Consider the following 112,268-nt stretch of genomic DNA (forward strand, 5'->3'; position numbering starts at 1 on the left):
CCCGAAGGGCGATCCGGATCCCGTCGGTCTCCTTCCCGCACCCTTCATACACCAAGCCAAACACACAGGATCCCGGGTCAGGCCCGGGATGACGAGGTTTTGATGCTTCGACCCATTCTGCAAGGTCGATGAGCCGCGCGATCCGCTGATCGCCGGACGGGGATGGGATGTGTGAATGCGGAGGGGCCTGATCGGAGGACTCGAACCGAAGCGTCCGATCGACGCCCCTTCGCTGCTTCACGGCTTCCGACCTCGGAGGCCCAGCTTGCCGGCGCTTCTGGCGCCGGCAGCCGCGTCACTTCTTCTTGTCGACGTCTCGCGGCGCGGCGAATTTGCCGGGCACGGTCGACGGCGCCGCCGCCTTGGCCTTCTTGTCGGCCTTCGGTTTGCGGACTTCCTTGTTGCTGCGCATCTGGCCCTTGGCCATGGTCCGTTCCTTTCCTGTTTGGATGGCCAGCGATAGCACGCCGCGAGACGCGAGGGAGAGCACGAAATGCGGGGGGCGGGCCGCCCGGACACGTTTCCTGGCGCCCTACCGACGAGCGGCGATCCGGTTTCGATCCGGCGACGGCCGGGCGCATGGCGCGGCCCCTCCGAATGGCCCTCTTCCCGCAACCTCGTCAGTGCGGCCTTGTCAGCGGAATCCCATCGGATAAAGTGATCTTCCCCAAGGGAAGATCGGAGGATGGACCATGCTGTGGGCGCATTCTTCTCGGCACGGCGCCGGACCGTCGCGGAGCCTCCTCTCCCTGGCGTTCGCCTGCCTCGCCACCGCCGCGGCTGCCGCCTCGCCCGAGGCCGAGCGCGGGGACGAGAGCACGGTGATCATCCGGCCCGTTCAGATACCGCCGGCGAACGCGTCCGCCCCGCTCGCGCCGGACGTCTCCGCCGGGATGATCGGCGCCCTTCGCGAAACGGCGAAGAATTGGCACCTGCCTTGCCCGGGCGGCACAGCGCGAAAGATCACGATCGCCGAGGCGGACGAAGCCGCGGTGGCGGCGCTGCGCGAGACCGGCGCCCGGCGCGAACCGGCGATGACCGAGATCGCAAAAAAGATGGAGCCGGCCGGTCCGCTGCTCGTCTATTCCCTCGCCGGAGCCGGGCGCCCCGACCCATACACGGTGGACCCTCCGAAGATCGTCGCCGAGTTGCGCTATCGCCTTCTCGATCCATCGAGCGGCGCCGTTCTCGCCCAGGGTTCCGATTACGCCACCGGCCTCGATGGCGGATCCTGCAAAGCCGGCGATCTGTCGCAGGATGCCCCGGAAGCCGATAGACGGGCGGCCATCGCCTGCTTCGGGCAGGCGCTTGCAGCGGCCTTCCCCGCGCTTCTCACGACCATGCCGGCCGAGGTCGCCGCGGCCGCCGCCTGTCCGCCGACCTTCGAGGGCGCGCGCGTCACCGTCGCGGTCGACCGCAAGCACGAGGCGGCCCTGCAGCCGCTCTACTTCGAAGAGGCGGTGCTCGAGGGATTGCGCGAGGTCGTCCACTCGCTGCCACAGAGCTTTCCCAAGCCCGCATTCCACCAGGCGGATGCCGCGTTGTCCGGCCGTTTCGTCGGCGACGGGACGGGCAGGACCGGCGAGGCGGACATTGCCGAGGCGGCAGCGGACATGGCCGGCGGACCGAGCCATCTCCTTCTCTACGAACCGGCGGCGAAGGCGGAGACCGACGCGTTCACCGGGCTCGCGCGCTTCGATACGCGGATCACCTACCGGCTCTTCGACGTCGCCGCGGGGGCGATCGTCGCCGAAGGCAAGGTCGAATCCTCCCCCGATCCCTTCACCGGCTGCGCCGCCTCGATCAACGGCACGCCCGCCGAACCGCTCTGCGTGCAGCGAACCGTCGCGACCGCGCTCCAGAAACTCGCGACGGACGTCGGCTCGAAGGTGGTCTTCGCGCTCTCGGCCCGTTCCACCGCGCAATAGGCACCTGCCACACCGCCGCTTCCCCAAGCTCGATGGCCGCGTGGCGAATCCGCATTGCCGCGGCGCCCGTGTGTTTCTATGCCTTCTGCGGACGAATTCATCGGGGGACGCGCAATGGGGCGATCGCAGACGGACGGGCCGGCAACCAGCGTTCCGGCCCTGCGGCGCCCCGGCGTGTGGGGCTGGATGGCCTTCGACTTCGCCGCCCAGCCCTTCTTCACCGTCGTCCTCACCTTCGTCTTCGGGCCCTATTTCGTCTCGCAGCTCGCGCCCGATCCGGCGACGGGACAGACCTGGTGGAGCCTGGCTGCGACGATCGCCGGCATCCTTGTCGCCCTCGGCTCGCCCTTTCTCGGGGCGGTCGCCGACCGGGCGGGGCCGCGAAAACCCTGGATCGCCGTCTTCGCCGCCTTCAAGATCGCCGCGCTCTGCCTGTTGTGGTTCGCTGCGCCCGGCTCGCCGCTGGTGGTGGTGGCGCTGCTCGTCGTCGTCGCGAGCGTTGCGGCGGAGTTCTCCATCGTCTTCAACGACGCGATGATGCCGCGCCTTCTGAAGAACGAGGAGATCGGCCGGGTGTCGAACGTCGCCTGGGGCATTGGCTATGCCGGCGGCATCGTTTTTCTCATCGGCGCCCTCGCCTTTCTGGCCGGTTCGCCGGAGACCGGCCGGACGCTGCTCGGCCTGACGCCGCTCTTCGGCCTCGACCCGGCCGCCGGTGAAGGCTCCCGCGCCACGGCGCCGCTGGCGGCGCTGTGGTACCTCGTCTTCATCCTGCCGATGTTCGTCCTGACGCCGGATCGGCCGCACGGCGAAAAGGTCTCGGCGGCCATGCGGCAAGGGGTCGGCGATCTTCTCGCCACCTTCCGCGAGATCCGCCTTCGCAAGCCGCTGTTCCAGTTCCTGATCGCGCGGATGATCTATCAGGACGGGGTGAATGCCCTCGTCGTCCTCGGCGGCGCCTTTGCCGCCGGCATGTTCGGCTGGACGCTGACGGAGAGTGGTCTCTTCGGCATCATCCTCAACGTCGTCGCCATCCCGAGCTGCTTCGCCGCCGGCGCGCTCGACGCGCGGCTCGGCTCGAAGGCCGTGGTGACGATGGCCATCCTCTGCCTGTCGGCGGCGACGATCGGCATCGTCTCGACCGGCCCGGACTCGACGCTCTTCGGCCTCCTCGCCTTCGCGCCGCCCGGCGAGGCAGGCGGGGTCTTCGCCAGCGGCGCCGAGAAGAGCTACGTCGTGTTCGGCCTTCTCATCGGCCTCGCCTTCGGGCCGATCCAGGCCTCGTCCCGGTCCTGGATGGCGAAATCCGTCAGCGCCGAGGAGGCCGGCCGCTATTTCGGCTTCTACGCCTTCATCGGCCGGGCGACAGCCTTCCTCGCCCCCGCCGCCGTCGCCGGAACGACGGAGCTGGCTTCGGGAAGCTTCGATCCGATCACCGCCTCGCGGATCGGCATGGCGAGCCTGATCGTGTTCTTCGTGGTGGGTCTCGTTCTCGTCGCGCGCACGGAGGGACCGCCGGAGGCCGGCACGGCGCGACGCGCATCATGACCGCCCGGCGCGCCCGAAACGGATCAGCCGGTGAACTTGTTGTTCTTCGGAAAACCCTTCGGCACCAGCCGGCCGGCCTGCGCGCGGTCGCCGCGCCATTCGAGCATCTCGTCCTCGCGCCGCAGGAAGGCGCGACCGGCGGAATCGGTCCATGAAAGGCCCTCGGCCAGCCTGAACACCTTCACGTCCGAGACGCCGCCGTCCTTGTAGCGCTGCAGGCGCACGCCCTTGCCCCGCGCCATCTGCGGCACCTGGGAAAGCGGGAAGACCAGGAGCTTGCGGTTCTCGCCGACGATCGCCACCGTGTCGCCGCCCGAAACCGGCACGGCGAAGCCGAGTTTCGCCTTGCCGGAGACGTTGACCAGCTGCTTGCCCTTGCGCGTGCCGGAGACCATGTCGGCCTCGGTGGCGACGAAGCCCGTGCCGTCGGACGAGACGAGCAGCCGCTGGCGCTCCGGATCGACGACGAAGCCGGTGGCGATGTCGTCCTCGTCCTCCATCTCGACGGCAAGGCGGATCGGCTCGCCCTGGCCGCGGCCCGACGGCAGCTTGTCGCCCGACAGGGTGAAGGCCCGCCCGCCCGTCGACAGGAAGATCAGCTTGTCGGTCGTCATCGCGTGGATGGCGAGCTTCAGCTTGTCGCCTTCGCGGAAGCTCAACGCCGACGGATCGGCGAGATGCCCCTTCATGCCGCGCAGGAAGCCCTTCTGCGACAGGACGACCGTCACCGGCTCCTTCTCGATCAGCGCGACGGCGATGTCGTCGAGATTGCGGTTCGGCGCGCCGGCGAAGCGGGTGCGGCGCCGGCCGAGCTTGGTCTTCTTCGAAAAGGTCTCGCGGACCTCGCGGACCTCGCCGGCGATCGCCGCCCACTGCCTCTCGTCGGAGGCGAGCAGCGCCTCCTTCTCGGCCTTTTCCGCCGTCAGCGCCTCGAACTCGCGGCGCAGCTCGAACTCCTCCAGCTTGCGCAGGGAGCGCAGCCGCATGTTGAGGATCGCCTCGGCCTGGTTGTCGGTCAGCTCGAAGGTGCGCATCAGCTCCTTCTTCGGCTCGTCCTCCTCGCGGATGATCCGGATCACCTCGTCGACGTTGAGGAAGACCACGAGATAGCCGGAGACGATTTCCAGCCGCCGTTCGATCTGGCCGAGCCGATGGCCCGTGCGCCGCTGCAGCACCTCGCGCTGATGGGCGAGCCATTCCGACAGCGCCTCCTTCAGCGACAGGACCTTCGGCACCTTGCCGCCCGAAAGGACGTTCATGTTGAGCGGAATGCGGCTCTCGAAGTCGGTCAGCCGGAACAGCGATTCCATCAGCAGCTCGGGATCGACCGTCCGGCTCTTCGGCTCCAGGACGACGCGCACGTCCTCGGCCGATTCGTCGCGGATGTCGGCGAGGAGCGGCAGCTTGCGGGCCGAGAGCAGCTCGGCGATCTTCTCGATCAGCCGCGACTTCTGCACCTGATAGGGGATCTCGGTGACGACGACGACGTAGTTGCCGCGGCCGGCGTCCTCCCGTTCCCAGCGGGCCCGCACCCGGAAGGAGCCGCGGCCGGTCTCGTACGCCTCGCGGATCTGCGCCTGGCCGTCGACGACGACGCCGCCGGTCGGAAAGTCCGGCCCCTGGACGAAACGCAGGAGCTGGTCGGTGGTGGCGCCCGGATCCTCGATCAGCTTCAGCGCGGCGTCGCAGAGTTCGGCGGCGTTGTGCGGCGGGATCGAGGTCGCCATGCCGACGGCGATGCCCGACGAGCCGTTGGCGAGAAGGTTCGGGAAGGCGCCCGGCAGGACGACCGGCTCCTTGTCCTCCTCGTTGTAGGTCGGACGGAAGTCGACCGCGTCCTCGTCGATGCCGCGCAGAAGCAGCGTCGCGACCTCGGTCATCCGGGCTTCGGTGTAGCGCATGGCCGCCGCACTGTCGCCGTCGACATTGCCGAAGTTGCCCTGGCCGTCGATCAGCGGATAGCGGACGGAAAAGTCCTGGGCGAGACGCACCATGGCGTCGTAGATCGCCGCGTCGCCATGGGGATGGAACTTGCCCATCACGTCGCCGACGATGCGGGCGCATTTCTTGTAGGCGTCGCCCGGATCGAGGCGCAGGAGCCGCATGGCGTGGACGATGCGGCGATGCACCGGCTTCAGCCCGTCGCGCACGTCCGGCAGCGCCCGGCCCATGATGGTCGACAGCGCATAGGCGAGATAGCGCTCCTCGAGCGCCGTCTTCAGATCGACCGGTTCGATGTCGCCGCCGCTGCCAGGCGGTTCCGCTGCCTTGCCCATATGGTCCGTCTATCGAAGGTCAAGAGATGGAACAAGACCGGAACGAACCGATCCCCGGCTTTTTTCAGCGGTCGCCGCGGGGAGAATTCGCGACGCTGCGGGCCTGCCCGGCGAGGTCGCGTCTTCCTGCCGCCGGAATTGTGCGTAGATTGCCGGGTCCGACCGCGCTACGTCTTCGCGCGGGGCATGACCCGCTCCGCGCCAAGCGCCGGGCTCAACGCTGAAAGAAGGTTCTTTATGTCCGCCAAGACATCCGTGTCCTTGACCACGACCGCCGTCGCGCTGCTGTTCGGCTCGACCGCGGCCTTCGCCGCCGACGCGAACGCCTTCGGCGAACGCCTCAAGGCCGTCGCAGCCGAGCAGAACGTGACGCTCTCCTACGACGGCGCCTCCTCGGAGGGCGACGACGTCGTCCTGTCGGGCCTGACCGCCATGCCGCAGGGCGAAGAGCCCGCCAAGCTCGGCGACGTCACCTTCGAGGGCGTCACCGGCTCCACCGAGGCCGGCTGGAAGGTCGCGCGCGTTCCGATCGACGACATCGACGTCACCGAGGACGACACCCACACCACCGTCACCGGCATCGCGATCGAGGGCCTCGAACTCCTGCCGACCGATCGCTCCAGCCTGCCGCCGGCCAAGCAGATGTCGGCGCTCTACTTCGACAAGGCCGGCATCGAATCCGTTTCGGTCGAGGAGAAGGGCACCAAGGTCTTCGACCTGTCGGGCGCCTCGATCGAGAACACCATCAACGACGACGACACCTTCTCGTCGGACTTCGATTTCGGCAGCTTCAACGCCGATTTCTCCACCGCCGATGCCGAAACCGTCCAGGCGATGGGCGATCTCGGCTACACCAAGATGAACGGCAGCGTCGAGGGCAGCGCCAGCTGGGATCCGAAGACCGGCACGCTGACGCTCGACCCGTTCGAGATCGACGTCGAGAACGCCGGCAATCTCTCCTTCACCTACGAGATGTCGGGCTATACCCCCGCCTTCATCCAGTCGATGCAGCAGATCTCCCAGCAGATGCGGCAGAATCCCGAGGCCGACCAGAACGGCGGCATGGCGATGATGGGCCTGTTGTCGCAGCTTTCCCTTGGCTCGGCCGACATCACCTTCACCGACGATTCCCTGACGAAGAAGCTGCTCGACTATTACGCCAAGAAGCAGGGAACGACGGCGGACCAGCTGGCCCAGCAGCTCGAGGGGATGGTGCCGGCCGCCCTCGCCCAGCTGAACAACCCCGAGTTCCAGAAGAAGGTGAGCGACGCCGTTTCGACCTTCCTGAAGGATCCGAAGTCGCTGTCGATCTCGATCGATCCGGAAACCCCGGTGCCGGCGATGCAGATCATGGGCGCGGCGATGGGCGCGCCGCAGACGCTGCCGCAGGTGCTGTCGCTGGACGTGACGGCGAACGACGCCTCCAGCGAATAGAGGCGGCGACGGCACAGCCTTCCGACGCGCCCCGGCGCGCGGCAGGATGCGCACGCTCTTAGCCGCAACTGGAAATTCAGACCCCGACCGGGCTTTCCCGCCCGGCCGGGGTTTTATCTTGAAAGGGGCAAGGCTCGGCACCGCCGGGTGCTCTCGAACCGCCAGGGAGGCTCCCATCTTCGGCCTATCGCCCACGGCAGACGCCATCCTCGGCGGCCTCGTTCTCGGTGCCATCGCGCTTTTCTGGATCATCCTGCTCGTGCGGATGATCGGCCTTCGCTCCTTCTCCAAGATGACCGCCTTCGACTTCGTCGTCACGCTGGCGACGGGGTCGCTGCTCGCCACCGCGGCCTCCTCGTCCGACTGGCAGGGCTTTCTCCGGGCCCTGGTGGCGATCGGCGCCCTGATGACCGTCCAGGTCGTCCTCGCCTTCGGCCGGCGCCGCAGCGAGGCCGTGACCTCCGTGGTCGACAACGAGCCGCTGCTGCTGATGCGGGACGGCGGGTTCATCGACGCGGCGATGGCGGAAAGCCGCGTTTCGCCGGGGGACGTCTACGCCAAGCTGCGCGGCGCCGGCATCCAGTCGATGGACGACGTGCGCGCCGTGGTGCTGGAGACCACCGGCGACATTTCGGTGCTGCACGGCAGGACCGTCGCGCCGGAGCTTCTGCGCCACGTGCGCGGCGCGCGGGAGGCCGGTTTCGACGTGGACGACGGCGGACAGAGCGCCAGCCGCAAGGCGTGAAGGCGTTTCGCCGACGAAAGTCGGGGGGAGTGAAGGCGCCATAAGGCCAGATGAGGCCCCGGCAAGCCGGATGCGCCCCTGCAATCACTGGGGGTCTCGTCTTTTCAACCATCCGCACTGCGAAGGTGCGCCCCCCAGAGCCCACGCGACCCGCTGTGTCCGGTCTTCTCGAGCGCCATATCACGGCTCAGCAGATCCCTTGCGCGCGGAACTTCCCGGATGGCCGACGCACCCCTGATCCTGACGCTCGGCTTCGACGGGGCGAGCTTCGCCCATCTCGACGCCCAGCGCCGGCGACACTTTCCGCCGGAGCGCAACCTCATCCCGGCGCATCTGACGCTGTTTCACCACCTGCCCGGGGAGAAGGAGCCGGAGATCGCCGCGACGCTGCGCGCCCTCACCCGCGACGCCGCCCCGATCCCTCTCACCGTCGCCGGCCTGCGCTTCCTCGGGCGCGGCTGCGCCTACGACATCGAAGCGCCCCGCCTCGTCGCGCTCCGCCGCGACCTCGCCATCCGCTGGCAGGCCGACCTCACGCCGCAGGACGCGCAAGGCTTTCGCCCGCACGTGACTGTTCAGAACAAGGTGCCCGCGGCCGAAGCGCGGGCGACCTTCGAGACGCTGCGGGCCGAGTTTTCGCCATTCGAGGCGACCGGGACGGACCTCCTCCTCTGGCACTATCGCGGCGGCCCGTGGGATGCGGCGGGGAAGTTTCCTTTCGGCGGGGTGTGAGCAACCCGGGCACAGCCGGAAAGAGACCGTTGACTCAAATCGCTTTATGATTGTCTTCTATTCTTCGGTAAACCACCTGTGAAAACGTCATGCCCACCGGCCCGGCCGCCCGCCGCCTCGACCCCGTCGCCCACAAGAACCCCGGCCGCCTGATGCCGGGCCCGGGCAGCGCCGATGTCCTGATCGGCGGCCTGCCGGCCTGGCGCGCCCGCATCGACCGGCACGAATGCCGCCACGGCACGGGCGTCGTGATGGAGGGCTCGCCGACGGTGCTGATCAACGGCTACCCGGCGTGCCGGCAGGGGGATACGGTCGTCGAGGGACGGGAGCGAAACCGCATCACCGGCGGATGTGCGTCTGTCATCATCGGAGATCAGGGCGCTGGAATTGGAGCGCTCGGACAAGGGTCATCGTCAAATCGAGGGAGGCCAGATCCCTTCGAAACACTTCACGACGCCATTGAGCAAGAAGTGGTAAAATCAATTGCCGACGACCTCCTCGCCGGCAACACGGTAACAGCCTACGCAAAGGCGTTTGCGGCGGGGGTGACGCTCACGCTTCTGCCAGCCACTGAAGGTGAAGCGGCTGTAACCGCCATCTTATCAGTGATCGGCCTCGCCACCGCGGGCAAAATCGGCGCAAAAGCGGTCCGACTCCTCCCTGGCGGGTCTGCAAGGAGATCTGGCATCAAGCTTCTGGCAACCCGCTACGGCACCAAGATCGAGAGGGACATGCCGAGGCGCAGATGGACTCGGGAGGAAGTGGAAGCAACGATCAACACTCCCCATCGGCGAGCGAAGGGAAGAGATACACGGCACCGGGGAGATGGAACTCAGAACAACGATCCGGCAACGATCTACTACAACCGAGATGAGAGCTACGTCATACGGAACGACGTTACGGGGGATATCGTGCAAGTATCCCGGCGCGGCGACCCGAATTGGAAATCACCCCGGTAGAGCGACACGCCCATGTCTAACGGTTATGCCACCCACGATATGGCCCTACACTGCATTCGCGAGTGGCAACGCGGCGACCGCAAGATCCTCGGGATCGAGCGGCTCATCGTCGACGAAAAGGGTGACGTCACGCCTGATTTGGACGGAATCGCCGACTTCTCCGATGCCAGCCGAGAGCAATCGCATGTCGCGGCCTGGCGCTTTCTCCAAATGTATGGCTCGGACCCCCGCGAGAGGTTCGATCTCGTTGTCGAATAAGGAGAAGGGGAGAACTACCCCTTCTTCTCCGCCACCGGCGCGACCCGCAGCCCCAGCTCCCGCAGCTGCGCCGGGCTCGCTTCCGCCGGCGCGCCCATCAACAGGTCGAAGGCCTGCTGGTTCATCGGGAAGAGCGCGATCTCGCGCAAGTTCTTGGCGCCGCAAAGCAGCATGACGATGCGGTCGATGCCGGCCGCCATGCCGCCATGGGGCGGGGCGCCATACTGGAACGCGCGGTAGAGGCCGCCGAAGCGCTCCTCGACGTCGGCGCGCGAATAGCCGGCGAGTTCGAAGGCCTTCACCATGGTTTCGGGCAGCTGGTTGCGGATGCCGCCGGACGCGATCTCGTACCCGTTGCAGACGATGTCGTACTGGAACGCCTTGATCGACAACGGCTCTTCGTTTTCCAGCGCCTCGATGCCGCCCTGGGGCATGGAGAAGGGGTTGTGGGCGAAATCGATCTTCTTCTCGTCCTCGTCATATTCGTAGAACGGGAAGTCGATGATCCAGGCGAGCTCGTAGGCGTCGCGGTCGAGGAGGTTCAGCTCCTCGCCGACGCGGGTGCGCGCGGCACCGGCAAACTGCACGAACTTCTCCGGCCGGCCGGCGACGAAGAAGCAGGCGTCGCCCGCCTCGAGGCCGAGCTGGGTGCGCACGGCTTCGGTGCGCTCCTCGCCGATGTTCTTGGCGAGCGGCCCGGCGCCGGAGACCGCGCCCCCCTCCTCGCGCCAGAAGATGTAGCCGAGGCCGGGCTGCCCCTCCCCTTGCGCCCAGGAGTTCATCCGGTCGCAGAAGGCGCGGCTGCCGCCGGTCTTCGCCGGGATCGCCCAGACCTCGACCTTGTCGTCATTCGCGATCATGTTCGCGAAGACCTTGAAGCCGGACCCGGCGAAATGCCCGGTGACGGCTTGCATCTCGATCGGGTTCCTGAGGTCCGGCTTGTCCGAGCCGTACTTCTTCATCGATTCCGCATAAGGGATGCGCCGGAAGGTCTCGGAGACCTTCTTGTCGCCGGCGAACGCCTTGAAGACGTCGCGGATCACCGGCTCCATGGTCTGGAAGATGTCCTCCTGCTCGACGAAGCTCATCTCGACGTCGAGCTGGTAGAACTCGCCATAGAAGCGGTCGGCGCGCGGGTCCTCGTCGCGGAAGCAGGGCGCGATCTGGAAATAGCGGTCGAAGCCCGACATCATCAGCAGCTGCTTGTACTGCTGCGGCGCCTGCGGCAGGGCGTAGAACATGCCGTTGTGAAGCCGCGAGGGGACGAGGAAGTCGCGGGCGCCCTCAGGCGAAGAGGCCGTGAGGATCGGCGTCTGGAATTCGGTGAAGCCGGTCTCCTGCATCAGCGAGCGGATCTTCGCGATGATCTGCGTCCGCCGCATGATGTTCTTGTGCAGCGTCTCGCGGCGGAGATCGAGGAAGCGGTATTTGAGGCGGATGTCCTCGGGGTATTCCGGCTCGCCGAAGACCGGCAGCGGCAGTTCCTTGGCCGGCGACAGCACCTCGATCTCCCGGGCGAAGACCTCGATCTCGCCGGTCGGCAGCTTGGCGTTGACGGTCTCGGCCGAGCGCGCCTTCACCTCGCCGTCGACGCGGATCACCCATTCGCCGCGCACCGTCTCGGCGATCCGGAAAGCCGGCGAATCGGGATCGACCACCACCTGGGTGAGGCCGTAGTGGTCGCGCAGGTCGATGAACAAGAGGCCGCCATGGTCGCGGATGCGATGCGCCCATCCGGACAGGCGCACGGTCTCGCCGACGTTCTCCTTCTTGAGGGCGGCGCAGCTGTGGGTGCGGTAGCGATGCATGGTCGGTCTCGTCGCGGCTGTGATGCGCGCCGCTTCGCGGGTCCGGCGAGCGGGCGGAAAATCTCGGATTCGCGGCGGAAAAGCACATGGGCGCCCGGCGATGTCAAGGCCGTCCCGCCCGCTCGGCGGCTGTCCGGCCGGCACCGGGCGGAGCGCCGATCCCTCGGGCCGTCTCGACAAGACAGTCCCCGTGTTTCGCCAGGCCGAAGCAGGGCCGCCCGCGGCCCCGCCGGCGAGGGGCGGTCGCCCGCATGGTATCGCCCGGACGAGTTGCGACGCCTGCCAGATCGGCCGCATTTCCCCTGCCACCGGCCCGGTGACGCAGCCGGCGACCCGCAGCGCCGCCACCGCAGGGTTGAAATTGCATGTTGCTTTGGTCGGCATCCCCCATCAAAGCTGATCGAGCGGCCTCAACGACGTGCGATTCGAGCAACGAGACGGCGATGAACCAGATTGATTCCTCCCTTTGCGCCTGCAACAGCGGGCTGACGCCGGAAAGCTGCTGCCAGATGGACATGGCCGCCGCGGCAGCCGCCGACGTTCCGGCGACCCTCCACGGCGACGCCGAAGCCGCCGCCTCGGCGCTGCGGTCCGGCGATCGCGAGCGGGCGGAAGGTCTGGCGATCGACGTCCTGGAAAGCGCGCCTCTGCACGTTCCGGCGCTGAGAACCTTGGCTTCGGTTCGGCTCGACCAGAAACGGCAGAACGCCGCCGCCGTGCTGCTCGAAAGGATCGTCGGCGAGGAGCCGACGGATTACTGGGCCGTCAGCAAGCTGGCGCTTCTGGAGCTCGGGCGGCAACAGCATCTGAAGGCCGAGGCGCATGCGCGGCAGGCCCTTCGGCTCGCCCCGACGAACCCCCAGTCCCACAATCTGATGGGCGTCGCCCTGACCCAGACCGGCAAGGCGGCGGCCGGCGAATACCACCATCGCAAGGCGCTCGAACTCTCCGGCAAGCGCATTCCGATGGTCCTGTCCAATCTCGCGCTGAACCTGAAGAACCAGGGCCGCATGCAGGAAGCGCGCGAGCTTTATCGGGAGGCCGTCGCGGCCGAACCGATGAACCGCCAGTCCCTGCTCGGCTGGGCCCAGCTCGAAGAGGCCGACCGCAATCTCGACAGGGCCAAGGAACTTCTCGACCGCGTCGAGGAGGTCAGCGCGCCGACACCGGCCACCCGCCAAACGAGAGCCGCCATTTTCGGCCGCGAGGGACGCGCCGACGAGGCCCTGGCGATCCTCGACGCCGAGGAGCAGCGCCCCCTGAGACCGATCGAACTCATGGAGCGCGGCCGCCTGCTCGACAGGACCGGGCGTTACGACGAGGCCTGGGAAGCGTTCCTGGCCGGCAAGCGGCGCGCCGTCGAAATGGGCTCGCAGACCTATCTGCGCGAGCAGGCACGGGGCCTCGCCGAACAGCTCCAGCAGTTCTTCGCCCGGGAACGCGTCGACATCCTGCCGCGCGCCGGCGTCCGCTCCGACGTCGCCCAGCCGATCTTCATCCTCGGCTTCCCCCGATCGGGCACGACGCTGCTCGAACAGTCCCTGTCGGTGAGCCCCGAGATCACCGCCGGCGACGAACTGCCGGTGGTCCACGAGATCGTCGCGACGATGCCGCGGCTCCTGGCGAGCCCGCACGAATATCCCGGGGCCCTCGCCGAATTGTGGATGGGCGACAAGCGCGACGAACTCGACAGCCTGCGCGACTTCTACCTGCAACGGGCCCGGCAGCGGGGACTGATGGGCGGCGAGGCGCGCCTCTTCACCGACAAGATGCCGCTCAACGAGGTGCATCTCGGGCTGATCGGCCTGATCTTCCCGCGCGCGCCCCTCGTCCACATGATCCGCCATCCGCTCGACATCATGGTCTCGGCGATGTCGAACTTCTTCACCCATGGCGGCTTCTGCGGCTCGCAGCTCGAAACCGCCGCCGAGCATCTCGTCCTGTCGAACACCCTCGTCACGCATTATCGCAAGGTGATGGATCTGAACTACCAGGCGGTGCGCTACGAGGACGTCGTCGACGACCAGGAGGCGACGATGCGCAGGGTCTTCGACTTCGTCGGCGTTGCCTTCGACCCGCGGGCGCTGAGCTTCGAGGAGAACGTGCGCTACGCCCGCACCGCGAGCTATGCCCAGGTCACCGAAAAGCTCTACGACCGCTCGCGCTACCGCTACCGCCACTATCTGAAGCATCTCGAGCCGGCGCTGCCGATCCTCGAGCCGCTGATCGAGGCGTGGGGCTATGAAGTGTGAGCGGTCGTGTCATCCGAACGGGCAGCGCGTCCCCGGCGTGCCGCGTCCTGCCTTGCAGTGGTCGATACGAAGCGCCGATGAGCAAGACGTCCTCGTCCTGCGCCTGTCCGGGGCATTGTCCCGAATGCGGTGACTCCTGCGCCGGCGCCACCGAGGCTCGGCCATTCGGGCGAAAAGCCGCGCGGCAATCGACCAAGCCTGACCCCGGCCTTGCCCCGGCCTGAAAAGAGCGTTGTGATCGGCGAAATTTCGATAAGCTCTCTCGACGAAAAACTCTCGCTGCGGTAGGCTTGTTTACAACTTCGAGCCGCAATCGATGTCCTGCGTCGGCTGTGGCGACTCTTCGGGAGATCTCTGCATGGCCAGTCGGACACCGTTCTACATCAGCTATCTCGTCAAGACCGGTGCCGGAACCTATACGGCCTACGACCCCTACGGCAGCAACTTCACCGTTACCGAAACCGATGACGGCGGCAGTGACGACCTGACGCGCCTGGGCGATATCGGAAACGACGACTTCAGCGCCAATCTGAACAATTCCGGCGCGTCTTTTCCAACCCAGTTCACGTTCATCGCCAATACAAGAGATGGCTCGGGCTTCATCGCTCTGGCGACGAACAGCGGCTATGGCCCCGGGCCGTACTACTATTTGTTCCAGACCGTTCTGACTTACACCTACGGCGAAGCGGTCACGACCGGCCCCGGCACCTTCACCCTCTGCTTCACCTGCGGAACACGCATCGACACCCGCCGTGGCCGGATCGCGATCGAGGACCTCGCCGTCGGTGACAGCGTCATGACCGCCTCCGGTGCCGAGCGCGAGATCGTCTGGATCGGCCGGCGCACGCTGGACTGCCGTTGCGAAGCCGCGCACATGGCTCCGGTGCGTGTCCGCGCCGGGGCCTTCGGGGCGGGTGTGCCCGAGCGCGACGTGCTCCTGTCGCCGGGTCATCCCGTCCTCGTCCGCCAGAATGGCGTCGAGGTGCTTGTGCCGATCATGAACCTCATCAACGGCACGACGATCGAGCGGACGACGCTGGAGCGCGCGACCTACTGGCACGTCGAACTCGACCAGCACGACGTGCTCCTCGCCGACGGCCTGCCGGCGGAAAGCTTCTTCGACATGGGCTCGCGCGGCTGGTTCGACAACGACCTCGACGACGTCCTCGCCAATCCCGATCTCGTCCCCGCCGGCCAGCATGGCCGCTGCCGCGAGGTCGCCATCGACGGGCCGCTGGTGGAAGCGGAGCGCAAGCGCCTCGCCGACCTGTTCTATGCCGAACTCGCGTCCCAGTGCGCCTGGCCGGTGCAGGAGAGCTACACCGCCGCCTGATCCGCAATGCGACGCCGCAGCCACGACGGTGGCGACGTCGCGTGGCCGGCCGCAACGCCCGCCACGAGACCACCCCGGATGCGGCGCGGCGAACCACACCTCCTCGGCCGGCGTGAATACCCTTCGCTCCGGCCGTGCGTGACCAGCGCGAGATCGCGCGAGGACTGCATGCCGCGACAGCGGGTCGGTGACAGGGAAGAACGGATCGGCGTTCCTCCGGCCGGCCGACGGACGATCGAGAGGCGGCGGCCGCGGATCGCAGTCTCGTCCGAGGTCTGCCGAAGACTGTCCGCCACTGCGGCCGGCTCAGGCACTCGACCCCTCAACGCCATATCCACCGACTCTCCCGATCCCGACTTCCGACGATGGCACGATTTCGATCGCGCCCGTTGCGCCGCCGATCCCGCCAGGGGCGGCGGAGGCGCAGGTCACGATAGGCGATTGCCGATCCGCGATGCGCCATGCGATACGATCGAGCCTCATCCTTCCTTGGCGCGCTGCAGCTTCCCTCCGATGACCACCCGCCCGAACTTCGACGATTTCCTCGCGCTCAGACGGAGCGATCCGCGGCTCGCCCGGCTCACCCACGACGTCGCCCTGCCGCGGTCCCGGGGGGTGGAGTTCGGAGCGGACCCGCATCCCCTGCCCCTGCCCGACGGGCTTTCCGTCCGCTATGTCGATCTCGTGGCCCGGGACGCGGCGGACGAACCGGTCCGGCACGTCTGGGACGGCAGCGGTTCGCTGCTCGCCGCACTCGGCGAGGAGCAGCCGCTCGACTTCGCCATCGCCCGCCTCTTCGCCCATCGCGTGCCCAACCTCCTCGGCTGGTTCCGCGGCGTCTTCGCGGCGCTGCGGCCTGGCGGCGTGCTCAACATGACGCTGCCCGACCGGCGGATGACCGGCGACGTGCTCAGAACGCCCTCGACACTCGGCGAAGTTCTCGAGGCCGATCAACTCGGCCTGACGCGGCCGAGTTTCCGCCAGCTTTTCGATCATCGCCGTCTGTCCGTGCCGCTCGGTCCCCAGCAGGCATGGCGGGAGGCCGTCGACCCCGGAGAGCTCGCCCGCGCCGGCACGGAGGAAGCCCTCGCCTTCGCACGGGCGGCAAGCGGCGACGCGGCAGATGCCGTCCCGTGTCACTGCTGGGTCTTCACGCCCTACTCCTTCCTCGACCTCCTCGAAGAGCTTTCGCGGGCCGGCCTGTTTCCCCTGGTCATCAGCCAGTTCGCGACGACAGAACCGGGAAGCTCGGAGTTCTTCGTCTGCCTGCGGCACGATCACGCCACGGATCCGGAAATCCTCCTCAAACGCCAGACGGTCGCCATCGACCACGTCCGGAAGATCGCGCTGGAACGCCGGCGGCGGGCGAAGCTGATGGCTTCGCTCTGACGGAAAGCCGCAAGGCCGGGCACCGGTCTTCGGCCGGGAAGCCGGCGACGAAAGCTGGGGAGGCTGACGGATCGACCGATCGTGTCCGTCAAAGGCCTTTCGCTCGAAGATTTCTTCGGGCTAAAGAAGAATCATGCAGCTGATCACCACCACGGCGGATCTCGCCGAGACCTGCCGGACCTTCGCGAAATCGGATTTCGTCACGGTCGACACCGAGTTCATCCGCGAGACGACGTTCTGGCCGGAACTCTGCCTGATCCAGATGGCCTCTCCGCAGGAGGGGGTGATCGTCGATCCGCTCGCACCGGGCATCGACCTGTCGCCGATCTTCGACCTGATGGACGATCCGTCGGTGCTCAAGGTGTTCCACGCGGCGCGCCAGGACATCGAGATCCTCTACAAGCTCTCGGGCCGCGTGCCCGCGCCGCTCTTCGACACGCAGATCGCGGCGATGGTCTGCGGCTTCGGCGAGTCGATCGCCTATGATCAGCTGGTGGCGCGGCTCTCCGACGCGCGGATCGACAAGACCTCGCGCTTCACCGACTGGCGCCGGCGCCCCCTCACCGACAAGCAGCTCGCCTACGCCCTCGCCGACGTCACCCATCTGCGCGACGTCTATCTGGCGCTCGAGAAGACGATCGAGGCGAGCGGCCGTGGAAGCTGGCTCGACGAGGAGATGGCGTTGCTCGCCAATCCCGAGACCTACGACCTGCATCCCGACGATGCCTGGACGCGCCTGAAGCTGCGGGTGAAGAAGCCGATCGAGCTGCAGGTGATGAAGGAGGTCGCGGCCTGGCGCGAACGCGAGGCGCGCGATGCCGACAAGCCGCGCGGCCGCATCCTCAAGGACGAAGCGGTCTACGAGATCGCCCAGCAGCAGCCCCGCGACGAACAGGCGCTGTCGCGGCTGCGCACGCTCTCCAAGGGCTTCGAGCGCAGCGCCTACGGGCGCGAGGTGCTCGCCGCCGTCGAACGGGCCTTCGCGCTGCCGAAATCGGCCCTGCCGTCCGTTCCCCGGCCGCAGCAGCTTCCCGAGGGAACAGCCGCGGCGGTCGAGTTCCTCAAGGTTCTCCTGAAGATCGTCGTCGAGGAGGAGGGTGTCGCGGCAAAGCTCATCGCCTCCTCCGCCGATCTCGAGAAGCTGGCGTCGCAGGGCGAGAAGGCGGAGGTTCCGGCGCTGACGGGCTGGCGGCGCAAGCTCTTCGGCGAGCGGGCGCTCGATCTTCTGTCCGGCAAGGCCGGCCTCGTCTATCGCAATCGCCGGGTCGAGCTGCTGCCGATCGGCTGACGGCGAGAGGCAGTGGAAACGCCTCCCGATCCCGGGCGGACGGTTTTCGCCGAGCCGCCGCGCCGACCGCCGGAAATCGCGACGGCTCGACGGACGGAAGGCCTCGGGGCCGAGCCCGTTGCGATGAGGGAGATCTTTGGTCGCGTCCGCGATGGCCGCCGGGCATTCTTCACGCGGGATTCATCCGCAGAACCCGCAAGGCGTATTTCGCACCCGGCCTGCGGCGCGACTCTCGCCTCGTTCCCGACGATCGCGCCGGGAACGAAACCCGATTTTCGTCAGCGCTGGGCGAGACGCTCGCTGCCCTGCTTGACGACGACCTTGGCGCCGAGCGGAACGCGCTCGTAGAGGTCGACGATGTCCTGGTTCATCAGCCGGATGCAGCCGGAAGACGCAGCCGTGCCGATGGTCCACCATTCCGGCGTCCCGTGCAGGCGGAACAGCGTGTCCTTGTTGTTCTGCCAAAGATACAGGGCGCGGGCGCCGAGCGGATTGCTGAGACCGGGCTCCATGCCGTCGCGATAGGGCTCGAGTTCCGGCTTGCGGTCGATCATTTCGGCCGGCGGAAACCACTTCGGCCAATGCTGCTTGTCGTGCACTTCGGCATCGCCGGCCCAGGAGAAGCCCTGGCGGCCGACGCCGATGCCGTAGCGCATCGCCATGCCGTCGCCCTCGACGACGTAGAGGAATCGGTTCGCCGTGTCCACGACGACCGTGCCCGACTGGTATTGCAGGCCTTCCGGATAGGAGACGCGCTGGCGCAGGAACTGCGGGTCGATCTTGCCCGTCGGGATCGCGGGAAGGGCGAAGCCGTCGTCGACGGTCGCGCCGTAGCCGATCTCGTTCGTGGCGGCGATGCTGCCGGCATTGGCCAGATTGTCCGGCCCCGCATAGGCGGCGACCTGCGTGGCGGCCGGCTGAAGGCTGGCGCGACGCGGATTGTCCGCGCAGCCGGCCAGCGTCAACGCTGCAATCGCTGTGCCGATGGCCAAAGTGGTCTTGATCGTCATGACGGGTGCCAATCCGGTTGGGGTGTCTTGCTGGCTGCTCGACCGAACCTGCGGCGAGAACGCATCGGAACCTCTTCTCCGATAGGCCTCCTCGGGCAGCCGGGCAACGGCCGCATTGCAGACCATCGTGGTTAAGAAAGAGTTTGTTGCACTGCCGTCACAGTTGACCTGTGGCTGGCAAGCGACATCTCGGTTGCCGTTCGGGATCGCAACGGACCCAGAGGTTCAGACCATGAACATCGGAGAGGCTTCACGCCTGTCGGGATTGCCGGCGAAGACGATCCGTTACTACGAGGAAGTCGGCCTGATCAAGCCGACGCGCGCCAACAACGGCTATCGCGACTATCGCGACCGCGACGTGCACGTCTTGCGTTTCCTGCAACGTTCGCGCTCGCTCGGCTTTTCCATCGCCGAAGCGCGCAAGCTCCTTTCGCTCTATGGCGACGAGAACCGCCACCGCGAGGACGTCCGCAGGCTGGTGACCCGCCGGATCGGCGAGATCGACCGCAAGATCGCCGACCTCAACTCGCTGAAGCGGGCGCTGGCAACGCTGACCGACCAGTGCGAAGGCGGCGACAGTCCCGACTGCCCGATCCTCGAAGAGATCGCCGGCGAACGCGTCGAATGATCCGCCGCGGCGGCATCGCCGTGCGTTCGCGCGGCACGAAGCTTCGGGTCGGAGCGGGTGGGACGACGCCTGCCCAGCGTTCCTAAGGCACGCTTCCTGTCGCGATTCGTTTGCGTTTTGTTTCCATCGCGAATACTTTCCCGCCATGCCTCTCGTTTCGCCTTTTGCCCAGGATCCGCTGATCGACGGTCGCCAGTCCGAGCGCGCCATGATGGTGCGCCGCGGCGTCCAGCGGATGATGCTCTCGCGGCAGGTCGCCCTCCTGCCGGAAATGCCGCTCGCCTCCGGACGCCGCGCCGATCTCGTCTGCCTGTCGGAAAAGGGCGAGATCGCGATCGTCGAGATCAAGACCTCGATCCAGGACTTTCGGGTCGACCAGAAATGGCCGATCTACCGGCTGCATTGCGACCGGCTGTATTTCGCCACCCACCCCGGCGTGCCGACGGAGATCTTTCCCCAGGAGTTCGGGCTGATTCTCACGGACGGCTACGACGCCGAGATCCTGCGCGAGGCGCCGCTGGAGCGGCTGGCCCCGGCCACCCGCAAGGCGATGACGCTGAAATTCGCGCGGCTGTCGGCCAACCGCCTGCTGCAGGCCGAATGGGCGGCCAATCCCGCCGCAGCGATGGGCTGAGGCCGGCAGGTGCCGGCCTCCAGGCCGTCTTCTTCGGTCAGGAACGCAGCGTCGCGCCCGTCGCCTTCTCGACCCCGGCGACGATCTTCGCCGACACGGCCTCCAGTTCCTCCTCGGTGAGCGTGCGCCCCGCCGGCGCCAGCGTCACCTCGATGGCGACCGACTTCCTGGCCTCGCCGAGTGCCGCACCCGCGAAGACGTCGAACACCCGGACTTCGCTCACCAGCGCCTTGTCGGCGCCCTCGGCCGCCCGGACGATGCGGCCGGCCTCGACGCGATCGTCGACGACGAAGGCGAAGTCGCGCCGCACCGGCTGGAACGGCGAGAGCGTCAGCACCGGCTTGGTGCGCGTCGGCTTCTTCTTCGGCTCCGGCACCTTGTCGAGAAACACCTCGAAGCCGCAGAGCGGGCCGGAGACGTCGAGGGTCTTCAGGACGGTCGGGTGAAATTCGCCGAACTCGGCGATGACCACCTTCGGCCCGAGCTTGATGCGGCCCGAGCGCCCGGGGTGATACCACGCGCTCGCCGGCGCCTCGATCGTCAGCTTGTCGGCCGGAAAGCCGACGGCTTCCAGCACCGCGAAGGCGTCGGCCTTGGCGTCGAAGACGGAGACGGCAGCCGAATTGCCCGACCAGAAGCGCCCCGGCCCGTCCATCCCCGCCGTGCCGCGGCGGATGCCGCCGACGACGCGCTTCTGGCCGTCCGGCGTGTCGGACTGGTAGATCCCCGCCACCTCGAACAGCGCCGTGTCGCCATAGCCCCGCGCGGCGTTGCGGCCGGCGGCGGCGATCAGCCCGGGCAGAACCGAGGGGCGCATGTCGGAGAGATCGGCCGAAATCGGGTTGGCGAGTTTCAGCGCCGCATCGCCGCCGCCGAAGGCCTTCGCCTCGGCTTCCGACACGAAGCTGTAGGAGACGCACTCGACCATGCCCCGCGCCGCCAGCGCCCGCCGCGCCGCCCTGTCGCGGATCTGGGCGGTCGTGAGGATCCGACCGTTGACGGCGGCGTGGGAGGCGAGCGGCGCCGGCCGGATCTCGTCGACGCCGTGAAGCCGCATGACCTCTTCGACGAGATCGGCCTTGCCGTCGACGTCCGGCCGCCAGCTCGCCACCGTGCAGACCAGCGCGTCGCCATCGCGGCGCGGCTGAAAGCCGAGAACGCCCAGAATGCGCTCCTGCTCGCCCGCATCGATCGAAAGCCCGGTGAGGCGCTCGAACTCGGTCAGCGGCAGGCGAACTTCCTTCGGCTCGAAGGCCTTGACGCCCTCGACGACGCGCTTCGAGGCGGTGCCGCCGCAAAGATCGAGCACCATCTGCGTCGCGAGATCGAGGCCCGGCTCCATGAAGGCCGGGTCGACGCCGCGCTCGAAACGGTAGCGCGCATCGGTGATGATGCCGAGGGTTCGGCCGGTCCGGGCGATGTCGAGCGGCTCCCACAGCGCCGATTCGATCAGCACTTCGGTCGTCGCCTCGTCGCAGCCCGAATGCTCGCCGCCCATGATTCCGGCGATCGATTCGACGCCCTTGTCGTCGGCGATCACGCAGGTTCCGGCCGGCAGCGTGTATTCGCGCTGGTCGAGGGCGAGGATCGTCTCGCCTTCGCCGGCATCCCGAACCGTCAGCGCGCCGGCGACCTTCCCCGCATCGAAGACGTGCAGCGGCCGGCCGCGGTCGAAGGTGAGGTAGTTGGTGACGTCGACGAGGGCGTTGATCGGGCGAAGGCCGATCGCCTTCAGCCGCTTCTGCAGCCATTCGGGCGATGGACCGTTCCTGACGCAGGAAACGCGGCGCAGCGCGAAGCCGAGGCAGGTCGCGCTGGTGACGTGGAGGGAAACGCCGACCTCGCCCTCGCCTTCGATGCGGGGCACCTCGGGCGTCTTCAGCCGGCCGAGCCCGGCCGCCGCGAGATCGCGCGCGATGCCGGCAACGCCGGTCGCATCGGGATGGTTGGGCGTCAGGTTGATCTCGATCACCGGGTCGATCAGCCCGGCATAATCGGCATAGCGCATGCCGACCGGCGCGTCGGCCGGCAGGTCGATGATGCCGTCATGCTCCTCGGAGAGTTCGAGTTCGCGCTCCGAACACATCATGCCGAAGGATTCGACGCCGCGGATCTTGCCGACGGCGAGCGTCGTATCGATGCCGGGCACGTAGACGCCGGGCAAAGCGAGGACGCCGACGAGCCCCTCCCGGGCGTTCGGCGCGCCGCAGACGATCTGCAGCGGCTTGCCGCCGTTCACCTCCGGGCCGGCATCGACGGAGAGGAGCTTCAGCCGGTCGGCATCGGGATGCTGCGCGGCGGAGAGGACGCGGGCGATGCGGAACGGCTCGAACACCGCGCGGTCGTCGACGGATTCGACCTCGAGGCCGATCATCGTCAGCTTGTCGCAGATTTCCGCAAGGCTCGCCTCGGTCTCGAGATGGTCCTTCAGCCAGGAGAGTGTGAATTTCATGGGTTCAGCGCTTCATTCGGTTCGAAACAGGAAAATCGGTGGGCCGGTCTTCGTCCGCCGGTCGGCAAGCGGATCCTTCGCGCGGTTCCCCTATGCCATCGCCCGGCTGCCGCCGGCACGCACGAAGCGATAGGTGAAGAGCGCGACGACGGAAAACACGACGTAGAGAAACAACAGCGACGTCGTCGGCAGCGACGAGCCGAAGACCAGTTTCTCGGCGACCAGCGGCACGATCACGCCGGTGAAGAAGGAGGCGATGGCCGCGCCCGTCGTCGGCAGGACCCGGTAGTAGAAGGCGAACAGCCCGACGGTGACGAGAATGATGATCCACCGCCCGATCGAGGCGACGAGACCCGTCACCGACAGGGCGAACAGGACCCAGCCGAGAATGTCGATCACGAACAGCCCGACGATGGCACCCGCGAGAACGGCGATGACGTCGAGAACGAGGAGACGGGCGGGCATTCGGGTTCATCCATTCTTCTATTGGGAAGGCGACGATCTTTTCGTTCGGCCGGGCAGTTCAGTTCCTTGGGACGCTCATAGCGGCGTGTCCCGGCAAGGCGACGAGGGGGCAGCGAAAAGAAAACCGGTCGGGAACGAGACCCCGAATGGTCGAATCACAGCGCTCCGGACAGTCCTTTGCGCCGAGATCGAAAGAAATCCGACCGACCATGTCGTCACGACGCTGTATCGCCATGTCTCCGGCCCTCATTGTGATCTCTCCTTGAAGAGAAGGCAGATCGCAAGAGTGCGGCGGTCCTCGTGACCGGGCTCGATCGTCTCTATTTCATGAACGGCTTCGCGGGCGAGATCGACGAGCTCTCTGGTTTTCGCCAGCGAGAAGAGTCCCCTCATGGACGGCATGTAATCGGCCCGATGTCGCTCGGTCTGGAGAATCACGAGGGTTTCGCCGATCCGCGCCAGCCTGTCTCGATCCTTGAGCGGGACGCGACTGAAGACGGTCTTCAAAGGTCCGTGTTCGAGCGCACGGTAGACGCGTTGATATTCCGGCGAAGATCGAGACGCTGAACGGGTGATATAGTCTGCGCAAAGCTTCGCCAGTGCATGGAAGACTGCATAATAAGCGGTGCTGATCGCCCGCCGCCGCGCGGCATTGTTGCGGGTAGCGCTGTCCGTCAGCAGATCGGCAACCTCGATCATCTGCTCGGCAATCGTCCGACTGGGCACCTACTCGAGTTCCTCCTCTAGCGGCTCCTCAGGGGCACCGAGCCACGCGGTCGACAAGATGACGAAACGGTCGTCGCCTCTCTGTCGAAGGGCGCGGTTCGTCGCTGAGATCGCATCCATCAATCTGGCCGCAGGAACGCGCTGCTCGACCGTGGCGACCACGCGGAAAATCGGCTCGCCGTCGAAATCCAGCTCTTCTTGGAACGTCGCGCCCTTGAAGTCGAATTCGGCGAGGACATCGGCGAGAACCGAGGTGAGCAGCGCCTCAACCTCGTCGTCCGACAGGATCACATGCTTGAGAGACGACATGTCACGCTCCCTTCTCGAAACCTGCTCACCACACCTATCACATGCGCCTGCGGCCGCCTCACCCCTGGCTCAGCCCTCCGAACAGCGTCGGCACGTCGAGCGGGCGGAAGCCGTAGTGCTCGAGCCAGCGGACGTCGGCGTCGAAGAAGGCTCTGAGATCCGGCATGCCGTATTTCAGCATGGCGATGCGGTCGATGCCCATGCCCCAGGCAAAGCCCTGATAGACGTCCGGGTCGAGACCGCCGGCGCGTAGCACGTTCGGATGGACCATGCCGCAGCCGAGGATCTCCATCCAGTCCGAGCCCTCGCCGAACCGCACCTCGCCGGGTTTCGACCGGTCGCACTGGATGTCGACCTCCATCGACGGCTCGGTGAACGGGAAGAAGGACGGGCGGAAGCGCATGTTCAGCTGCGGCACCTCGAAGAACGCCTTGCAGAACTCCTCCAGCACCCACTTCATGTTGGCGATGGTCGCGGTCTTGTCGACGACGAGGCCCTCGACCTGGTGGAACATCGGCGTGTGGGTGGCGTCGCTGTCCTGCCGGTAGGTCTTGCCCGGAATGACGATGCGGATCGGCGGTTCCTGGGCCTCCATGGTGCGGATCTGCACCGGCGAGGTGTGGGTGCGCAGCACCTTGCGCTCGCCCTTGTCGTCGGGGGCGAGGAAGAAGGTGTCGTGCATTTCGCGGGCCGGATGGCCCTCGGGAAAGTTCAGCGCGGTGAAATTGTAGTAGTCGGTCTCGATGTCCGGCCCCTCGGCGATCGCAAAGCCCATGTCGGCGAAGATCGCGGTGATCTCGTCGATCACCTGGGAGATCGGATGGATGCGCCCGCGCGAGGCCGCGCCCTGGCGGACGGGGAGCGTCACGTCGAGACGCTCGGCGATGAGCCTTGCGGCGGTCGCCGCCTCGGCCAGGACTTCGCGCTTTGCCGCGATCGCAGCCTGCACGCGGTCGCGAAGGCCGTTGAGCCGCGGACCGGCCTCCTTGCGCTCCTCGGGGCTCATCTTGCCGAGCCCCTTCATCATCTCGGAAATCCGGCCCTTCTTGCCGAGTTCGGCAATGCGGATCGCCTCGAGGGCCGCTTCGTCGCCGGCCGCATCGACCGCGGAAAGAAGCTCGTTTTCCAGCGCTTCGCTCACCTGTCACCTCTTCGAACGTGATGCCGCCTTGTCGCACGCGAGAGCCGCGCCGTCATGACGCAAAAAGGCCCGCCGCGGGGATCCGCGCGGGCCTTTCCGATTGAAAAACCGACCTGAAGGATCAGGCCGCGCGCTTTTCTCCGACCGCCCGCTCGTAGGCGTTCGGAAACTCGCTGTCCTTCAGATATGCGAGCGCGGTCTTGGCCTGCTCGCAGAGCGCGGCGAAGGCTTCCGGCTCGTGGATCGCGATGTCGGACAGAACCTTGCGGTCGACCTCGATGCCGGCCTTGGCGAGACCGTCGATGAAGCGGCCATAGGTCAGGCCGTGCTCGCGAACGGCGGCGTTGATGCGCTGGATCCACAGGGCGCGGAAGTTCCGCTTCTTCACCTTGCGGTCGCGGGTCGCATACTGCTTCGACCGGTCGACGGCGGCCTTGGCGGTGCGGATGGTGTTCTTGCGGCGGCCGTAGAAACCCTTGGCCTGCTTCAGAACCTTCTTGTGCTTGGCGTGGGCGGTAACGCCCCTCTTCACGCGTGCCATGATCTAAACTCCTGAAATCTCTTTTATGCCGGAAACGCGCCGCTCAGCGGTCGTAGGGCATGTAGGTCTTGACGATCCGCTCGTCGGGCTTCGACAGGATCATCGTGCCGCGCGCGTCGCGAATGAAGTCGTTGGAGCGTTTGATCATGCCGTGGCGCTTGCCGGCGGCACCGGCCTTGACGTGGCCGTTGGCGGTCATGCGGAAGCGCTTCTTGGCGCTCGCCTTGGTCTTCATCTTGGGCATTTTGCTCTCCTGATCAAGAGGATCGCGACGTCGGCCGGACCGTCTTGCGGCGGCCTGATGACTTGCCTTCGGGGAAGGAAGTGTCGCGAACAGCATTTGGAGCCGCCACGGCATGCCCTGCCGGCCGGCTCTCGTCTGAACGCGGGTCTCATACGCGAGAGGCGGGAAATGCGCAAGGGTCGGCGCGGACGGAATAAGAGCCCTCGCGCCCGAGCCCGCGCCCTGCTTGATCGCCGCCCCGCCCTCCGCCATAAGGCCCGGCAACATCAGTCCAAGCTCGCCCCTCGGAGCCGCCCCATGAGCGCCTTTGCCCCCCGCGTCTTTTCCGGCGTGCAGCCGACCGGAAACCTGCATCTCGGCAACTATCTCGGCGCGATCAGGAAGTTCGTGGCGCTGCAGGAGAGCCAGGACTGCATCTATTGCGTCGTCGATCTCCACTCGATCACGGCGCAACTCGTCCATGAGGACCTGAAAGGCCAGATCCGCTCGATCACCGCGGCCTTCCTCGCCGCCGGCATCGATCCGAAGCGCCACATCGTCTTCAACCAGAGCCGGGTCTCGGGCCATGCCGAGCTCGCCTGGATCTTCAACTGCGTCGCCCGCATCGGCTGGATGAACCGGATGACCCAGTTCAAGGAAAAGGCCGGCAAGGATCGCGAGAACGCCTCGCTCGGGCTTTTGGCCTATCCGAGCCTGATGGCCGCCGACATCCTGCTCTATCGCGCGACGCACGTCCCCGTCGGCGACGACCAGAAGCAGCATCTGGAGCTGACCCGCGACATCGCCATCAAGTTCAACAACGACTTTTCGGGCAGGATCGCGGCGGCCGGCCTCGGCACCGAGATCGCCATGGGCGACGAGACCGTCAACGGCTATTTCCCGATCACCGAGCCGATGATCGAGGGGCCCGCGACCCGGGTCATGAGCCTCAAGGACGGCTCGAAGAAGATGTCGAAGTCCGACCCGTCGGACCTGTCGCGCATCAACCTCACCGACGACGCCGATCAGATCGCCCGCAAGATCAGGAAGGCGAAGACCGATCCGGACGCCCTGCCCTCCGAGACCGCGGGCCTTGCCGGACGGGCCGAAGCCGACAACCTCGTCGGCATCTACGCGGCGCTGGCCGAGACGCGCAAAGCCGACGTGCTGACGGAATTCGGCGGCCGGCAGTTTTCCGAGTTCAAGCCGGCGCTGGCCGAACTCGCGGTCGAAAAGCTGGCGCCGATCAATGCCGAGATGCGCCGGCTGATCGACGATCCCGGCCATATCGACGCCGTGCTGAAGGACGGCGGCGAGCGGGCCGGCGCCATCGCCGAAAGGACGATGCGCGACGTCAAGGAGATCGTCGGATTTCTGCAATAGGCCGGCAGAGGCTCGCGAAATCGTCGGCCTTCGGCTATCTTCAGGCCATCACCATTCGTAGCGCGAGGAGCGTGATGGACGAGGAACCGTTGACTCTGACCCTTTCGGGTGCCGCGGCCGACAAGCTCCGCCGGTTGTCCGAAGCCTCCGGCCACGATCCCGCCACCTATGTCGGCGTCATGCTGGAGGAGCATTTCGCAGAGGACATGGCCGAGATCGCGGAGCTGAAGCGGCGCATCGAAAGTGCGGATGCCGGGAACGTCGTTTCGCACGACGAGGCGCGCGACCAGTTGCGCCGTGCGATCGCTGAGGCCGCCCGTGACGCCGCTGAATGAAGCGGGTCGCTTGGGAAGCGCAAGCGCTGTTCGACTTCAGCGAGGCCCTTTCATATCTTGCCGCACGAGATGAGCGGGCGGCATTGAAGCTGGAGCAGCGCGTCAGCGACGCGATCACGATGCTCGCCCGCCATTCGATCGGCCGGTCGACAAAAACCGACGGGGTCCGGCAAAAACTCGTTTTGGCAACATCATATCGGGTTTATTATCGAGAGACGTCGACCGAACTGACAGTCCTTCGGGTTTGGCATCAGCGCCGTAAGGGGGCACCCGAAGGCATCGAATGACAATACCGGCGAAGCAGCCACGTTGCCGCCCAACTTGCCTCCACCGCCCACCTTGTCTCCACCACCCTCCCCCGCCATCTTACCGCCCATGGTTTCGAAACGGATAGGCCGCGAAGCGGGCGGCAAGCGCAAGTTCCTGGCGATCATCGACGGCACGCCCGAATGCACCCGGGCGGCCTCCTACGCCGCCTATCGCGCCAAGGCCTCGGGCGGCGGGGCGGTGCTGCTCTACGTCATCGAGCCCGGCGACTTCCAGCACTGGCTCGGCGTCGAGAAGCTGATGCGGGCCGAAGCCCAGGAGGAGGCGGAAAACGCGCTCGCCAAGGTCGCCGAGGACCTGCGCGAAGTCGTCGGCATCGAGCCGGAGGGGGTGATCCGCGAAGGCAAGATCATCGAGGAGATCCATGCGCTGATCGAGGCCGATCGGGAGATCGCCATCCTCGTCCTCGCCGCGGGCGAAGCCGGGGAAGGGCCGGGGCCGCTGGTCTCGGCCGTCGCCGGCAAGGGTGCGGCCTTCCCGATCCCCGTGACGATCGTGCCGGCGTCCCTGACCGACGAGGAAATCATCAGCCTTTGCTGAGCGACGACCGGCTCCCTTCCGCATGAGCTGAAGACCCGCCGGAACGGGCGGCCTTAAAGGCACCACTGGCGGACCGGGCCGATCCGCATCCTGACATCGGCGGCCGCAATACCCATTTCTTGCGGCGACGGCCGAAGACCGATATCTTTGGAACAATTCAAAAGAACACCCGGGCCGAGCGACCGGCCGGCCGGCGAGAGGTTAGAGACGATGTTCATCCAGACCGAAGTCACCCCCAATCCCGCGACCTTGAAGTTCCTGCCCGGCCGCGTGGTGGTGGAGCGCGGCACCGAGGAATTCTCCTCGATCGAGGACGCCGAGGCACGATCCCCCCTGGCGGCCCGGCTGATGGCGATCCCGGAGGTCTCCGGCGTCTTCTTCGGCTACGACTTCGTCACCGTGACGAAGAGCGCCGCCGAGTGGCAGCACCTGAAGCCGGCGATCCTCGCCAACCTGATGGAGCACTTCATGGCCGGCGAGCCGGTCATGGCGCCCACCGGGGCATCGACGGCGAGCGACGGCGACGAGTTCTTCGAGGCCGCCGACGAGAACACCGTGGCGACGATCAAGGAACTGCTGGAGACCCGGGTGCGCCCGGCCGTCGCCCAGGACGGCGGCGACATCACCTTCCGCGGCTTCAGGGACGGCACGGTCTATCTCAACATGCGCGGCGCCTGCTCGGGCTGCCCCTCCTCGACGGCGACGCTGAAGCACGGCATCCAGAACCTGTTGCGCCACTTCGTGCCGGAGGTACAGTCGGTAGAAGCGGTCGAGGCGGCGTAATCGACCCGACGGTCTGCAGAAATTGCGACTACTCTGTCATCATCAGCGACCGCCCGAGCGAGCGGTCGAACGTCGAGGGGCCAAGCAGATGAGAGTTTCGATCGCAGAGGCCGAGGAGCGGTTGACCGAGCTTGCGGACAGGGCCGCCGCCGGTGAGGAGGTGATCTTGACGCGTGATGACAAAGCGGTAGCCCGTCTGCTCCCGGTTGAGAACACGAACGAGAACACGAAGAAGCGGACGATCGACAGGGACGTGATCAGAGCCTTGCAGGCCGAGGTGCGGGCCAAGGCTTCACCCGGACCGTGCGCGGCTCGCAGCCAGGACTTTCTCTACGATGAGTATGGCCTTCCGGCTTGATCGTCCTGGATACCTCGGCACTGATGGGGATACTCCTCGCCGAACCGGAAGCGGAAGCTTGCACCGTCGCGCTGGAGCGGGCCGACCGCGTGCTGATTTCCGCAGGCACACTTGCCGAAGCGCTGATCGTCGCCGCACGGCGCGGATTTGGTCCTCAGATGGAAAATCTGATTTTAGACATCGGCCCGGAGGTCGCCGCGGTCGATCGGGCCGCAGCCGAAGGCGCGGCGAAGGCATATGCCCGCTGGGGAAAAGGGTTTCACCACGCCAGGCTGAACTACGGTGACTGCTTCGCGTATGAGCTTGCCGACCGGCATTCCTGCGCGCTTCTCTATATCGGGAGCGACTTTGCGCAGACCGACATACCGGCTGTCCGCTGAGGCCCGTCCCGACTTGTCGGATCAGGCCACGGCGATCGGCCACCAGTCCTCCCCGAGCCCCATGCCACCCTTGATCCTCGCCCTCGATACCGCCTTTGCCCGCTGCACGGCCGCCGTCTTCGATCCATCCGGCGAGGGCCGGCTCCTTGCGAGTGCCGAGCCGGAAATCGGCACCGGCCATGCCGAACGGCTCACCGGTGTCGTCGACGCGGTTCTCGCCGAAGCCGGCGCCGGCTATCGCGATCTGTCCCGCATCGTCGTGACCACCGGCCCCGGCTCCTTCACCGGCATCCGCGTCGGCGTCGCAGCGGCGCGCGGTCTTTCGCTCGCTCTCGACATTCCGGCCGTCGGCGTCTCGACTCTCCAAGCGCTCGCCGGCGGCGCGGTCACGAACGAGGATGGCGGCGCGAAGGCCGTGCCGGTTCTCGCCGTCGTCGACGCCAGGCGCGGCGAAGTCTATGCGGCCCTGTTTTCGGGCGGCGGGGCGATGCTTTCGGGTCCGGCGGCGCTTCAGCCGTCGGGTCTTGCGGCGTTTCTTGCCGGAGCCGCCGAAGGGCAGCCCGTGGCACCGCGCGGAGCCGGCGGCCCGCTTCGCCTCGTCGGCAGCGGCTCGGCGATCGCGGAGGCCACTCTCTCCGGCGTGGCCACGACGATCGTCGCCGACACCGATCGGATCGACCCGGAGATCCTCGCCCGGCTGGGCGCTGGCGCGCAGACCGGCGAACCGCCGCGCCCGCTCTATCTGCGGGGCGCCGACGCCAAGCCCTCCTCCGCGCCTTCGCTGCGCGGCGAGCGGACGGAAAGCATTCCCTAATCGAGCGTCGGCTATCATAGTGTAATCGGTAGAAGAGCCCGTCCGGCGATCGCGTCCGGCACGTCCCGGGGTGCATTGCGCGAGCGCCCTCGGACGATGGTGGCGGGCCGGCATCGGGAGGATCGCGTCATGTATTGGTTCTTGCCCTGGGTCTGGACGGCGAACTGGCTGGAGACCTTTCTCGGCCACGGCGAGCCCGTGGTGACGGAACTCACCGACGATCAGCTCGACGGGGCCGCCGAGCTGCACAGCGCCGCCTTCGACCAGCCGTGGTCGGGCGACGAACTCGGCACCCTTCTCGCCCAGCGGGGCAGCTTCGGCTACGTCGCGCGGCATCTCGGCGCGCCCCAGGCGGGGCCGCTCGGCTTCGTCCTCGCGCGCAACATCGCCGGCGAGGCGGAGATCCTGACGATCACCGTCTCCCCGCGCAGCCGCCGCGCGGGCATCGGCCGCCTGCTGATGGATCACGTGCTGCAGAAGCTCCACGCCGAGCGCGCGCATTCGCTGTTTCTCGAGGTCGACGAGGAGAACGAGGCGGCCTTGAGGCTTTACAAGCGGCTGCGTTTCGAGGAAGTGGGACGACGCCCCGCCTATTATCAGCATCCCGATGGTCGGCGGACCAGCGCCCTCACCCTGAAGCGGAGCCTGTCCCGCTGAACGGGTGGCGACGGCGCAGGAGCCCGACGATCCCTTCGAAGCCCGGCAAACCCGCCATGCCACGCCAGACAGTGCGCCGACAGACCGAGCCGTCATGATCGCCCGGCTGCGCGTCGCCTTCGTCGCCTTCGTGCTCGTCGCCCAGACGCTGCTGCTCTGGCCGCTGCAGGCGCTCGCCATGCGCCGCGGCTGGCCGCTGCAGCGCAAGCTGCCGCATCTGTGGCACGTCGTCGCCTGCCACGTCGCCGGGGTGAAGGTGAAGGTGGTGGGAAAACCCGCCGCGGGGCGCCCGCTGCTCCTCGTGTCGAACCACCAGTCCTGGTCGGACATCATGGTGCTCGGCCGGGTGATGCCCCTCTCCTTCATCGCCAAGGCGGAGGTCAGCAGTTGGCCGGCCTTCGGCCTTCTGGCGAGGCTCCAGCGCACCGTCTTCGTCGAGCGCGAGGCGCGCGGGCGCACCGGTCGTCACGCCTCGCAGATCGCCGAGCGGCTTTCGGAAGGCGACGCCATGGTGCTGTTCGCCGAAGGCACGACGTCGGACGGCAACGAGGTCCTGCCCTTCCGCACCGCGCTGTTCGGCGCCGCGCAGATGGCGCTGCGCGATTCCACCTCCGGCTCGGTGCTGGTCCAGCCCGTCGCCGTCGCCTATACCCATGCCAACGGCCTGCCGCTCGGCCGCTATCATCGCCCGCTGGCCGCTTGGCCGGGCAACGTCGAACTCGCGCCGCATCTCCTCGACTTCCTCGAGGAGGGCGCGTTCGACGCGACGGTCGTCTTCGGCGAGCCGCTGACCTTCACCGGCACGTCCGATCGCAAGGCGGTCGCGCGGGCCGCCGAGGAAACCGTCAGGCGCCTTCTGGCCGACGCCCTCGCCGGGAGAGTGTGACGGAGCGGACGCGTCGGCGCCCCTGCCCGCCGGATCGAGAACGAAAAGCGGCCGCGGTGCTTGCGCAAAGTCACGATGCCGTCGATATATGACGTTAGACCTCGAGGCAGGACGAGAGTTTCGGGCGTTTCCCGCGTCCGACCGCAATGAACGAGAGCCTGAACTGAAGGGCGCATGAGCGATACGAGGCAAGCGACACTTTCGCCGACGCAGCGAGCCGGTTCGCGCAAGGTCTTCATCAAGACATATGGCTGCCAGATGAACGTCTACGACAGCCAGCGCATGGGCGATGCGCTGGCGGGTGGCGGCTATGTGACGACCGAAGCGATGGAGGAGGCCGATCTCGTTCTCCTCAACACATGCCACATCCGCGAGAAGGCCGCCGAGAAGATCTATTCCGAGCTCGGCCGCATCCGCGTGATGAAGGCCGAGCGCGCGGCCGCGGGCAAGGACCTGCGCGTCGCCGTCGCCGGCTGCGTCGCCCAGGCGGAAGGCCGGGAGATCATCGCCCGGGCGCCGGTCGTCGATCTCGTCATCGGGCCTCAGACCTACCATCGCCTTCCGCAGGCGCTGTCGCGGGTCGAGAAGGGCGAGCGGGTGGTCGAGACTGACTATGCCGTCGAGGACAAGTTCGAGCATCTGCCCAAGGCAGGCAAGCGGGAGATCGGCGCCCGCGGCGTCACCGCTTTCCTCACCGTCCAGGAGGGCTGCGACAAGTTCTGCACCTTCTGCGTCGTCCCCTATACCCGCGGCGCAGAGGTCTCGCGACCGCTCGCCCAGATCCTCGACGAGGCTCGCCGCCTCGCCGACGCCGGGGTGCGCGAGGCGACCTTGCTCGGCCAGAACGTCAATGCCTGGCATGGCGAGGATGCTGGCGGCCGGCCGATCGGCCTCGGCGGGCTGCTGCATGCGCTGGCCGAGATTCCGGGGCTCGACCGCCTCCGCTACACCACCTCCCATCCGCGCGACATGGACGACGAGCTGATCGCCGCCCACCGCGACCTGCCGCAGCTCATGCCCTATCTCCACCTGCCGGTGCAGTCGGGCTCCGACGCCATCCTGAAAGCCATGAACCGCCGCCATACGGGCGAGGACTATCTGCGGCTGATCGAGCGCATCCGGGCGGCCCGGCCGGACATCGCGCTGTCGGGCGACTTCATCGTCGGCTTTCCCGGCGAGAGCGAAGCGGATTTCGAGGCGACCATGCGCCTCGTCGAGGCCGTCGGCTACGCCTCGGCCTTTTCGTTCAAATATTCGCCCCGGCCCGGCACGCCCGGGGCCGAGCTTGCCGGCCATGTCGACGAAGCCGTGAAGAGCGAACGCCTCGCCCGCCTGCAGGAGCTGCTGCGGCGCCAGCAGCTGGCGTTTTCCGAAAGCCTCGTCGGCCAGAAGCTGAGCGTCCTCGTCGAGAAGCCCGGTCGACGCCCCGGCCAGATCGTCGGCCGCTCCCCCTATCTGCAGCCGGTGGTGATGGACGAGAACGCCGGAAGCGTCGGCGACGTCGTGACCGTCGAAATCGCCGGCGCCGTCGCCAATTCGCTGATCGCCCTGGGCGCCTCCGATGCCAGAAGCGCCCTCACAGGAGGCCCGGTTGCCGCGTAACGTGACGCCCGATCCGAGACAGAATGCGAAACAGGGCGCCTCGGACATGGCGCATATCGTTCTCAACTTCGAGGACAACCGGCTCGCCAGCTCGCTGTTCGGCCAGTTCGACGAGCATCTCGCGCTGATCGAGCAGAAGCTCGGGGTCGATGCGCGGGCGCGCGGCAACAAGGTCGAGATCCGCGGCGAGGCATCGGCCGTCGAGCAGGCGAGGCGGGCCCTCGATCACCTCTACGACCGCCTGCAGGGCAGCGCCGACATCGGCCCGAAGGACGTCGACGGCGCGGTGCGCATGGCGATCGCCCAGGACGATCAGCTCTATCTGCCGACGCTGGAGAGGAAGGGCCGGATGGCGCTCGCCCAGATCTCCACCCGCAAGAAGACGATCCATGCCCGCACCCCGACCCAGGACGCCTACATGCGGGCCCTGGACCGCGCCGAACTGGTGTTCGGCGTCGGGCCGGCCGGCACCGGCAAGACCTATCTCGCGGTCGCTCACGCGGCGCAGCTGCTGGAGCGCGGCCAGGTCGACCGGATCATTCTGACCCGCCCGGCCGTCGAGGCGGGCGAACGCCTCGGCTTCCTTCCCGGCGACCTCAAGGAGAAGGTCGATCCCTATCTCAGGCCGCTCTACGACGCGCTGCACGACATGATGCCGGTCGAGAAGGTCGAGCGGGCCCTGGCGGCCGGCGCCATCGAGATCGCGCCGCTCGCCTTCATGCGCGGCCGCACCCTCGCCAATGCCGCGGTGATCCTCGACGAGGCGCAGAACACCACCTCGATGCAGATGAAGATGTTCCTCACCCGCCTCGGCGAGAATGCCCGCATGGCGGTGACCGGCGATCCCTCGCAGATCGACCTGCCGCCCGGCCAGAAATCCGGTCTGGTCGAGGCTCTGCGGGTCCTCGACGACGTCCCCAACATCGTCACCGTGCGCTTCGAGGCGAAGGACGTGGTGCGCCATCCGATGGTCCAGGCGATCGTCGAGGCCTATGAGCGGGACGCCACCGAGCAGCGGAGCGCGAGCGGTCTGCCCCTCGACCGCTGATGGACGAACGGACGAGAGCTTGGTGAGCCGGCAAACGAAACGGCGGGAAAGCCCGGAAGGCATGGAGACGAGAGACGATCGCGACTCGGCGCGCCGGGAGGCGTCCGCAGAGGAGGAGGAGACGGCCGTCGCTTCCCCCGTGCCCGGCTTTGCCGCGCTGACGGTGGTGATCGGGATCGCGGACGAGGCCTGGTCCGATGCCTTCGGCGACGCGGATCTCGTCGCTCTGACCCACCGGGCTCTCGCCGCCGCCGCCCGGCATCTGGCGCTTCCGGACGCGATCGAAACCGAAGTCTCGGTGACCTTCGCGGACGATGCGACGGTCGCCGAGGCCAACCGGGCCTGGCGCGGCAAGGACCGGCCGACCAACATTCTTTCCTTCCCGATGGTCCAGCTCGCGCCGGGCGCGCTTCCCGGCCCGCTCGCCGGCGACCTGCTGCTCGCCTTCGAGACGCTCGCCCGCGAGGCCGCGGCGGAGGACAAGCCGCTCGCCGACCATCTGACCCACCTCCTCGTCCACGGCTTCCTGCATCTGATGGGCCACGACCACGTCGAAGAGGACGAGGCGGCGGCGATGGAGGCGACGGAGATCGCCATTCTTGCCGGCCTCGGCATCGCCGATCCCTATCGCGACCCGGCACGACGCCCAGCCAGCCATGCAACCGATTGAGCCAATCCCGGCGATCGCCTCGCAACCTCAGGGGCGATCCTCTATCTTCCGAGGGACGAACGAGCATTGAGCGAGACGATGTCACGTGAGGATCATGCGGCGGATCGGCCGGCCCCGGGGCCCGCGACCGCCAGCGACGACACCAGCAGCGACGATCGAAGTCGCTACGCCTCTCCCCCTCAGTCTTCGAACGGCCATGGCGGGCGGGGGTTCTTCGACGGCCTGTTCGAGCGCTTGCGGCCGCGGATGCCGCGCCTCGTCCGCGAGGATCTGACCAAGGCGCTTCTGACCCAAGGTCCGGAGGCGGACGCCTTCTCGCCCGCAGAGCGGGCGATGCTCAACAACATCCTCCGGCTGCGGGAAGTCCGGGTCGAGGACGTCATGGTGCCACGCGCCGACATCCGCGCCGTCGAGATCACCACCACGCTCGGCGAGCTGATGAAGCAGTTCGAGGCGAGCGGCCATTCGCGCATGCCGGTCTATGGCGAAAGCCTCGACGACCCGCGCGGGATGATCCACATCCGCGACGTGGTCGGCCACATCACCCGCGTCGCCCGGCCGGCGAAGCCCTCCGGCAACGGCGCGGCGGCCCGAAAGCCCCGCGCCGGGCTCGACCTTCGCCAGATCAACCTCGCCCGCAAGGTCGAGGATCTCGGCATCATCCGCAAGGTACTGTTCGTCCCGCCCTCGATGCTGGCGACGGACCTGATGGCGAAGATGCAGGCGGCGCGCATCCAGATGGCGCTCGTCATCGACGAATATGGCGGCACCGACGGCCTCGTCTCGCTGGAAGACGTCATCGAGATGGTCGTCGGCAACATCGAGGACGAGCACGACGACGAGGCGCCGATGATCATCGAGCGCGGCGACGGCATCTTCTACGCCGATGCCAGGGCCGATCTCGACGAGGTCAAGAAGGTGATCGGCGAGGACTTCGACATTTCCGAATACGAGGAGGAGGCCGATACGATCGGCGGCCTCCTGTTTTCCGAACTCGGCCGCGTCCCGGCGCGGGGCGAGGTCGTCCAGGCGGTGCCGGGCTTCGAATTCCAGGTGCTGGAGGCCGATCCGCGCCGCGTGCGCCGCGTACGGATCATCCGCTTCCGGCAGGGCGAGAAGCGGCGCCGCATCGTCGAGGGGCTCGCCGACCAGGCCTGAGCCGGGCCGGCACGGCGGGGGATCTCCGGCGAACGGCCCGACGGAGGAGACATCCGGCGACGCTCGACGTCTTCGCGGGGTTGTGCGCCGCGATCAGGCTGGGTCAAGCGATCTGGCGTCCAATCGTATTCTGGGCTAAGTCCGGCCGTCGGGGGTCGAAGGCATTTGCGAGCGGGGCGATTGGGCGCGGCGATCAGCCATGGCGACAGAATGGCCGCCCGGGGGTTCTTCGAACGCCTGGCAGGTCGGGTCATGCTGCTCGAAGGCGCGCGCCGCATCCTCCTGACGCTCGCCGCCGGCGCCTGCGCCGCGCTCGCGCTGCCACCTCTCGACTTTCCGGCGGCGGCCTTCGTCGCCTTTCCCCTCCTCGTCTGGCTGCTCGACGGCGTCGGCGCCCGGCCGACGCTGGCGCGCACGCTGATCGCCGATTTTTCCGTCGGCTGGCTGTTCGGCTTCGGCTACTTCGTCGCCGGTCTGTGGTGGCTGGGCAGCGCGATGCTGGTGAATGCCGCCGCCTTCGCGGTGTTCATTCCCTTCGCCGTGCTCGGACTGCCGGCGGTGCTCGCCGTCTATTTCGGCCTTGCCACGGCACTGGCGCGGCGGTTCTGGCCCGACAGCGCCTTCCGCATCCTGATCCTCGCCGCCTCGCTGGCGCTGTTCGAATATCTGCGTTCCTTCGTCCTCACCGGGTTTCCGTGGAACGAACTCGGCGTGCTCGCGGCGCCGACGCCCATGCTGATGCAGTCGGTCGGCCTGTTCGGCCTTCACGGCCTCAGCCTCCTCGCCGTCTTCGTCTTCGCCGCGCCGGCGGTTCTCGCCGATCGCCACGGCCGCGGGCCCGTCCTCGCGCTGGCGGTCGTCGTCGCCGTCGCCCATGTCGGTTATGGCGCCTACCGGCTCGCCGAGCATGCGACGTCCTACGTCGACGGCGTCGCGGTCAGCGTCGTCCAGGCGAACATCGCCCAGTCCGACAAGTTCGACGAGGCGGCCGCCCAGAAGATCTTCGCCCGCCAGATCGCCGTCACCGAGAAGGGCCGCGAGAGCCGGCGCTCGGACGAGGCGGTGGCGCCCGGGGCAGTCACGGGGGCCGGCGCCCGGATCGTCGAAGCGCGGCCGAACACCCGAACGCTGATCGTCTGGCCGGAATCCTCCCTGCCCTTCGTCCTGACCGAGCGGCCCGAGGCGGTGGCGAAACTCGCCGACTTGATCCAGCCCGGCGAGACGCTGATCGCCGGCGCGCCACGCATCGAACCGATGCCTTCGGGCGGCGAGCGGCTGTACAATTCGGTGCTCGTCGTCGACGACAACGGGGAGATCGTCGACGCCAGGGACAAGGTGCATCTCGTCCCCTTCGGCGAGTTCCTGCCCTTCGAGCGCTATCTTGAGCGCTACGGGATCATGAACCTCTCCGAGATGCCGGGCGGTTTTTCGGCCGGAACGGAACGCCGGCCGGTTCCCCTCGACGGCGCGCCGTCCTTTTTGCCGCTGATCTGCTACGAGGCGATCTTCCCGAGCGAGATCGCCGCGAGCGCCGCCGCCGAGCGGCCCGGCTTCATCGTCAACGATACGAACGACGGCTGGTTCGGCATGACCCCCGGCCCGCACCAGCATCTGAGACTGGCCGAACTCTCGGCCGTCGCCCTCGGCCTGCCGCTGGTGCGCGCCGCCAATACCGGGATCTCGGTCGTCACCGACCCCTACGGCCGGGAGATCGGAGCGCTGGCGCTGGGCGCGACGGGCACGATCGAGGCCGGATTGCCCGAGGCGGCGGAACCGACGCCTTATTCCCGCCTTCGAAATCTTCCCTTTTTCGGAATGCTCGCCGCGTGCTTCTTGTTTGGGGTGAGCGTTTGGTTATTCATCAGTCGGCAAACCGATTGACAACCCGGTCCCGATGAGCGACGCCATTCGAAACTGCTAAGGGAATATGAATTATTTGTGCGGAGTGCAGGTCGCCCCTTAGGACCGCTCTCCCGTCGACTTCGACTGGGGGTCGAGAGCGAAAAGGCGTGAGTGATGCTGGAGAGCAAGAAGAAGCCCAACCCCATCGACACCCATGTCGGCTCGCGCGTCAGGTTGCGGCGCACCATGCTCGGCATGAGCCAGGAGAAGCTGGGCGAAGCGCTCGGCATCACGTTCCAGCAGGTCCAGAAATACGAAAAAGGGTCGAACCGGATCGGCGCGAGCCGCCTGCAGCACATCTCCGACGTCCTCAACGTGCCGGTTTCGTATTTCTTCGAGGAAGCGCCCGGTTCGGCGGCCGCGCCGAGGGGCGGCATGGAGGAAAGCGGATCCGACTATGTCGTTGATTTCCTGTCGACGGCGGAGGGTCTGCAGCTCAACCGGGCCTTCGTCAGGATCGCCGATCCGAAGGTGAGAAAGCGTGTGATCGACCTCGTCCGCAGCCTGGCGGGCGGCGCCGACGACGGTCAGAAAGGCTGAAAATCGGGCCAATTCGGCAAATTTCGGCCCTCTGTGGCTTGACCTTGGCCGGCCCATACAGCAAACCCGCAGCGGCCCACGGGAAGATCACTCCCCCGAAATATCATTCGAGCCGGCGCGCGCATCCGTGACCAAGCGGAGTGCTTCGCAACGATACGGTCGCGCGGCCCTGAGAGAAGGAAAACCGAATGCCACGCATGGACTACCTTTTCACCAGCGAGAGCGTCTCCGAAGGCCATCCGGACAAGGTCTGCGACCGGATTTCCGACGAAATCGTCGATCTGGTCTACCGCGAGGCCCGCAAGGGCGGGGTCGATCCCTGGTCGGTGCGAATTGCGTGCGAGACCCTCGCGACGACCAACCGGGTCGTCATTGCCGGCGAGGTTCGCCTGCCGTCCTCGCTGATGAAGACCGACAAGAACGGCAACGAGGTGATCAATCCCTCGCGGTTCAAGTCGGCGGCCCGCCGGGCCATCCGTGACATCGGCTACGAGCAGGACGGCTTCCACTGGAAGACGGCGAAGATCGACGTGCTCCTGCATTCGCAGTCGGCCGACATCGCCCAGGGCGTCGACAAGTCCCATGAGACGCGGGACACCGAGGGCTCCAACGACATCTCCGAAGGTGCCGGCGACCAGGGCATCATGTTCGGCTATGCCTGCAAGGAGACGCCGGAACTGATGCCGGCGCCGATCTACTACGCCCACAAGATCCTCGAACTCCTCGCCGCCGCCCGCAAGTCCGGCGAAGGCGACGCCGCCAAGCTCGGCCCGGACGCCAAGAGCCAGGTGACGATCCGCTACGAAAACGACAAGCCGGTCGAGGTCACCTCCATCGTCCTGTCGACCCAGCACGTCGATCCCTCCTGGGATTCCAAGAAGGTGCGCGAGGTCGTCGAGCCTTACATCCGTCAGGCCATGGGCGATCTGCCGATCGCCGAGGACTGCGTCTGGTACATCAACCCCACCGGCAAGTTCGTCATCGGCGGCCCGGACGGCGATGCCGGCCTCACCGGCCGCAAGATCATCGTCGACACCTACGGCGGCGCAGCGCCCCATGGCGGCGGCGCCTTCTCCGGCAAGGACACGACCAAGGTCGACCGCTCGGCCGCCTATGCGGCGCGCTACCTCGCCAAGAACGTCGTCGCGGCGGGTCTCGCCGAGAAGTGCACCATCCAGATCGCCTATGCGATCGGCGTCGCCCAGCCCGTCTCGGTCTATGTGAACCTGCACGACACCGGCAAGAACGTCACCGAGGTCGAGGTCGAGAAGGCGATCCGGTCCACCATGGACCTGTCGCCGACCGGCATCCGCAAGCACCTCGACCTCAACAAGCCGATCTATGCCAAGACCGCGTCCTACGGCCATTTCGGCCGCAAGCCCGGCCGCGACGGCTCGTTCTCGTGGGAAAAGACCGATCTCGCACCGAAGCTGAAGGCGGCCGTCAAGAACGGCTGACGCCTCGCCTTCATCGACGCGCGGTCGGCCGAAGGGGCGGCCGCGGCGAAATGAAGACGGACGATCAAGGCCCGGCCCGCGCCGGGCCTTTTCGTTGCGCGGCAGGCGGCCCTCCCGCACCGCGCGCCGATCTTTCCCATGTGACAAGCGCATCGTCATGGAGCGAACCGCCATGGCCGAGACCGGCCACCCCGAACGTCGCCGAGAGGCCTTCTTCGGCCGCCTGAAGGGCCCGAAGCTCAGGCAGCACCAGGCCGATCTGATCGAAACGCGGCTGCCTTCGCTGCGGCTCGATCTCGCGCAGCCGGCGCCGGACGCCCTGGCGAGGCTCTTCGCCGCGCCGGTCGAGCGTTTCCGCCTCGAAATAGGCTTCGGCGGCGGCGAGCATCTCCTGCATCGCTCCGGCGAGGATCCCACCTGCGGCTTCATCGGCGTCGAACCCTTCGTCAACGGCATGGCGAAGCTGCTGTCGGCCCTCGACGAGGCGCCGCGGGACAATCTCCGCCTGTTCGACGACGACGCGACGCTGGTCCTCGACTGGCTCCCGGATGCCTCCCTCGACGCCGTCGATCTCAACTATCCCGACCCCTGGCCGAAGAAGAAGCATTTCAAGCGGCGCTTCGTGAATGCGAGGAATCTCGATCGCTTCGCCCGCGTCCTGAAACCGGGCGGGCTGTTCCGCTTCGCTTCCGACATCGACACCTATGTCGACTGGACGCTGCGCCACGCCGCCGATCACCCGGCCTTCGAATGGACGGCGCGGCGCCCGGTCGACTGGCACGAGCCGTTCAAAGACTGGCCGGGCACGCGCTACGAGGCGAAGGCGATCCGCGAAGGACGGACGCCGGCCTATCTGACGTTCCGGCGAACCAAGCCCTGATCGACGGCCACACACAAGGTTTCGCAGACCGACGCAGCACCGTCGGATCGGGGATCAGACCAGCATGATCCGCACTTTTCGTCCGACGATCTCGGCCGCGCGCTGCAAGGTGGCGATCGTCACGTTGCCGTCCTTCGGATCGAGCAGACGACTGATCTGGCTGCGGCTCGTCCCCATCTGCTCGGCCATTCGTTTGCGCGAGAGTTTCTGTTCCTTCATCGCCTGTTCGATCTGCCAGGCCAGCACTTCCTTGATGGCGACGGCCTCGAATTCATCGCGAGTGCCTTCGGCATCGAGAAACGCATCGAGGGTCGTCAATTCATCGAAGGTTCGTAACGTCTTGGCAGTCATGAGTTTCACGCCCGAGAGACTGGCTTCGGATCGCTGCCAGCGCGAGTGCGGTAGAAAACCACGGGAATTTTACGCGGATCGCCAGCCTCCATCCTGCACCATATAATGTACGGTTCTGAAAGCCGATCAAGTCGAGAGCTGAACATTTCATCGCGACCGGCCTCCTGTCGGCAGCGATCCGTCACTCCCCGGCTTCGGGCTTTTGTCTGCCGCGCCGCCGCTTCAGGACGTTCATCAACTGGCTGCGGTCCGCCGCGCCGGTCGCGAAGGCGAGCGCGAAATAGACCGCCATCGCCGCGACCACCAGCGAACCCAGAGCGGCGAGTTGGCGATGGACGCCGTCGCCGGAGCCGAGCCAGGGAGACAATTCGTAAAGGCCGAAAACGAGACCGACGCCCATCACGGCCGAGCAGAGGCAGACGAGGCTCGCGCGTTTCAGAAGCGCACGGTCGATCTCCCACAGCCCCCGCCGGTAGAGGCCGAGGAACAGGAGCCCGGCATTCAGCCAGCCGGCGATCGTCGTCGCCAGCGCGATGCCCCGTTCGGCGAGGAGCCAGAACAGGCCGAGTGAGAGGACGATGTTGGCGCCGGCCGAGATCAGCGTGGCGATCATCGGCGTCTTGGTGTCCTCGCGGGCGAAATAGCCGGGCGAGAAGACCTTGATCATCACGAAGGCCGGCAGGCCGAGGGCATAGAGGCCGAGGACGGACGCGACGGCCGCCGTCGCCGAGGGCTCGAACGATCCGCGCTCGTAGATCACCCGGATGATCGGCTCGGGGATCAGGAACAGCGCGACCGCCGCCGGCACCGTCAGGAACAGGGCGAATTCGAGCGATCGGTTCTGGGTGTGCTGGGCCTCGCGCAGATGGCCGGCCTTCAGCGCCCGCGACAGCTCGGGCAGGAGAACGACGCCGATGGCGACGCCCACCATGCCCAAGGGAAGCTGGTACGGCCTGTCGGCATATTGCAGGATCGAGACGGCGCCCGGCTTGAAGGAGGCGATCGCCTGGCCGACGAAGAGGTTGATCTGGGTGATGCCGCCGATCAGCGCCGCGGGACCGGCGAGGACGAGCAGCCGCTTCAGCCCCTTGGTCCAGCGCGGCCGCTTCAGCGCGACGCCGAAGCCCGCCAGACGCATGGCGACGACCACCATGGCGAGTTGGGCGATGCCGGCGACGAGGACGCCCCAGCTCATCATGAAGCCGATCGTCGCCTTGTCGGCGCCGACGTGAAGCGCGTAGCCGATCACCCCGATCAGGATGAAGTTGAGCAGAGTCGGCGCCGCGGCGGCCGCAAAGAAGCGGCGGAAGGCGTTGAGGATCCCCGAGACCATCGCCATCAGCGACATGCAGGCGAGATAGGGAAACATGATGCGCGAGAAGGCGACGGTGACGGCGTAGCGGTCGGCGCAGGAGATCACCGCGCCCCCCGCCGACGGATCGTCCATGCAGACCGCAAGACCCGGCGCGATGATGGTCTTCACCAGGAACGGCATGAAGATCATCGCCAGCACCGTCAGCCCGGTCAGGACGGTGAAGAGCGTCGAAAAGACCTCCGAGGCGAAGCGCCGGGCCCCTTCTTCTCCCTCCTCTTCGAGCGACCGGGAGAACAGCGGAATGAAGGCGGCGTTGAAGGCCCCTTCGGCGAACAGGCGCCGGAAGAGGTTGGGGAAGCGGAAGGCGAGGTTGAAGGCGTCCGCCACCGGCCCGACGCCGAGCGCCGAGGCCATCAGCATCTCGCGGGCGAAGCCGAAGATGCGGCTGACGAGGGTCGCTCCGCCGACGGTCGCGAACTTGGACAGAAGGCTCATGGCCGGGCGAACCCGTAGGCCCGTTCACCGGACAGGATGCCGGCGGTCTGCGGCTCCGATCCGGGGTTCTCGAAGACGTGGGTCAACCAGGACGCGATCCGCCCCGTGCGGCTTTCGCTGGTGATCTTGGTGCCGAGGAGATCGGTGACGTAGAAGACGTCGACGACCTTCTCGCCATAGGTCGAGATGTGGGCGGAGCGGATGTCGAGATTGAGATCGGCCATGGCGCGGGTCAGGTCCGACAGGAGCCCTGGCCGGTCGAGCCCCTCGACCTCGACGACGGTGAACTGGTTCGACAGCTCGTTGCCGATCGATACGCGCGGGCGGATCGAGAAGGCAATCGGCGGCCGCCTGGACTTCTGGCCCGAGATCAGCCGCTTGCGGGTGTCTTCGCCCTGCAGAAGGGCGCGGATGTAGCCGACGATCCGCTCGCCGCGGCGCAGTTCGTCGGCGTCCTGGACGAATTCCCGGCTCAGCATCAGCACGTCGAGGGCCCGGCCGTCCGACATGGTGAAGACCTGGGCGCCGACGATGTTGGCCCCGGCGCCGGCGCAGGCGCCGGCGAGCATGGACAACAGCCGGGGATGATCGGGCGCGAGCACCATGATCTCGGTGATGCCCTGGAACGCGTCGGTCCTGACGCGCGTCGCCAGCGGCTCGCCGCCGGCCGCCTCGCGGATGAAGGCGGCGTGGCGGACCTGCTCGTCGAGCGGCGTGGTCAGGAAGTAGTTCGGGTAATGAAGGTCGAGATAGGCTTCGCGCTCCGCTTCGCCCCATTCCGCCAGCCGGTCCGCCAGGCGCCGCCGGGAGGCGGCGAGCCGCTCGGCCCTGGTCGAGCGGGTGAAGCCGCCGGTCAGCGTCGGTTCCGTCTCGAGATAGAGCGTCCGCAAGAGCTGCCCCTTCCAGCCGTTCCAGACGCCGGGACCGACCGCGCGGATGTCGCACACCGTCAGGATCATCAGGAGATTGAGCCGCTCCAGGGTGCGCACCCGCTCGGCGAAGTCGAGGATGGTCTTGCGATCGCTGAGATCGCGCTGCTGCGCGGTCATCGACATGAGGAGGTGATCCTCGACCAGCCAGGCGACCAGCTCGGTCTCGCGCTCGTCGAGACCGAGCCGCGGGCAGAGCTTGCGGGCAATCCGCGCGCCGGCCGTCGAATGGTCCTCGGGGCGGCCCTTGGCGATGTCGTGGAGAAGCAGCGCGACGTAGAGCGCGCGGCGATCCTTCACGGTGCCGACGAGTTCGCTCGACATCGGGTGATCGGTGGCGAGCTCGCCGCGTTCGATCTGCGAGAGGAAACCGATGGTGCGCAGGAGATGCTCGTCCACCGTATAGTGATGATACATGTTGAACTGCATCATCGCGACGATCTTGCCGAATTCGGGAATGAACCGGCCGAGCACGCCCGCCTCGTTCATCCGCCGGAGATGGAATTCCGGGTTCTCCCGGTCGGTCAGAACGTCGATGAACAGGCTGTTGGCGTCCGGGTTGTCCCGCAGTTCGGCATTGATCAGCCGGAGCGAGCGGCGGATGAGCTTCAGCGTGTCGGGGTGATATTCCAGCTTGTTGGACGCGGCGAGGCGGAACACCCGGATGAGATTGACCGGATCGTCGCGAAAGACGCTGGGCGAGGAGACGTTGATGCGGTTGTTGTCGATGTGGAAATCGATGGTGCCGGGGATCTTCTTCGCCCGGCCGCGCAGGCTGCGGACGAGGTTGCGGATGCCGCCGATTCCCGGCGCGGCCTTGGCGTGCTGCTCTTCCAGCGCCGCGCAGAGGATGCGCGTCAGATCGCCGACGTCCTTGGCGATCAGGAAGTAGTGCTTCATGAAGCGCTCGACGTCCTTCAACCCCGGATGGGCGTTGTAGCCGAGACGCTCGGCGATCTCCGGCTGAAGATCGAAGGACAGGCGCTCCTCCGCCTTGCCGGTGGCGAAATGCAGGTGGCAGCGCACCGCCCAGAGGAAGTCCTCGGCCTTCTGGAAGAGCTTGAGTTCGCGCTTCGAGATCACGCCGAGGTCGGCCAGGGCCTCCGGCGTCGTCACGCGGTAATGATATTTGGCGATCCAGAACAGCGTGTTGAGATCGCGCAGGCCGCCCTTGCCCTCCTTGACGTTCGGCTCGACGAGATAGCGGGTGTTGCCGAGCTTGGCATGGCGGGCGCTGCGCTCGGCGAGCTTGGCGGCGATGAACTCCTCGCTCGTGCCCTCGACGACCTCCTTTTCGAAGCGCGTGCCGAGTTCGTCGAACAGTGCCCTGTCGCCGACGATCAGCCAGCGCTCGAGGATCGAGGTGCGGATCGTCATGTCGGCGCGGGAAAGCTTGACGCATTCGTCGATGCTGCGCGAGGCATGACCGACCTTGAAGCCGAGATCCCACAGGAGATAGAGCAGATATTCGACGACCTGTTCGCCGAGCGCGGTCTGCTTGTAGGGCAGGAGAAACAACAGGTCGATGTCGGAGCCGGGGGCGAGGGTTCCGCGCCCGTAGCCGCCAACGGCGACAACCGCCATGCGCTCGCCCGAGGACAGGTTGGAGGAGGGAAAGACGTGGCGGAGCGCGAAGTCGTGGATGCGCTCGATGAGGACGTCCTGAATGGTCGCCAGGCGCCGCGCGCAGTCGAGACCGGCCCGATCCTCCCGAAACGCTTCCTCGACCCGGCTGCGCGCGTTGCGGATCGCCTCGCGCAGGTAGGAGAGCACCTTGGCGCGCGCTTCGTCGGATGCGCCGCCGGCGCTGTCGGCCTCGGCGATCGCCGTCAGACCCGCCGTGACGCCTGCGGCATCGATGAAACCGGTGATGTCGATCTGCGGCGCGGACTCAGCCGTCGGCGGGACATTACGGCTGTTCGCCGCGATATGGGGCATCGAACTTCCTGCGACGTTCTCGGATGGCCGCCCGGCTATATCGCAACTGCCCCATCGGGCAAAGGGAAGGGCCGCCCCAGCAATGGCTGGAACGGCCCCGAAACCATTTCGCCAGTGCCGGCGATCGGCCTCTTACTGCGTCTGGCTGCCGGGCGTCTGCTCGAGCGCCCTGTCGGACTGGGTCGTCGGTTCCATGGTGCTCGTCGTGTCGGCTTCCGAGCCGGGGACGATCACCTGGCCGTTTGCCGGAGCGTCGGTCCCGACTGCGCCCGTCGCCATCGCATCCTCGCCGGCCGCGACGGAATCGCGCTCCTCGGCGCGCATGTCCTCGCGCTGGGATTCGCTGCCCGGGACCATGGTCTCGCTCTCCGGCTGAGCGACGGTCGCGCCCGTCATGCCGGAGTTCTGGCCCACGGCGTCACGCTCCTGGGCATTCTGATCTTCTAGCTGCGACTCGGAACCCGGGACTATCGTCTGGGACTGGGCCAGAGCGCCATAGCTGAAGATGGACGCGCCAAGCAGCGCGGCCGAGAAGATTGCGGTCGTCTTCATGATGATACCTCTTGAATGTTCGCCACCAAGCCATTCTACTTGGTCGATGCCTGTCGAAGCTGGCTTGGGTTGGGTCGGCGTTGTATGGGGTCACAACAGTGTCACGCATGAATGGTTCCGCAACGACCATTCGCTCCGCATCACTCCGAAAACACGCCGTCGTGAGGAAAGCCGCTTCGCGCGACGGCCGGCGACGAGCACTTTACCTCGCCGGAGATCGCTCGAATACGGATTGAGTCGTTTCTCGTTCAGAGGCGGCGATTGCGACTTCGCGGGGCTCGACGAGCCTCGTCGTCATTCCGCCGTCAAGAGCCCCTTCAGCCGGTAGATCTCCTCCAGCGCCGCCTTTGGCGACAGCGCGTCCGGATCGATCGCCGCGATCGCGGCGGCGAGCGCGGCATGCGGGCTCTCGGAGGACGCCGGATTTTCGGCCGCGGCCGACTGCCGTTCCAGCGCCACCGAAAACAGCGGCAGGTCGTCGATGAAGGCCGTGCGCCTGGCCTGGGACCCGCCGCGCTCGAGCTCGCTCAGCACCTGGCGCGCCCGCTTGACCACCGAGGCCGGCAGGCCCGCGAGCTTGGCGACCTGGATGCCGTAGGAGCGGTCGGCGGTGCCGTCGGTGACCTCGTGCAGGAAGATCACCTCGCCCTTGTATTCCTTCACCCGCATCGTCGCGTTGGCGATGCGGGGCAGCCGCCTCGCCAGGGCGGTCATCTCGTGAAAATGCGTGGCGAACAGCGCCCGGCAGCCGTTGGCCTCGTGCAGATGTTCGACGGTGGCAAACGCGATCGAAAGGCCGTCATAGGTGGCCGTGCCGCGACCGATCTCGTCGAGAATGACCAGCGACCGTTCCCCTGCCTGGTTGAGGATCGCCGCCGTCTCGACCATCTCGACCATGAAGGTCGAGCGCCCCTCGGCGAGATCGTCGGAGGCGCCGACGCGGGAGAACAGCCGGTCGACGACGCCGAGATGGGCGCGCGCGGCCGGAACGAAGGCTCCGATCTGGGCGAGCACGGCGATGATCGCGTTCTGCCTGAGGAAGGTCGACTTGCCGCCCATGTTGGGGCCGGTCAGCAGCCAGATCGCACCCTTGCCGCCGGCGTTTCGCGGCGAGAGATCGCAGTCGTTGGCGACGAAGGGTTCGCCCGACCCGGCCTTCAGTGCCGCCTCGACGACGGGATGACGCCCGCCCTCGATGGAAAAGGCGAGCGTATCGTCGACCTTCGGCCGGCTCCAGGCCGCTTCCACCGCGATTTCCGCCAGCGCCGCCGAAACGTCGGCCACGGCGAGCGCCTCGGCACCGCGGCGAAGCGCCTCGGCGGCTTCGAGCACGGCGGCGGAGAGCCGGTCGAAGCAGGCGAGTTCGATCGACAAGGCCTCGCTGGCGGCGCCGGCGATGCGGCTCTCCAGCCCGCTCAGCTCCTCGGTCGAGAAGCGCATGGCGTTCGCCATCGTCTGGCGATGGACGAAGGTGGGGGCCGTCTCGCCGGCCATCAGCGTCCTGGCGTTCGCTTCGCTCACCTCGACGAAATAGCCGAGCACGTTGTTGTACTTGATCCGCAGGGCGCGAATCCCGGTCTCGGCGACGTAGCGGCCTTCGAGTTCGGCGATCACCCGGCGGGAGTTCTCGCCGAGCGCCCGCGCCTCGTCGAGGCCGGCGATGGCACCCTCGCGCACGAAGCCGCCGTCGCGCTTGTAGAGCGGCGGGCCGTCGACGAGATGGGCGGCGAGATCCTCCGCGAGCTTTTCGGGCAGCGCCTGCAGGGCGTCTCGCGCGGCGGCGAGTTCCGCCGGCAAGTCGCCCGGCAGACGTCCGGCGAGGGACAGGGAGGCGGCTAGACCGTCGCGCACCGCCGCGAGGTCGCGCGGGCCGCCCCTGCCGAGGGCGAGCCGTGACAGGGCGCGCTCGCCGTCCGGCAGTCCGGCGAGCGCCTTGCGCACGTCGCGCCTGAGATCCGAAGCCTCGACGAGAAAGGCGACGGCGTCCTGCCGCGCGGCGATGGCTTGTCGGTCGGTCAGCGGCGCGGCGAGCCGCCCGGCGAGGAGCCGCGCACCGGCGCCGGTGACGGTCCGGTCGATAGTCGACAGCAGCGAGCCCTGCCGGCGGCCGGAGAGCGTCGCGGTCAGTTCCAGCGAGGCGCGGGTGGCCGGATCGATCTCCATGACCGACCCCGCAGAGATCTGCACCGGCCGCTCCAGCATCGGCCTGGCGGCGATCTGGGTCTTGCCGAGATAGGCGATGAGCGCGGCGGCGGCCGAAAGCTCCGCCCGCGAGAAGCGGCCGAAGCCTTCGAGCGTGGCGACGGAAAAGAACCGGCAAAGCCGGGTCTCGGCGGTCGAGCCGTCGAACAGCGCCTGCGGCTCCGGCCGCACCGCCCGGCCGAAACGCTTCAGCCGCCCCGCAAAGGCCGCGTCGTGGAAGAGGCCGTCCGAAACGACGATCTCGCGCGGCTCGACGGCGGCGATCTCCGCCTCGAGCCGTCCGGCGGCGACGGCGGCTGTGCGGAAGACGCCGGTGGAAAGATCGGCCCAGGCGAGCGCGAATTCGGGGCGGTCGGAACTGCCGATCCGCGCGAGCGTCATCAGATAGTTCGCGCGGCCCGGATCGAGCAGCGCCTCCTCGGTGATCGTGCCCGGCGTCACCAGCCGCACGACGTCGCGCTTCACCACCGATTTCGCGCCGCGCTTCTTCGCTTCGGCGGGGTCTTCGAGCTGCTCGCACACCGCCACCCGATGACCGAGTGCGATCAGCTTCTGCAGATAGTCGTCCGCGGCATGGATCGGCACACCCGCCATCGGAATGTCCTCGCCGAGATGCTTGCCGCGCTTCGTCAGGGCGATGCCGAGCGCCCGGGCCGCCTCCGCCGCATCGTCGAAGAACAGTTCGTAGAAGTCGCCCATGCGGTAGAACAGGAGGCAATCGGGATTGGCCGCCTTGATCTCGATGTATTGGGCCATCATCGGCGTCGGGGCGGCGTCGCTGGTCATCGGCCGGGTATCACCTCGTCGATCGGCGCATGGGCTCGCCCGGCGGCGGCGGCATCGTCCGATCCGCCCGTAGGTCTCGATCCGCCGGGATCGGCGAATCGCTATCGGGGCGGCGGCCACTGCGCAAGCCGCCGGACGCCGCCATCCCCGCCATTCGTGACCGGCCCGTCACGGGAAGACGGCAAGGAGGCTTCAACCGACGGCTTGCAAACACCATCTCGATGTCAGCGGCGGCGCTGGGCGACTTGCATTTCGTGGCGCGCTCAGCTTCCGTTCATCGGGGGCATGCGATGAGGCGAAAGACATCGTCCAGGGCACGGGGTGCCCGGGGCGGTCGAATTGAGAGGGAAGTCCTGATGGCCACGAAAACCATGCGTCTTGCACTGGCCGCAGCGTTCGCGCTTCAACTCGCGGCATTCACCCCGGCCGTCGCGGCCGACGACGCCGTGAACATCCTGCAATATGCGCTCGCCCACCCGACGGACAATGCGCGGCTGCCGACGCTTCCGGCGCTCGGCGATTCGGTTCCCGGTTCCGTGAAACTCGAGCAGCCCAAGGGAAGCCGCGCCTTCGCCTACTTCTACTACGCCGGCCAGCCGGTCATCGTCGACATGAAGACCCGGAGCATCGTGCGGATCGGCGGCGGCTGAGGCCGGCCGATGCGACCATCGCGAGACGATCGCCCTGCAGAACGAGGCGGCCCCGCCGGGTGAGATCGGCGGAAGGCCCGGCGGTCCGCCTCACGCGGCGAAGCGGCCGGCGTCGGCGCCGTAATGTCCGACATAGCGCGGATTGATGTTTTCCCGCGGCAGGACGATCAGGACGTCGGTGGTTCCGAACTGGTGGTCCACCACGGCGCCCTCGCCGACATAGCCGCCGAGCCGGAGATAGCCCTTGAGCAGCGGCGGCAGCACGGCGAGCGCCCGGCGCGGATCGATTTCCGCCGGAGCGGCGTCGAAGAACGTGCCGCGATGGGGGAGCGCCCGCACCCGCCATTCCTCCGGCGCCGGCGCGTTCGCCTGCAGGAAGCCGAGCGGCCCGGCGAGCTGCGCCGGGTCGGTGCCGGCGAGCGAGGCACAGCCGAACAGGACGTCGACGTCGTGGGTGATGACATAGGCCCAGATGCCCTGCCACAGCAGTTCGACCGTGCGCTTGCCGCGATATTCCTTGAGGACGCAGGAGCGGCCGAGTTCGAGGAAGCGTTTGCCGGCATGGCGGGCGATCATCGGCGCGATGTCGAATTCCTGGGCCGTGTAGAAGCCGCCGGCGAGCGCCGCCCGTTCCCCGCGCATCAGCCGGTAGGTGCCGACGATGCGCTGGGCGATCGGCCCGCCGCGGCCGTGATCGATGACCAGGAGGTGGTCGCAGTAGCGGTCGAATCCGTCGCGGTCGCGCCGCGTCATCTTCTGCAGCTTCGACGGCTGAGCGCTCATTTCCTGATAGAAGACGCGGTAGCGAAGCTGCTGCGCCGCCTTGACCTCGGCGGCACTGCGGGCGAGACGCACCTCGAGATTGCCGAGCCGGCCGAGCAGCGGCGAGGCCGCATCGAAGCGGCGGACGAAATGCAGCATCTTCGCCGGCATCTGGCCGAGGCCGCCGGCCTTCGCCTCGAAAGCGATCTTGCGGAACGCCACCGGATTACGCCGCACGATCGGGGCCGGGGGAACCACCTCGCCCTCGCCGGAGACCGGGCGGATTCCAGCCGGATCGCCACCAACCCCGAGACTTTGCGTTGCCATCGTCGTTCTCCGTCCGCCACGAGGGGTTCCGATTGCGTTTACGAATTTTCGGCAACGGTTTCGTGACTGAATTCCGCCCAATATGACGCCTTGGGCCCCCGCGACACAAGGACCCCTGCCCGCCGAGGCGGGCAAGCGCGGCTTTTCTGCTACCGAAGATTGCCGTCGTCATCGCATCGTCGCAACGACACGGCCGCGGATGGTGCCGGCGACGATCTCGCGCGCGGTGTCGATCAGATCGTCGAAACCGCTGTCGGTCGCGATCCTCTCGATCATCCTCCGGTCGAGGTCCTCCGACAGCCGCTTCCAGGCCCGTTCGCGCTTTTCGAGCGGCGCCATCACCGAATCGATGCCGAGAAGCGAGACGCCGCGCAGGATGAACGGCGCCACGGTGGCGGGAAGATCCATCCCCTGGGCGAGGCCGCAGGCGGCGACGGCGCCGTGATATTTCGTCGACGCCAGCACGTTGGCGAGGGTGTGGCTGCCGACGGCGTCGATGCCGGCGGCCCAGCGCTCCTTGCCGAGCGGCTTGCCGGGCTCGGACAGTTCCGCGCGATCGATGATCTCGCTCGCGCCGAGGCCTTTGAGATAATCCGCCTCGGCGGTGCGCCCGGTGACGGCGAGGACGTCCCAGCCGCGTCTGGCGAGAAGCGCGACGGCGAAGGACCCGACGCCGCCCGACGCGCCGGTGACGACGGCGGGGCCGTCCGCCGGCGAGATCCCGGCATCTTCGAGGGCGAGCACCGAGAGCATCGCCGTGTAGCCGGCGGTGCCGATCGCCATGGCGTCCCGGGCCGAGAAGCGCTCCGGCAGGGAAACCAGCCAGTCGCCCTTCAGCCGGGCGAGACCGGCATAGGCGCCGTAATGGGTCTCGCCGACGCCCCAGCCATTGAGCACGACCTCGTCGCCCGCCTTCCATTTCGGATGATCGGAGCGGACGACCGTTCCGGCGAGATCGACGCCGGGGATCATCGGCCAGCGCCTGACCACCGGCGACTTGCCGGTGATGGCGAGGCCGTCCTTGTAGTTGACGGTAGTCGCTGCGACGGCGACGTCGACGTCGCCCTCCATCAGATCGTCGGGGCTCATCTCGACCACGTCGACGGACTGCTTCTTGTCCGCGTCGCGCGAGATCAGGATCGCCCGGAACGTCTCGGCCATGGCCGCCTCCCTTTTCCGGCGTCGTGGCGAAGCCACGCCGCCCGCGCGCTTTTGCGCTGCTTTACGGTCGCCTGACGGGCAAGATGGTGCTCCACACCCTGCTGCCCGTCAATCGCCGTGCTTTTCCGCCGCCTGTTTCCGCCCCATGCCGGCCAGCACGAACTCGTCCAGGAGGATGATGACGGCGCCGACGGTGATGAAGGCGTCGGCAAGGTTGAAGACCGCGAAGTCGAAGGCCGGCGTATGGAAATAGACGTAGTCGACGACGTAGCCGAGGCGGGTGCGGTCGATCAGGTTGCCGATCGCCCCGCCGACGATGATGGCGAGGCCGAAATGGGTGAGCTTCCGCCCGGCCGGGGTCTTCCACCACAGGAAGAGAACGACGGCGAGGACGGCGGCGGCGAGCAGCGACAGGCCGACGTCGCCGAGACCGGCGAACATGGAGAAGGCGATGCCGGTGTTGCGGGCGTGGAACAGCGCCAGGAACGGCAGGATCTCGATCGCCGAATGCAGCGGCATGGTGGCGACGACGACGGCCTTGATCGCCTGGTCGAGCACGACGGCGACGACCACCGTCAGGAGATTGAAGAGCGTCAGCCCGCGGGTCATAGGGTCAGGGCCTTCCGCCGGGCTTCGAACAGCATGACGCCGGTCGCGACCGCCAGATTGAGGCTGTCGGCGCGCCCGGCCTGGGGAATGCGGACGAGAAGGTCGCAGGTTCCGGCCATCTCCGCCGACAGCCCGGCCTGCTCGTTGCCCATGAAGAGCAGCGTCGCCGCGGCATAGTCCGGCGTGCGGTAGTCGAGCGTCCCGGCCATGTGCGTGCCGACGATCTGGCCGGCGAAGTCCTGCCTCCAGGCGAGGAACTCCGCCTCCTTTGCCCGTACCACTGGGACGGAGAAGATCGAGCCCATGGTGGCCCGCACGGTTTCGAGCGAGAACGGATCGACGCAGTCGCCGACGAGGACGACGGCTTTCGCCCCCACCGCGTCGGCGGTCCTGAGGATCGTGCCGAGATTGCCGGGATCGCGCACACGGTCGAGCGCGACGGCGACCTCGCCCGGTGCGAGCGCGATCTTCGCCAGCGGCACGAGCTGGCGGCGGAAGACGCCGATGGCACTCTGGGGATTGTCGCGTCGGGCGATCGCCTCCAGCACCTTGGCGCTCGCCTCGATGACGTCGGCGCCGCTCGCGACGGCGCGCGAGACCGCCCGGGTGAGCACCTCGCTGCCGCCTAGGAGCGCCGCCTTGGAAACGACGAGGGTGCCGAGTTCCCAGCCGGCGTCGAGACCGTCGAGAACGAGCTTCAGCCCCTCGACGAGGAACAGGCCGGTCTCGTCGCGATGGCGCTTCTGGGCGAGTGCCCGGATGTCCTTGACGATCGGGTTCGCGGCGCTGGAGATGTCCTTGATGCGGCCGGGCGCGGCGAGCGGGCCGGCTCTTCGCCGCGGCGCCGTGATGTCGTCGGTCATTCGGCGATCCACCGTCCGAACAGCGAGGTCGAGAGCAGCCGCGGCTCTTCGCCGGCCTCCGAGATCACCAGCTCGCCGGCCTCGATCCGGCCGCCGAGGCCGCGAAAGGCTTCGCCCATCAGCGCCCCGAGGGAATAGAAGGAAGAGCGGATCGAATAGGCGGTGAGGATCACGCAATCGGGCCTTTCGGAGACGAGCGCACGGGTGAGCGCGACGAGATAGGGCAGATCCTCGAACAGTTGCCAGGTCTCGCCCTTCGGGCCGCGACCGAATTTCGGCGGATCGAGGAGGATCAGGTCGTAGCGGCTGCCGCGCTTCACCTCCCGTTCGACGTAGCGCACGGCATCCTCGCAGATCCAGCGGATCGGCTTGTCCGCAAGGCCGGCCATCTCCTGGTTCTCCCGGGCCCAGCCGATCGCCTTCTTCGAGGCGTCGACATGGGTGACCTCGGCGCCGGCCCGCGCCGCGACCAGCGAGGCGAGGCCGGTATAGCCGAAGAGATTGAGGAGGCGGGGCGTTCCGCCGGCCCGAACCCTCTCGGCGATCCGCGCCTCGACGAAGGACCAGTGGGCCGCCTGTTCGGGAAACACGCCGACATGGCGAAACGAGGTGAAGCGGCCGAGATAGGCGAGGCCGTCATGGGACAGCGGCCAGGTTTCGCCGAGCGGTTCGGCGGGAAACTGCCAGCGGCCGAGCCCCTCTTCCTCGACGTCGCCGGTGAAGATCGCGTCGACGCGCTGCCAGTCCTTCGCTGCGAGCCGCCGCGGCCAGATCGCCTGGTTCTCGGGGCGGCGGATGCTATAGGGGCCGTAGCGTTCGAGCTTTTCGCCTTCGCCGCTGTCGAGGAGTTCGTAGTCGCGGCCGGGCGCGACGGTGAGCACCGTCGGCGCGACGAGCTGCGGCCGCGCGCCCCTCGGCGGGTCGAGCTCCAGGCGCTTTGCCGGCTCCGCGTCCCGACGCGGCTGTTCGGCCGGGTGCCGCGCGTCCCTGGCACGGGTCTCGGCCTCGCCGGCCGCCTCCCGCCGCCGCGGCCGGGCTCGGCCGGGCTCGCCGGAGACACGCGGTTGCTGCGGACGGCGGCTGCGCGCCAATGGCCTTCTCCTTGCCGGCTCTCGCCGATATGGTGTTCGTTCCGGCTCTTATCGGTTCTCGCACGGCTTGGCAAAACGGCGAAAACCGTCAAGTTAGGCGGAGCGTCGCGAAAGGCCCGGCCACGGCGCCCGGTCTGAAGGTCAAGGGAGGACGACGATGGATCTCAAGGGCGAATACCGGCTGCCGGCCAGCCGCGAGACGGTGTGGGCGAAGCTCAACGACCCGGAGGTGCTGAAGCGCTGCATCCCGGGCTGCGAAGAACTCGAAATGACCAGCGACAACGAGATGAAGGCGGTGGTGACCGCCAAGGTCGGGCCGGTGAAGGCGAAGTTCAACGGCGAGATCCGGCTGGAAAACATCAACGCCCCCGAAAGCTATTCGATCGTCGGCGAGGGCAAGGGCGGCATCGCCGGCTTCGCCAAAGGGGGGGCGGACGTCCATCTCGCCGAGGACGGCGCCGAGACGATCCTCACCTACGACGTCAGCGCCCAGGTCGGCGGCAAGCTCGCCCAGCTCGGCGGCCGGCTGATCGACTCTTCCGCCAAGAAGCTCGCCGGCCAGTTCTTCGACAATTTCGCCAAGGAGGTCGAGGCGGCCGAACAGGGAATGCCGGCTTAGGCTCGAGCGGAAGGATGCCAGGCAGACGGGACCTTCATGTCCGGCACCGCGGCGGCGGAGGCAGCGAAAACCCCTCCACCTCGTCATCCCGGGCTTGACCCGGGATCCATTCCAAATCATCGGAACCGCTGCAAAGGCCTGCCCGCAACACACTGAATAGCAACGAATTTGGGGCTTGGATGTGGGAAGATCCCGGCTCCATGGCCGGGATGACGAAGCTGATAGGCTGTCGCTTCATCCTGCACGGATCTCTTTTCAGGTATCTAGCGGCGGACTTGCCTCGTCTCTACAGGTCCTGATGGGCGCCCGATGTCGAAACCAGAGACCAACCGGAGGCGGAAGCGGACGTGAGCGACACTGAAGACCGGCCGCGATTTGCCGAAATCCCCGGCAATCCGGCGCCGGAGAGACTCGTCGGCGGATTCATCGAGACCTCCGACCGGCGGCGGATCCGCTATGCCGTCTCCAAGGCCCCCGGCGCTTCCCGGGGCACGGTCCTCCTCCTGCAGGGCCGCAACGAGGCGATCGAGAAATATTTCGAGACGATCGGCGATCTCAATGATCGCGGCTTCTCGGTGGTCACCTTCGACTGGCGCGGCCAGGGTGGCTCGGAACGGGCGCTCCGCCGCTCGTCCCTCGGCCACGTCAAGCATATCGGCCAGTATCTGATCGATCTCGAATGCATCCTGCAGGACGTGGTGCTGCCGGACTGCCGCGGCCCCTACACCATCCTCGCCCATTCGATGGGCGGCCTGATCGCCCTGCACGCCGCCTCGCGCCATGCCAACACCGTCGAGCGGCTGGTCCTGTTCGCGCCGCTGATCGGCTTCGCGTCCAATTTGCCCGGCCTGCGGACATTGTCGCGCCTTTCCACCGCGGGCCGCTGGCTCGGGCTGTCGACGCGTCCCGTGCGGCGGGCGATCCCGGGCCGGCTGCCGAACCCCGCCGACAATCCGCTGACGTCGGACCCGCGACGCTACGAGCGCAACCGGCTTCTGGCCCAGACCGCGCCGCAGCTCTTCATCGGCAGCCCCACCGTCGCCTGGCTGGCGACCATGACGCGGGCGATGCGACGGCTGGACGATTCCGCCGAAATCGCCGCGCTCTCGATTCCGACGCTGATCGTCACGGCGGGCGCCGATCAGGTCGTCTCCTCGGCGGCGGCCGAGCGCCTCGCCTATCGCATGCGCTGCGGCTCGTCGCTGACGATCCCGCTGGCGCGGCACGAACTTTTGCAGGAGGCCGACCGCTTCCGCGAACAGGCGCTCGAGGCCTTCGATGCCTATGTCGGCAACCCGGCGCTCGCCGCCGCCTGATCATCGCGAGGTCCGGCGGGACCTCATTCCCGGTCGCGGTCAGCCGGCGAGGATCCGCAGCGCCGCCTCGTGAAGCTCGGTCGTCGCCGCCGCGACGATGTCGCCGCCGCGTTCGGGCCTGTCGCCGGCGAAGGTCGTGACGATGCCGCCGGCCTGCTCGACCAGCGGAATCAGCGCTGCGATGTCGTAAGGCTTCAACCCGGCTTCGACGACGAGATCGACATGCCCCGCGGCGAGCATCGCGAAGGCGTAGCAGTCGGTGCCGAAACGGGTCAGGCGGGCGGCCGTCTCCAAAGCTTCGAAGCGGCCGATGAGATCGCCGGAAAAGAGCCGTGGCGAGGTCGTGAACAGGGTCGCGTCGGCGATCCTCCCGGTCCTGCGGACGGCGATCGGCCGAGCCTCGCCGTCGCCGCGCTTCAGGAAGCTGCCGCTGCCGTCGGCGAAGAAGCGCTCGCCGGTGAAGGGCTGGGACATGATGCCCAACGTCGCCCGGCCTCCGGCATAATGGCCGATCAGCGTTCCCCAGACGGGGATGCCGGTGATGAAGGCGCGGGTGCCGTCGATGGGGTCGATGATCCAGCGGCGGTCGCCCCCGCCGGTCTCGCCATATTCCTCGCCGACGATCGCATGATCGGGAAAGCGCTCCCCGATCATCTGCCGGATCGCCCGCTCGGCGGCGCGGTCGGCCTCGGTGACCGGGTCGAAGGCACCGCCGGAAAGCTTGTTTTCGATGCCTCCGCCGGCGCGAAAGCGCGGCAGGGTCTCGCGGTCGGCCGCGTCGGCCAGTTGCAGGAGGAAGTGTGCGTCAGGTTCGCCCATGGCCCCGGAATCCCTGCGTGTGGCTCGACCGAGGCCGGCCGGTGATTATCACGAAATTGTGAATTCCCGCTACGGCAGAATCGGTCAGAAGCGTTGACATATTTGGCATCGCACCATAGTTTTTGCGGTGCGGCATCCGTGCCGTTGCCCTTATGGGCGTTTCCTCCCTAGACTCGAGACCGCGCTGCGTCACTGCAGTGCGGTTTTTTTTACCCGAAATCCGGGGGCCGTCGTCGGCGCGAGGCGCCGTCACTCGGCTGCGGCAGGACGCGCCGCGCATTCGGCGGCGACGTCCGCGGCAAAGCGGTCGACGAAGTCGGCGAGCTGCGCCTTCAGCCGGCCAAATCCGTGATGGGGAAGGAACCGGGTCTCGTCGGCATAGAGCCCCCTGTTGATCTCCACCTGAATGGCATGCAGGCCGCGGCCCGGCTGGCCGTAATGCTCGGTGATGTAGCCGCCGGCATAGGGCTTGTTGCGGGCGACGTCGAAGCCGAAGGCGGCGAGATGCGTGGTGGCCATGGCGACGAAGCGGCTCGACGCGCTGGTTCCGTAGCGATCGCCGAGGACGATGTCCGGCCGCCGCCCGCCGGGAAGCGCCCGGACGCTGGAGGGCATCGAGTGGCAATCGATCAGAATGGCGAGGCCGAAGCGGTCGCGCGTCCGGTCGAGCAGGCCTGCGAGCGATTCGTGGAACGGCTGATAGATGGATTCGATCCGCCCAATCGCCGCGGCGACGGGCAGCGTCTCGCGGTAGATCTCCTCGTTCTCGGCGACGATCCGCGGGATCGTGCCGAGGCCGCCGGCCACCCGCAGCGAAGCACTGTTGACGAAGCCCGGCAATGCCCCGGCGAACATCTTCGGGTCGAGTTCGAAGGGCTCGCGATTGACGTCGAGATAGGCCCGCGGGAAGCGCGCGCGGATCAGCGGCGCGCCGAGAGCCGGCGCGAAGGCGAAGAGATCGTCGACGAAGATGTCCTCGGAGCGGCGAATTGCCTCACCACCCAGCCGCGTCGCCGCAAGAAGATCGGAAGGATAGTCCCGGCCGCTGTGGGGGGAGCAGAAGACGAAGGGGATCGCCGCGTCGCGCGGCTCGACGATCTCGAAGGCCGGCACCAGGCCATCGCTGGTCTTCAGTGTCGGAATGTCCGTCAATCGTCCCTCTTCGCTTGCTTTCGACGACAATTAGGGCCGCAGGCCAATTTGCGCCAATTCCTTTTAGAAAATATCGGACCATTCTGGTATGAAATTCGTGTAAGGATCGGCCGACAAACGGTCCGGTCCACCGAGGCGAATGCGGATTTGAGGAATGGCGAAGATACTGCTTGCAGAAGACGACAACGACATGCGCCGCTTCCTGGCCAAGGCGCTGGAACGGGCGGGCTACGAGGTGGTGGCGTTCGACAATGGCGGAAGCGCCTATGAGCGGCTTCGCGAAGAGCCGTTTTCGCTGCTCCTCACCGACATCGTCATGCCGGAAATGGACGGGATCGAACTGGCCCGACGGGCGACCGAACTCGATCCCGACCTGAAGGTGATGTTCATCACCGGCTTCGCCGCCGTCGCCCTCAATCCCGATTCGAAGGCGCCGAAGAACGCCAAGATCCTGTCGAAGCCCTTCCACCTGCGCGAACTCGTGGACGAGGTCGGCAAGATCCTCGAGGACGCCGCCTGAGACGGCGGACCGACGGCCCGGCACGGCCGGCGCATTCGGCGCATCGGAACCCGGGCTCGCGTCCGCCAAGAGCGCGGACCGGATTTCGCGACGTTCGTGAGAACGGTGCTGCGGCAATCGATCCGCCGCATCGCCGGGCCTCCGCTACCGGATGACGGGGCCTTGCGAGGCCGGCGAAAATCCGGTCCGCAGCCCTGTCGCAAATGTTTCGCGAAAGGCGGTTTTCCCTGTTGACGGATCGCGCGGTCATGTGGTCTATGCCGCTCCGTCGAATGGGCGTGTAGCTCAGCGGGAGAGCACTTCGTTGACATCGAAGGGGTCACAGGTTCAATCCCTGTCACGCCCACCATTCGACCCCTCTCCGTCTTCGTGAAGACCGACCGATCGGATGGATCCCCCTCAGCGGTGATCCGTCGCCCGGTGTCCTTCGCCCGCCGGGCAGCCGGTGGACGGACCCGACGTGCCCCGAGCAGGCACGATGGCCCTCAGTCGAAGATCACGCCCTTCTTGAAGATGAAGCAGCCATAGGGCCGCGATTCGGCCGTGCGGACCACCGCATAGGTGGTCTTCGCCTCGTCGTAGAAGTCGAATCGCTCGACCGCTTCCATGGCGACGCTGCGTCCCTCGGCGGCATCGACGATTTCCTGCATGTCCCGATGGACCTCGAAATCGGCCTCCGGCTCGCCCTCCGGCGCCATGTAGCGCACCGGCGCCTCGACGAAGCTGTCGAGCGGCAGGAGCGACAGGATCGCCCGTGCGGCCTCGTTGGTGCCGACGCCGGTCAGTTGCACGAGCGTCCCGGTCACCGTTTCTGCTGCGACGGAGGCGGCGGGAAAATTGCGGTCGACGAGGACGATCTCGTCCCCGTGCCCCATGGCCGCGAGCGTCTGCAGGAGTTCGGGCGTGACGAGCGGCGGAATGGTCTTGAGCATGAGCGGCCTTCCGAAATTGCAACGGCGATCATCTTCCGCCCGAGGGTCCACGACAAGCCCCTCCGGCCGGCGGGCTCGGCAGAGCCTCCGCCGAGCCCTTCCGGACGGCGCATTCGCAGCCGTTCAGGGCAGCTTCTCTTCCTCCTCGGCGTCCTGCTCCTCGATGGGGACGTCCCGGCCGATCAGCCGCTCCCCGTCCTTCTTGCCGCGAAAGCCGTTGTCGGTGCGCTCGACGGCATTGCCGACGAGATCGGGCTGGTCGATCTCGTCCTCGGGGCGTTTCTTCGGATCGGGCATGGCTTGGTCTCCCGTGAAGCGGAATGGTCGGGAGAAAGTCGGAAGGGCGCCGAGACGTTCCCACGCGATGCCGGACGTCCGTCGACGTTGCAGCCGTTTCGGCAGGAGCGCTACGGAAGCGTGTCGACCGGCCGCTCAGCCCGCACGCTGCCGATAGGCGAGAAACCAGTCGACGAAGGCGGCGATGCCGTCCTCCACCGTGGTCGCCGGACGATAGTCGAGGGCGGCCTCGATCGCGCCGACGTCGGCGAAGGTGTCCTCGACGTCGCCGGTCTGCATCGGCTTCAGCTCGATGACGGCCTTCTTCCCGAGCGCCGCCTCCAGCACCTCGACGAAGCGCTTCAGCTCGATCGGTTTGCCGTTGCCGATGTTGAAGATGCGGAACGGCGCGGTGCTCGTCGCCGGATCGGGCCTCAGCGGATCGAAGCCGGGATCGGCCGTGGCGATCCGGTCGCTCGCGCGGACGACGCCCTCGACGATGTCGTCGACGAAGGTGAAGTCGCGGCTGTGGCGGCCGTGATTGAACAGGGCGATCGGCCGGCCGGCCATGATCTTTTCGGCGAAGGAGAAATACGCCATGTCCGGGCGGCCCCAGGGCCCGTAGACCGTGAAGAAGCGCAGGCCCGTCACCGGCAGCGCGAAGAGATGGCTGTAGGCGTGCGCCATCAGCTCGTTGGAGCGCTTCGTCGCCGCATAGAGCTGGATCGGATGATCGACCCCGTCATGCTCGGAAAACGGCACCTTGCGGTTGGCGCCGTAGACGCTGGAGGACGAGGCGAAGGTGAGATGCGGCACCTTCGCATGGCGGCACACTTCGAGCATGTTGGCAAAGCCGACGAGATTGCTCGACACGTAGCTCTCGGGGTTTTCCAGCGAGTAGCGGACGCCGGCCTGGGCGGCGAGATGGATCACCCGGTCGAAGCCCTCGCCCGCAAACACCCGGTCGAGGGCGGCCCGGTCGGCGAGATCGGCCTCGACGAAGGTGAAGTCGTGACCGCCCTCCCGCCGCAGCCGATCGAGTTCGGCGAGCCGTCCCCGCTTCAGCTCAGGATCGTAATAGTCGTTGACGCTGTCGAAGCCGACCACGCGGTCGCCCCGGGCGAGCAGTTTTCGCGCGGTGTGAAAGCCGATGAAACCGGCGACGCCGGTGAGAAGAACACGCTGGGACATCGGCGCGTCATAGTCACTTCGAGATCGGAAGCAAAGCCGGCCCATCCCGGACGACCGCCGGATGGGCGACGAGCAGCCCGAGCAGCCGGTCGGTCAGCGCCCAGGCGCTCTCGTCGTGCTGGAGATGGTGGGTGAGGAGGCCGATCGGCTCGGCGACGGCCGCGCTGCCTGTCCGGCCGTCGATCAGCGCGGCGAGGCGCCCGTCCGCCGCATCGAAGGTCAGGCCGCGCATCGCGCGCCAGTCCATGACGTCGAGATGGGTGTTGAGTTCGGCAGGCTCGCCATCGGATGAATCCTTCGCCGCCCCGTAGACCGACAGGGTCGGCAGGCCGAGGCCGGCGAGCAAAGCGCGGGCGGTCCGGCCGATGCGGTTCCACGGCGGCACGAAGACCGGCCGGAAGCGATCGGCGAAGAGATCTTCCAGCCTCGCCTTGCCCGCGACGATCTCCCCGCGCATCACGTCCGCCGGCCGGTGGTCACCGAATTCGGCGCGCTTTTCGCCGGGGGACGCATGGTTGGCATGGGCGTGGCCGTGGAGGAGCACCGAGACGCCCGCCTCGCCGGCGAGCCGCTCGGCCAGGGCCAGCTCGGCGCCGACGGGAATGACGGCGAGGGCGAGCGGCAGCGCATGGCGCTTCGCCAGACCGAGCAGCCGGTCCAGTTCGGGCGTCACGCTCCGCGCGTCGTCGTCCCGCCACCACAGCGAGACCTGCCGGCCTTCGCCGGAAAGCCGGTCGAGCGCCGCCGCCGACCGCGGAAAATCACTGCCGGTGCGCGTGGCCGTCACGCTCATGCCGCCTCGGCCCTGAGGGCATCGCCGAGCAGGGCCGCCACACGGTCGAGACCCGGCTCCGGCGAGAACCTCTCGCGCACCCGCCGCTCGCCGGCCTCGGCGAGACGCTGCGCCAGCGCCGGATCGTCCATCAGGCGGGCGATCGCCTCCGCCAGCGCCTTCGGATCGCGCTCCTCGACGAGGAGCCCTGTTTCACCGTCCGCGACCAGTTCCGGGATCGCCGAGACTCTCGTCGAGATCACCGGCAGGCGGTGGGCCTGCGCCTCCATCAGGACGTTGGGCAGCCCGTCGCGATCGCCGGACCTGGCGATGCGCGACGGCAGGACGAAGAGATCGGCCTTGGCGAGCAGGTCGAAGACCTCGCCGCGCTCGCGGCTGCCGTGCCAGGTGATGCGGTCGCCGATGCCGGCCTTGTCGGCCTGAGCCTTCAGATTCTTTGCGAGCGTCCCGCCGCCGACGTGATCGAAATGCCAGTTGCGGTCCTTCAGCCGCGCCAGCGCCCGGATGAGATCGGCGAAGCCCTTCTTCTCCACCGCCCGGCCGACCGAGACGATGCGGAAGGGTCGGCCGGCGTCGCGGGGCCTGCGCTCCGGCGGCACGATGCCGGAGAGATCGAGGCCGTGATAGACGAGCTCGACCTTTTTCGGCCGTTTCGCCAGCGAGCGGAGATAGTCGAGATTGGCGGACGTGCAGGTGACGCCGAAGGCCGAGGAATCGAGCTTTTCCGACAGTTCCCAGCGCTCCGAGGTCCAGATGTCCTTGGCATGGGCCGAAAAGGACCAGCCGAGGCCGAGGATCGTCGCGGCATAACGGGCGACGGAGGCCGGCGTGTGGAGATAGTGGGTGTGCAGCCAGCCGACGTCCTTGGGCAATTCGGCGGCCAGCACGCAGGCCTGGCCGAAGCGGCGATAGCGGTTGGCCGTGTGGTCGCGGGCAAGATCCGCCTGGAAGATCTTCTCCGCCTCGGCAAAACCCGGCTGGCGCTCGGCAAACTCCCGGCCGCGCTTCACCCGCGCCGGATCGTCCTTCAGATATTCCGGCAGGTAGAGCACCGGCGCGGTGATCCGCCGATGGACGGGATGGGTCTTGGTCTCGCCCGGTTGGCGCAACGACACGATCAGCTGGTCGAGACCGCGATCCTGCAGCCCGGCGATCTCCTGGGCGATGAAGGTCTCCGACAGACGCGGATAGCCCTTGACCAGAATTGCGACCCGCTTCTGCATCCTGCCCGCCTCGTCTCGTTCGGTCTCCGGCCCTCGAGATGGGCCCGGCGCCCCGATTATGCGAGGCGGCGACTGGCGGCAAGGAAAGGCGCTCGACGATGCTCCAATGAGGGCGTTCGAGCCGCGCGCCTAATCCAGCAGCCCGTCCTCGGCGAACAGCTCGTCGAACAGCATATCGCGCGCCCGAAAACCCGGCGGGACGGACTGTTTCTCGCTGTCCTGAACGAGCTTGGCGAAGACCACCGTCCGCTCGCCCTTTCTCCCCCAGCCGACGAACCAGCCATAGGCCCGGCCGCGGACGAGCTTGCCGTCCGCCCCGCGCGGCAGGCCCGCGCCGGTCTTGCCGTAGACCTCCCAGCCGTCGCCCCTCGTGCCATAGGCGGCGATCGCCGCGGTCATCTCGTAGGCACGGGCGGAGACGCCGAGCTCGCGCCGGACGATCCGGCCCATGAATTCGGCCTCTTCACGCGGCGAGATCGCCAGCGAATTGCCGAGCCAGGCGTGGATGAGCCCGTTCCCCTCGCCGGGAAGGCCGGAGATGTCCTCGTTGCCGTAGCGAAAGGCGCCGAGATAGCCCTGCGCGCGCTCGCGCCCGAGCTTCTCCATCACCCGCTGCGAATACCAGACGACCGAGTCGCGCATCCACGTCGCCGGCGTCGTCGCCTGCCGCCATTCCGGCCGCCAGTCGACATAGCCTTGTCTGAACGGCAGCTTCGGCTCGTCCGCGCTCTTCAGGATGCCCGCGTCGAACCCCATCAGGCCGATCGCCAGCTTGAAGGTCGAGGCCGGCGTCACCCGCGCGTCGCAGGCCGGCCCCGTCTCGACCAGCGTCCGGCCGCTCGCCGCGTCGAGCGCGGTGAGGCAGAGGGTCTGCGTCTCGGCGCGGAGCGGCTGGGCGAACCAAACGGCGCAGACGGCGCCGAGTGCGAGAAGACGTTTCATCGGCGCGGCCTCGAAAGGGTGTGGGGTGCCTCACCATGCGGCCACCCGTCTGATTGACAAAGCGTCAACGCCCCAGCTTACTGGTGAGAATTGCGGGGAAAGGGAGCGGGCAATGCCGCATGGGCAGGCAGTGACGGCGCGGCGACGTGGCGCCTCGTGCTTTCGTGCTCCGAGTTTCCTCGCGTCCCTCGGCCTCGGCGTCGCCGGTTTCCTCTGCGCCCTGCCCGCACCGGCCGCGGCCCAACCGGCGGCCGAGCCGAAGTCGCTGGCCTCCGCCGTCGCCAAGGGGGACCTGCCGCCGCTCGCCGAACGCCTGCCGCAGGTGCCGCGGGTGCTTGCCGTCGACAGTCCCTGTTCGGCGGACGATCTCGGTGGCACGATGAACATGCTCGCGGGCAGCGCCAAGGACACGCGGCTGATGCCGGTGTTCGGCTATGCCCGTCTCGTCGGCTACGACCCCGGCTACGAGATCGTTCCGGACATCCTCGAGAGCTACGAGGTCGAGGAGGGGCGGATCTTCACCTTCCGTCTCAGGCCCGGAATGAAATGGTCGGACGGCGCGCCGTTCACCTCGGAAGACTTCCGCTATTTCTGGGAGGACATGGCGAAGGACCCGAAGATCGCCAAATTCGGGGTGCCGCCGGAGCTTCTGGCCGACGGCGAGGAGCCGGTGGTGACCTTCCCGGACGACTACACGGTGAAATACGCCTGGGGAAAGCCCAATCCGGGCTTCCTCGCTTCGCTCGCCGCGGCGACCCCCTTCGACATCTACCGGCCGTCCCATTATCTCAAGAAATACAATCCGAACTACACCGATCCGAAGACGGTCGAGGCGAAGGTCGAGAAATCCGGCCAGCGCAACTGGGTGGCGCTGCACTTCAAGAAGGACCGGGCCCAGCGCAACGACAATCCGGACATGCCGACGCTGCAGCCCTGGATGCTGGTCACCGAATTGCCGTCCGAGCGGCTGATCTTCGCCCGCAACCCGTATTTCTTCCGGGTCGACGAGGAAGGCCGCCAGCTTCCCTATGTCGACGAGGTGGCGCTGACGATCGCCAATCCGGGGCTCATCCCGGCGAAGGTCGCCAATGGCGAGTCCGATCTCCAGGCCGCCTATCTGTCTTTTCCGAACTACCCCTTCCTGAAGCGCGGCGAAAAGCGCTCGAACTACGAGCTGCGCCGCTGGGAATCGGGTCGCGGCGCCCATGTCGCGCTCTTTCCCAATCTCAACGCCAAGGATCCGGTCTGGCGCAAGCTGCTGCAGACCGCCGATTTCCGCCGCGCCCTGTCGCTGGCGATCAATCGCAAGGACATCAACCAGGCGATCTTCTACGGCCTCGCGACGCCCGGCGGGAACACCGTCCTGCCCGGCTCGCCCTTCTTCGACGAAGACCTCCGGACGATGTGGTCGACCTACGAGCCGGACCGCGCCGACGACATGCTCGACGCGCTCGGCCTGAAGCGCGACGAGCCGGACGGGCTCCGGCATCTGCCCGACGGCCGCGAAATGCGCATCGTCGTCGAGACGGCCGGTGAGAGCCGGGAACAGTCGGACGTCCTGCAGCTCATCCGCGACGACTGGCGGCGGATCGGCATCGACCTTCTGATCCGCGAGAGCCAGCGCGAGATCTTCCGCAACCGGATCAAGGCCGGCTCGACGCTGATCTCGGTCTGGTCCGGCATCGACAACGGCCTGCCGAACGCCGACACCGACCCGAGCGAACTCGTGCCCTCCACCGCCGAGCAGCTCGAATGGCCGGGCTACGGCATGTGGGTCGAGACCCACGGCACCGGCGGCGAGCCGCTCGGCGATTCGCCCGAGGTCGTCCCGTTGAAGCGGTTGATCGCTCTGCGGCAGGCCTGGAAGGCGACGCTCGATCGGGGCGAAAAGGCCAGGATCTGGCGCGAGGCCCTGAAGATTTTCGCCGACGAGGTCTACACCATCGGCATCGTCTCCGGCGTCGACCAGCTCGTCGTCGTCAAGGACGCCCTCGAGAACGTCCCGGAAAAGGGCGTCTACAACTACGATCCGGGAGCCTTCTTCGGCATGTATCATCCCGATACGTTCTATTTCGCCTGCCCCGAGGTCGACACGGCGGAAAAGCGCCCGTGATCCGCTACCTCGTCAACCGCCTGATGACGATGGTGCTGACGCTCGTCGCCATCAGCGTCCTCGTCTTCGCCATCATCCAGCTCCCGCCGGGCGACTATCTGACGAGCTACATCGCCGAGATCCAGGCGCAGGGCGAGCAGGTCACCGCCGACAAGATCCAGTTTTTGCGGGAGGAATACGGCCTCGACAAGCCGCTGTGGGAACAGTACCTCGTCTGGGTGACCGGCCTCGTCCACGGCGATCTCGGCTACTCCTTCGAATACAGCCAGCCGGTCGCGGACGTCGTCGGCGAGCGAATGCCGCTCACCTTGCTGCTCAATGCGGCAACGGTGATCTTCGTCTATCTCGTCTCCTTCCCGATCGGCATCTATTCGGCGACCCACCAGTACAGCTGGACCGACCACGGCCTGTCCTTCCTCGGCTTTCTCGGCCTCGCCACGCCGAACTTCCTGCTCGCTCTGATCCTGCTCTATTTCGCCAATGTCTGGTTCGGCACCTCGATCGGCGGGCTGATGGCGCCGGAATTCATCGACGCGCCCTGGTCGCTGGCGAAAGTCGGCTCGGTCCTCGCTCATCTCTGGGTGCCGGTCGTCGTCATCGGCACGGCGGGCACCGCCGGCATGATCCGGCGGCTGCGCGCCAATCTCCTCGATGAACTCCACCGGCAATACGTGACGACGGCGCGGGCCAAGGGCCTGTCGGAGCGGCGCATCCTGTTCAAATATCCGCTGCGCATGGCGCTGAATCCGTTCATCGCCGATCTCGGCTCGATCCTGCCGCAGATCGTCTCCGGCTCGGTCATCATCTCCGCGGTGATGAGCTTGCCGACGACCGGGCCGATGCTGCTCTCGTCGCTCAGAAGCCAGGACATGTATCTCGCCGGCTCCTTCCTGATGTTCCTGGCGGTGCTGACGGTCGTCGGCATGTTCATCTCCGACCTCCTGCTCGCGGCGCTCGATCCGCGCATCCGGCTCGGCCTCAAGGCCGCGCGGTGAGAAACGGACGATGAGCCAGATCCCGCATTTTATCTCGACCGAGCCCTTCGACGCGGACGCGACGGTCGCCGTCGGCTCCACGGTCTCGGAGCGCTACGCCGAGGCCTCGCAGGCGCGGCTGATCTGGTGGCGCTTCCTCCGGCACCGGGTCGCCGTCGTCAGCCTCGCCTTTCTCGCCGTCAGCTATGCGGCGATCCTCGTCGTCGAGTTTCTGTCGCCCTACGAGCTGAATTCGCGGCACACCGACTTCATCTTCGCGCCGCCGCAGGCCGTGCATCTGTTCCACGAGGGCAGCTTCGTCGGGCCCTTCGTCTATCCGCTCGACTACACGCTCGACATGGAGACGCTGCGCCGGACCTATGAGGAGGACCGGACGCGGCCGCTGCCGATCCGCTTCTTCTGCTCCGGCGAGCCCTACAGTTTTTGGGGTCTCGGTGAGGCCGACACCCATCTCGTCTGCCCGCCGGAGGGCGGCACGCTGTTCCTGCTCGGCACCGACCGGCTCGGCCGGGACATGCTGTCGCGCATCGTCTACGGCGCCCGCATTTCGCTGACCATCGGCCTCGTCGGGGTGACGCTGTCCTTCATCATCGGCATCACCATCGGCGGGCTCGCCGGCTATTTCGGCGGGTGGGTCGACGCGGCCGTGCAGCGGGTGACGGAAGTGCTGCGCTCGATCCCGGAACTGCCGCTGTGGCTGGCGCTGTCGGCGGCCCTGCCGCTCACCTGGAGCCCGCTGCTCGTCTATTTCGGCATCACGCTGATTCTCGCTTTGCTCGACTGGCCGGGGCTGGCCCGCGCCGTCCGCTCCAAGCTCTTCGCACTGCGCGAGGAGGATTTCGTCACGGCCGCCGAAATGCTCGGCGCGAGCCCCAGGCGGATCATTTTCCGGCATCTCCTGCCGAATTTCATGAGCCATCTGATCGCCTCGGCCTCGCTGTCGATCCCGACGATGATCCTCGCCGAAACCGCCCTCTCCTTCCTCGGGCTCGGCCTGCGCCCGCCGATCACCTCATGGGGCGTCCTGTTGTCGGAGGCCCAGAACATCGAGGCCGTGGCGCTCTATCCCTGGCTGCTCCTGCCGATGCTGCCGGTGGTGCTGGTCGTGCTGGCCTTCTCCTTCGTCGGAGACGGGCTGAGGGATGCGGTGGATCCGTATCAGCACTGACGATCTCGAGGGTGGCGCGATGCCCCTCGCCCTTCGAGGCGAGGGAATGGAAGGCGCGGAGTTCAAACCGCCGGCCACTGGTGATGCACCGCGCCGTCCTTGTCGAAGCGGTGGAACGTATGCGCGCCGAAGAGGTCGCGCTGGGCCTGGATGAGGTTGGCGGTGCCTCTCGCCCGGCGATAGTCGTCGAAATAGGCGAGCGCCGCCGACAGCGCCGGCACCGGAATGCCGCCGAGCGCCGCCTTGGCGACGACCCGGCGCAACGCCGCCTGGCCCTTGGCGACCCGGCCGACGAAATCCGGCGACTGCAGGATGTTCACCACCGTATGCCCCTTGTCGTAGGCCTTGGCGATGTCGTCGAGGAAGTGCGAGCGGATGATGCAGCCGGCCCGCCAGATCTCGGCGATGGTGCCGAGCGGCAGGTTCCAGCCGTTCTCCTCCGATGCCGCCGCCATGGCGGCATAGCCTTGCGCATAGGCGATGATCTTCGCCGTCACCAGCGCCGACTCCAGCTCCGCAAGCCCCGCCTCGTCGGCGAAGAACTGCGCCTGGCCGGCCTCGACCTTGTCGTAGAGCCTGGCCGCATCCGCGCGCTCGGAACGGCGCGACGACAGCCCGCGCGCGGCGACGGCGGCCTCGAGCGTGGTCGCGCCGACCCCGAGCTTTTCCGCCTCGATCACTGCCCAGCGGCCGGTGCCCTTCTGGCCTGCCTCGTCGACGATCACCTCGACCATCGGCTTTTGCGTCTCGGGGTCCTTTTCGTCGAGATTCACCGCGGTGATCTCGATCAGATAGGAGGCGAGTTCCCGGCTGTTCCAGTCGCGGAAGATCTCGGCCATCTTCGCCGGCTCGAGCTTCAGCCCGTCGCGCATGATGCCGTAGATTTCGGCGATCATCTGCATGTCGGCATATTCGATGCCGTTGTGGATGGTCTTGACGAAATGCCCCGCCCCGTCCGGCCCGAGCCAGGCGACGCAGGCCTCGCCCTCGTACTTCGCCGCGATCTTCGTCAGCACCGGCTCGATCAGCGGATAGGTTTCCTTGGCGCCGCCGACCATGATCGAGGGACCGTGGCGGGCGCCGAGCTCGCCGCCCGATACACCCATGCCGACGAATTTGAGGCCCGTGCCCTCGACCGCCTGCGACCGGCGGACGGTGTCGTTGAAGTCGGCATTGCCGGCATCGACCATCACGTCGCCGGCTTCGAGCAGCGGCGCGATCTTCTTCATCTCGTCGTCGACCGGCTGGCCGGCCGGCACCATGAAGATCGCGACGCGCGGCGTCTTCAGACTCTTGACGAAATCTTCGAGGCTCTCGGCCGGCACGATGTTTCCGGCGAGATCGGGATTGTCGTCGCGAACTGCGAAGGCCTTTTCCGGCGTCCGGTTCTGGACCGCGACCTTGAAGCCCTTCTCGGCGATGTTGAGGGCGAGATTGGCACCCATCACGCCCATTCCGATGACGCCGATATCGGCGGTTGCGTCGCTCATGATCAGTCTCCTCGGCCGCTTCCGGCCTTTCATGGTGCCTTTCGCGGCCTCGATGGGCGAAGGCGGAATCGGGTGCCGGCCGCCGGGCTAGCTCTTCAGCCGCCAGCCGGTCCTGAAGATATAGGTCACCACGGCGAGCGTCGCCCCCAGAAACACCAGCGTCATGCCGAGGCTGAGTGCGATGGAAACGTCCGACGTGCCGTAGAAGGCCCAGCGGAATCCGGAAATCAGATAGACCACCGGGTTGACCAGGCTGACGTCCTGCCAGAACTCCGGCAGCATCGAGATCGAATAGAAGCTGCCGCCGAGAAAGGCGAGCGGCGTGACGATCAGGAGCGGCACGATCTGCAGCTTCTCGAAGCCGTCGGCCCAGATGCCGATGATGAAGCCGAACATCGCGAAGGTGACGGCGGTGAGCACCAGGAAGAGGATCATCCACACGGGGTGCTCGATGTGCAGGTCGACGAAGAGCGAAGCGGTGGCGAGGATGATCAGGCCGAGCGCGATCGATTTGGTCGCCGCCGCGCCGACATAGCCGGTGACGATCTCGATCGGCGAGATCGGCGCCGACAGAAGCTCGTAGATCGTGCCGGTGAATTTCGGGAAGTAGATGCCGAAGGCGGCGTTGGTCAGGCTCTGCTGCAGGAGCGTCAGCATGATCAGGCCCGGCACGATGAAGGCGCCGTAGGAGACGCCGTCGACCTCCTGGATGCGCGAACCGATCGCCGCGCCGAAGACGACGAAGTAGAGCGAGGTCGAGATCACCGGCGAGATGATGCTCTGCATCAGCGTGCGGAAGGTGCGGGCCATCTCGAACTTGTAGATGGCGGCGATGGCGGTGACGTTCATGCCCGGTTCTCGACGAGATTGACGAAGATCTCTTCCAGGGTCGACTGCTTGGTGGAAATGTCGCGGAAGCGGATGCCCTCTTCGGCGAGGCGGCGCATCAGGCTGCCGATCCCGGTGCGCTCGGCATTGGTGTCGTAGGAATAGGTCAGCATCGACCCGTCGGGCGAAACGGAGAGATCGTAGTCGGAAAAGCCGGCGGGAACGCCGGAAAGCGGCTCCTGGAGATGCAGCGTCAGCTCCTTGTGGCCGAGCTTCCTCATCAGCTCGGCCTTTTCCTCGACGAGGATGAGTTCGCCCCGCGAGATGACGCCGATGCGGTCGGCCATCATCTCGGCTTCCTCGATGTAGTGGGTGGTCAGGATGATGGTGACGCCGGCCTCGCGCAGCTTGCGCACGACCTCCCACATCTCCCGGCGCAGCGCCACGTCGACGCCCGCCGTCGGCTCGTCGAGGAAGAGCAGCTCCGGCTCGTGCGACAGCGCCTTGGCGATGAGGACGCGCCGCTTCATGCCGCCCGACAGCGTCATGATCTTGTTGTCGCGCTTTTCCCAAAGCGACAGGTCGCGCAGCACCCGTTCGATGTGGGCGGGGTTCTTCGTCTTGCCGAACAGCCCGCGCGAAAAGGCGACCGTGTCCCGCACGGTTTCGAAGGCGTCGGTGGTCAGCTCCTGCGGCACCAGCCCGATCTTCGAGCGCGCCACCCGGTAGTCCCGGCCGATGTCGGCACCGTCGACGGTGATTTCGCCGGACGACAGATTGACGATGCCGCAGATGATCGAGATCAGCGTCGTCTTGCCGGCCCCGTTCGGCCCGAGCAGGGCGAAGATCTCGCCGCGGGCGATTTCGAGGTCGATGGACTTCAGGGCCTGGAAGCCGCCCTCATAGGTCTTGGAGACACCCGAGACGGAAAGGATCGGCGACACGTCTTCTTCAAGCTGCATGGGACCAGACCGGCGGAAGTTTCGGTGCCGGGGGGACCGGCAATGGCCAACCGCCACATAGGCGGCAGTGCCTTCCGGGAAAGTGGAAGGACCCTCCGTTCGCAAGCCGGGAGCCCGCTCATGCGTCCCGGGGCGATCGCTCGCAGCCGGGCACGGGGTTCGCGATTGGCCCGATCACCCTCCTTGCGAGGGAGATCGAAGCGTCGCCGACGGCGCTTGCCTTCGGGAAAGTGCCCTGCGTTCCGTCCGCCCCGCTCGTCGCCCCCGCCACGACCATGCCTTCGAATCATGGCCGACGATCTTTTTCGTGGGAACGATGCCGCGGAGCGGGCGGCGCTCTACCTTCGCACCGGAAGAGACGGCTTTGCCGCGCACGCCATGGCGCGACGCGGCGCAACTTTCGGGATCGATCAGGATGCGGTGGCAAGGGCGGCGACAGTCGAGCAACATCGAAGACCGGCGTGGCGGTGGCGGGGGTTTCGGCGGCGGCGGCGGCGGGATGCGCATCCCGATCCGGGCCGGCGGCGGCGGCGGCATCGGGCTCATCATCATTGCCCTCGTCCTGTGGCTCGGCTTCGGCATCAACCCGCTGGCGCTGCTCGGGATGGACGACGGCAGCGGCGGCAGCTACCAGACCACCCAGCAGGGGCCGGGCGTCGAAGGCACCGCCGACCAGACCGACGACTTCGTCGCCACCGTTCTCGCCGAGACCGAGGACAGCTGGGGCCGCAGGTTCCAGGCGGCGGGCGAGACCTATCCGAAGCCGACGCTCGTCCTGTTCGACGACCAGGTCCGCTCGGCCTGCGGCACGGCCGGCGCGGCGGTCGGGCCGTTCTACTGCCCGAACGACCAGAAGCTCTATCTCGACCTCAACTTCTTCCGGCAGCTGAAGAACCAGCTCGGCGCGCCCGGCGACTTCGCCCAGGCCTATGTCATCGCCCACGAGGTCGGCCACCACATCCAGAACCTCACGGGCGTCCTTCAGCGCACCAACCGGCAGCGCCAGGGCGCCTCGCAGGCCGACGGCAACGCCATCTCGGTCCGGGTCGAGCTGCAGGCCGACTGCTATGCCGGCATCTGGGCCCACGACGCCAAGGGCAACGACATCGTCGAGCAAGGCGACATCGACGAGGCGCTGAACGCCGCCGGCCAGATCGGCGACGACACGCTGCAGCGCCGCGGCCAGGGCGTGGTGGTGCCGGACTCCTTCACCCACGGCACCTCCGCGCAGCGGCAGGAATGGTTCCGGAGGGGTTACGACAGCGGCAAAGTCGCGGCCTGCGACACCTTCGGCGGGGGGATCTGAGGGGCGGGCTCCCGGCAACCCCGTCCGTAGAGCGACGCATCACGGAAGGACGATGACCGGTCTCGACAAATTCAGACGCCGCACAGCCAGCGAATTGCGAGCCAGCCAAACGGACTGGGAGCGGAAGCTCTGGCGGCATCTGGAGAGGATACCGGTCGACGGAACGCACTTCCGCCGTCAGGTTCCACTCGGGCCATACATCGTCGATTTTGCTTCTCACCGCTTGAAGCTAGTCATCGAGATCGATGGCGCGCAGCACGGACATCCGGCTCACGCGCGGGCGGATTTCGAGAGAGATCGTTGGCTGGAATCCCAAGGCTACCGCGTCCTGCGCTTTTGGAACGACGACGTCCGATTCGAGCTGAACGCAGTCCTGGATACGATCTTTGCCGCTGTCGAGGAGCGTCGGAGCATGGTTCGTCGGGACTAACGCCAGCCCTCACCTCCCCCTGCGTGGGAAGGTCGCCGCGAAGCGGCGGGTGGGGGGCGGCGGCACCGTTTCACCCCACCCCGGCGCTGACGCGCAGACCCTCCCCATTCCGAGGACAGTGAGACCCGCAGTGGCTCTTACGGTGCGGATCAAGACGTCAGATCCGCCACCGATCCTTGACACGACCCTTGGCCTGGCCGAAGAGCGGCGGCACATGATGCGCGGCGGCCGACGCTCCGCCTCACCTCCCCCTGCGTGGGGAGGTCGCCGCGAAGCGGCGGGTGGGGGGCGGCGGCACCGTTTCACCCCACCCCGGCGCTGACGCGCCGACCCTCCCCATCGAGGGGAGGGTGAGGACCGTCGAGACCATGCCCGACCTTCTGCTCGAACTCCGCTCCGAGGAAATTCCCGCCCGCATGCAGCGCAAGGCGGCGGGGGACCTGAAAAAGCTCGTCACCGACGCGCTCGTCGAGGCGGGGCTGACCTATGAGGGCGCCCGCGAATACTGGACGCCGCGGAGGCTGACCCTCGACGTCAGAGGGGTCGACGCCCGTTCGAAGGACGTCGTCGAAGAGCGCAAGGGCCCGCGCACCGATGCGCCGCCGAAGGCCATCGAGGGGTTTTTACGCGGCGCGGGGCTCGCCTCGATCGAGGCGGCGAGCGTCCAGTCCGACCCGAAGAAGGGCGACTTCTACGTCGCGACCATCCGCAAGCCCGGCCGGGCGGCCGAAGAGATCATCGCCGAGGCGATGCCGAAGATCCTGCGCGACTTTCCCTGGCCGAAATCGATGCGGTGGGGCGCCGCCTCGACCGAGCCCGGCTCGCTACGCTGGGTGCGGCCGCTGCAGTCGATCCTCTGCACCTTCGGGCCGGAGACCGAAGAGCCGGTGGTCGTCGATTTCGAGGTCGGCGGCATCCGGGCCTCCAACATGACCGCCGGCCACCGTTTCCACGCGCCGGAACCGTTCAGGGTCCGCCGCTTCGACGACTATGCGGCGAACCTCGAAAGGGCCTTCGTCGTCCTCGACGCCGAGCGGCGCAAGGACATCATCCGCCACGACGCCGAAAACCTCGCCTTCGCCAAGGGGCTCGAGGTGGTGCCCGACGAGGGGCTCTTGGAGGAGGTCTCCGGCCTCGTCGAATGGCCGGTGACGCTGATGGGCGCCTTCGAGGAGGAGTTCCTGCAGATCCCGCCGGAGGTGATCCAGCTCACCATCAAGGCCAACCAGAAGTGCTTCGTCACGAGGCGGCAGGGCAGCGCGGAAAACGGGCCGCAGGCCCGCAAGGCCGAACGGCCGTCGCCCGGTCAGGGGGCCCCCGCGGAGCCGTCTGCTCAGCAGATCGGCGCGAGCGAAAGAGCGACCCTATCGAACGACTTCCTGCTGGTCTCCAACATCGCCGCCAGCGACCACGGCGCCGAGATCGCCCGCGGCAACGGCAAGGTGGTGCGGGCCCGGCTGTCGGACGCCCTTTACTTCTGGCAGACCGACCAGGCCGACCTGCCGGACGTCGACAGCCTGAAACCCTCGGCCGAAAAGCTCGGGCTGACCCTGTCCAAGCCGCTCGACCAGCGGATGGCGAAGCTCGACGCCCTCGGCGTGACGTTCCACGCCAGGCTCGGCACGCAAGGCGAGCGGGTGGAGCGGATCGCCGCGCTCGCCGAGACGATCGCCGCGACCGTCTATCCGGACGGCGCGGAACTCGGCGGCGGAACGGTCTCGGCCGAAGACCTGAAGCGTCACGTGAAACGCGCCGCGCTGCTGGCCAAGGCCGACCTCACCACCGAGGCGGTCGGCGAATTCCCGGAGCTGCAGGGCCTGATGGGCCGCTATTATGCAGCGCTGCAGGGCGAGCATCCCTCCGTCCAGGCCGCGATCGAGGAGCACTACAAGCCCCTCGGCCCCGGCGATCAGGTGCCGACCGACCCGGTGGCGATCTGCGTCTCGCTGGCCGACAAGCTCGACATGCTGGTCGGCTTCTGGGCGATCGACGAGAAGCCGACGGGGAGCAAGGATCCGTATGCGCTGAGAAGAGCGGCGCTTGGGGTGATCCGCGTGGTGCTGGAGAGGGGGCTGACGCTGCGGCTCGGCAGGTTCACACCGGCCGGTGACCTCCTCGCCTTCTTCCACGACCGGCTGAAGGTGCAGCTCCGCGATTCCGGCGCGCGGCACGATCTCGTCGACGCGGTTCTTTCAGGGGGCGCGACGGCCGACGCGCCGATCTTCCCCCTTGAGGGGGAGATGCCTGGCAAGGCAGAGGGGGGTGCCTCGGCGCCGACTCCTGATGACGCCGCGCCCGGAACACCCCTCTCTGGGCTGCCGCCCATCTCCCCCGCAAGGGGGGAGATCCGCCAATCTCAGAACGACGACCTCCTCGACGTCACCCGCCGGGTCGAGGCGCTCGGCGCCTTCCTCGCCACCGATGACGGCGCAAACCTTCTCTCCGGCTACCGCCGCGCGGCGAACATCCTCGCCGCCGAGGAGAAGAAGGGCACCGCCATCGCGGAAAGCGTCGATCTTTCCCGCCTCGCCGAACCGGAGGAGAAGCTGCTCGCCGGCGCCATCGACCGGGCCGAGATCGAACTCGCCGACGCGCTGCAGACGGCGAACTACCAGCAGGCGATGGCGGGTCTCGCCAGGCTCCGCCTGCCGGTCGACGCCTTCTTCGACAAGGTTCTGGTGAATGCCGAGGACGAGGCCGTGCGGGCGAACCGCCTCGCGCTCCTGTCGCGCATCCGCGCCGCCTGCGGCCAGGTGGCCGATTTTTCGCGTATCGCGGGGTGAGCCGCACCACAGATCGGGCGTTTTGCCGCAGGGAACGTCTCGATGGCCGGCTGCTCCGGCCATCGGCGCGGCTTGCAAGGGAACCTGACAGGCCGAGCCGTCGGCATTCTTCGCCCCCGGACGGTGCGCCGGGCGCGAAGCTGAATCGAGGCTGAATCCCCGAAACCGTCGCAGAGGCCCGCGTCCCGGCCTTCACCGAACGCTCACCAGATCGCTTCTTTCCCCGTTAACCCTTTGACGAGACTCGTCTGCCCAATTTGCATCAAATTTGCCATTCTCCGCATTGATGGAGCGGGACCGGCGCAACACGGGCTCACGAAACGGCCACTTGTAACAATTCGTGAAGGGTCGCGCCCGGAACCTGCCTAATTTGCAGGGGAAAAGGGCAGTGCCGACACGGGAAGCGGAGGCTGCGGCCTCGGGGATACGCTTCCGGAATGAAATAAATCGCTCGAGCGACTTCGAGGGGGCTTCGAAGACATGAGACACCAGGGCGCTGCTCTTGCAGCCGCGATGAATCTCGCGCTGCTGTTGGCATACGGGTTCGTATTGGCGAGCGCCGCGCCGGCAGCCGCGGCTTGGAACGAGCCCTGGAAGTCGGCCGACAAGGCCCTCGTCATCGACGCCTACGAGTTCAATCCGATCGACTGGAACGAGCTCGCCTCCGACGAGCGGATCGCCGGCTTCATCAACAAGGCCTCGGACGGCCTGGCGCCGGATTGGAACTGCAACGGCCTGAAGGACGACGACCAGAAGCTCTGCAAGAACCGCTGGTGGAAATACTCCGTCACCAAGGAACTCTTCCAGACGCGCCGGCAGATGGCGAAGATGAAGGGGCTGCTGTGGGGCGCCTATCATCTCGGCCGCCCCGGCAATCCGCGCGCCCAGGCCGACCACTTCGTCGATTTCGCCGAGCCGGCGGCGGACGATCTCATCGCCCTCGACATCGAGGACAACAACGACGACTGGATGAGCCTGTCCGACGCGGAGATCTTCGCCGACCAGATCAAGATCCGCACCGGCCGCTATCCCGTCCTCTACACCAACGGCTCGACGGCGAAATACATCGCCGACAACGCCGCCGACTATCCGCTGCTGGCGCGCCTGCCGCTCTGGTATGCCCGCTATCGCGACGACATCACCGGCAAGTTCCCGACCGACAACTGGTCGTCCTACGCCCTGTGGCAGTTCTCCTCGATGCACAATTGCAACGAGCGCTCCTGTCCCTACCGCGTCAAGGGCGCCAAGACCGACATCGACGTCAACGTTTCGACCTACGACGTCGCGGGGCTCCAAAAGGCCTGGCCCTTCTCCGAGCTGAGCGAAAAACCGGGCAGCGGCAATGCCGGCGAGCTGATCGCCTCGGTCTCCGACGATACCAAGACCAAGGTCGCCGCCGCCGTGAAGCTCGGCAAGAAGGCGCCCGCCGAGCCGGCCCCCGGGGGCGCGCTCGTCGCCGCCTACGGCCCGTCCGAGCACCACGCCGCGATCGATCCGCTGAAGATGCTGACCTCGCTCGCCAAGGACGAGAAGCACGAGGCGGCCCAAGGCGGGGCCGCGGCCGACAGGATCGCGGACGCCGCCGAGACGCCGCAGGCGTCCTCGCCGACGAACGCGGAAGAGCCCGCCGCGCCGAACGTCAATTCCTTCCGGCAGGCCGTCTCGCTCGCCGCCAAGGGCCTCGACCGGCTGATCGCGCCGCCGGCCGAAGCGGCGGTTCTGCCCGAGCCGCGTTCGGCCGATCAGGGCGAGCGCGCCGAGGGCGAAGTGCAGCGCTCCAACGTCATGAAGATCCTCGCCTCGGCGGACGCCGAGCGCCGCGCCAACGCGCTGCCCATGCCGGCGCGCGTCCTGTCGCAGCTTGGTGCCGACCGGTCCGATCGCGGCGGCCGCGTCCGCCGGGCGGCGGCCGATCACCTCGCGGCCCTCGGTCCCGTCGACCGGCGGATCTTCGGCGCCTTCGAAGCGACGCGCTGAGACGGGCCGGCCGCCCGCTGCTTGCCGGCGGCCGATTTCCGGCATCTTCCGGCGGAGCCGAGCCGTCGGATCGAAAAGACGCCTTTCCTTCCGCCGCCGGGTCTGCGATCGAAGCGGCCATGCAGACCGAAATCCTTCCCCTCTCAGATCCCGAGGCCGAGCGCCGCGCCGAAGCGCTGCTGCGCGCCGGCGACCTCGTCGCTTTGCCGACCGAGACCGTCTACGGGCTCGCGGCCGATTCCGGCTCGGGGGCGGCGGTCGCGAAGATCTTCGAAGCCAAGGGCCGACCGCGCTTCAACCCGCTGATCTGCCATGTCGACGGGCTCGCCATGGCAAAGCGGATCGCCGTCGTCGACGATCTCGCTTTTCGCCTCGTCGAGCAGTTCTGGCCGGGTCCCCTCACCCTCGTCCTGCCGGCCACGGCCGAGACGCCCGTCCATCCCCTCGCAATGGCCGGCCTTCCGACCGTCGCCGTCCGCATGCCCCGGGGGGTCGCGGCACGGCTCGCCGGCCGGCTCGACCGGCCGATCGTCGCCCCCAGCGCCAATCCGTCCGGGCGCGTCACCGGCACCAGCGCAGAGGCGGTGGCGCGCGGCCTGTCGGGCCGCATTCCGCTGATCCTCGACGGCGGTCCGTCGCTCGTCGGTGTCGAATCGACTATTCTCAGGCCGCTGGCGGGCCGGCTGGTGATGCTTCGCGCCGGCGGCATCTCCCGGGACGAGCTGAGCGCGGCTATGGGCGTGACGGTCGAAGACCCCGCGGACGGCGCTCCGATCGCCGCACCCGGCGGCCTCGCCTCCCACTACGCGCCCGAGGGCCGGGTCCGCCTCGACGCGGACGCGATCGAGCCGGGCGAATTCGTCATCGCCTTCGGCCCGGATCGGCCGGCAGGTCTCGAAAACGCCGCCGCGATCGTCAATCTCAGCCCCGGCGGCGACCTTCGGGAGGCCGCTGCAAACCTCTTCGCCGCCCTGTCGGCCTTCGATTCGGCCAGGGTCGAACGGATCGCCGTGGCGCCGATCCCGCGCAGCGGCCTCGGCGAGGCGATCAACGACCGGCTGAAACGCGCCGCGGCGCCGCGATAGGCCGGATGGACGGGGCAGCGCGGCGCCGCCGCGTCGCTCCGGCCTCGCGAGACGCCCTCCGACTTTCGCCCGCCGAACCGAAAACCCTATCTGCAGGAAAACCCGCGACAGCGCGAGAGAGCACGACCATGACGAAAGCCGGTATCGAACTGCCGAAGGATCCACAGGACGCGCCGCTCCCGGCCGGCCTCGTCGAGCGTTTCGCCGCCATCGTCGGCGATGCCAACGCGCTCACCGCGCCGGACGACATGGCGGCCTATCTCACCGAGCCGCGCGATCTCTTTGCCGGCAAGGCGGCCGCGGTGCTCCGGCCGAAGACCGTCGAGGAAGTCGCGGCGATCGTCAGGCTCGCCAACGAGACGAAGACGGCGCTGGTGCCGCAGGGCGGCAATACCGGCCATGTCGGCGGCCAGTCACCCCGCTCGCCCGGCCAGATCGTCCTGTCGCTGGCGCGGCTCGACCGGATCCGCGACGTCGATCCGGTCGGCCGGACGATCACCGTCGACGCCGGGGTCGTCTTGCAGCGGGTGCAGGAGGCGGCGGAGGCGGCGGGGCTCCTGTTTCCCCTCTCCCTCGGCTCGGAAGGCTCCTGCCAGATCGGCGGCAATCTCGCCGCCAATGCCGGCGGAACCGGCGTCCTCGCCTATGGCAATGCCCGGGACCTCTGCCTCGGCGTCGAGGCTGTGCTCGCCTCCGGCGAGATCTTCCACGGGCTGCGGCGGCTGAAGAAGGACAATCGCGGCTACGACATCCGCAATCTCCTCGTCGGTTCGGAAGGAACGCTCGGCGTCATCACCGGCGCGGTGCTGAAGCTCTATCCCCGGCCGGCCGGCCGCGAGGTCGCCTTCGTCGGCGTCGCCTCGCCCGACGACGCGCTGCAGCTTCTGCGCATGGCCGAGCGCCATGCCGGCGGCGGGCTCACCGGCTTCGAGTTCATGCCGCGGCTCGCCCTCGACTTCGTCCTGAAGCACATCGAGGGCGCGCGCGATCCGATGGCCGAGCCCCATGCCTGGTACGTCCTCGTCGAAGTCTCGTCGAGCCGCTCGGGCGAGGACGCCCGCGAGACCATGGAAGCCGTGCTCGCCGAAGGCTTCGAGGCCGGGCTCGTCGCCGATGCGGCGATCGCCAAGTCGCTCGGCGAGGCCGACGCGTTCTGGCACATGCGGGAATCGATGAGCTGGGCGCAGAAGCCGGAGGGCGGCTCGATCAAGCACGACGTCGCCGTGCCGGTCGCAAGGGTCGGCGATTTCCTGAAGGCCGCCGACGCGGCGGTGCTCGACGCCATCCCCGGCGCGCGCATCTGCGCCTTCGGCCATCTCGGCGACGGCAACGTTCATTACAACATCTCCCAGCCCGTCGGGGCGGACAAGGCGGAATTCCTGTCCCACTGGCGGCAGATCAACGGCCTCGTCCATGCCATCGTCGCCGAGATGGACGGCACCTTCTCCGCCGAGCACGGCATCGGCCTGTTGAAGCGCGACGAACTCGCCGCGACGAAATCCGCCACCGAGATGGATCTGATGCGCGCGATCAAGCGTATCTTCGATCCCAACAACATCTTAAACCCGGGCAAAGTTGTTCAGATTTGATTCAAGTTTCGGATTTGATAACCCTCCTGAAGGTCAGGAAGACTTAACTGACTTTCTTAGCGCGCGGGCAAGAGGCGCTGTCTATTCTGATCCCATCGAAAGGCCGGGAAATACATCGGCCGCCGAACAGGGAATCCGAGCCGCACGACCGGCTCTCAGGAGAGACAGAAGGCGTCACCCATGACCATCGCTCAGAACGCTCAGACCTCGACACGTCCGATCTGGGCCGGCGCGCCCGTCCGGCTCGACCCGCAGAACTGCGATCTTCTCCAGAGCTTCGCGACCCTCGAAAACGGCGAAGAAGTGACCTACCGCGTCGACCGGCGCGGCGCGGTGATCCGCCGCACGCTGGAAGGGTGCGGCCTGCCGATTTCCGTCGCACTTCCGGCCCGCGCGTTTCGCGGCGTCGCCGCGAGGGCGATGGAAACCGCCGAGGGTGAAGTGACCGTGACGCTCGAACTCTATCACGACGATCCGAAGTGCACCGTGCCGCTTTTGGTGGCGAGCGACCTCTTCGACGTCGCCGCCGACTGGCGCGGCTGGTCGGATCTGTTCGGCCTGCCGATGCTGATGATCGAGGCCGACGGCAGCGTCGTCGCGCTGGAGGAGTCGGTCGGCCAGGTCCGCACCGCCCCGCCCGCCGGCCGCCGGACCGGTCCGCATCGCCAGCGCCGCCCGCGCTTCCTCGCCCGCCGCAAGCCCGGCCTCGGCATGCGCATGGTGGTCTCCGGCGAAGAGATCATCGCCCGCCGATAAGGCGCCCGACAGGCGGCGCGACGCCCTGCCTTTATTCCTTTCCGTATTTGCCGGACCTCCACGGCCTCACGCCGCCCTTTCTCGACGAAGGGGCGGCTTTTTCGTTCGGTAAGATCACTCTTTGATTGAAATTTTTTCGCTTTCATGTACCAATGCGTGTATTCCAGCCATCGGACCACCGCCGGGAGAAGACCATGCATAGAGGATCGAGTGTCTTTCGTCTGATGCTTCGGCCGATCGGCCGGCTCCTCGCCGGTGGCCGGATCGCAGTGGATGCGGCCCGGGAAGGCGGTGGCCGCGGGGCTCGCCTTTGCCGGGGTCCCGCGGCGGCGGCACTGGCCGTCGCCTTGGCGGCCGCCATCGCAGCGCCGGGCGAGGCGCGTGCCGCGGCGCCGGAAAAGCGCGTGGCGCTCGTCGTCGGCAACAGCGCCTATCGGAACACGTCGATGCTGGAGAACCCCTCGCGCGACGCCCGCGCCGTGGCCGAGAAGCTGCAGAAGCTCGGCTTCGAAGTCATCGAGGGCTACGATCTCGACAAACCGCAGATGGACCAGAAGATCCATGCCTTCGCCAAGCAGGTGCGCGGCGCCGACATCGGCATGTTCTTCTATGCCGGCCACGGCATGCAGGTGAACGGCGAGAACTACCTCGTTCCGGTCGATGCGGTCTTCGAAGATCCGTCCGATCTCGAATTCCGGGCGGTGTCCATGGATGCCGTCACGCAGCAGATGAAATACGACGTCGCCGTGCGCGTCGTCGTTCTCGATGCCTGCCGGGACAACCCGCTGTCGCGCTCGCTGGCCCGCTCGCTTTCGGCCGTGACGCGCTCGGCCAAGGTCGCCGACGGTCTCGCCAAGATCGACATCGGCGGCGAGGGCGGCGAAGGAACGGCGATCATCTACGCCACCAGCCCGGACGAGGTCGCCTATGACGGCGACGCCTCGGCGCATTCTCCCTTCACCAAGGCCTTTCTCGAGCAGATCGAGGCGCCGGACACCGACATTCAGGTGGTGATGTCGCGGGTCACCGGCCAGGTTCTGGAATCCACCAAGAACCTGCAGCGCCCCTGGATCAACGCCTCGCTCACCGGCGAGGTCTTCCTCAACCCGCAGACGACGCGGGTCGCCTCGCTGGATCCGGCCGTCAGCTTCGCCCCGGCGGCCGAGACCGTGCCGCAGGCAGCACTCGACGTCACCGCCGCCTCCGCCAGCCGCAGCGGCGACGACGCGGGATCGCTGGCGCGCGAGACGGCGCTCTACGGCCTCGCCCGCGATTCCGGCCAGCGGGCGGACTACGAAGCCTATCTCGAAACGTTCCCGGACGGCCTGTACGCGGCGAACGCCCGCAAGCAGATCTCCCGGCTGCCCGCCCATGCCGGCGGCACCGTCGTCGCCAGCCTCGGCAACGCCGGCACGACGCCGCAACCGGGCACCTTCCAGAGCGGGGCGCTGCAGGCCGGCCTGCCCGCAGCCGTGCCCGGTGGTCAGGGCCTTGCCGCGACGATTTCCGGCGAGGGAACCGAGGTGATCCTCGGTCTCGACAGGACGCGGCGCAAGGAGGTCCAGCTGCGGTTGAATCTCGCCGGCTTTGACACCGGCACGCCCGACGGCGTCTTCGGGCCGAACACCCGCAACGCCATCATCGCCTGGCAGACCGCCCGCAACGCCCATGTGAGCGGCTATCTCAACCGCCCGCAATACGAGCTCCTGGTCGCCCAGACCCAGGCCGCGCTGGCCGCCTACACGCCGCCCGCTCCGCCGAAGGCGCGGACGATCGCGCCGCAGCGCCAGAAAAGCTACGCCGAACCCCGCCAGCGCGCGAAGCCGCGCGTCGTGCGCCGCGTCTCGCCGCGCCGCAGCGGCGGCGACCCGGCGGCGGCGGCCTTCTTCGGCGGTCTCGTCGGCGGGGTGATCGGCGGCGCGATCGGCCGCTGAGGGCAGGCCCGAGAGACGGGGCCCGTCACGGCAGCTTCTGATCGAGCAGCAGCACTTCCGAATAGAGATGCCCGACGTCCCGCCGCGCGACGTCGGGCGAGCGATACCAGCGCGGCAGCGGGATCGTCTCGACCGCGCCGGGATCGTCGCCGTCGTTCATCATTCGCCGGTCGATCGCCAGCACCGCCGTCTCGCCGACGCAGACGAGACCGGCGATCTGCGCGGCATGCGCCGACAAGAAGTCGTAGTCGGACGCATGCAGCACGTCGTGATAGGCGACGCCCGCGCCCTTCAGCTTGCGCTGCCAGACCAGCCAGGTGCCCTGCCCCGCCCTGCCCTCGACGACGGCGTGGTGAATGTCGAGGCCGTGATGGTCGTCGAGCATGCGGCGCTCCTCGCCCGTCAGCCGCTCGCGGATCTCGGCCGGATCGCGGATCGGCCGCAGTTCCTCCACCGCCTCCCCCGGCCGGAACAGGCTGCGGGCCTCATCGAGGATCGAAAACCCCAACGCCCGGATCTTGCGTCCCGTCGCCCGGCGGGCCGTCATCGTCTGATAGGTGACGCCGGGCTTCGCCATGCCGGCCCGCAGCAGTTCGTCGCCGATCCCCGTGCCGCGATAGGCCGCGGCGAGATACCAGGAGGAGAGGTCGCAGAACCGGCGCGTTCCCTTCGCCGTCGGCCGGTCCGAATAGATCGTCCCCATGAAGCCGACGACCGCGCCTTCGTCCTCGACCAGCCAGCCGCGTTCGACCTCGGGCGGGCGCCAGGGATAGTCGAGCAGGGCCCGCCACGTCCCGGCGGAGATGCGGGCGTTCATCCGCTCGTGGAGGAAGGCGGCGACGGGATCGACGTCCGCCGCCCCGGCCGGCCGCACCCGCGCCGTCATCGTCAGCGCACCGGCGTTTCGGCGAGAAGCGTCGTGACCGGCAGGAAGCGGATCGCCGGATGCGAGCCGAGCCGGCCGAGCAGGCGCTCGAGAAACGACCACGTCGCCTCGTCATGGGCGAGATGGTGGGTGAGGATGCCGAAGGGCTCGGCCGGATCGGTGCGGCCGAGCCGCCGGTCCTCCAGCCTTTCGGCGAACAGCCGGATCAGCTTGTCCGCCCCGGCGAAGGCCGGACCGCTTTTCCAGGTGAGAAGATCGAGATGGGCGTTGATCGCCGCACAGCGCGGCGGCAGGACGAGCGGCCCCTCGTCGGTGGAGCCCTCGCCGCCTTGGCCCCCGAAAGAGCGCGGGCCGAAGCTCGACAGGCCGAAATAGCCCTGCTGCTGCAGACCGGCGGCGACCGCCGGGTCGATCCGGTTCCAGGGCGGCACGAGGATCGGCAGGAAGCTCGCGCCGAACTCGCCCATCAGGATGCGCATGCCCTCGCCGAGCTCGGCCAGCACCGCCTTCGCCGGCCGGTCGCCGCCGCATTCGACGGCCCGCCGTCCGGGCGCTGCGTGGTTCACATGGGCATAGCCGTGCTGCAGCACGGTGACGCCGGGGGCCGAAAGGGCGCCGACGAGGCCGGGCTCGATCCTCGCCGGCACGGCGGCTATCGCCAGCGGCAGGCGGTGACGCCGCGCCATCGCGACGAGACGCGTCAGTGCCGGCGTCGCCGTCGCCGCGTCGTCGTCCCGCCACCACACAGGGACGGCGCGGCCCTCGGCCGTCCATCGATCCAGTTCCTGGTCGAGTTGGTCGAATGTCTGCATCGTCCCGATCCAGCTCCCGTCGCCTGAAATCCGCGCCGACCTTACCGGCTCCCGCGTCCGTCCCTTCGGCGATCCCCGCCGTCCCGCGCGAATCGCTCCGGCGCTTCCATTAGCAGATCGTCGGATGCCGGACCCCGGCTTCGACCACCAGATCGGACGCGACGGCGGCCGGACGAGAAAGCCCTCGTCCCCGGCAAGCCCCGCAACACGGCGTCCGCAACGCTCTCCTCATCCGGATCCTGCCATGACCCCGCCCGTCGTCCCCTTTTCGGACCATTCCACGATGCAGCCGGCCTTGCCGGCAAAGGCTTCGCGCCCCGGCCCCTCGCGCCTTGCGCGATTGATCGGCCTCGTCGAGGGAAAGCGACGCGCACGCCTGCAGCCGGCAGAGACGATGAGCCGCGGTCTGCGCGCCGATCTCGGCCTCGGGCCGACCCAGCGTCTCGTCGAGCGTCCGATGCTGGCCGCCGAACATGAACGGTTGCAGGCGGTGATGGCAAGCCAATTCGCGTCACGCCGCTGACGGGGCCGCGACCGGCGCCCCGTGGACGCGCGTCGCGCAACCGACCGGCCGTGACGTTCGACCGCCCCGACGATTTCGGCGCCGGCCGCCCGAAAGCGACGCGCGGCCATGCGGAGCTTTCCGCCGACCGGCGCCGGCCTGGCCTCGTCTGCACGGGCTCCGACCTTCCTATCGCATCGGGCTCGAAGGCCTGCGCCGAGCGACCGGCACGAATTTTCCCGTTCGCATCTGCTGGCCCGAGACCTTACGCTCGGTTATGATGATCTCAAAACGATGCTTTTCCGACCGATGACCCTTGCCCACGACGCCGAGAACGCTCGAGACGACCGACGAAGCCATGCCGAGTGATTTTCTGGAATTTGCCGAGCCCGAGGCGGATCGCGCCCAGTCGGGCAACAAGACCGGCTGGAAACTCGCGGTGATCGACGACGACGAGGCCGTGCACGAAGGGACGCGCTTCGCGCTGCGCCACTTCGCCATCCACGGCTACGGTCTCGAACTCATCGGCGCCCATTCCGCCGCGCAAGGGTTCGAACTCCTGAAGGCCAATCCCGACACCGCCGTCGTGCTTCTCGACGTGGTGATGGAGACCGAGGACGCCGGGCTGAAGCTCGCCAAGGCGATCCGCGAGGAGCTGAAGAACGAGCTCATCCGCATCATCCTGAGGACCGGCCAGCCAGGCCAGGCGCCCGAGCGGCAGGTCGTCGTCGACTACGACATCAACGACTACAAGGCCAAGACCGAGCTGACCGCCGACAAGCTGTTCACGACGCTCACCGCCGCGTTCCGCAGCTACGACCATCTGAAGCGTCTCGACGACACCCGCATCGGCCTCGAAATGATCGTCGGCGCCTCCGCCTCGCTGTTCGACGACCGGTCGCTGAAGACGCTGGCCCAAGGCGTTCTCATCCAGATCAGCGCGCTCCTGGAAATCGAGACCGACGGCATCCTGATCATGCGCGAGGCCTGCGGGGCGAGCCCGCTGGTGCTCGCCGGCCTCGGCAAGTTCGAGACCGACGGCGAGAACGGCATCGACAGGAGCGAACTGTTCGCGAAAGCCGCCGCCGCGGGCAGGCCGGTCCGCAGCGACGGGTTGGTCTGCCTGTTCGTCAAGACCGGCAGCGGGGCGGAGATCCTGGTGGCGCTGGCGACGGAGGACGATCTCACCGAGACCCAGGCCTCTCTCGTCTCGGTCTTTTCCGCCAAGCTCGCCATCGCTTTCGACAATGCCCGGCTCTACGACGAGCTGCGCCTCGCCAACGAGGAGCTGGAGGAACGGGTGGCGCGGCGGACGCGGGAACTCGCCAGCGCCAACGAGCGGCTGGAGGCGCAAGGAGCGCTTTTGAAACGCGTCAACGCGTTCAAGAACGAGATCCTCGGCACCATCGCCCACGACCTGAAGAACCCCATCGCGGTCATTCTCGGGCGCAGCGAGATGCTGACGAACCTCAACGAGAGCCTCGACGAGCCGCTTCGCGAGCGCTTCGCCAAGCAGGTCGGCCACATCCGCGCCTCCGCCGAGCGGATGACCCGGATCGTCGACATGTCGATCGCCGACGCTCTCGCCGATGCCCTCGACATCTCGGTGGAGCGGCGCCCCGTCGACCTAGCGGCGATCGCCGCGACCACGGCCGAACTCAGCCGCACGCTCGCCGAACGCAAGGAACAGCGGCTCGCCGTCTCGACGGAGGGTCCGCTCGCCGTCGAAGGCGATCCCGACCGGCTGGCCGAGGCGATCGACAATCTCGTCAGCAACGCCCTGAAATACACCCCCCTCGGCGGCGAGATCCGGGTGGAGGCGGCGCGCCTCGACGGCAAGGCGCGGGTGACCGTCGCCGATTCCGGCCCCGGCCTCAACAGCCAGGACACGGCCCGCCTGTTCGGCCGGTTCCAGCGGCTCTCGGCCCAGCCGACGGCCGGCGAAAGCTCGACCGGGCTCGGGCTGTCGATCGTTTCGAAGATCGTCGAGCTGCACCAGGGCGAAATCGTCGTCGAGGAGAAGGGTCCGCTCGGTGGCGCTTCCTTCTCGATCCTGATCCCGCTGTTGGAGACGCGTTAGAGTGATGGTCGAACCACGGATTTTCGTCGTCGACGACGAGCCGGAAACGCGCGAACTGATCGGCGACTACCTGGCCATGAACGGCTGCTGCGTCCGGATGCTCGAAGGCGGCGCGGCGATGCGCCGGCAGATGGAGACGGAGCGGCCCGATCTCATCGTCCTCGATCTCAACATGCCCGGCGAGGACGGGCTGTCGATCGTCCGCAGCCTGAAGGGCGAGACCGACGTGCCGGTGATCATGCTGACCGCGACGGCGAGTCTCGTCGACCGGGTGGTCGGGCTCGAACTCGGCGCCGACGACTATCTCGCCAAGCCCTGCGAACTGCGCGAGCTTCTGGCCCGCATCCGCTCGGTGCTGAGGCGCGCCCGTGGGCAGGGGGCAGGCTCAGCCGACGAGCCGACGCACGAGCGCCGCGAGGTGCGCTTCGGCACCAAGTGGCTCGATCTCGACGCCCAGTCGCTGCGCGACGAGGACGGCGACGAGCAACCCCTGGTCCACAGCGAATTCTCGCTTCTGAAGGCCTTCGTCGAAAATCCCCGCCGCGTCCTGTCGCGCGAGCGGCTTCTCGATCTCGCCAGTGCAAGGGACTCCGAACCCTTCGACCGGGCGGTCGACGTCAGGATCACCCGCATCCGCAAGAAGATCGAGCCCGACCCGGCCCGACCGACGGTGATCCGCACCGTGCGCGGCGTCGGCTACATGTTCTCGCCCGACTGAGGCCACCTCCCGCCGCCACCTTGTCGCCACGATCCGCCATTTCGACGAAATGCGCGCGAAACACAGATGACATAAGAGCCCGAAGGCGTTCCGGCCCATGCGATCGGCCGGGCTGCGCGTCGTTCGGATTTGAAGGTCGCGGCGTATTCGGTAGGATGAAGCGGTATCGTTTTCACGCGGCACGGCGGACGGCGCCGGCGGGTGCGGCGCTCCGATGGTGATGGCGGACCATGCGCTGGCGGGCCCGACGGCGTCCCGGCCATCGACCTTCGTCGCGTCTTCTCGAAAGGGCGGCGGCATCTTCCGGCTCTCGATCACGCGCAGGGTCTTCCTCGTCGGCGCGATGCCGATCGTGCTGGCCGTCGCCTTCGGCCTTGCCGCCATGCTCCTCGTCGATCGTGCCGACCAGGCCCGTCGTGACGCGCTGGTCGTCTCGACGGTGTTTCGCAACGTCGTCTCGGCGATGAGCGCCCGCGACGATTTCGTGACCGCAGCGCCCCTCGATCGCAACACCCATCTCGGCGCCTTCATGGCGAGCCTCGTCGCCGCGACGACGGGCCTCTCCGAAATGGCAGACAGCACGACCGATCCCGACGATGCCGACGCGATCACCGCGACGATCGGTTCGCTCGAGCGGTTCCGGCGGGCGATGGGCGAATTGCAGATCGCCATCGAGGAGAACGACCTGCGCGCCCGGGCCATGGATACCCGCCTCGACAGGCTGACGACGCTCGCCGAGGAGGCGCGCAGCCGCCAGCACGCCGCCAGCGTCGGCGTCGTGTCGCAGCTTCGCCAGCGCAACGGCGCGATGGCCGAGGCGGTCGATCTGTCCCGCGCGACGGTCCTGATGCGCCAGACGGTGGTCCAGGCTTGGATGCGGCGGGTGGACGATGCCGCGCCGGGCGCCGAGGCCGCACCGGGTCGGCCGGACGCGGCGACCATCCTGCCGGCGAGCGAGGACGAGCTCCTCGACACGCGTCTTTCGAACGCCGCCGAGGTCCTGCGCGCCGCTCTCGGCGCGGCCGACCGCAGCGACAAGCTGGACGAGTTCGACGGCGAGTTCGAAGCATTTCGTTCCGGCGGATCGCCCGACGCGCTGCTGGCCTTTCTCGATCGCGGCCTGAAGGTCGACGGCAGCGCCGTTCGGGCCTCGCAGGAGGCGTTTTCGGGCCTTCTCGACGAAGCGCTCGCCGCCCAGGCCTCCGGGCAGGGCGCGCAGAACGTCGCCGTCGAGACCATCCGGCTCGGCGAGACCACCCGCGAGGCGATGCATCGCCGCGACAGCGAGGCCGTCGGCGACATGATCGCCCGCAATGCCAGCCTGCGCGAGGCGATCGCCGCGCTGCCGATCTCGCCTCTCGTCCAGTCCGAGATGCTGGACACCCTGGATTCCTGGCGCCGGGAGCTGATCGCCTCGCGCGACGGGCTCACCGCCCAGAACGCCATCCTGCGGCGCATGGCGATCGCCTCGGCCGGCATCGTCTTCGAGGTCTCCAACCTCAACGCCTCGCTCTCCAGGAACGCCGACGCGACCGGCGCGGCGGCGCGGCGCATCCTGATCGTCAGCGCCGGCTTCTGCCTCCTGGTGGCGATGGCCTTCGGTCTCGCCGTCGCCCGCTCGATCACCCGGCCGCTCAAAAGCCTCGAGAAGGGCATGCTGGACCGCGCCGCCGATCCCGCCCTGGGGCCCCTGGCCGAATCCGAGCGCGGCGACGAGGTCGGCCGGATGACCCGGGCGACCAACCATTTCCTCGCCGAACTCAACAAGCGCGAAGCCGCTCTCCACCGGGCGAAGGACGAAACCGAGCAGGCGCTCGCCGCCCTGAAGCGGACCCAGAGCGAGCTGATCCAGAGCGAGAAGCTCGCATCCCTCGGCCAGCTCGTCGCCGGCATCGCCCACGAGATCAACACGCCGCTCGGCGTCGCCCTGACCACGGCGACGGTGATGCGCGAGGAGACCGAGCGGTTCCGCCGGGCGACCGGCGAGGGCAAGGTGACCCGTCAGGCCTTCGACGACTTCATCACCCGTTGCGGCGAGGGCGCCGAACTGATCGACACCAATCTCGAACGCGCCGCCGGCCTCGTCGCCAGTTTCAAGCAGGTCGCCGCCGACCAGGCGAGCGGCGAGCGGCGCTCCTTCCGGATGGACGATTTCGTCGCCGATCTCTTCCGTAGCCTCGGACCGATGCGCAAGCGCTATCCCCACGAGGTGAGCGTCGACTGCGAGGAGGACATCGCCATGTCCACCTATCCGGGCGCGCTCTCCCAGGTCCTCACCAATCTTCTGACCAACGGCTACGCCCATGCCTTCGCCGCGGGCGAGACCGGCCGGATCGCCGTGGTCGTCCGGCGCGACGGGCCCGACGGCGTGCGCATCGTCTTTTCCGACGATGGCCGCGGCATTCCCGCCCACGACCTAGGCAAGATCTTCGATCCGTTCTTCACCACCGGCCGGGCCTCCGGCTCGACCGGCCTCGGCCTGCACATCGTCTACAACCTCGTCACCGTGACGCTGGGCGGCACGATCGCCGCCACGAGCACCCCCGGCGACGGCACGCGCTTCGTCATCGACCTGCCGCGGGTGCGGGAAGCGCCGCGCCCGCCGGCCGAAGGCGAGCCGGCACCCGAAGCCGACGTTACGGGCGCGGCCGCGACGAGACCGACAGGAGCTGATTCCGCGTGACTACCCTTCTGCGCGCCCTCGCAGTCGCCCTCGCCGTCGTGACGGCGGCCCCGCTCGCCGAGGCCAAGACGCTGGTCTTCTGTTCCGAAGGCAAGCCGGAGACGCTGTCGCCGTCCCACGCGGCGTCGAGCGTCGCGATGGATGCGATCCGGCCGATCTTCGACACCCTCGTCGCCTTCGCCCCCGAAACGACCGACATCGTGCCTGCCCTGGCCGAAAGCTGGACGATCTCCCCGGACGGGCGCGACTACACGTTCCGCCTGCGGCCCGACGTGGCGTTCCACGCGACCGAGGACTTTACGCCGACCCGGCCGATGAACGCCGAGGACGCGGTGTTCAGCTTCGAACGTCAGATGCCCGGTTCCGCGGCGGCCGAAAAGTTCGGCGGCGCCGACTACGCCGAGTTCCGTGGCCTTCGGCTGACGCAGATCGTCGACACGGTGAAGGCGATCGACGAGCGGACGGTGAGGTTCCGGCTGAAGCGGCCGGACGCCGCTTTCCTCGCCGACCTCGCCATGCCGGTCAACGCGATCCAGTCGTTCGAATACGCCTTCCGGATGGGCCAGCTCGGCACGCTCGAACGTTTCGACCGCCAGCCGATCGGCACCGGGCCGTTCCGGCTGGCCGACCGCAGCGACATCGCGATCCGCTACCAGGCCTTCGACCGCCACTGGCGCGGCCGGCCGAAGATCGACACGCTGGTGTTCTCGTTCACGCCGACCGCATCCTCGCGGCTGCAGAAGCTGAAAAGCGGCGAATGCCACGTCGCCGCCTCGCCCGATCCCGTCGACGCGGCGGCGATCGAGGCCGATCCCCGGCTGAGGCTCTCGGCGACCCCCGGCCTGACCATCGGCTATCTCGCCTTCAACACCGCCCGCGAGCCCTTCGACGACGTGCGCGTCCGCCGCGCCATCAACATGGCGATCGACCGCGAGGCCATCCTGTCGGCGATCTATCCCGGCACGGCGAGCCTCGCCGCCGGCCCCCTGCCGGTGGCTTCATGGGCGAGCGACGACACGATCGAGCCCTACCGCTACGACCCGCAGGAGGCCCGCCGACTGCTGCTCGAAGCCGGGGTGACCTCCGGACTGAAGATCGATCTGTGGTATCCGCCGGACAGCCGGACCTACAATCCCGACGCCAAGCGGATGGCCCACATGATCGCGGCCGATCTCGAACCGCTCGGGATCATGGTGGAGGAGAATTCCGCTCCCTGGGAGAGCTACTGGCGGAAGCTGATGAACGGCGAGACCACGCTGGCGCTGGCCGGATGGATCGGCGACAATGGCGATCCGGACGATTTCATGGACACGCTTCTGTCCTGCACGGCGGCCGAGCGCGGCACCAACATCGCCCGCTGGTGCGACGAGCGCTACGACGCGCTGGTCGGCGAGGCCAGCCGGACGAGCGAGCGATCGCAGCGCGCGGCGCTCTACGGGAAGGCACAGAGGATCTTCCACGACGCCGCCCCCTGGGTGCCGATCGCCAGCGCCGAGATGCTCTCGGCGACCAGGGCCGAGGTGAAGAGCTTCGTGACCAGCCCGCTCGGCTTCCACGACTTCGCGGCGGTCGACCTCGCCGACTGATCCGAAAACCGGGACGGCACTCGCGAAACGTCGAAACGGCTTGCGGCGCCCGATCAGTCGAGGCCGAGAAGCCGGATCACGGCCGGGCCGAGAATGACGACGAAGAGCACCGGCAGGAAGAAGACGATCATCGGCACGGTCAGCTTCGGCGGCAGAGCGGCGGCCTTCTTCTCCGCCGTGTTCATCCGCAGGTCGCGGTTTTCCTGGGACATGACGCGCAAAGCCTGGCCGAGAGGCGTGCCGTATCGCTCCGCCTGGATCAGTGCGGTGGCGACCGACTTGACGCCTTCCAGCCCGGTGCGCGCCACGAGGTTCTCATAGGCGGTCCTGCGGTCGGGCAGGAAGGAGAGTTCGGCGGTCAGGAGGATGAGTTCCTCGGCGAGCGGAATCGACTGGATGCCGATCTCCTCGGCGACCCGGCGAAAGGCCGCCTCGATCGAATTGCCCGATTCGACGCAGATGAGCAGAAGGTCGAGCGCGTCCGGCCAGGCCCGTCCGATCGACTGGCGGCGCTTGGTCGCGGTGTTCTTGACGAGGATCACCGGGATGTAGAAGCCGAAATAGGCGGCGACCAGAACGATCAGGATGCGGGCCGCCACCGGCCAGCCATCGAGAAGGCCGAGCCCGAAGATGTAGAAGGCGGCGACGGTCAGGAAGACGAGCGGCAGGGCAACCCGCGCGAACAGGAAGGTCGTGAGCGGCCGTTGGCCGCGATAGCCCGCCGCCCGCAGGTCGGCGACCGTCTTGTCGTCGACGAGCGCCTTGCGCAGGTTGAGCCGCTCGACCACCAGACCGGCGATGCCGCGATTGTCGACCTGGCGAAGACCGCGGCCGCGTTCCTTTTCCGAGGCGAGCCGCGCGCGTTCCCGGGCGCGGATCTGATCGCGCTCCAGCGCCACGGCCTTCATCCGGCCCTTCAGCTTGTTGCCGCTCATCGCCGGAAGCGCGACGGCGAGGAGCGAGGTGAAGACGCCGATCGCGACGAAGGCGGCGAGGACGATCTCGGTCGACAGGCCGACGGTTTGAAAAATCTCATCCATGATGGGCGAACCCTTTGAACGGCGTTCGGGCGAATGGTCGCGGCATGATCGCGGCGTCCCCGCGGGAGCTGCGTCCGCCGCAAGCCACCGGACGCCGCATCGGAGCCCGCGCGGCCATCGGGCTTTGCTTGTCCGGCGCCGCGAAGCTTTCGCCGGACCTCGTGTCAGAAGTCGAAATTGATCATCTTCTTCATCACAAGAACGCCGAGCAGCATCCAGAAGGCGCTGATGCCGATCAGGATCTGGCCCCAGATGTTGGTGTAGAGCAGGCTGATGTATTCGGGATTGGTCAGGGTCACGAGGACGAAGACGAGCACCGGCAGCGAGCCGATGATGCCGGCGGAGGCCTTGGCTTCCATCGACACCGCCTGGATCTTGTCGCGCATCTTCTTGCGCTCGCGCAGCACCCGCGACAGGTTGCCGAGCGCCTCCGACAGGTTGCCGCCGGCCTGGGCCTGAATGCCGATGACGATGGCGAAGAAGTTCGATTCGGAGGTGGGGATGTTGCGGTAGAGCCGCTCGACGGCCTCGCCGATCGACATGCCCATCTGCTGGCTCTCGACGATGCGGCGGAATTCCGAGCGGACCGGTTCGGAGGTCTCGGAGGAGACCATCCGCAAGGTGTCGTTCAGCGGCAGGCCGGACTTGACGCCGCGCACGATCAGGTCGATCGCGTTCGGAAACTCCTGGGTGAAGGCGGCGAAGCGCTTCTTGCGGGCCCGCGACAGGAGGTAGCGCGGCACGCCGAGCCCGGCGATCACCATGACGCCGAGGACGACGAAGAGCGGCGCCCCGAGGATCAGGCAGGCGACGCCCGCGAACACCCCGAAGCCGGCGCCGATCATCCAGAACTGACCGACGCTGATCGACCATCCGGCCTGTTCGAGCCGCCGCTTCAGCGGCACCTTGGACACGTGCTTGTCGTGCTCGCGCTGGCGGACCTCGAGGTCCTTCAGCGAACTCTGGATGGTCTTGCGGCGCTTGACCTGCTCCTGCAGCCGGTCGCGATGCGCCTTGTGGCTCTGGCGGTCGCTTTCGCTGCGCGAGACGGTGCTGCGCCGCTGCTCGATCTTCTTCTCGCGGGCGAGCGTCGGCTGGACGACGGCAAAGGCGATGCCGCCGGCCGCCACCGCCGACAAGAGCACGAAGAGGATGAGCATGCCGGTGTTCATGGCTCAGTCGTCCATGTCCAGATTGTCGACGGAACTCGCATCGAGCGCCCGGGCGAGCCGCTGCTCCTCGCCGAAATAGCGTGCCCGGTCCCAGAAGGCCGGCCGGCCGATGCCGGTGGAGCGGTGCCGGCCGATGAGCCGGCCGTTGGCGTCCTCGCCGACGATGTCGTAGACGAAGAGGTCCTGGGTGGTGATGACGTCGCCCTCCATGCCGATCACCTCGGTGATGTGGGTGATGCGGCGCGAGCCGTCGCGCAGGCGGGCCGCCTGGACGATGACGTCGACCGAGCCGGTGATGATCTCCTTCACCGTGCGGGACGGCAGCGAATAGCCGCCCATGGCGATCATCGATTCCATGCGGTTCAGGCACTCGCGCGGCGAGTTGGAGTGGATCGTGCCCATCGAACCGTCGTGGCCGGTGTTCATCGCCTGGAGGAGATCGAAGACCTCCGGGCCGCGCACCTCGCCGACGATGATCCGCTCGGGGCGCATGCGCAGGCAGTTCTTGACGAGGTCGCGCATGGTGATCTCGCCCTCGCCCTCGATGTTGGGCGGCCGGGTCTCGAGCCGGACGACGTGCGGCTGCTGCAGCTGCAGCTCGGCCGAGTCCTCGCAGGTGATGATGCGCTCGTCGGAATCGATGTAGCGGGTGAGACAGTTGAGCAGGGTCGTCTTGCCCGAGCCGGTGCCGCCGGAGATCACGACGTTGCACCGGACGCGGCCGATGATCTGCAGGATCTCGGCGCCGGCAGGCGTGATCGAGCCGAAATGGACGAGCTGGTCGAGGGTGAGCTTGTCCTTCTTGAACTTTCGGATCGTCAGCGCCGCGCCGTCGATGGCGAGCGGCGGTGCGATGACGTTGACGCGTGAGCCGTCGGGAAGGCGCGCGTCGCAGATCGGCGAGGTCTCGTCGACGCGCCGGCCGACCTGGCTGACGATGCGCTGGCAGATGTTGAGGAGCTGCTGATTGTCGCGAAAGCGGATCGAGGTCTCCTGCACCTTGCCGGCGACCTCGATGAAGGTCTGCTGCATGCCGTTGACCATGATGTCGGCGATGTCGTCGCGGGCGAGCAGCGGCTCGAGCGGCCCGTAGCCGAGCACGTCGTTGCAGATGTCGGAGAGCAGGTCCTCCTGCTCGGCGATCGACATCGCGAAGTTCTTGATCGCGATGATGTCGTTGACGATGTCGCGGATTTCCTCGCGCGCCGCCTCCTGCTCCATGCCGGCGAGCTGCGACAGGTCGATCGTGTCGATCAGCGCCGCGAAGACCTGGGCCTTGCGTTCGTAATATTCCGGCGACCGGTCGCCGACGCCGCGCTGTGAGGGCGCGGGCGCGGGCGCCGGGGCCGCAGGCCGCGGTGCGGAAGGCGCGGCGGCCGGACGGGGCGCGGCCGCCGCGGGCTGCGAGCCGGACGGTGTCGCCGCCGGCCGCGGCATGGTCGCGACGTCGCGTTGGGGCGCCTTCTCGTTTCCGCGTTTGCCGAACATGTGGGACTCCCCGGCGCCTTACGATTTCATCCGGAACCGGCCCAGGAGGCTCGGCTTCTTCGCCTTCTTCGCCTCGCCCCGCCCGGTCAGGACGTGGGCGACGTGATGGAACACCGGAACCGCGGCGTGCTTGACGTCGGTCTCGGCGATCATCCGGCCGCTGTTGGCGGCATTGCCGAAGATGGCGGGGTCGAACTGGATCTCGCCGAGCGGCTCGAGGCCGAGCGGCTCGGAGAATTCGGCCGCGGAAATCTCCGGCCGCTTCGGCATCGCCAGCTGGTTGAGGATCAGATAGGGCGGCGTGTCGTTCGGCCGCATCTTGGTCAGCGTGTCGACGAGGTTCTTGGCGTTGCGCAGATTGGCGAGGTCGGGCACCGCCGTGATCACCACCTGGTCGGCCCGCGACAGCACGGTGCGCGTCCATTCGTTCCAGGCATGGGGCACGTCGAGCAGCACCGCCGGCGCGCCGCGCTGGGCCGTCTCGATCAGCGCGTTGAAGGCGTCGCCCTCGAAATCGTAGGTGCGGTCGAGGACGGACGGGGCGGCGAGCAGCGAGAGGTGCTCGGCGCACTGGGCGAGCAGCCGGTCGAGATAGACGTCGTCGATCCGCTCGGCCGACTGCAGCGCTTCGGCCATGCCCTGCGTCGGATCCTGGTCGAAATTGATGTTGGCGGTGCCGAAGGCGAGATCGAGATCGGCCAGCACGACGTCGGTCGAGAACAGCTTGGAGATCGACCAGGCGACGTTGTGGGCGATGGTCGAGGAGCCGACCCCGCCCTTGGCGCCGACGAAGGCGATCGAACGGCCGAGCGGCTCGGCGCCCTCACCGGCGAAGAGTTCGCCGATCACCGTCATCACGTCGCCGACCGACACCGGCGCGACGAGATATTCGGAAATCCCCCGGTGGATCAGATCGCGGTAGAGCGGCACGTCGTTGTAGTGGCCGATGATGACCACCTTCGAGCCGGGGTCGCAGACATCGGCCAGGATTTCGAGTTCGGTCAGGAGATCGAGCGGCGAGAGCCGCGATTCCAGGATCACCAGATTGGGCGTCGGCGCCGTCTGGAAATGCTCGCTCGCCGCCTTGATTCCCCCCATCTGGACCTTCAGATGGGCTTTCGACATGCGCCGGTCCGCGCTGACGCGCTCGATCGGCTTGGCGACCGCCTCGGTCTCGCAGAACGCCTGGATCGAGATCCGCGGAATCGGGCGGACTTTCTCGATCTGCTGGCGATCTTCCGGCCCGAGCGGGCCGGTGTCGGCAGTGAGGGTGCTTTCCATCGACATCGTCCCCATCACCAGTCGTAATCCGACTCGGCTTCCATCGGCTCGGCGGCCGTCAATTCGCCTTTGCGGTACTTCTCGATCACATTCGTCCGGCGCTGCGCGTCCGACGGGTCCATGCCGCGGGGCCCGAGCAGGTCGCGCGGGTCGGCGATCTGGGCCGCCAGGTTCTGCTGGCTGGCACAGCCGAAATTGTAGTAGTTCTTGTTTTCGCTCGTCTCCGAGAGATCCTCCGGCCAGCGACCGCACGGCCCGGTCTGGGCGACGAGGGTCGAATAGGCGAGCCGGACCGGCGTCGGGCCGGTATCGCCGACCGCCGAATAGGGCGCGACGAGGATCTGGCTGCGGCCGATCCGGTGCTTCTGCAGCACCCGGACGACGTCGCGGGAAACCTGTTCGGCAGCGTGCTCGTTGGTCGATCCAAACGGAACGAGCACGCGGATCGAATCGACCTTGTCGGCCCGGAACCGCATCGCGAACTCCTCGACCCGGCTGCGGCTCGACAGCGTCAGCTTGGATTCGGAGGAACTGACGGGGATGTCGATCGCGGTTTCGGCCTGGGTGACGACGATCGGATGGCGGGTCCGGTAGTCGTCGGGCACCGCACCGACCTCGACGTGGTGGACGTTGGCGCAGCCGGCGAAGAGAGTGAGGGCGGCGAGCGCCAGGCCGCGGCGGGAAGATGCCAAGCGGCGGATTCTGCCGGGCCGTTCCGAAGCTCGACGCGAAAGGAGAGGATGCTGTGTCACGGTCGTACGATCCCTCGAGCGCTCACTTGTAGATGAAACCGACGGCGCCGTAGTAGCGGCCGGGCGGAAGCTGCGTGTCCATGTGGCCGTAGACCCGGTTCAGCCGGCCGAGGAAGTTGGCCGAGCCGTCGCTCGACAGGGCGAAACCGTCGTCGGGCCGGGCCAGCGCCTGCCGGGCGACCGGCCGCACGAGGTAAGGCGTGACGATCACCACGAGTTCGGTCTCGTAGCGCTGGAAATCGCGGCTGCGGAACAGCGAGCCGAGAACCGGCAGCTTGGCGAGACCGGGCAGCCCCGAAACCACCTGGCGCACCTCGTCGCGGACGAGGCCGGCGATGACCAGCGAGCCGCCGGACGGCATCTCGACGGTGGTGTCGGCGAGCCGCTTCCTGAGGCCGATGGTGTTGACGGCGGGGGCGTAGCCGCGGGGAATGCTGAACGGGGTCTCGAAGGTCGGCTCGGAGACGCTGGTGCGGATCTTCAGATTGATGCGACCGGCCGAAAGGACGACGGGCGTGAAGTCGAGGCCGATGCCGTAGTCGATGTCCTTGTGATTGTAGGTCACCGTCGCCGGATCGATGTCGTAGCCGACGATGTTGCCGGCCGCGTTGAGGATCGGCGTGCGTTTCTCCGCCTGTTCGGTCTTGCCGTCGCTGACGGTGAATTCGCCGCCGACCTTGAAGCTCGCCTTTTCGCCGGAAATTGCCGTCAGGCTCGGCTCGGCGAGCGTGCGCATCACGCCGGCCTGATCGAGGGCCGAGAGTTCGGAATCGATCGAGGTGGTGCCGATCGTGCCGTTGGCGAAGCCGCCGCTGCCCGACAGGGCCTTGCCGAGACCGAAGGGATTGTCGCTGACGACGCCGAAGGTCATCCCGTCGATGGCCGAGGAGAGAGAGCCGTTGAGCCCGAGCTGCTTGACGATCGAGCGCTGCACTTCGGCGACGGTGACCTTGAGCGTCACCTGGTCCTCGCCGGCGATCTGCAGGAGATTGACGATCTGGCTCTTGCGCCGGTCTTCCTGGGCGAAGGCGACGTCGGCGCCGCTGCCCTCGCCGGTGCCGGTCGCGGCGGCCGACTGGATGTACTGGCCGGTGGTGCCCTCGCCGCCGGTGACGAAGAGGTTGGCCAGGCGCTCGACCCTGGCGGCGTCCTGCGGCGTGGCGACCTGACCCGTCAGGACGACGTTGTCGTTGATCATCTCGACGTTGACGTTGGAATCCGGCACGTATTTGCGGATCGAGGCTTCCAGCCCGGTGATGTCGCGCTCGATCTGGATGTCGATCGCGGCGATCTGCCGGCCCCGAGCGTCGAAGACGACGACGTTCGTCTGACCGATCTGCTTGCCGAAGACGTAGATTCGCCGGGCGTCCCGAGTCACCGCGTCGGCGACCGCCGGATTGGCGACGAGAATGTCGTGGGCGTCCGCCGAAAGGACGATGACCTTCGACTTGTTGAGCCCGAGCTTGATCGTCTGCTCGGCCCGGCTGACGTTGACGACGGCCTGTTCGGCGGCGGCTGGCGTGACGGGGAGGACGGGGGCGAAACCGGTCGAGGCGGCGGCGAGGCCGACGACGGCATTGCGAAGGGCGTTCTTGAGGGCGGGCAATCTGAAAAGGGTCGGCATCTGTCTCACCCTCACTGCGTCGTGGTGACGTCGTCGATGCGGCCGTAGCGCACGACGCGGATCTTGTTGCGTTGGGCCTTCTCCTGCTCGAGCAGGAAGCGGGCATAGCCGGGGGAGCCCGGGACCGAGTCGGCGAGCGAGCGCAGCGACAGCACCAGCCGGTCGGCGATCTGCTGGGCCGCCGTCAGGGCCTCGGCCTGGGAGGGATCGACCTCGAGCGTCGCGGTCTGGCCGACGACCACCTTCTGGCCGTCCTGTTCCTGCACCGACTGGTCGATGGCGAGGACGCGCAGGTTGCGCAGCACCGTCTCGGTGGAGATCCGCTGGTTCTGGCCGCCGCCGTCGTCGGCCCGCCGGGTCATGATGACGTCGACGTGGTCGTTCGGCAGGACGAAGCCGCCGGCGGCGGTCTCGGCCGAGATGCGCACTGCCACCGCCCGCTTGCCTTCGTCGAGAATGGCCGAGAGGAAGCCGCGATCGGCCTGGATGAGCTTGGATTCGCGCACCGGCTCGCCGGCGAAGAAGGACTGGCGGGCGATCGCGCCGCTGAGGTCGTTGACGGCGTTCGGCTTTGCCGACTTCAGGATGAGATCCGGGCCGATCCCGTCCTCCGGCCATTTCTGCCAGCCGAGCGTTCCGGTCACGGTGTCGCCCATCGGCACCGGGTCCTTGGTGACGAGGACCTCGACGAGCCGGATGGGCGGCTGCGCCGGCGCCGCGGAGATGATCACCGGCTCCTGCGGCTCCGTCCGGGACAGGCTCATCGCCAGCAGACCGGCGCCGATGGCGGCGACCGACGCCACGCCTATCACCGCGATACGTGCAAGGCTCATCCGATAACCCCCGTGAAACCCGTCGGCAATTCGACCGTTCACGTTTGTTATCGTCCGCAAACCCTCAATGTATGGTTAACGAAACCTATCCGGCTGCAAGAATCCGTAAAAGAATGTCCTTAAGGCAGGAGAACGGCCGCCCGGAACGCGAAAATGCCGCCGACGGCGCCCCGGCAGGATCGCAGGGACATCGTTCGAGCGGCATCGTTCGATGGACGAACGCCCGGGGAGACGTCCGCAAAACCTGCCGGGATCGCCGTTTTCGTAAAAAACCGGGCGGGCAGACGTGTCAGAGTGCGTCGGCGTTGGTCTCGCCCGTCCGGATGCGGACGGCCTGGTCGATGCCGAAGACGAAGATCTTGCCGTCGCCGATCTGCCCGGTCTTCGCCGCCTGCTGGATCGCGTCGACCGCCCGGTCGACCATGTCCACCGGGACCGCGACCTCGATCTTCAGCTTGGGCAGGAAGCTGACGGCATATTCGGTGCCGCGGTAGATTTCGGTGTGACCCTTCTGGCGGCCATAGCCCTTGACCTCGGTGACGGTCAGTCCCTGAATGCCGACGCCGGTCAGTGCCTCGCGCACTTCGTCCAGCTTGAATGGCTTGATGATCGCCATCACGATTTTCATGTTCACCTCGAACCTTGGGCGGCATCGCCTGAGACGCCGTGTTGAACCGTTGCCCACGCGGGACGAACGTCCACAGGGTAACGCGATCACGATATTCAAGGAATGTGCCAAACCGGGCGAAGGCGGCGACTTCGCCACGAAAACGCTAATTTGATGAGCCAAGGGCCGAGCCACGGACGGTTCGCCCCGCCATCGGAGGGTGCAAACTGCGCAATCATTACTCAAATGCATAATCCATATGCATTTTGATCCGGCCCGGGACGGGATCGAGCGACATCCCCCACGACACGCGGAGCCTTACCCGCCAAGGTCACGAGTCGGTTCAGCCGAGAAAGCCGGCGATGCTTGCGCGCAATTCCTTCGCCGCGCCGAGCCAGCCGTCCATCTGCAGAACGCCGTGGATCGTCCCGTCGAGGCGCCGGGCGGTCACCGCGACCCCCGCCTCGGCGAGCCTCGCCGCGAAGGCCTCGCCCTCGTCGCGCAGCGGATCGTGCTCGCAGGTGACGAGGAGCGTCGGTGGCAGGCGGGACAGGTCGGGCGCCAGAAGCGGCGAGACGACGGGATCGCTGCGATCGTCGGGATCGGGCACGAAGAGCCCGTTCTCGTAGGCGAGCGAGTATTCGGTCATCATCTTCCCGGACTCGCTGCGCAGCGAGGCGAAGGGCCGGTCCGGCCTCAGATCGGTGTTGGGATAGAGCATCACCAGCTTCTCCGCCGTCGCCTCCCCGGCATCGCGAAGGGCGAGCGCCACGACGGCGGTGATCAGTCCGCCGATGGAATCGCCGCCGATGGCGACGCCCGCCGGGTCGCAGCCGAATTCGCCGGCCCTGGCGATCAGCGCCCGCGTCGCGGCGATGCAGTCTTCCTGCGGGGCCGGCGAGACGTGTTCGGGCGCGAGCCGATAGTCCACCGAGGCGATCAGCCGGCCGGTGGCCGCGCAGAGCTGGCGAAGAGCGACGTCGTGACTGTCCAGCGAACCGGCCATCGCGCCGCCGCCGTGATACCAGACCAGCATCGTCCGCGCGGGCGCGGCCGGACGATAGAGGCGCAGGCCGAGCGCTCCGGCCGCAGTCTGCCGGCACCCGCCCTCCGCCGGCCGTTCCAGCGTGACGTCCTCGGTCGTGACGTCCTTCGGGGCCTCGCCGGAATAATCGGCCAGCGAGAAGGTCATCGCCCGCGCCTGGGCGAGCGTCTGCGCCGCATCGCGCGGCTCGGTCTGCACCCGCTTCTTGCGGGCCATATCGGCGAGGACGGCCTTGGCGTCGGCTCTCAACATCGCATCAGATCCAGCGCTTCTTGCGGAAGAACAGGAGCAACCCCCCTGCGACGGCGGCCATGATCGCGAGCGCGATCGGATAGCCGTAGGGCGACTGGGTGAGCGGCATGTTCCAGTCCGAGATCTCCGGATTGAAGTTCATGCCCCAGAGGCCGGCGAGAAAGCCGAGCGGAATGAAGATGGTCGAGACGATGGTGAGGAGATTGATCACCTCGTTGGTCCTCGCCGCCGACAGCGTCATGTGCAGGTCGATCAGCCCGGCCGCCGTCTCGCGATAGGTGTCGTTGAGGTCGACGAGCTGGTCGCAGTGGTCCTGCACGTCGGCGAAATAGAGCTTCGTCTCCTCCGCGAGGAACGGCCGCTCCAGCCGGAGGATCACGCCGAGCCCGTCGCGGCTCGGCCTGAGATAGCGGCGCATGGTGAAGAGTTCGCGGCGCATGGCGTGGAGCTCCGGCACCTGGACGGCGTCGACGTCCTCGAAGATCGCGTCCTCGATCCCGTCGAGCCGGGTGCCGTGCTGATCGACGACGGGGAAATAGGCGTCGACCACCGCGTCGATCAGCGCATAGGCGAGATAGTCGGCGCCACCCGCATGGAGCCGCGGCGCGCCCTTGGCGATGCGATTGCGGACCGGATCGAAGGCGTCGCCCGGCCGCTCCTGGAAGGTGACGACGAAGCCTTCGCCGAAGAACAGCGACAGCTGCTCGCTGCCCTCGCCCGCCAGCATCCTGAGGACGACGAAGGCGTAGTCCTCGTAGGCCTCGCATTTCGGCCGCTGGTCGGTGTTGACGACGTCCTCGAGCGTCAGCGGATGGAGGCCGAAGGCCTCGCCGATGCGGCGGACGAGATCGACGTCCGCAAGCCCGGTGCAGTCGAGCCAGAGCTTGGCGCACCTCTTGCGCAGCGCCAGCGCCTCATCCAGCGTGCAGCCCTCGAGCCGCTCGGCCCCGCCGCCGCCGAGGCCGACGGCGGTCAGCCGCGAACGCATCGCCTCGGGATCGGCGACGAGCTGCCCGGGCGGCGCGCCGACGGCGGAACGCTTGGTCTTCTCCGCCCGCTTGCGCTTGCGTTTCCTGTGCCCGGTCAGATCGATCATCGGCGCCCTTCGCCCGTTCCTTCGGCCCCGGGCGACGAGCACCCGAGGTTGGAAAGGAAGAAGGCGCGAAGACGTTCCCGATGCCGCAACGGGCCGCGGCGATGCGGCGCGATCAGCCCTTGCCGCCGAACACGCGCTTCGGCTTGAAGGCGCCTTCCTCGATGGCGCCGAGCGCGATCAGCCGGCCGTGGCCGGTGGCGAAGGCCTCCTCGCAGAACACCGGCGCGTCGCGGCCCCGGAGGATGACGGGATTGCCGGCAAGGACCCGGCTCGCCTGCTCGTCCGTCAGCATCACCTCGTAGAGGTCGGCGAGTGCCGCTTCCGGGGCGATGATGTATTCGTCGAGCGGCTTGAAATCGACGACGCGGGGCTTGGCGCCGGCCGCGATCGCCTCTTCGTCGAGCACTTCGAGACCCTCGTCGGCCGCCGCCAGAAGCTCGTCCAGCGGCACCATGTCGTCCTCGGAAAACGCCCCGACCGAGGTGCGGCGAAGGTCCGTCACATGGCCGTAGCAGCCGAGATCGCGGCCGAGATCGCGGGCGATGGCGCGCACATAGGTGCCCTTGCCGCATTCGGCCTCGAAGACGGTGGTATCGGCGTCCGGCTGATCGACGATGTCGAGCCGCAGCACCTCCACCGTGCGGGCGGCGATCTCCACGGTCTCGCCCTCGCGGGCGAGGTCGTAGGCCCGTTCGCCGGCAATCTTGATCGCCGAGAAGGCCGGCGGCACCTGGGTGATCTCGCCGACATAGTTCGGCAGCAGCGCCTCGATGGCGTCCCGCGTCGGCCGCTCGTCGGAGCTCTTCACCACCGGGCCTTCGGTATCGTCGGTCGTCGTCTCGGCGCCCCAGCGCACGGAAAAGCGGTAGGCCTTGCGACCGTCCATGACGAAGGGCACGGTCTTGGTCGCATCGCCCAGCGCGATCGGCAGCATGCCCGAGGCCAGCGGATCGAGCGTGCCGGCATGGCCGGCCTTCTGGGCGAAGTACAGCCACTTCAGCTTGCCCACCGCATCGGTCGAGCCCATGCCCTTCGGCTTGTCGAGGACGATCCAGCCGTTCACCGGCCGTCCCTTGGGCTTCTTGCCGCGCCGCGCCATCAGTTCTCGTCTCCGTCGGTGTCCTCGGCCGGCGCCTCGCCGTCCTCGTCGTGATCGAGATCCCGCTGGACCTCCGGCGACTTCAGGATGGCGTCGATGCGGGCGAAATTGTCGAAGGAGGTGTCGGTCCGGAACCGCACCTCCGGCATGTATTTCATCTGCTTCAGCGCCGGGGCGAGGCGGCCGCGGATGAATTTGGCGTTCCTGTTCAGCGCTGCGACGAACGGCTCCGTATCCTCCTGGCCGAGCACGGTGACATAGGCCGTCGCGATCTTCAGATCCGGCGACATCCGCACTTCGGAAACCGAGACCATGGCTCTTTCGAGGAGGGGATCGAGGATCTCGCCGCGTTGGAAGACCTCGGTCAGCGCATGGCGGACCTTCTCGCCGACCGACAGCATGCGCTGGGACGGTGCCGATGATGATGAGCGGGCCATGGTGAAAAACCCCCGTTGCTTTCGTCTCGACGCCCGCGGCGCCGAGGACAGCGACGAGGGCCGGATGATTACAGAATGACGCAGGCGCCCTCGAAATCGAGCCGCGGCAGCCGGTCGAATGTCGCGCCAGCCCCGTAGCCGATGTTGCAGGCCCAGTTGGTTCGCCAGGTCTTGCGGGCCGGATCGCCGAGGAAGAAGGCCTCGTCGATCCCTTTCAGATCGATGCCGGACATCGGCCCGACGTCGAGACCGAGCGCCCGGGCCGCAAGCATGAGATAGGCGCCCTGAAGAGTGCCGTTCCGGAACGCATGGGTCTCGGCCGCCTCGGGCTTGTCGCGCAAGCCGTCGAACATCGCCGGGCGCTGCGGAAAGAGCTCGGGCATCTTGTCGTAAAACGCAAGGTCGTGGGCGACGATCACCACCCAGGGTGCGGCCGCCGTCTTTTTCCGGTTGCCCTCCGAAATCAGCGGCAGCAGCCTGTCGCGCCCCTCGCCCTTGGGGAAGAACACGAAGCGCGCCGGCGAGGAATTGCCACTGGTCGGGCCCATGCGGGCAAGATCGTAGGTCGCGCGGATCAGCGTTTCCGGCACCGTCTCGTCGGTCCAGCCGTTCTGGCTGCGCGCCTCGCGAAACAGGCGGTCGAGCGCCGCGTCGTCGATCGGCTGGTGGCTCATGTCTCGTTCTCGAAGCTGGGGTTGCTTGCCGCTCCCGACGCTCGCGCGAATGGAGCTGGCTGACAGGTGATTTCGCCGAAGGATTGCGGCGGGCACCCTCGAAGAGGACGTCCGGCGCTACCGACGGCGGAAGCTCCTGGGAGTGGTGGCTGTGTTAAGCGGGAAGCTCCGCAAACACAAGGCCCCGCCAACGTGCCCTGTCAGGTCTCGCTCGTCCCCTCCCGGAATTCGATGCCACCGGGTTCGAACGGAGGACGGCAACGCCTTCAGGCCGGAACGGCGACGGAACTCCTTCGGCGTCCGCCTGCCGTCCGGCAAGGCTTGCCAAGAGCCGCTCCCGCCGACGAACCGGATCGCCGACCCGGCGCTACTGCCCGTCTTCCGGCAGCGGCATCAGCATGAGGGCGGTGATGCCCTCCTCCTCCAGGCCCTCGACGTCCTTCCTCGACGCCTCGCCGTAGATCTGCCGGGCTTCGGTCTCGCCGTAATGGATGCGCCGCGCCTCCTCGGCGAATTTCGTGCCGACATAGTCGGCCTCGGCCCGGACCTTGCGCGAGATCTCCTGGAGGGCCGCGAAGGCCCTCGCCACCTCCGGATGGGCGGCCGACAGGTTGGCGAGCGTCTGCGGCGGGGGTGGAGCCGCGGTCGGAGCGGTTGCGGCCGGACCGGCGGAAGGTCCGCCTCCGCCCTCTCCCGCCGTTTCGGCCGCGGCCTGTGCCCGCGCGTCGTCGGCGCGGCGCTCGGCGCCGCCCGTCGCGATCGCCGGGCGCATCAGCGCCTTGGCGACGTCGCTCGTCCCGCAGACCGGGCATTCGACGAGGCCGGCAGCGGCCTGCCGGTCGAAATCGTCGTTGGAGCGGAACCAGCCGTCGAAGTCGTGGCCGACGGGGCGGCAGCGCAACGCGAAATGGATCATTATTCGGCCGCCACCGCGCCGGTGACGCGAATCGTTTCGCCCTGTGGGTCCCCCACCACGAACGGCCGCGCGTTGCGCAGATTGGGGATCTTGGCGCGGGCCGCGGCGACGGCGGAGGTGTCGATCTCGGCAAGCGCGAAGCCCGGCTCGTCGCCGTCCACCTCGGCGATCACCCTGCCCCAGGGATCGACGATCAGCGAATGGCCGTAGGTCTCGCGGCCGTCCTCGTGCAGGCCGCCCTGCGCCGCGGCGACGACGAAGGCGCCGTTCTCGATCGCCCGGGCGCGCAAGAGCACGTGCCAGTGCGCCTCGCCCGTCTGGCGGGTGAAGGCCGCCGGCGCGGTGAGGATCTCGGCCCCGGCCAGCGCCTCCTCGCGGAAGAGATGAGGAAAGCGCATGTCGTAGCAGACGGCGAAGCCGAGCTTGACGTGGCCGCTCTCGAACTCCGCATCGACCACCGTGGCCGTCCCGCCCGGCCGATAGGTGCGCGATTCCCGCCAGCTCTCGCCATTGTCGAGGTCGACGTCGAACATGTGGATCTTGTCGTAGGTCGCCATCTCCTCGCCGTCGGGGCCGAAGAGAAAGGCCCGGTTCGCGACGCGCCCGTCACCGAGCGGCACCGCGGTCGAGCCGACATGGACGAAGATCATGTGGCGGGCCGCCAGCCGCGCCGCCTCGGCGAGAAGCGGATCCTCGGCCTCCGGCCGCAGCCGTTCCATCAGCGTCTCCCGGTCGCGGCAGACCATGCCGGTCATTTCCGGCGACTGGACGTAATCCGCCCCCGCCGCGACGGCCTTTTCCACGAGTGTCGAAAACGCCGCGACGTTCTCATCCGGCCGCGTGGTCGAACGCATCTGCAGGACGGCGGCGCGCACAATGGTCAAGGTCTCGTCTCCAATCGTCGTCGGCCCTACCGGCGCCGGGGTCAGGCTGCCAGCAGCGGGTCGAGCTTGCCGGCCCGATCGAGGGCGTAGAGTTCGTCGCAGCCGCCCACATGGGTGTCGCCGACGAAGATCTGCGGAAAGGTCGAGCCGCCGTTCGCCCGCTGGCGCATCTCGGCGCGCAGATCCGGCGAGGACGTCGCGTCCTTCTCCTCGTAGGCGACGCCCTTCGTTTCGAGAAGCTGTTTCGCCCGCGCGCAGTAGCCGCAGAACTGCCGCGTGTAGATCGTCACCTCGGCCATCACCCGTCCCATCATCGAGAAATCGTCCGGACGATATGGCCTCAGGCCGTGCCGCTCGCAAGTGCGGAGGCAAGGCCGGGCCCCACCCGGGCGAAGACCAGGACGTCGACGTCCAGCGCGCCGGCCCGCTTCAGGGCCCGCGTCGCGCTCGCCGCCGTCGCGCCGGTCGTATAGACGTCGTCGATCAGGAGCACCCGCCGCCCCTCGATCTCGAAACGGCGGGGATCGGCGACGCGGAAAGCCCCCCGGACGTTCTCCTGGCGCTGCTTGTGGCCGAGCCCGACCTGGCTGCGCGTCGCCTTGACCCGTTTCAGCGCCAGCGGCGCGAAGGCGACGCCGGAGTGCTTGGCGACGTGCCGGCCGAGTTCGGCCGACTGGTTGAAGCGCCGCCGCCACAGCCGCCCGGCATGCAGCGGCACCGGCACGACGACCTCGGCCTCGGCGATGAGCTCGGTCCCGGCCCGGCGCATCCAGCCGGCCATCAACGGCACGAGATCGGTGCGGTCGCCGTATTTGAGGGCGGTGACCAGATGCGACGCGAGGTCCTGATAGAGGACGGCGGCTCTCAGCCTTGCGAAGGGCGGCGGCTCGGCGATCGCCTCGGCGGAGAGGAAGCCCCGGCCGAGGTCGTAGGAGAACGGCAGGCCGAGCACCTCGCAATAGGGCCGCTCGATGAAGCGCAGCTTCGTCCAGCATTCCGGGCAGACGCTGCCCGCCCGCGTCACGGCGCTCTGGCAGCCGGCGCAGATCGCCGGAAACAGCAGCCGCCCGAGGGAGTTGCCGATCGCGGCCCTTCCGCGCTTGAAAAGGTGCATCGTCTTCGATCCACTGGCACGGCGGCCGCTTTTCGCCGCCGCCCGGCGTGGCCACCGGTCGCCACGCATCCTCCATGCCTTGACGCCATTCCACCTGCAGACAGCTATCGCCGTCAAGACGGTATCAGCGACGAGCGAATCGTAACGTCATGTCACAATCCCCCCAGCCGATCCCCTTCGACCGTGCGCTTCTCGATCGGCGACGGCAACGCTGGCTCGCGAAAAATCGCCAGCCGGGCGTCGAGTTCCTCCTCGAAGCCGCTGCCGACGAGCTCTACGACCGGCTCGCCGTCGTCGAGCGGCGCTTTCCCGTCGCCGTCGATCTCGGCGGAACGTTCGGCCAGATGGCCCGGCGGCTGCGGGACGGCGGGCGCTGCGACAGCGTCGTCAGGATCGAGCGTCTCGGCTTTCTCCTCGGCGGCGATCCGCTCGCCGTCGTCGGCGACGAGGAATTCCTGCCGCTCAAGCCCGAAAGCGTCGATCTCGTCGCCTCCTGCCTGTCGATGCAGTTCGTCAACGACGTGCCGGGCATGCTGGCGCAGATCCGCCGGGCGCTGCGGCCGGACGGGCTGTTCACCGCGGCGCTGTTCGGCGGCGAGACCCTGCACGAATTGCGGGCGTCGCTGCTCCAGGCGGAGAGCGAGGTCTTCGGCGGCGTCTCGCCGCGGGTGCTTCCCTTCGCCGAGGTGCGCGAGGCGGGAGCGTTGCTGCAGCGCGCCGGCTTCGCACTGCCGGTCGCCGACATCGAGCGGCTGACGGTGCGCTACGACACGCTGTTCGATCTGGCGAGGGACCTTCGCGGCATGGGCGCCGCCAACGTCCTCGCCGAGCGCTCGCGCCGGCCGGCAAGCCGCCGCTTCTTCCTGCGCGCCGCCGAAATCTATGCCGAGCGCTACGCCGATCCGGACGGGCGGATCCGCGCCAGCTTCGACGTCCTCTATCTGTCGGGATGGGCGCCGCACGAAAGCCAGCAGAAGCCGCTGCGGCCGGGCAGCGCCAGGACGAGCCTCGCGGCGGCGCTCAAGGACCGCTCGTCGGACCTGTCCTGAGGTCTCGAGGCGGGCGAGGATCGCGACCGCCGCAGACGTGACCGAACGAGGGCTGCGAGGTGCCGGAGCAGGCCGCTACTTGCCCATCGCATCGCCGATGGTGGTGGCAAGCGTCTCCAGCGGCTCCTTGAGGAGCGGGAAGGCGGCGAGGATGCCGATCGCCATGACGACGCCGATGATGCCGTATTCGATCGCCGTCGCGCCGTGCTCGTTGCGGCCGAAGCGCCGGAAGCTCGTCATCGCCCGAGGCGCCATTGCCACGAGCGGGCCCATCAGCATGATCCCTGGCGGCTGCCGTCGGCAAACAGGATGCAGGGGCCGCTGCCCGGCGCCTGCAGGACGCTGCGATGAACGGTATATCGGCGGGGTGCGGAGGAGATCGAGCCGGTGATCGTCATGTCGAGATCGGGGCCGCCCGCGGCAAAACGCGTCGCCGTCCCGCGATCGGCGATGGGGACGACGATCAGCGCCAGCGCGATGAAGGCGCCGGCGAAAAGCAGGCTCGCCCGCAGGACCAGCGAGCCGGAGGACGGCGACAGGCGATCCGGCAGACCGCCGTCATAGACGTCTGCCCCTTCAAGACGTTCACCCACGGTCATCGCATCACCT

At 67.7% G+C, this 112,268-nt stretch carries 105 protein-coding genes and 1 tRNA gene; 53 read left to right on the top strand and 53 right to left on the bottom strand.

Translation table 11 applies throughout. The features are described 5' to 3' along the window. Positions 1 to 295 precede the first annotated feature (295 nt). A complete protein-coding gene (locus tag LZD57_RS24070; protein ID WP_255700073.1) occupies positions 296 to 427 on the bottom strand; it encodes a hypothetical protein in 132 nt (43 codons plus the stop codon). 265 nt (positions 428 to 692) lie between these two features. Here LZD57_RS24070 and LZD57_RS19820 point away from each other — a divergent pair, with 265 nt between their 5' ends. Further along, positions 693 to 1,928, top strand: coding sequence for a hypothetical protein (locus LZD57_RS19820; RefSeq protein WP_233721316.1), 1,236 nt, complete (start codon positions 693 to 695; stop codon positions 1,926 to 1,928). A gap of 114 nt (positions 1,929 to 2,042) precedes the next feature. Continuing rightward, positions 2,043 to 3,476, top strand: coding sequence for an MFS transporter (locus tag LZD57_RS19825; protein ID WP_233721317.1), 1,434 nt, complete (start codon positions 2,043 to 2,045; stop codon positions 3,474 to 3,476). A gap of 23 nt (positions 3,477 to 3,499) precedes the next feature. Here LZD57_RS19825 and parC read toward each other — a convergent pair whose 3' ends face one another. Then, on the bottom strand, positions 3,500 to 5,752 hold the full coding sequence (parC, locus tag LZD57_RS19830; RefSeq protein WP_233721318.1) for a DNA topoisomerase IV subunit A: 2,253 nt from the start codon (positions 5,750 to 5,752) through the stop codon (positions 3,500 to 3,502). A 237-nt stretch (positions 5,753 to 5,989) separates the two neighbouring features. Between parC and LZD57_RS19835 the strand changes: the two genes are divergently transcribed. From LZD57_RS19835 to LZD57_RS19855, 5 genes are all read left to right on the top strand, one after another. Next, a complete protein-coding gene (locus tag LZD57_RS19835; protein ID WP_233721319.1) occupies positions 5,990 to 7,186 on the top strand; it encodes a hypothetical protein in 1,197 nt (398 codons plus the stop codon). A 118-nt stretch (positions 7,187 to 7,304) separates the two neighbouring features. Then, positions 7,305 to 7,931, top strand: a complete 627-nt coding sequence (locus tag LZD57_RS19840; protein ID WP_233721320.1) for a DUF421 domain-containing protein — start codon at positions 7,305 to 7,307, stop codon at positions 7,929 to 7,931. 219 nt (positions 7,932 to 8,150) lie between these two features. After that, positions 8,151 to 8,663, top strand: a complete 513-nt coding sequence (locus LZD57_RS19845) for a 2'-5' RNA ligase family protein (protein WP_233721321.1) — start codon at positions 8,151 to 8,153, stop codon at positions 8,661 to 8,663. Positions 8,664 to 8,752: 89 nt separating this feature from the next. Then, positions 8,753 to 9,622: a colicin E5-related ribonuclease gene (locus LZD57_RS19850; protein WP_233721322.1), complete on the top strand. Its 870-nt coding sequence runs from the start codon at positions 8,753 to 8,755 to the stop codon at positions 9,620 to 9,622. Positions 9,623 to 9,634: 12 nt separating this feature from the next. Continuing rightward, complete coding sequence (locus LZD57_RS19855) at positions 9,635 to 9,880, top strand: hypothetical protein (RefSeq protein ID WP_233721323.1); 246 nt, start codon at positions 9,635 to 9,637, stop codon at positions 9,878 to 9,880. A gap of 14 nt (positions 9,881 to 9,894) precedes the next feature. On the opposite strand, the gene aspS is transcribed toward LZD57_RS19855, so the two are convergent. After that, complete coding sequence (gene aspS, locus LZD57_RS19860; protein ID WP_233721324.1) at positions 9,895 to 11,688, bottom strand: aspartate--tRNA ligase; 1,794 nt, start codon at positions 11,686 to 11,688, stop codon at positions 9,895 to 9,897. A gap of 443 nt (positions 11,689 to 12,131) precedes the next feature. Here aspS and LZD57_RS19865 point away from each other — a divergent pair, with 443 nt between their 5' ends. The 4 genes from LZD57_RS19865 to rnd all read left to right on the top strand — a co-directional run bounded on the left by LZD57_RS19865 (position 12,132) and on the right by rnd (position 17,950). Further along, positions 12,132 to 13,940, top strand: coding sequence for a tetratricopeptide repeat-containing sulfotransferase family protein (locus LZD57_RS19865; RefSeq protein WP_233721325.1), 1,809 nt, complete (start codon positions 12,132 to 12,134; stop codon positions 13,938 to 13,940). Between the two features lie 358 nt (positions 13,941 to 14,298). Then, positions 14,299 to 15,273 carry a Hint domain-containing protein gene (locus LZD57_RS19870; protein ID WP_233721326.1) on the top strand — a complete coding sequence of 325 codons (975 nt, stop codon included), beginning with the start codon at positions 14,299 to 14,301 and terminating at the stop codon, positions 15,271 to 15,273. Positions 15,274 to 15,786: 513 nt separating this feature from the next. Then, entirely contained in the window at positions 15,787 to 16,662 is an 876-nt protein-coding gene (locus LZD57_RS19875; protein WP_233721327.1) for a class I SAM-dependent methyltransferase, read from the top strand. A 139-nt stretch (positions 16,663 to 16,801) separates the two neighbouring features. Continuing rightward, positions 16,802 to 17,950 (top strand): ribonuclease D, encoded by a 1,149-nt coding sequence (rnd, locus tag LZD57_RS19880; RefSeq protein WP_233721422.1) that lies wholly within the window; start codon positions 16,802 to 16,804, stop codon positions 17,948 to 17,950. A 278-nt stretch (positions 17,951 to 18,228) separates the two neighbouring features. Here rnd and LZD57_RS19885 read toward each other — a convergent pair whose 3' ends face one another. Further along, on the bottom strand, positions 18,229 to 18,960 hold the full coding sequence (locus LZD57_RS19885; protein ID WP_233721328.1) for a L,D-transpeptidase: 732 nt from the start codon (positions 18,958 to 18,960) through the stop codon (positions 18,229 to 18,231). Positions 18,961 to 19,192: 232 nt separating this feature from the next. On the opposite strand from LZD57_RS19885, the gene cueR reads away from it, so the two are divergent. Both cueR and LZD57_RS19895 read left to right on the top strand, forming a co-directional pair. Next, a complete protein-coding gene (gene cueR, locus LZD57_RS19890; protein ID WP_233721329.1) occupies positions 19,193 to 19,588 on the top strand; it encodes a Cu(I)-responsive transcriptional regulator in 396 nt (131 codons plus the stop codon). Between the two features lie 145 nt (positions 19,589 to 19,733). Further along, complete coding sequence (locus tag LZD57_RS19895) at positions 19,734 to 20,222, top strand: MmcB family DNA repair protein (RefSeq protein ID WP_233721330.1); 489 nt, start codon at positions 19,734 to 19,736, stop codon at positions 20,220 to 20,222. Positions 20,223 to 20,259: 37 nt separating this feature from the next. Here LZD57_RS19895 and pheT read toward each other — a convergent pair whose 3' ends face one another. From pheT to rpmI, 7 genes are all read right to left on the bottom strand, one after another. Beyond that, positions 20,260 to 22,674: a phenylalanine--tRNA ligase subunit beta gene (gene pheT / locus LZD57_RS19900; RefSeq protein ID WP_233721331.1), complete on the bottom strand. Its 2,415-nt coding sequence runs from the start codon at positions 22,672 to 22,674 to the stop codon at positions 20,260 to 20,262. A 90-nt stretch (positions 22,675 to 22,764) separates the two neighbouring features. Continuing rightward, positions 22,765 to 23,139, bottom strand: a complete 375-nt coding sequence (locus LZD57_RS19905; protein WP_233721332.1) for a hypothetical protein — start codon at positions 23,137 to 23,139, stop codon at positions 22,765 to 22,767. Between the two features lie 246 nt (positions 23,140 to 23,385). Further along, positions 23,386 to 23,838 carry a hypothetical protein gene (locus tag LZD57_RS19910; RefSeq protein WP_233721333.1) on the bottom strand — a complete coding sequence of 151 codons (453 nt, stop codon included), beginning with the start codon at positions 23,836 to 23,838 and terminating at the stop codon, positions 23,386 to 23,388. A 27-nt stretch (positions 23,839 to 23,865) separates the two neighbouring features. Continuing rightward, positions 23,866 to 24,174 carry a hypothetical protein gene (locus LZD57_RS19915; protein WP_233721334.1) on the bottom strand — a complete coding sequence of 103 codons (309 nt, stop codon included), beginning with the start codon at positions 24,172 to 24,174 and terminating at the stop codon, positions 23,866 to 23,868. A gap of 58 nt (positions 24,175 to 24,232) precedes the next feature. Further along, complete coding sequence (gene pheS, locus LZD57_RS19920) at positions 24,233 to 25,315, bottom strand: phenylalanine--tRNA ligase subunit alpha (RefSeq protein ID WP_233721335.1); 1,083 nt, start codon at positions 25,313 to 25,315, stop codon at positions 24,233 to 24,235. A 121-nt stretch (positions 25,316 to 25,436) separates the two neighbouring features. Next, the gene (gene rplT, locus LZD57_RS19925; RefSeq protein ID WP_233721336.1) at positions 25,437 to 25,856 is read right to left on the bottom strand and encodes a 50S ribosomal protein L20; all 420 of its coding nucleotides are present in this window, start codon (positions 25,854 to 25,856) and stop codon (positions 25,437 to 25,439) included. Positions 25,857 to 25,899: 43 nt separating this feature from the next. Then, a complete protein-coding gene (gene rpmI, locus LZD57_RS19930; RefSeq protein ID WP_209594783.1) occupies positions 25,900 to 26,100 on the bottom strand; it encodes a 50S ribosomal protein L35 in 201 nt (66 codons plus the stop codon). Positions 26,101 to 26,397: 297 nt separating this feature from the next. Between rpmI and trpS the strand changes: the two genes are divergently transcribed. From trpS to trmB, 18 genes are all read left to right on the top strand, one after another. Further along, positions 26,398 to 27,462: a tryptophan--tRNA ligase gene (gene trpS, locus LZD57_RS19935; RefSeq protein ID WP_233721337.1), complete on the top strand. Its 1,065-nt coding sequence runs from the start codon at positions 26,398 to 26,400 to the stop codon at positions 27,460 to 27,462. 74 nt (positions 27,463 to 27,536) lie between these two features. Then, on the top strand, positions 27,537 to 27,797 hold the full coding sequence (locus LZD57_RS19940) for a hypothetical protein (RefSeq protein WP_233721338.1): 261 nt from the start codon (positions 27,537 to 27,539) through the stop codon (positions 27,795 to 27,797). Then, positions 27,794 to 28,084: a type II toxin-antitoxin system RelE/ParE family toxin gene (locus LZD57_RS19945; RefSeq protein WP_233721339.1), complete on the top strand. Its 291-nt coding sequence runs from the start codon at positions 27,794 to 27,796 to the stop codon at positions 28,082 to 28,084. The genes LZD57_RS19940 and LZD57_RS19945 overlap by 4 nt, the downstream gene beginning before the upstream one ends. Positions 28,085 to 28,172: 88 nt before the next feature. Continuing rightward, positions 28,173 to 28,664, top strand: coding sequence for a universal stress protein (locus LZD57_RS19950; RefSeq protein WP_233721340.1), 492 nt, complete (start codon positions 28,173 to 28,175; stop codon positions 28,662 to 28,664). 210 nt (positions 28,665 to 28,874) lie between these two features. After that, a complete protein-coding gene (locus tag LZD57_RS19955) occupies positions 28,875 to 29,447 on the top strand; it encodes a NifU family protein (protein WP_233721341.1) in 573 nt (190 codons plus the stop codon). A gap of 88 nt (positions 29,448 to 29,535) precedes the next feature. Then, a complete protein-coding gene (locus tag LZD57_RS19960) occupies positions 29,536 to 29,805 on the top strand; it encodes a type II toxin-antitoxin system Phd/YefM family antitoxin (protein WP_233721342.1) in 270 nt (89 codons plus the stop codon). After that, positions 29,802 to 30,185, top strand: coding sequence for a type II toxin-antitoxin system VapC family toxin (locus LZD57_RS19965; protein ID WP_233721343.1), 384 nt, complete (start codon positions 29,802 to 29,804; stop codon positions 30,183 to 30,185). The genes LZD57_RS19960 and LZD57_RS19965 overlap by 4 nt, the downstream gene beginning before the upstream one ends. A gap of 61 nt (positions 30,186 to 30,246) precedes the next feature. Further along, entirely contained in the window at positions 30,247 to 30,999 is a 753-nt protein-coding gene (gene tsaB / locus LZD57_RS19970; RefSeq protein ID WP_233721344.1) for a tRNA (adenosine(37)-N6)-threonylcarbamoyltransferase complex dimerization subunit type 1 TsaB, read from the top strand. 129 nt (positions 31,000 to 31,128) lie between these two features. Further along, positions 31,129 to 31,656: a GNAT family N-acetyltransferase gene (locus tag LZD57_RS19975; RefSeq protein ID WP_233721345.1), complete on the top strand. Its 528-nt coding sequence runs from the start codon at positions 31,129 to 31,131 to the stop codon at positions 31,654 to 31,656. A 94-nt stretch (positions 31,657 to 31,750) separates the two neighbouring features. Beyond that, on the top strand, positions 31,751 to 32,542 hold the full coding sequence (gene olsA / locus LZD57_RS19980) for a lyso-ornithine lipid O-acyltransferase (RefSeq protein ID WP_233721346.1): 792 nt from the start codon (positions 31,751 to 31,753) through the stop codon (positions 32,540 to 32,542). Between the two features lie 174 nt (positions 32,543 to 32,716). Then, the gene (miaB, locus tag LZD57_RS19985; protein ID WP_233721347.1) at positions 32,717 to 34,144 is read left to right on the top strand and encodes a tRNA (N6-isopentenyl adenosine(37)-C2)-methylthiotransferase MiaB; all 1,428 of its coding nucleotides are present in this window, start codon (positions 32,717 to 32,719) and stop codon (positions 34,142 to 34,144) included. A gap of 46 nt (positions 34,145 to 34,190) precedes the next feature. Continuing rightward, a complete protein-coding gene (locus LZD57_RS19990) occupies positions 34,191 to 35,192 on the top strand; it encodes a PhoH family protein (RefSeq protein WP_233721348.1) in 1,002 nt (333 codons plus the stop codon). A gap of 61 nt (positions 35,193 to 35,253) precedes the next feature. Further along, a complete protein-coding gene (gene ybeY / locus LZD57_RS19995) occupies positions 35,254 to 35,862 on the top strand; it encodes an rRNA maturation RNase YbeY (protein WP_233721349.1) in 609 nt (202 codons plus the stop codon). A 78-nt stretch (positions 35,863 to 35,940) separates the two neighbouring features. Next, on the top strand, positions 35,941 to 37,020 hold the full coding sequence (locus LZD57_RS20000) for a hemolysin family protein (protein WP_420844839.1): 1,080 nt from the start codon (positions 35,941 to 35,943) through the stop codon (positions 37,018 to 37,020). 210 nt (positions 37,021 to 37,230) lie between these two features. After that, positions 37,231 to 38,901 carry an apolipoprotein N-acyltransferase gene (gene lnt / locus LZD57_RS20005; RefSeq protein WP_233721350.1) on the top strand — a complete coding sequence of 557 codons (1,671 nt, stop codon included), beginning with the start codon at positions 37,231 to 37,233 and terminating at the stop codon, positions 38,899 to 38,901. Between the two features lie 135 nt (positions 38,902 to 39,036). After that, entirely contained in the window at positions 39,037 to 39,462 is a 426-nt protein-coding gene (locus LZD57_RS20010; RefSeq protein WP_233721351.1) for a helix-turn-helix domain-containing protein, read from the top strand. A gap of 188 nt (positions 39,463 to 39,650) precedes the next feature. Further along, positions 39,651 to 40,919, top strand: a complete 1,269-nt coding sequence (metK, locus tag LZD57_RS20015) for a methionine adenosyltransferase (protein ID WP_233721352.1) — start codon at positions 39,651 to 39,653, stop codon at positions 40,917 to 40,919. 172 nt (positions 40,920 to 41,091) lie between these two features. Continuing rightward, positions 41,092 to 41,799, top strand: coding sequence for a tRNA (guanine(46)-N(7))-methyltransferase TrmB (trmB, locus tag LZD57_RS20020; protein WP_233721353.1), 708 nt, complete (start codon positions 41,092 to 41,094; stop codon positions 41,797 to 41,799). A gap of 54 nt (positions 41,800 to 41,853) precedes the next feature. On the opposite strand, the gene LZD57_RS20025 is transcribed toward trmB, so the two are convergent. From LZD57_RS20025 to mutS, 5 genes are all read right to left on the bottom strand, one after another. After that, positions 41,854 to 42,150, bottom strand: coding sequence for a helix-turn-helix domain-containing protein (locus tag LZD57_RS20025; protein ID WP_233721354.1), 297 nt, complete (start codon positions 42,148 to 42,150; stop codon positions 41,854 to 41,856). A gap of 181 nt (positions 42,151 to 42,331) precedes the next feature. After that, positions 42,332 to 43,960, bottom strand: coding sequence for a murein biosynthesis integral membrane protein MurJ (murJ, locus tag LZD57_RS20030; RefSeq protein WP_233721355.1), 1,629 nt, complete (start codon positions 43,958 to 43,960; stop codon positions 42,332 to 42,334). Further along, positions 43,957 to 46,827 carry a [protein-PII] uridylyltransferase gene (locus LZD57_RS20035; protein ID WP_233721356.1) on the bottom strand — a complete coding sequence of 957 codons (2,871 nt, stop codon included), beginning with the start codon at positions 46,825 to 46,827 and terminating at the stop codon, positions 43,957 to 43,959. Before LZD57_RS20035 ends, murJ begins: the two co-directional genes overlap by 4 nt. Positions 46,828 to 46,959: 132 nt before the next feature. Beyond that, on the bottom strand, positions 46,960 to 47,379 hold the full coding sequence (locus tag LZD57_RS20040; protein ID WP_233721357.1) for a hypothetical protein: 420 nt from the start codon (positions 47,377 to 47,379) through the stop codon (positions 46,960 to 46,962). A gap of 294 nt (positions 47,380 to 47,673) precedes the next feature. Beyond that, positions 47,674 to 50,367, bottom strand: a complete 2,694-nt coding sequence (mutS, locus tag LZD57_RS20045; protein WP_233721358.1) for a DNA mismatch repair protein MutS — start codon at positions 50,365 to 50,367, stop codon at positions 47,674 to 47,676. Between the two features lie 356 nt (positions 50,368 to 50,723). Here mutS and LZD57_RS20050 point away from each other — a divergent pair, with 356 nt between their 5' ends. Beyond that, complete coding sequence (locus LZD57_RS20050) at positions 50,724 to 51,017, top strand: DUF1236 domain-containing protein (protein ID WP_233721359.1); 294 nt, start codon at positions 50,724 to 50,726, stop codon at positions 51,015 to 51,017. A gap of 90 nt (positions 51,018 to 51,107) precedes the next feature. On the opposite strand, the gene olsB is transcribed toward LZD57_RS20050, so the two are convergent. The 5 genes from olsB to LZD57_RS20075 all read right to left on the bottom strand — a co-directional run bounded on the left by olsB (position 51,108) and on the right by LZD57_RS20075 (position 55,830). Continuing rightward, positions 51,108 to 51,950: a l-ornithine N(alpha)-acyltransferase gene (gene olsB / locus LZD57_RS20055; protein ID WP_233721424.1), complete on the bottom strand. Its 843-nt coding sequence runs from the start codon at positions 51,948 to 51,950 to the stop codon at positions 51,108 to 51,110. 324 nt (positions 51,951 to 52,274) lie between these two features. Further along, positions 52,275 to 53,267, bottom strand: a complete 993-nt coding sequence (acuI, locus tag LZD57_RS20060; protein WP_233721360.1) for an acrylyl-CoA reductase (NADPH) — start codon at positions 53,265 to 53,267, stop codon at positions 52,275 to 52,277. 108 nt (positions 53,268 to 53,375) lie between these two features. Then, entirely contained in the window at positions 53,376 to 53,876 is a 501-nt protein-coding gene (gene lspA / locus LZD57_RS20065; protein WP_233721361.1) for a signal peptidase II, read from the bottom strand. Further along, entirely contained in the window at positions 53,873 to 54,739 is an 867-nt protein-coding gene (locus tag LZD57_RS20070) for a TrmH family RNA methyltransferase (protein WP_233721362.1), read from the bottom strand. The genes lspA and LZD57_RS20070 overlap by 4 nt, the downstream gene beginning before the upstream one ends. Next, complete coding sequence (locus LZD57_RS20075) at positions 54,736 to 55,830, bottom strand: RsmD family RNA methyltransferase (RefSeq protein WP_233721363.1); 1,095 nt, start codon at positions 55,828 to 55,830, stop codon at positions 54,736 to 54,738. Before LZD57_RS20075 ends, LZD57_RS20070 begins: the two co-directional genes overlap by 4 nt. Positions 55,831 to 55,987: 157 nt before the next feature. Between LZD57_RS20075 and LZD57_RS20080 the strand changes: the two genes are divergently transcribed. Together LZD57_RS20080 and LZD57_RS20085 are read left to right on the top strand one after the other, a co-directional pair. Continuing rightward, on the top strand, positions 55,988 to 56,449 hold the full coding sequence (locus LZD57_RS20080; protein WP_233721364.1) for an SRPBCC family protein: 462 nt from the start codon (positions 55,988 to 55,990) through the stop codon (positions 56,447 to 56,449). A gap of 347 nt (positions 56,450 to 56,796) precedes the next feature. Further along, positions 56,797 to 57,765 (top strand): alpha/beta fold hydrolase, encoded by a 969-nt coding sequence (locus LZD57_RS20085; RefSeq protein WP_233721365.1) that lies wholly within the window; start codon positions 56,797 to 56,799, stop codon positions 57,763 to 57,765. Between the two features lie 39 nt (positions 57,766 to 57,804). On the opposite strand, the gene hisN is transcribed toward LZD57_RS20085, so the two are convergent. Further along, positions 57,805 to 58,584, bottom strand: coding sequence for a histidinol-phosphatase (gene hisN / locus LZD57_RS20090; protein ID WP_233721366.1), 780 nt, complete (start codon positions 58,582 to 58,584; stop codon positions 57,805 to 57,807). A 249-nt stretch (positions 58,585 to 58,833) separates the two neighbouring features. Further along, positions 58,834 to 59,736 (bottom strand): N-formylglutamate amidohydrolase, encoded by a 903-nt coding sequence (locus LZD57_RS20095; protein ID WP_233721367.1) that lies wholly within the window; start codon positions 59,734 to 59,736, stop codon positions 58,834 to 58,836. Positions 59,737 to 59,890: 154 nt separating this feature from the next. Between LZD57_RS20095 and cpdR the strand changes: the two genes are divergently transcribed. Both cpdR and LZD57_RS20105 read left to right on the top strand, forming a co-directional pair. Beyond that, a complete protein-coding gene (cpdR, locus tag LZD57_RS20100) occupies positions 59,891 to 60,256 on the top strand; it encodes a cell cycle two-component system response regulator CpdR (protein WP_163462862.1) in 366 nt (121 codons plus the stop codon). Positions 60,257 to 60,530: 274 nt separating this feature from the next. Beyond that, a tRNA-Val gene (locus LZD57_RS20105) sits at positions 60,531 to 60,605 on the top strand. Between the two features lie 136 nt (positions 60,606 to 60,741). Here LZD57_RS20105 and LZD57_RS20110 read toward each other — a convergent pair. The 6 genes from LZD57_RS20110 to blaOXA all read right to left on the bottom strand — a co-directional run bounded on the left by LZD57_RS20110 (position 60,742) and on the right by blaOXA (position 65,613). Beyond that, positions 60,742 to 61,188 (bottom strand): RbsD/FucU family protein, encoded by a 447-nt coding sequence (locus tag LZD57_RS20110; protein ID WP_233721368.1) that lies wholly within the window; start codon positions 61,186 to 61,188, stop codon positions 60,742 to 60,744. Positions 61,189 to 61,311: 123 nt separating this feature from the next. Further along, positions 61,312 to 61,485 carry a hypothetical protein gene (locus LZD57_RS20115; RefSeq protein ID WP_233721369.1) on the bottom strand — a complete coding sequence of 58 codons (174 nt, stop codon included), beginning with the start codon at positions 61,483 to 61,485 and terminating at the stop codon, positions 61,312 to 61,314. 135 nt (positions 61,486 to 61,620) lie between these two features. Continuing rightward, the gene (locus LZD57_RS20120) at positions 61,621 to 62,655 is read right to left on the bottom strand and encodes an NAD-dependent epimerase (RefSeq protein ID WP_233721370.1); all 1,035 of its coding nucleotides are present in this window, start codon (positions 62,653 to 62,655) and stop codon (positions 61,621 to 61,623) included. Positions 62,656 to 62,668: 13 nt separating this feature from the next. Continuing rightward, positions 62,669 to 63,448: a polysaccharide deacetylase family protein gene (locus LZD57_RS20125; protein ID WP_233721371.1), complete on the bottom strand. Its 780-nt coding sequence runs from the start codon at positions 63,446 to 63,448 to the stop codon at positions 62,669 to 62,671. Continuing rightward, positions 63,445 to 64,671, bottom strand: coding sequence for a glycosyltransferase family 4 protein (locus LZD57_RS20130; protein ID WP_233721372.1), 1,227 nt, complete (start codon positions 64,669 to 64,671; stop codon positions 63,445 to 63,447). The genes LZD57_RS20125 and LZD57_RS20130 overlap by 4 nt, the downstream gene beginning before the upstream one ends. 129 nt (positions 64,672 to 64,800) lie before the next feature. After that, positions 64,801 to 65,613 carry a class D beta-lactamase gene (gene blaOXA, locus LZD57_RS20135; RefSeq protein ID WP_233721373.1) on the bottom strand — a complete coding sequence of 271 codons (813 nt, stop codon included), beginning with the start codon at positions 65,611 to 65,613 and terminating at the stop codon, positions 64,801 to 64,803. Positions 65,614 to 65,725: 112 nt separating this feature from the next. Between blaOXA and LZD57_RS20140 the strand changes: the two genes are divergently transcribed. The 3 genes from LZD57_RS20140 to LZD57_RS20150 are packed head-to-tail and all read left to right on the top strand — an operon-like array spanning position 65,726 to position 69,889. Next, positions 65,726 to 67,726: an ABC transporter substrate-binding protein gene (locus tag LZD57_RS20140; protein WP_233721374.1), complete on the top strand. Its 2,001-nt coding sequence runs from the start codon at positions 65,726 to 65,728 to the stop codon at positions 67,724 to 67,726. Continuing rightward, the gene (locus LZD57_RS20145; protein WP_233721375.1) at positions 67,723 to 68,721 is read left to right on the top strand and encodes an ABC transporter permease; all 999 of its coding nucleotides are present in this window, start codon (positions 67,723 to 67,725) and stop codon (positions 68,719 to 68,721) included. The genes LZD57_RS20140 and LZD57_RS20145 overlap by 4 nt, the downstream gene beginning before the upstream one ends. A 10-nt stretch (positions 68,722 to 68,731) precedes the next feature. Next, the gene (locus LZD57_RS20150; protein ID WP_233721376.1) at positions 68,732 to 69,889 is read left to right on the top strand and encodes an ABC transporter permease; all 1,158 of its coding nucleotides are present in this window, start codon (positions 68,732 to 68,734) and stop codon (positions 69,887 to 69,889) included. A 62-nt stretch (positions 69,890 to 69,951) separates the two neighbouring features. Here LZD57_RS20150 and gndA read toward each other — a convergent pair whose 3' ends face one another. From gndA to LZD57_RS20165, 3 genes are all read right to left on the bottom strand, one after another. After that, positions 69,952 to 71,379 carry an NADP-dependent phosphogluconate dehydrogenase gene (gene gndA / locus LZD57_RS20155; RefSeq protein ID WP_233721377.1) on the bottom strand — a complete coding sequence of 476 codons (1,428 nt, stop codon included), beginning with the start codon at positions 71,377 to 71,379 and terminating at the stop codon, positions 69,952 to 69,954. 87 nt (positions 71,380 to 71,466) lie between these two features. Then, complete coding sequence (locus tag LZD57_RS20160; protein ID WP_233721378.1) at positions 71,467 to 72,228, bottom strand: ABC transporter permease; 762 nt, start codon at positions 72,226 to 72,228, stop codon at positions 71,467 to 71,469. After that, complete coding sequence (locus LZD57_RS20165) at positions 72,225 to 73,169, bottom strand: ABC transporter ATP-binding protein (RefSeq protein ID WP_255700074.1); 945 nt, start codon at positions 73,167 to 73,169, stop codon at positions 72,225 to 72,227. Before LZD57_RS20165 ends, LZD57_RS20160 begins: the two co-directional genes overlap by 4 nt. A 415-nt stretch (positions 73,170 to 73,584) precedes the next feature. On the opposite strand from LZD57_RS20165, the gene ypfJ reads away from it, so the two are divergent. The 8 genes from ypfJ to LZD57_RS20205 all read left to right on the top strand — a co-directional run bounded on the left by ypfJ (position 73,585) and on the right by LZD57_RS20205 (position 85,029). After that, positions 73,585 to 74,475 carry a KPN_02809 family neutral zinc metallopeptidase gene (gene ypfJ / locus LZD57_RS20170; RefSeq protein WP_233721379.1) on the top strand — a complete coding sequence of 297 codons (891 nt, stop codon included), beginning with the start codon at positions 73,585 to 73,587 and terminating at the stop codon, positions 74,473 to 74,475. A gap of 52 nt (positions 74,476 to 74,527) precedes the next feature. Then, complete coding sequence (locus LZD57_RS20175) at positions 74,528 to 74,905, top strand: endonuclease domain-containing protein (protein ID WP_233721380.1); 378 nt, start codon at positions 74,528 to 74,530, stop codon at positions 74,903 to 74,905. A gap of 368 nt (positions 74,906 to 75,273) precedes the next feature. Beyond that, on the top strand, positions 75,274 to 77,688 hold the full coding sequence (locus LZD57_RS20180) for a glycine--tRNA ligase subunit beta (RefSeq protein WP_233721381.1): 2,415 nt from the start codon (positions 75,274 to 75,276) through the stop codon (positions 77,686 to 77,688). Between the two features lie 480 nt (positions 77,689 to 78,168). Then, positions 78,169 to 79,665 (top strand): glycoside hydrolase family 25 protein, encoded by a 1,497-nt coding sequence (locus LZD57_RS24190; RefSeq protein ID WP_338034724.1) that lies wholly within the window; start codon positions 78,169 to 78,171, stop codon positions 79,663 to 79,665. Between the two features lie 119 nt (positions 79,666 to 79,784). Further along, the gene (locus LZD57_RS20190) at positions 79,785 to 80,750 is read left to right on the top strand and encodes an L-threonylcarbamoyladenylate synthase (protein ID WP_233721382.1); all 966 of its coding nucleotides are present in this window, start codon (positions 79,785 to 79,787) and stop codon (positions 80,748 to 80,750) included. A gap of 128 nt (positions 80,751 to 80,878) precedes the next feature. Next, on the top strand, positions 80,879 to 82,339 hold the full coding sequence (locus LZD57_RS20195; protein ID WP_233721383.1) for an FAD-binding oxidoreductase: 1,461 nt from the start codon (positions 80,879 to 80,881) through the stop codon (positions 82,337 to 82,339). 180 nt (positions 82,340 to 82,519) lie between these two features. Further along, complete coding sequence (locus tag LZD57_RS20200) at positions 82,520 to 83,095, top strand: DUF6101 family protein (protein WP_233721384.1); 576 nt, start codon at positions 82,520 to 82,522, stop codon at positions 83,093 to 83,095. Between the two features lie 224 nt (positions 83,096 to 83,319). Beyond that, a complete protein-coding gene (locus tag LZD57_RS20205; protein WP_233721385.1) occupies positions 83,320 to 85,029 on the top strand; it encodes a caspase family protein in 1,710 nt (569 codons plus the stop codon). A 25-nt stretch (positions 85,030 to 85,054) separates the two neighbouring features. On the opposite strand, the gene LZD57_RS20210 is transcribed toward LZD57_RS20205, so the two are convergent. Then, positions 85,055 to 85,915 (bottom strand): GNAT family N-acetyltransferase, encoded by an 861-nt coding sequence (locus LZD57_RS20210; RefSeq protein ID WP_233721386.1) that lies wholly within the window; start codon positions 85,913 to 85,915, stop codon positions 85,055 to 85,057. A gap of 2 nt (positions 85,916 to 85,917) precedes the next feature. After that, positions 85,918 to 86,727: a polysaccharide deacetylase family protein gene (locus LZD57_RS20215; RefSeq protein WP_233721387.1), complete on the bottom strand. Its 810-nt coding sequence runs from the start codon at positions 86,725 to 86,727 to the stop codon at positions 85,918 to 85,920. A 340-nt stretch (positions 86,728 to 87,067) separates the two neighbouring features. On the opposite strand from LZD57_RS20215, the gene LZD57_RS20220 reads away from it, so the two are divergent. From LZD57_RS20220 to LZD57_RS20240, 5 genes are all read left to right on the top strand, one after another. Then, positions 87,068 to 87,250: a hypothetical protein gene (locus LZD57_RS20220; RefSeq protein ID WP_233721388.1), complete on the top strand. Its 183-nt coding sequence runs from the start codon at positions 87,068 to 87,070 to the stop codon at positions 87,248 to 87,250. Between the two features lie 337 nt (positions 87,251 to 87,587). Beyond that, entirely contained in the window at positions 87,588 to 89,309 is a 1,722-nt protein-coding gene (locus LZD57_RS20225; protein ID WP_233721389.1) for an ATP-binding response regulator, read from the top strand. 1 nt (position 89,310) lies between these two features. Continuing rightward, entirely contained in the window at positions 89,311 to 90,027 is a 717-nt protein-coding gene (locus LZD57_RS20230; protein ID WP_420844840.1) for a response regulator, read from the top strand. 214 nt (positions 90,028 to 90,241) lie between these two features. Continuing rightward, a complete protein-coding gene (locus LZD57_RS20235; protein ID WP_233721391.1) occupies positions 90,242 to 92,710 on the top strand; it encodes a sensor histidine kinase in 2,469 nt (822 codons plus the stop codon). After that, positions 92,707 to 94,296 carry an ABC transporter substrate-binding protein gene (locus tag LZD57_RS20240; protein ID WP_233721392.1) on the top strand — a complete coding sequence of 530 codons (1,590 nt, stop codon included), beginning with the start codon at positions 92,707 to 92,709 and terminating at the stop codon, positions 94,294 to 94,296. The genes LZD57_RS20235 and LZD57_RS20240 overlap by 4 nt, the downstream gene beginning before the upstream one ends. Positions 94,297 to 94,349: 53 nt before the next feature. On the opposite strand, the gene LZD57_RS20245 is transcribed toward LZD57_RS20240, so the two are convergent. From LZD57_RS20245 to LZD57_RS20325, 17 genes are all read right to left on the bottom strand, one after another. Further along, the gene (locus LZD57_RS20245; RefSeq protein WP_233721393.1) at positions 94,350 to 95,336 is read right to left on the bottom strand and encodes a type II secretion system F family protein; all 987 of its coding nucleotides are present in this window, start codon (positions 95,334 to 95,336) and stop codon (positions 94,350 to 94,352) included. Between the two features lie 164 nt (positions 95,337 to 95,500). Further along, positions 95,501 to 96,508, bottom strand: a complete 1,008-nt coding sequence (locus tag LZD57_RS20250; protein ID WP_233721394.1) for a type II secretion system F family protein — start codon at positions 96,506 to 96,508, stop codon at positions 95,501 to 95,503. A gap of 3 nt (positions 96,509 to 96,511) precedes the next feature. Then, on the bottom strand, positions 96,512 to 97,996 hold the full coding sequence (locus LZD57_RS20255) for a TadA family conjugal transfer-associated ATPase (protein WP_233721395.1): 1,485 nt from the start codon (positions 97,994 to 97,996) through the stop codon (positions 96,512 to 96,514). An 18-nt stretch (positions 97,997 to 98,014) separates the two neighbouring features. Then, on the bottom strand, positions 98,015 to 99,277 hold the full coding sequence (locus LZD57_RS20260) for a CpaE/TadZ family protein (protein WP_233721396.1): 1,263 nt from the start codon (positions 99,275 to 99,277) through the stop codon (positions 98,015 to 98,017). Between the two features lie 14 nt (positions 99,278 to 99,291). Continuing rightward, positions 99,292 to 99,969, bottom strand: a complete 678-nt coding sequence (locus LZD57_RS20265) for a CpaD family pilus assembly protein (protein WP_233721397.1) — start codon at positions 99,967 to 99,969, stop codon at positions 99,292 to 99,294. An 82-nt stretch (positions 99,970 to 100,051) separates the two neighbouring features. Further along, a complete protein-coding gene (locus LZD57_RS20270) occupies positions 100,052 to 101,653 on the bottom strand; it encodes a type II and III secretion system protein family protein (protein WP_233721398.1) in 1,602 nt (533 codons plus the stop codon). Positions 101,654 to 101,664: 11 nt separating this feature from the next. Then, positions 101,665 to 102,486, bottom strand: coding sequence for a Flp pilus assembly protein CpaB (cpaB, locus tag LZD57_RS20275; RefSeq protein ID WP_233721399.1), 822 nt, complete (start codon positions 102,484 to 102,486; stop codon positions 101,665 to 101,667). Positions 102,487 to 102,775: 289 nt separating this feature from the next. Further along, entirely contained in the window at positions 102,776 to 103,114 is a 339-nt protein-coding gene (locus LZD57_RS20280) for a P-II family nitrogen regulator (RefSeq protein WP_233721426.1), read from the bottom strand. Positions 103,115 to 103,436: 322 nt separating this feature from the next. After that, positions 103,437 to 104,390 (bottom strand): alpha/beta hydrolase, encoded by a 954-nt coding sequence (locus LZD57_RS20285; protein WP_233721400.1) that lies wholly within the window; start codon positions 104,388 to 104,390, stop codon positions 103,437 to 103,439. Between the two features lie 4 nt (positions 104,391 to 104,394). Then, positions 104,395 to 105,486 (bottom strand): magnesium/cobalt transporter CorA, encoded by a 1,092-nt coding sequence (gene corA, locus LZD57_RS20290; RefSeq protein ID WP_233721401.1) that lies wholly within the window; start codon positions 105,484 to 105,486, stop codon positions 104,395 to 104,397. 112 nt (positions 105,487 to 105,598) lie between these two features. Next, positions 105,599 to 106,585: a tRNA pseudouridine(55) synthase TruB gene (gene truB / locus LZD57_RS20295; protein WP_233721402.1), complete on the bottom strand. Its 987-nt coding sequence runs from the start codon at positions 106,583 to 106,585 to the stop codon at positions 105,599 to 105,601. Continuing rightward, positions 106,585 to 107,022 (bottom strand): 30S ribosome-binding factor RbfA, encoded by a 438-nt coding sequence (rbfA, locus tag LZD57_RS20300; RefSeq protein WP_233721403.1) that lies wholly within the window; start codon positions 107,020 to 107,022, stop codon positions 106,585 to 106,587. Before rbfA ends, truB begins: the two co-directional genes overlap by 1 nt. 68 nt (positions 107,023 to 107,090) lie before the next feature. Beyond that, complete coding sequence (locus LZD57_RS20305; RefSeq protein WP_233721404.1) at positions 107,091 to 107,696, bottom strand: malonic semialdehyde reductase; 606 nt, start codon at positions 107,694 to 107,696, stop codon at positions 107,091 to 107,093. Between the two features lie 367 nt (positions 107,697 to 108,063). Continuing rightward, a complete protein-coding gene (locus LZD57_RS20310; protein WP_233721405.1) occupies positions 108,064 to 108,612 on the bottom strand; it encodes a DUF1178 family protein in 549 nt (182 codons plus the stop codon). Further along, complete coding sequence (locus LZD57_RS20315) at positions 108,612 to 109,496, bottom strand: carbon-nitrogen hydrolase family protein (protein ID WP_233721406.1); 885 nt, start codon at positions 109,494 to 109,496, stop codon at positions 108,612 to 108,614. The genes LZD57_RS20310 and LZD57_RS20315 overlap by 1 nt, the downstream gene beginning before the upstream one ends. 41 nt (positions 109,497 to 109,537) lie before the next feature. Further along, a complete protein-coding gene (gene grxC / locus LZD57_RS20320; RefSeq protein WP_233721427.1) occupies positions 109,538 to 109,795 on the bottom strand; it encodes a glutaredoxin 3 in 258 nt (85 codons plus the stop codon). A 41-nt stretch (positions 109,796 to 109,836) separates the two neighbouring features. Beyond that, complete coding sequence (locus tag LZD57_RS20325) at positions 109,837 to 110,610, bottom strand: ComF family protein (protein WP_233721407.1); 774 nt, start codon at positions 110,608 to 110,610, stop codon at positions 109,837 to 109,839. Positions 110,611 to 110,759: 149 nt separating this feature from the next. Between LZD57_RS20325 and LZD57_RS20330 the strand changes: the two genes are divergently transcribed. Beyond that, entirely contained in the window at positions 110,760 to 111,659 is a 900-nt protein-coding gene (locus tag LZD57_RS20330; protein WP_233721408.1) for a class I SAM-dependent methyltransferase, read from the top strand. Between the two features lie 75 nt (positions 111,660 to 111,734). On the opposite strand, the gene LZD57_RS20335 is transcribed toward LZD57_RS20330, so the two are convergent. Both LZD57_RS20335 and LZD57_RS20340 read right to left on the bottom strand, forming a co-directional pair. Next, positions 111,735 to 111,932 carry a Flp family type IVb pilin gene (locus LZD57_RS20335; protein WP_233721409.1) on the bottom strand — a complete coding sequence of 66 codons (198 nt, stop codon included), beginning with the start codon at positions 111,930 to 111,932 and terminating at the stop codon, positions 111,735 to 111,737. Then, positions 111,932 to 112,258 (bottom strand): hypothetical protein, encoded by a 327-nt coding sequence (locus LZD57_RS20340; protein WP_233721410.1) that lies wholly within the window; start codon positions 112,256 to 112,258, stop codon positions 111,932 to 111,934. Before LZD57_RS20340 ends, LZD57_RS20335 begins: the two co-directional genes overlap by 1 nt. Between the last annotated feature and the right edge of the window lie 10 nt (positions 112,259 to 112,268).

The sequence above is a fragment of the Jiella avicenniae genome, assembly GCF_021390325.1.
GTDB lineage: Bacteria > Pseudomonadota > Alphaproteobacteria > Rhizobiales > Rhizobiaceae > Jiella > Jiella avicenniae.

Bases quoted from the DNA above. Each gene is read 5' to 3' on its own strand.
- LZD57_RS24070 (WP_255700073.1), bottom strand. From the start codon at position 427: ATGGCCAAGGGCCAGATGCGCAGCAACAAGGAAGTCCGCAAACCGAAG.
- LZD57_RS19820 (WP_233721316.1), top strand. From the start codon at position 693: ATGCTGTGGGCGCATTCTTCTCGGCACGGCGCCGGACCGTCGCGGAGC.
- LZD57_RS19825 (WP_233721317.1), top strand. From the start codon at position 2,043: ATGGGGCGATCGCAGACGGACGGGCCGGCAACCAGCGTTCCGGCCCTG.
- parC (WP_233721318.1), bottom strand. From the start codon at position 5,752: ATGGGCAAGGCAGCGGAACCGCCTGGCAGCGGCGGCGACATCGAACCG.
- LZD57_RS19835 (WP_233721319.1), top strand. From the start codon at position 5,990: ATGTCCGCCAAGACATCCGTGTCCTTGACCACGACCGCCGTCGCGCTG.
- LZD57_RS19845 (WP_233721321.1), top strand. From the start codon at position 8,151: ATGGCCGACGCACCCCTGATCCTGACGCTCGGCTTCGACGGGGCGAGC.
- LZD57_RS19850 (WP_233721322.1), top strand. From the start codon at position 8,753: ATGCCCACCGGCCCGGCCGCCCGCCGCCTCGACCCCGTCGCCCACAAG.
- LZD57_RS19855 (WP_233721323.1), top strand. From the start codon at position 9,635: ATGTCTAACGGTTATGCCACCCACGATATGGCCCTACACTGCATTCGC.
- aspS (WP_233721324.1), bottom strand. From the start codon at position 11,688: ATGCATCGCTACCGCACCCACAGCTGCGCCGCCCTCAAGAAGGAGAAC.
- LZD57_RS19865 (WP_233721325.1), top strand. From the start codon at position 12,132: ATGAACCAGATTGATTCCTCCCTTTGCGCCTGCAACAGCGGGCTGACG.
- LZD57_RS19870 (WP_233721326.1), top strand. From the start codon at position 14,299: ATGGCCAGTCGGACACCGTTCTACATCAGCTATCTCGTCAAGACCGGT.
- LZD57_RS19875 (WP_233721327.1), top strand. From the start codon at position 15,787: ATGACCACCCGCCCGAACTTCGACGATTTCCTCGCGCTCAGACGGAGC.
- LZD57_RS19885 (WP_233721328.1), bottom strand. From the start codon at position 18,960: ATGACGATCAAGACCACTTTGGCCATCGGCACAGCGATTGCAGCGTTG.
- cueR (WP_233721329.1), top strand. From the start codon at position 19,193: ATGAACATCGGAGAGGCTTCACGCCTGTCGGGATTGCCGGCGAAGACG.
- LZD57_RS19895 (WP_233721330.1), top strand. From the start codon at position 19,734: ATGCCTCTCGTTTCGCCTTTTGCCCAGGATCCGCTGATCGACGGTCGC.
- pheT (WP_233721331.1), bottom strand. From the start codon at position 22,674: ATGAAATTCACACTCTCCTGGCTGAAGGACCATCTCGAGACCGAGGCG.
- LZD57_RS19905 (WP_233721332.1), bottom strand. From the start codon at position 23,139: ATGCCCGCCCGTCTCCTCGTTCTCGACGTCATCGCCGTTCTCGCGGGT.
- LZD57_RS19910 (WP_233721333.1), bottom strand. From the start codon at position 23,838: ATGATCGAGGTTGCCGATCTGCTGACGGACAGCGCTACCCGCAACAAT.
- LZD57_RS19915 (WP_233721334.1), bottom strand. From the start codon at position 24,174: ATGTCGTCTCTCAAGCATGTGATCCTGTCGGACGACGAGGTTGAGGCG.
- rplT (WP_233721336.1), bottom strand. From the start codon at position 25,856: ATGGCACGCGTGAAGAGGGGCGTTACCGCCCACGCCAAGCACAAGAAG.
- rpmI (WP_209594783.1), bottom strand. From the start codon at position 26,100: ATGCCCAAGATGAAGACCAAGGCGAGCGCCAAGAAGCGCTTCCGCATG.
- trpS (WP_233721337.1), top strand. From the start codon at position 26,398: ATGAGCGCCTTTGCCCCCCGCGTCTTTTCCGGCGTGCAGCCGACCGGA.
- LZD57_RS19940 (WP_233721338.1), top strand. From the start codon at position 27,537: ATGGACGAGGAACCGTTGACTCTGACCCTTTCGGGTGCCGCGGCCGAC.
- LZD57_RS19945 (WP_233721339.1), top strand. From the start codon at position 27,794: ATGAAGCGGGTCGCTTGGGAAGCGCAAGCGCTGTTCGACTTCAGCGAG.
- LZD57_RS19950 (WP_233721340.1), top strand. From the start codon at position 28,173: ATGGTTTCGAAACGGATAGGCCGCGAAGCGGGCGGCAAGCGCAAGTTC.
- LZD57_RS19955 (WP_233721341.1), top strand. From the start codon at position 28,875: ATGTTCATCCAGACCGAAGTCACCCCCAATCCCGCGACCTTGAAGTTC.
- LZD57_RS19960 (WP_233721342.1), top strand. From the start codon at position 29,536: ATGAGAGTTTCGATCGCAGAGGCCGAGGAGCGGTTGACCGAGCTTGCG.
- tsaB (WP_233721344.1), top strand. From the start codon at position 30,247: ATGCCACCCTTGATCCTCGCCCTCGATACCGCCTTTGCCCGCTGCACG.
- LZD57_RS19975 (WP_233721345.1), top strand. From the start codon at position 31,129: ATGTATTGGTTCTTGCCCTGGGTCTGGACGGCGAACTGGCTGGAGACC.
- olsA (WP_233721346.1), top strand. From the start codon at position 31,751: ATGATCGCCCGGCTGCGCGTCGCCTTCGTCGCCTTCGTGCTCGTCGCC.
- miaB (WP_233721347.1), top strand. From the start codon at position 32,717: ATGAGCGATACGAGGCAAGCGACACTTTCGCCGACGCAGCGAGCCGGT.
- LZD57_RS19990 (WP_233721348.1), top strand. From the start codon at position 34,191: ATGGCGCATATCGTTCTCAACTTCGAGGACAACCGGCTCGCCAGCTCG.
- ybeY (WP_233721349.1), top strand. From the start codon at position 35,254: ATGGAGACGAGAGACGATCGCGACTCGGCGCGCCGGGAGGCGTCCGCA.
- LZD57_RS20000 (WP_420844839.1), top strand. From the start codon at position 35,941: ATGTCACGTGAGGATCATGCGGCGGATCGGCCGGCCCCGGGGCCCGCG.
- lnt (WP_233721350.1), top strand. From the start codon at position 37,231: ATGGCCGCCCGGGGGTTCTTCGAACGCCTGGCAGGTCGGGTCATGCTG.
- LZD57_RS20010 (WP_233721351.1), top strand. From the start codon at position 39,037: ATGCTGGAGAGCAAGAAGAAGCCCAACCCCATCGACACCCATGTCGGC.
- metK (WP_233721352.1), top strand. From the start codon at position 39,651: ATGCCACGCATGGACTACCTTTTCACCAGCGAGAGCGTCTCCGAAGGC.
- trmB (WP_233721353.1), top strand. From the start codon at position 41,092: ATGGCCGAGACCGGCCACCCCGAACGTCGCCGAGAGGCCTTCTTCGGC.
- LZD57_RS20025 (WP_233721354.1), bottom strand. From the start codon at position 42,150: ATGACTGCCAAGACGTTACGAACCTTCGATGAATTGACGACCCTCGAT.
- murJ (WP_233721355.1), bottom strand. From the start codon at position 43,960: ATGAGCCTTCTGTCCAAGTTCGCGACCGTCGGCGGAGCGACCCTCGTC.
- LZD57_RS20035 (WP_233721356.1), bottom strand. From the start codon at position 46,827: ATGCCCCATATCGCGGCGAACAGCCGTAATGTCCCGCCGACGGCTGAG.
- LZD57_RS20040 (WP_233721357.1), bottom strand. From the start codon at position 47,379: ATGAAGACGACCGCAATCTTCTCGGCCGCGCTGCTTGGCGCGTCCATC.
- mutS (WP_233721358.1), bottom strand. From the start codon at position 50,367: ATGACCAGCGACGCCGCCCCGACGCCGATGATGGCCCAATACATCGAG.
- LZD57_RS20050 (WP_233721359.1), top strand. From the start codon at position 50,724: ATGGCCACGAAAACCATGCGTCTTGCACTGGCCGCAGCGTTCGCGCTT.
- olsB (WP_233721424.1), bottom strand. From the start codon at position 51,950: ATGCCGGCGAAGATGCTGCATTTCGTCCGCCGCTTCGATGCGGCCTCG.
- acuI (WP_233721360.1), bottom strand. From the start codon at position 53,267: ATGGCCGAGACGTTCCGGGCGATCCTGATCTCGCGCGACGCGGACAAG.
- lspA (WP_233721361.1), bottom strand. From the start codon at position 53,876: ATGACCCGCGGGCTGACGCTCTTCAATCTCCTGACGGTGGTCGTCGCC.
- LZD57_RS20070 (WP_233721362.1), bottom strand. From the start codon at position 54,739: ATGACCGACGACATCACGGCGCCGCGGCGAAGAGCCGGCCCGCTCGCC.
- LZD57_RS20080 (WP_233721364.1), top strand. From the start codon at position 55,988: ATGGATCTCAAGGGCGAATACCGGCTGCCGGCCAGCCGCGAGACGGTG.
- hisN (WP_233721366.1), bottom strand. From the start codon at position 58,584: ATGGGCGAACCTGACGCACACTTCCTCCTGCAACTGGCCGACGCGGCC.
- cpdR (WP_163462862.1), top strand. From the start codon at position 59,891: ATGGCGAAGATACTGCTTGCAGAAGACGACAACGACATGCGCCGCTTC.
- LZD57_RS20110 (WP_233721368.1), bottom strand. From the start codon at position 61,188: ATGCTCAAGACCATTCCGCCGCTCGTCACGCCCGAACTCCTGCAGACG.
- LZD57_RS20115 (WP_233721369.1), bottom strand. From the start codon at position 61,485: ATGCCCGATCCGAAGAAACGCCCCGAGGACGAGATCGACCAGCCCGAT.
- LZD57_RS20120 (WP_233721370.1), bottom strand. From the start codon at position 62,655: ATGTCCCAGCGTGTTCTTCTCACCGGCGTCGCCGGTTTCATCGGCTTT.
- LZD57_RS20125 (WP_233721371.1), bottom strand. From the start codon at position 63,448: ATGAGCGTGACGGCCACGCGCACCGGCAGTGATTTTCCGCGGTCGGCG.
- LZD57_RS20130 (WP_233721372.1), bottom strand. From the start codon at position 64,671: ATGCAGAAGCGGGTCGCAATTCTGGTCAAGGGCTATCCGCGTCTGTCG.
- blaOXA (WP_233721373.1), bottom strand. From the start codon at position 65,613: ATGAAACGTCTTCTCGCACTCGGCGCCGTCTGCGCCGTTTGGTTCGCC.
- LZD57_RS20140 (WP_233721374.1), top strand. From the start codon at position 65,726: ATGCCGCATGGGCAGGCAGTGACGGCGCGGCGACGTGGCGCCTCGTGC.
- LZD57_RS20150 (WP_233721376.1), top strand. From the start codon at position 68,732: ATGAGCCAGATCCCGCATTTTATCTCGACCGAGCCCTTCGACGCGGAC.
- gndA (WP_233721377.1), bottom strand. From the start codon at position 71,379: ATGAGCGACGCAACCGCCGATATCGGCGTCATCGGAATGGGCGTGATG.
- LZD57_RS20160 (WP_233721378.1), bottom strand. From the start codon at position 72,228: ATGAACGTCACCGCCATCGCCGCCATCTACAAGTTCGAGATGGCCCGC.
- LZD57_RS20165 (WP_255700074.1), bottom strand. From the start codon at position 73,169: ATGCAGCTTGAAGAAGACGTGTCGCCGATCCTTTCCGTCTCGGGTGTC.
- ypfJ (WP_233721379.1), top strand. From the start codon at position 73,585: ATGCGGTGGCAAGGGCGGCGACAGTCGAGCAACATCGAAGACCGGCGT.
- LZD57_RS20175 (WP_233721380.1), top strand. From the start codon at position 74,528: ATGACCGGTCTCGACAAATTCAGACGCCGCACAGCCAGCGAATTGCGA.
- LZD57_RS20180 (WP_233721381.1), top strand. From the start codon at position 75,274: ATGCCCGACCTTCTGCTCGAACTCCGCTCCGAGGAAATTCCCGCCCGC.
- LZD57_RS24190 (WP_338034724.1), top strand. From the start codon at position 78,169: ATGAGACACCAGGGCGCTGCTCTTGCAGCCGCGATGAATCTCGCGCTG.
- LZD57_RS20190 (WP_233721382.1), top strand. From the start codon at position 79,785: ATGCAGACCGAAATCCTTCCCCTCTCAGATCCCGAGGCCGAGCGCCGC.
- LZD57_RS20195 (WP_233721383.1), top strand. From the start codon at position 80,879: ATGACGAAAGCCGGTATCGAACTGCCGAAGGATCCACAGGACGCGCCG.
- LZD57_RS20200 (WP_233721384.1), top strand. From the start codon at position 82,520: ATGACCATCGCTCAGAACGCTCAGACCTCGACACGTCCGATCTGGGCC.
- LZD57_RS20205 (WP_233721385.1), top strand. From the start codon at position 83,320: ATGCTTCGGCCGATCGGCCGGCTCCTCGCCGGTGGCCGGATCGCAGTG.
- LZD57_RS20210 (WP_233721386.1), bottom strand. From the start codon at position 85,915: ATGACGGCGCGGGTGCGGCCGGCCGGGGCGGCGGACGTCGATCCCGTC.
- LZD57_RS20215 (WP_233721387.1), bottom strand. From the start codon at position 86,727: ATGCAGACATTCGACCAACTCGACCAGGAACTGGATCGATGGACGGCC.
- LZD57_RS20225 (WP_233721389.1), top strand. From the start codon at position 87,588: ATGCCGAGTGATTTTCTGGAATTTGCCGAGCCCGAGGCGGATCGCGCC.
- LZD57_RS20235 (WP_233721391.1), top strand. From the start codon at position 90,242: ATGGTGATGGCGGACCATGCGCTGGCGGGCCCGACGGCGTCCCGGCCA.
- LZD57_RS20245 (WP_233721393.1), bottom strand. From the start codon at position 95,336: ATGGATGAGATTTTTCAAACCGTCGGCCTGTCGACCGAGATCGTCCTC.
- LZD57_RS20250 (WP_233721394.1), bottom strand. From the start codon at position 96,508: ATGAACACCGGCATGCTCATCCTCTTCGTGCTCTTGTCGGCGGTGGCG.
- LZD57_RS20255 (WP_233721395.1), bottom strand. From the start codon at position 97,996: ATGTTCGGCAAACGCGGAAACGAGAAGGCGCCCCAACGCGACGTCGCG.
- LZD57_RS20260 (WP_233721396.1), bottom strand. From the start codon at position 99,277: ATGGAAAGCACCCTCACTGCCGACACCGGCCCGCTCGGGCCGGAAGAT.
- LZD57_RS20270 (WP_233721398.1), bottom strand. From the start codon at position 101,653: ATGCCGACCCTTTTCAGATTGCCCGCCCTCAAGAACGCCCTTCGCAAT.
- cpaB (WP_233721399.1), bottom strand. From the start codon at position 102,486: ATGAGCCTTGCACGTATCGCGGTGATAGGCGTGGCGTCGGTCGCCGCC.
- LZD57_RS20280 (WP_233721426.1), bottom strand. From the start codon at position 103,114: ATGAAAATCGTGATGGCGATCATCAAGCCATTCAAGCTGGACGAAGTG.
- LZD57_RS20285 (WP_233721400.1), bottom strand. From the start codon at position 104,390: ATGTTGAGAGCCGACGCCAAGGCCGTCCTCGCCGATATGGCCCGCAAG.
- corA (WP_233721401.1), bottom strand. From the start codon at position 105,486: ATGATCGATCTGACCGGGCACAGGAAACGCAAGCGCAAGCGGGCGGAG.
- truB (WP_233721402.1), bottom strand. From the start codon at position 106,585: ATGGCGCGGCGCGGCAAGAAGCCCAAGGGACGGCCGGTGAACGGCTGG.
- rbfA (WP_233721403.1), bottom strand. From the start codon at position 107,022: ATGGCCCGCTCATCATCATCGGCACCGTCCCAGCGCATGCTGTCGGTC.
- LZD57_RS20305 (WP_233721404.1), bottom strand. From the start codon at position 107,696: ATGAGCCACCAGCCGATCGACGACGCGGCGCTCGACCGCCTGTTTCGC.
- LZD57_RS20310 (WP_233721405.1), bottom strand. From the start codon at position 108,612: ATGATCCATTTCGCGTTGCGCTGCCGCCCCGTCGGCCACGACTTCGAC.
- grxC (WP_233721427.1), bottom strand. From the start codon at position 109,795: ATGGCCGAGGTGACGATCTACACGCGGCAGTTCTGCGGCTACTGCGCG.
- LZD57_RS20325 (WP_233721407.1), bottom strand. From the start codon at position 110,610: ATGCACCTTTTCAAGCGCGGAAGGGCCGCGATCGGCAACTCCCTCGGG.
- LZD57_RS20330 (WP_233721408.1), top strand. From the start codon at position 110,760: ATGTCACAATCCCCCCAGCCGATCCCCTTCGACCGTGCGCTTCTCGAT.
- LZD57_RS20335 (WP_233721409.1), bottom strand. From the start codon at position 111,932: ATGGGCCCGCTCGTGGCAATGGCGCCTCGGGCGATGACGAGCTTCCGG.
- LZD57_RS20340 (WP_233721410.1), bottom strand. From the start codon at position 112,258: ATGACCGTGGGTGAACGTCTTGAAGGGGCAGACGTCTATGACGGCGGT.